The sequence below is a fragment of the Litorilituus lipolyticus genome, assembly GCF_006439335.1.
Lineage (GTDB): Bacteria > Pseudomonadota > Gammaproteobacteria > Enterobacterales > Alteromonadaceae > Colwellia > Colwellia lipolytica.
Window position 1 is genome coordinate 115,343 of sequence record NZ_SAWY01000021.1, and the last position, 80,765, is coordinate 196,107.

The 80,765-nt window shown below is 37.5% G+C and carries 70 protein-coding genes, 5 tRNA genes and 1 rRNA gene (1 of these 76 cut by a window edge); 31 read left to right on the top strand and 45 right to left on the bottom strand.

Translation table 11 applies throughout. The annotated features are described in order from the left end of the window. On the top strand, positions 1–224 hold the final stretch of the coding sequence (locus EPA86_RS11135; protein ID WP_170309633.1) for a GGDEF domain-containing protein. 1,681 nt of this gene lie to the left of the window's left edge; 224 of the gene's 1,905 nt are visible here — the last part of the coding sequence; the start codon falls outside the window, past its left edge; the stop codon is at positions 222–224. 99 nt (positions 225–323) lie between these two features. Here the strand turns inward: EPA86_RS11135 and EPA86_RS11140 are convergent, their stop codons facing one another. Then, a complete protein-coding gene (locus tag EPA86_RS11140; RefSeq protein ID WP_140603582.1) occupies positions 324–1,226 on the bottom strand; it encodes a flagellar protein MotY in 903 nt (300 codons plus the stop codon). A 242-nt stretch (positions 1,227–1,468) separates the two neighbouring features. Here EPA86_RS11140 and rnt point away from each other — a divergent pair, with 242 nt between their 5' ends. Beyond that, a complete protein-coding gene (gene rnt, locus EPA86_RS11145; RefSeq protein ID WP_140603584.1) occupies positions 1,469–2,176 on the top strand; it encodes a ribonuclease T in 708 nt (235 codons plus the stop codon). Positions 2,177–2,367: 191 nt separating this feature from the next. Here rnt and EPA86_RS11150 read toward each other — a convergent pair whose 3' ends face one another. Together EPA86_RS11150 and EPA86_RS11155 are read right to left on the bottom strand one after the other, a co-directional pair. Next, a complete protein-coding gene (locus EPA86_RS11150) occupies positions 2,368–2,973 on the bottom strand; it encodes a peroxiredoxin (protein WP_140603586.1) in 606 nt (201 codons plus the stop codon). 100 nt (positions 2,974–3,073) lie between these two features. Next, entirely contained in the window at positions 3,074–3,403 is a 330-nt protein-coding gene (locus EPA86_RS11155; protein ID WP_140603588.1) for a Grx4 family monothiol glutaredoxin, read from the bottom strand. 234 nt (positions 3,404–3,637) lie between these two features. Here EPA86_RS11155 and EPA86_RS11160 point away from each other — a divergent pair, with 234 nt between their 5' ends. From EPA86_RS11160 to EPA86_RS11175, 4 genes are all read left to right on the top strand, one after another. Beyond that, the gene (locus EPA86_RS11160; RefSeq protein WP_140603590.1) at positions 3,638–4,219 is read left to right on the top strand and encodes a Fe-Mn family superoxide dismutase; all 582 of its coding nucleotides are present in this window, start codon (positions 3,638–3,640) and stop codon (positions 4,217–4,219) included. 388 nt (positions 4,220–4,607) lie between these two features. Continuing rightward, entirely contained in the window at positions 4,608–6,542 is a 1,935-nt protein-coding gene (locus EPA86_RS11165) for a PrkA family serine protein kinase (protein ID WP_140603592.1), read from the top strand. Between the two features lie 96 nt (positions 6,543–6,638). Beyond that, entirely contained in the window at positions 6,639–7,916 is a 1,278-nt protein-coding gene (locus tag EPA86_RS11170; RefSeq protein WP_140603594.1) for a YeaH/YhbH family protein, read from the top strand. Between the two features lie 14 nt (positions 7,917–7,930). After that, positions 7,931–9,535: a SpoVR family protein gene (locus EPA86_RS11175; protein WP_425462570.1), complete on the top strand. Its 1,605-nt coding sequence runs from the start codon at positions 7,931–7,933 to the stop codon at positions 9,533–9,535. A 70-nt stretch (positions 9,536–9,605) separates the two neighbouring features. Here EPA86_RS11175 and fadR read toward each other — a convergent pair whose 3' ends face one another. Continuing rightward, positions 9,606–10,319 carry a fatty acid metabolism transcriptional regulator FadR gene (gene fadR, locus EPA86_RS11180; protein ID WP_140603598.1) on the bottom strand — a complete coding sequence of 238 codons (714 nt, stop codon included), beginning with the start codon at positions 10,317–10,319 and terminating at the stop codon, positions 9,606–9,608. A gap of 168 nt (positions 10,320–10,487) precedes the next feature. Beyond that, positions 10,488–11,570, bottom strand: coding sequence for a PQQ-dependent sugar dehydrogenase (locus EPA86_RS11185; RefSeq protein WP_170309634.1), 1,083 nt, complete (start codon positions 11,568–11,570; stop codon positions 10,488–10,490). 318 nt (positions 11,571–11,888) lie between these two features. Here EPA86_RS11185 and nhaD point away from each other — a divergent pair, with 318 nt between their 5' ends. Beyond that, positions 11,889–13,289 carry a sodium:proton antiporter NhaD gene (gene nhaD, locus EPA86_RS11190; protein ID WP_140603602.1) on the top strand — a complete coding sequence of 467 codons (1,401 nt, stop codon included), beginning with the start codon at positions 11,889–11,891 and terminating at the stop codon, positions 13,287–13,289. Between the two features lie 141 nt (positions 13,290–13,430). Next, positions 13,431–13,949 (top strand): disulfide bond formation protein DsbB, encoded by a 519-nt coding sequence (gene dsbB, locus EPA86_RS11195; RefSeq protein WP_140603604.1) that lies wholly within the window; start codon positions 13,431–13,433, stop codon positions 13,947–13,949. Between the two features lie 125 nt (positions 13,950–14,074). Here dsbB and psrA read toward each other — a convergent pair whose 3' ends face one another. Then, a complete protein-coding gene (gene psrA, locus EPA86_RS11200; protein WP_140603606.1) occupies positions 14,075–14,704 on the bottom strand; it encodes a TetR family transcriptional repressor PsrA in 630 nt (209 codons plus the stop codon). A gap of 829 nt (positions 14,705–15,533) precedes the next feature. Between psrA and EPA86_RS11205 the strand changes: the two genes are divergently transcribed. Then, positions 15,534–17,384 carry a M2 family metallopeptidase gene (locus EPA86_RS11205; protein ID WP_170309635.1) on the top strand — a complete coding sequence of 617 codons (1,851 nt, stop codon included), beginning with the start codon at positions 15,534–15,536 and terminating at the stop codon, positions 17,382–17,384. 131 nt (positions 17,385–17,515) lie between these two features. Here EPA86_RS11205 and EPA86_RS11210 read toward each other — a convergent pair whose 3' ends face one another. Genes EPA86_RS11210 through EPA86_RS11220 form a run of 3 tightly spaced genes read right to left on the bottom strand, consistent with a single transcriptional unit; the run spans position 17,516 to position 20,971 of the window. Next, positions 17,516–18,766 (bottom strand): dihydrolipoyllysine-residue acetyltransferase, encoded by a 1,251-nt coding sequence (locus EPA86_RS11210; RefSeq protein WP_140603608.1) that lies wholly within the window; start codon positions 18,764–18,766, stop codon positions 17,516–17,518. A 19-nt stretch (positions 18,767–18,785) separates the two neighbouring features. Beyond that, positions 18,786–19,763 carry an alpha-ketoacid dehydrogenase subunit beta gene (locus EPA86_RS11215; protein WP_140603610.1) on the bottom strand — a complete coding sequence of 326 codons (978 nt, stop codon included), beginning with the start codon at positions 19,761–19,763 and terminating at the stop codon, positions 18,786–18,788. Between the two features lie 2 nt (positions 19,764–19,765). Continuing rightward, positions 19,766–20,971, bottom strand: coding sequence for a thiamine pyrophosphate-dependent dehydrogenase E1 component subunit alpha (locus tag EPA86_RS11220; RefSeq protein ID WP_170309636.1), 1,206 nt, complete (start codon positions 20,969–20,971; stop codon positions 19,766–19,768). A 423-nt stretch (positions 20,972–21,394) separates the two neighbouring features. On the opposite strand from EPA86_RS11220, the gene EPA86_RS11225 reads away from it, so the two are divergent. Continuing rightward, positions 21,395–23,329, top strand: a complete 1,935-nt coding sequence (locus EPA86_RS11225) for a methyl-accepting chemotaxis protein (protein ID WP_170309637.1) — start codon at positions 21,395–21,397, stop codon at positions 23,327–23,329. Positions 23,330–23,897: 568 nt separating this feature from the next. Here EPA86_RS11225 and EPA86_RS11230 read toward each other — a convergent pair. The 19 genes from EPA86_RS11230 to EPA86_RS11320 all read right to left on the bottom strand — a co-directional run bounded on the left by EPA86_RS11230 (position 23,898) and on the right by EPA86_RS11320 (position 40,820). Then, positions 23,898–23,985 (bottom strand) — tRNA-Ser (locus EPA86_RS11230). A gap of 215 nt (positions 23,986–24,200) precedes the next feature. After that, complete coding sequence (gene nadA / locus EPA86_RS11235) at positions 24,201–25,241, bottom strand: quinolinate synthase NadA (RefSeq protein WP_140603614.1); 1,041 nt, start codon at positions 25,239–25,241, stop codon at positions 24,201–24,203. Between the two features lie 518 nt (positions 25,242–25,759). Then, positions 25,760–25,835, bottom strand: a tRNA-Lys gene (locus tag EPA86_RS11240). Positions 25,836–25,934: 99 nt separating this feature from the next. Further along, positions 25,935–26,010, bottom strand: a tRNA-Lys gene (locus EPA86_RS11245). Between the two features lie 46 nt (positions 26,011–26,056). Further along, positions 26,057–26,132, bottom strand: a tRNA-Lys gene (locus EPA86_RS11250). Between the two features lie 45 nt (positions 26,133–26,177). Continuing rightward, positions 26,178–26,253: transfer RNA gene (locus EPA86_RS11255), tRNA-Lys, on the bottom strand. A gap of 175 nt (positions 26,254–26,428) precedes the next feature. Beyond that, positions 26,429–27,214 carry a tol-pal system protein YbgF gene (gene ybgF, locus EPA86_RS11260; protein WP_140603616.1) on the bottom strand — a complete coding sequence of 262 codons (786 nt, stop codon included), beginning with the start codon at positions 27,212–27,214 and terminating at the stop codon, positions 26,429–26,431. Positions 27,215–27,244: 30 nt separating this feature from the next. Next, on the bottom strand, positions 27,245–27,781 hold the full coding sequence (gene pal, locus EPA86_RS11265) for a peptidoglycan-associated lipoprotein Pal (protein ID WP_140603618.1): 537 nt from the start codon (positions 27,779–27,781) through the stop codon (positions 27,245–27,247). A 55-nt stretch (positions 27,782–27,836) separates the two neighbouring features. Next, positions 27,837–29,192 (bottom strand): Tol-Pal system beta propeller repeat protein TolB, encoded by a 1,356-nt coding sequence (gene tolB / locus EPA86_RS11270; RefSeq protein WP_140603637.1) that lies wholly within the window; start codon positions 29,190–29,192, stop codon positions 27,837–27,839. A 55-nt stretch (positions 29,193–29,247) separates the two neighbouring features. Beyond that, positions 29,248–30,210 (bottom strand): cell envelope integrity protein TolA, encoded by a 963-nt coding sequence (gene tolA / locus EPA86_RS11275; RefSeq protein ID WP_246058373.1) that lies wholly within the window; start codon positions 30,208–30,210, stop codon positions 29,248–29,250. Between the two features lies 1 nt (position 30,211). After that, a complete protein-coding gene (gene tolR / locus EPA86_RS11280) occupies positions 30,212–30,637 on the bottom strand; it encodes a protein TolR (RefSeq protein WP_140603639.1) in 426 nt (141 codons plus the stop codon). A gap of 11 nt (positions 30,638–30,648) precedes the next feature. After that, positions 30,649–31,332 carry a protein TolQ gene (tolQ, locus tag EPA86_RS11285; RefSeq protein ID WP_140603641.1) on the bottom strand — a complete coding sequence of 228 codons (684 nt, stop codon included), beginning with the start codon at positions 31,330–31,332 and terminating at the stop codon, positions 30,649–30,651. Then, entirely contained in the window at positions 31,322–31,732 is a 411-nt protein-coding gene (gene ybgC, locus EPA86_RS11290; protein WP_170309638.1) for a tol-pal system-associated acyl-CoA thioesterase, read from the bottom strand. The genes tolQ and ybgC overlap by 11 nt, the downstream gene beginning before the upstream one ends. A 191-nt stretch (positions 31,733–31,923) precedes the next feature. Further along, positions 31,924–33,744, bottom strand: coding sequence for a DEAD/DEAH box helicase (locus EPA86_RS11295; RefSeq protein ID WP_140603645.1), 1,821 nt, complete (start codon positions 33,742–33,744; stop codon positions 31,924–31,926). A 451-nt stretch (positions 33,745–34,195) separates the two neighbouring features. Next, on the bottom strand, positions 34,196–34,801 hold the full coding sequence (locus EPA86_RS11300) for a hypothetical protein (RefSeq protein ID WP_140603648.1): 606 nt from the start codon (positions 34,799–34,801) through the stop codon (positions 34,196–34,198). A 160-nt stretch (positions 34,802–34,961) separates the two neighbouring features. Further along, positions 34,962–36,977: a methyl-accepting chemotaxis protein gene (locus EPA86_RS11305; RefSeq protein ID WP_140603650.1), complete on the bottom strand. Its 2,016-nt coding sequence runs from the start codon at positions 36,975–36,977 to the stop codon at positions 34,962–34,964. A gap of 265 nt (positions 36,978–37,242) precedes the next feature. Beyond that, positions 37,243–37,620, bottom strand: a complete 378-nt coding sequence (locus EPA86_RS11310) for a hypothetical protein (RefSeq protein ID WP_140603652.1) — start codon at positions 37,618–37,620, stop codon at positions 37,243–37,245. 123 nt (positions 37,621–37,743) lie between these two features. Then, a complete protein-coding gene (locus EPA86_RS11315) occupies positions 37,744–40,146 on the bottom strand; it encodes a Lon protease family protein (RefSeq protein ID WP_140603654.1) in 2,403 nt (800 codons plus the stop codon). 188 nt (positions 40,147–40,334) lie between these two features. Further along, the gene (locus EPA86_RS11320) at positions 40,335–40,820 is read right to left on the bottom strand and encodes a zinc ribbon-containing protein (protein WP_140603656.1); all 486 of its coding nucleotides are present in this window, start codon (positions 40,818–40,820) and stop codon (positions 40,335–40,337) included. A 233-nt stretch (positions 40,821–41,053) separates the two neighbouring features. Here EPA86_RS11320 and leuS point away from each other — a divergent pair, with 233 nt between their 5' ends. From leuS to lipA, 13 genes are all read left to right on the top strand, one after another. Further along, positions 41,054–43,639, top strand: a complete 2,586-nt coding sequence (gene leuS, locus EPA86_RS11325) for a leucine--tRNA ligase (RefSeq protein WP_140603658.1) — start codon at positions 41,054–41,056, stop codon at positions 43,637–43,639. A 12-nt stretch (positions 43,640–43,651) separates the two neighbouring features. Continuing rightward, positions 43,652–44,176 (top strand): LPS-assembly lipoprotein LptE, encoded by a 525-nt coding sequence (locus tag EPA86_RS11330; protein ID WP_140603660.1) that lies wholly within the window; start codon positions 43,652–43,654, stop codon positions 44,174–44,176. A gap of 9 nt (positions 44,177–44,185) precedes the next feature. Beyond that, the gene (gene holA, locus EPA86_RS11335) at positions 44,186–45,250 is read left to right on the top strand and encodes a DNA polymerase III subunit delta (RefSeq protein ID WP_140603662.1); all 1,065 of its coding nucleotides are present in this window, start codon (positions 44,186–44,188) and stop codon (positions 45,248–45,250) included. Then, on the top strand, positions 45,243–45,905 hold the full coding sequence (gene nadD / locus EPA86_RS11340) for a nicotinate-nucleotide adenylyltransferase (RefSeq protein WP_140603664.1): 663 nt from the start codon (positions 45,243–45,245) through the stop codon (positions 45,903–45,905). Before holA ends, nadD begins: the two co-directional genes overlap by 8 nt. A gap of 91 nt (positions 45,906–45,996) precedes the next feature. Beyond that, a complete protein-coding gene (rsfS, locus tag EPA86_RS11345) occupies positions 45,997–46,323 on the top strand; it encodes a ribosome silencing factor (RefSeq protein ID WP_140603666.1) in 327 nt (108 codons plus the stop codon). Between the two features lie 116 nt (positions 46,324–46,439). Continuing rightward, a complete protein-coding gene (gene rlmH, locus EPA86_RS11350) occupies positions 46,440–46,910 on the top strand; it encodes a 23S rRNA (pseudouridine(1915)-N(3))-methyltransferase RlmH (RefSeq protein WP_118961062.1) in 471 nt (156 codons plus the stop codon). Positions 46,911–46,955: 45 nt separating this feature from the next. Beyond that, positions 46,956–48,986 (top strand): penicillin-binding protein 2, encoded by a 2,031-nt coding sequence (mrdA, locus tag EPA86_RS11355; RefSeq protein ID WP_140603668.1) that lies wholly within the window; start codon positions 46,956–46,958, stop codon positions 48,984–48,986. Further along, the gene (rodA, locus tag EPA86_RS11360; RefSeq protein ID WP_140603670.1) at positions 48,986–50,101 is read left to right on the top strand and encodes a rod shape-determining protein RodA; all 1,116 of its coding nucleotides are present in this window, start codon (positions 48,986–48,988) and stop codon (positions 50,099–50,101) included. The genes mrdA and rodA overlap by 1 nt, the downstream gene beginning before the upstream one ends. 61 nt (positions 50,102–50,162) lie before the next feature. Then, complete coding sequence (locus tag EPA86_RS11365) at positions 50,163–50,990, top strand: septal ring lytic transglycosylase RlpA family protein (protein ID WP_140603672.1); 828 nt, start codon at positions 50,163–50,165, stop codon at positions 50,988–50,990. A 172-nt stretch (positions 50,991–51,162) separates the two neighbouring features. Beyond that, positions 51,163–52,329, top strand: coding sequence for a serine hydrolase (locus EPA86_RS11370; protein WP_140603673.1), 1,167 nt, complete (start codon positions 51,163–51,165; stop codon positions 52,327–52,329). A gap of 243 nt (positions 52,330–52,572) precedes the next feature. Further along, complete coding sequence (ybeD, locus tag EPA86_RS11375; RefSeq protein ID WP_140603675.1) at positions 52,573–52,836, top strand: DUF493 family protein YbeD; 264 nt, start codon at positions 52,573–52,575, stop codon at positions 52,834–52,836. Between the two features lie 37 nt (positions 52,837–52,873). After that, the gene (lipB, locus tag EPA86_RS11380; RefSeq protein ID WP_281284880.1) at positions 52,874–53,566 is read left to right on the top strand and encodes a lipoyl(octanoyl) transferase LipB; all 693 of its coding nucleotides are present in this window, start codon (positions 52,874–52,876) and stop codon (positions 53,564–53,566) included. Positions 53,567–53,581: 15 nt separating this feature from the next. Continuing rightward, positions 53,582–54,562 carry a lipoyl synthase gene (gene lipA, locus EPA86_RS11385; protein WP_140603677.1) on the top strand — a complete coding sequence of 327 codons (981 nt, stop codon included), beginning with the start codon at positions 53,582–53,584 and terminating at the stop codon, positions 54,560–54,562. A gap of 67 nt (positions 54,563–54,629) precedes the next feature. Here the strand turns inward: lipA and EPA86_RS11390 are convergent, their stop codons facing one another. Beyond that, positions 54,630–56,471 carry a protein kinase domain-containing protein gene (locus EPA86_RS11390; RefSeq protein WP_140603679.1) on the bottom strand — a complete coding sequence of 614 codons (1,842 nt, stop codon included), beginning with the start codon at positions 56,469–56,471 and terminating at the stop codon, positions 54,630–54,632. 108 nt (positions 56,472–56,579) lie between these two features. Then, complete coding sequence (locus EPA86_RS11395; protein ID WP_140603681.1) at positions 56,580–58,178, bottom strand: sigma 54-interacting transcriptional regulator; 1,599 nt, start codon at positions 58,176–58,178, stop codon at positions 56,580–56,582. 404 nt (positions 58,179–58,582) lie between these two features. Here EPA86_RS11395 and megL point away from each other — a divergent pair, with 404 nt between their 5' ends. Next, positions 58,583–59,848, top strand: a complete 1,266-nt coding sequence (megL, locus tag EPA86_RS11400) for a methionine gamma-lyase (RefSeq protein ID WP_140603683.1) — start codon at positions 58,583–58,585, stop codon at positions 59,846–59,848. Between the two features lie 73 nt (positions 59,849–59,921). On the opposite strand, the gene EPA86_RS11405 is transcribed toward megL, so the two are convergent. The 3 genes from EPA86_RS11405 to EPA86_RS11415 form a co-directional block, all read right to left on the bottom strand. After that, positions 59,922–60,404: an HIT domain-containing protein gene (locus EPA86_RS11405; protein ID WP_140603685.1), complete on the bottom strand. Its 483-nt coding sequence runs from the start codon at positions 60,402–60,404 to the stop codon at positions 59,922–59,924. A gap of 1 nt (position 60,405) precedes the next feature. Continuing rightward, the gene (ylqF, locus tag EPA86_RS11410; protein ID WP_140603687.1) at positions 60,406–61,341 is read right to left on the bottom strand and encodes a ribosome biogenesis GTPase YlqF; all 936 of its coding nucleotides are present in this window, start codon (positions 61,339–61,341) and stop codon (positions 60,406–60,408) included. A 126-nt stretch (positions 61,342–61,467) separates the two neighbouring features. Continuing rightward, positions 61,468–62,379: a helix-turn-helix domain-containing protein gene (locus EPA86_RS11415; RefSeq protein ID WP_140603744.1), complete on the bottom strand. Its 912-nt coding sequence runs from the start codon at positions 62,377–62,379 to the stop codon at positions 61,468–61,470. Positions 62,380–62,555: 176 nt separating this feature from the next. On the opposite strand from EPA86_RS11415, the gene exaC reads away from it, so the two are divergent. From exaC to EPA86_RS11440, 5 genes are all read left to right on the top strand, one after another. Continuing rightward, positions 62,556–64,076, top strand: a complete 1,521-nt coding sequence (gene exaC, locus EPA86_RS11420; RefSeq protein WP_140603689.1) for an acetaldehyde dehydrogenase ExaC — start codon at positions 62,556–62,558, stop codon at positions 64,074–64,076. Between the two features lie 129 nt (positions 64,077–64,205). Beyond that, a complete protein-coding gene (locus EPA86_RS11425) occupies positions 64,206–64,997 on the top strand; it encodes a ribonuclease H family protein (RefSeq protein WP_140603691.1) in 792 nt (263 codons plus the stop codon). Between the two features lie 2 nt (positions 64,998–64,999). Then, the gene (locus EPA86_RS11430; RefSeq protein ID WP_140603693.1) at positions 65,000–66,268 is read left to right on the top strand and encodes an MFS transporter; all 1,269 of its coding nucleotides are present in this window, start codon (positions 65,000–65,002) and stop codon (positions 66,266–66,268) included. A gap of 11 nt (positions 66,269–66,279) precedes the next feature. After that, entirely contained in the window at positions 66,280–66,516 is a 237-nt protein-coding gene (locus EPA86_RS11435; RefSeq protein ID WP_140603695.1) for a hypothetical protein, read from the top strand. A 33-nt stretch (positions 66,517–66,549) separates the two neighbouring features. After that, on the top strand, positions 66,550–66,741 hold the full coding sequence (locus EPA86_RS11440; protein WP_246058375.1) for a hypothetical protein: 192 nt from the start codon (positions 66,550–66,552) through the stop codon (positions 66,739–66,741). A 31-nt stretch (positions 66,742–66,772) separates the two neighbouring features. On the opposite strand, the gene EPA86_RS11445 is transcribed toward EPA86_RS11440, so the two are convergent. The 6 genes from EPA86_RS11445 to EPA86_RS11470 all read right to left on the bottom strand — a co-directional run bounded on the left by EPA86_RS11445 (position 66,773) and on the right by EPA86_RS11470 (position 70,416). Beyond that, entirely contained in the window at positions 66,773–67,117 is a 345-nt protein-coding gene (locus tag EPA86_RS11445) for a YajD family HNH nuclease (RefSeq protein WP_140603699.1), read from the bottom strand. Between the two features lie 76 nt (positions 67,118–67,193). Continuing rightward, on the bottom strand, positions 67,194–67,604 hold the full coding sequence (locus tag EPA86_RS11450) for an acyl-CoA thioesterase (protein WP_140603701.1): 411 nt from the start codon (positions 67,602–67,604) through the stop codon (positions 67,194–67,196). Positions 67,605–67,693: 89 nt separating this feature from the next. Further along, positions 67,694–68,335 carry a LiaF domain-containing protein gene (locus tag EPA86_RS11455; RefSeq protein WP_140603703.1) on the bottom strand — a complete coding sequence of 214 codons (642 nt, stop codon included), beginning with the start codon at positions 68,333–68,335 and terminating at the stop codon, positions 67,694–67,696. A 262-nt stretch (positions 68,336–68,597) separates the two neighbouring features. Further along, the gene (locus EPA86_RS11460) at positions 68,598–69,161 is read right to left on the bottom strand and encodes a sugar O-acetyltransferase (protein WP_140603746.1); all 564 of its coding nucleotides are present in this window, start codon (positions 69,159–69,161) and stop codon (positions 68,598–68,600) included. A gap of 13 nt (positions 69,162–69,174) precedes the next feature. After that, positions 69,175–69,747: a tRNA-(ms[2]io[6]A)-hydroxylase gene (locus tag EPA86_RS11465; protein ID WP_140603705.1), complete on the bottom strand. Its 573-nt coding sequence runs from the start codon at positions 69,745–69,747 to the stop codon at positions 69,175–69,177. A 99-nt stretch (positions 69,748–69,846) separates the two neighbouring features. Continuing rightward, the gene (locus EPA86_RS11470) at positions 69,847–70,416 is read right to left on the bottom strand and encodes a sulfotransferase (protein ID WP_170309641.1); all 570 of its coding nucleotides are present in this window, start codon (positions 70,414–70,416) and stop codon (positions 69,847–69,849) included. Positions 70,417–70,629: 213 nt separating this feature from the next. Between EPA86_RS11470 and EPA86_RS11475 the strand changes: the two genes are divergently transcribed. Together EPA86_RS11475 and EPA86_RS11480 are read left to right on the top strand one after the other, a co-directional pair. Next, on the top strand, positions 70,630–72,486 hold the full coding sequence (locus EPA86_RS11475) for a GNAT family N-acetyltransferase (RefSeq protein ID WP_140603709.1): 1,857 nt from the start codon (positions 70,630–70,632) through the stop codon (positions 72,484–72,486). 33 nt (positions 72,487–72,519) lie between these two features. Next, positions 72,520–73,455, top strand: coding sequence for a histone deacetylase family protein (locus tag EPA86_RS11480; protein ID WP_140603711.1), 936 nt, complete (start codon positions 72,520–72,522; stop codon positions 73,453–73,455). A gap of 205 nt (positions 73,456–73,660) precedes the next feature. On the opposite strand, the gene EPA86_RS11485 is transcribed toward EPA86_RS11480, so the two are convergent. The 6 genes from EPA86_RS11485 to rrf form a co-directional block, all read right to left on the bottom strand. Then, entirely contained in the window at positions 73,661–74,887 is a 1,227-nt protein-coding gene (locus tag EPA86_RS11485; RefSeq protein ID WP_140603713.1) for a hypothetical protein, read from the bottom strand. Position 74,888: 1 nt separating this feature from the next. Then, on the bottom strand, positions 74,889–75,689 hold the full coding sequence (locus EPA86_RS11490) for an outer membrane lipoprotein-sorting protein (protein WP_140603715.1): 801 nt from the start codon (positions 75,687–75,689) through the stop codon (positions 74,889–74,891). A 41-nt stretch (positions 75,690–75,730) separates the two neighbouring features. Beyond that, positions 75,731–78,070, bottom strand: a complete 2,340-nt coding sequence (locus EPA86_RS11495; protein WP_140603717.1) for an efflux RND transporter permease subunit — start codon at positions 78,068–78,070, stop codon at positions 75,731–75,733. Between the two features lie 86 nt (positions 78,071–78,156). Further along, positions 78,157–78,909: a TetR/AcrR family transcriptional regulator gene (locus EPA86_RS11500; protein ID WP_140603719.1), complete on the bottom strand. Its 753-nt coding sequence runs from the start codon at positions 78,907–78,909 to the stop codon at positions 78,157–78,159. A 130-nt stretch (positions 78,910–79,039) separates the two neighbouring features. Continuing rightward, the gene (locus EPA86_RS11505; RefSeq protein ID WP_140603748.1) at positions 79,040–80,239 is read right to left on the bottom strand and encodes a hypothetical protein; all 1,200 of its coding nucleotides are present in this window, start codon (positions 80,237–80,239) and stop codon (positions 79,040–79,042) included. Positions 80,240–80,470: 231 nt separating this feature from the next. Next, a 5S ribosomal RNA gene (rrf, locus tag EPA86_RS11510) occupies positions 80,471–80,585 on the bottom strand. Positions 80,586–80,765: the final 180 nt, after the last annotated feature.

Below are 80,765 nucleotides of genomic sequence, written 5' to 3' on the forward strand. Positions count from 1 at the left end.
ACTTTAATTTAACCATGGCAGAAGATGTCGCTAATAGGTGTCGAATTGCTATTCACAACCTAGATTATCAATCACTCGGTTTAGAAAGCGCCATAACTGCAAGCTTTGGTGTTAGTGATAAAGATATTTCAGGAGAAAATTTAACAGATTTACTTGCTGATGCCGATAGCGCTATGTATTCATCAAAGCAACATGGTAGAAACTGTACAGTAACCTATCGCTAATAGCACTTTATTTGATAGTGAACGCGATCAATTAGCAACGAAAAAGCCCGTGATAATCACGGGCTTTTTTGTAGAATTGTTAACTCAGTTTATACAATATTAGGGCTTTTGCATTTGAATAACTACGCGACGGTTTTTACCTCGTCCTAAGGTGGTACTGTTAGAAGAGATATGACGCTTCTCACCATAACCTTTCGCTTCAATTCGACTTGCATCAATACCGTTTTTAACAAAATAATCTCGGATTTTAGCTGCTCGACGCTCTGATAACTTTAAGTTTGACCAGCGGCCACCATAACTGTCGGAGTATGCGTCAATTAAGACAAGTTCAAGCTCAGGATCTAAGCTTAAATACTCTCGGATCATATCAATACGTCTTTGTGATGCTTTAGTAAATTTATCACTACTTGATTGATAATTCAGCACCGTATAAGAGATGTCATCAAAGCTGTAATTTAATAAATTACCGATACAGCCGACAAACTCTTGATAGGCCTTTTTAAAGCGTGCCGTGGATAAACCCACTGAAATTTTATCTTGATCACTATACCAATCATTGTAATAGAAGGTAGGACTCATCCCCTGCTCTAATTCACTCAACATAGTCCACGCAACTTTTTTAGGTAAGCTAGGGTTAAAGTGCTTATGCAACTGCATATTGGTTAAACTACGACCGCCTTTACCCGGTTGCCATCTAGGCGCAACACTTCTGACTTCCGCAAGCGAGTAATTATCAGGTAAAAGCATCATGTCTAACTCAAATTCCATATTAAGCTTTCGACTTGCTTTAGCTGAGAATTTAGCTTCACCGTAGTTAGGGATTTGATGTGACAAAGTACATTGTAATCGAGAGTTATTTGCTAGCTGCCATTGTGAATTTTCAATATCGGCACGATATTGACGTATACCAGCATGGGCATCGCCCGATAAAGATATCGAGAAAATACCTAAAGTAATACTAGTACATAAAAAGCTATTCACTGAGGTAAGAATATTTTTCATAAAGATTACACAATATCGATTAGCAACTATAAATAAAGCAGCAATTAGGGTTATGAATAATTTATCGCCCTAAAATAAAATAACTTTAGCAGTTTATCAGACAAAATTCTCGTTTTATCGATTAAAGCCAAAGAAGCAGTCGTTAATTTATCATTTGTGTCTTAGATTGCTGCTCGTTTTTATTATGAATTTCTGTAATAATTGCCCTTTGCAGTATGCTAACTAACTTCAATAATTAATTCATGTCTGAAAAAAACGATATTACAACCGATGCAACATGCCTCAAGTCTTCAAGTACGTCTGAAAAAAAGCCGTTATTCTCTCAACGATTCAGGGGTTACTTTCCTGTAGTGATTGATGTTGAAACAGCAGGCTTTAACGCTAAGACAGATGCGTTACTTGAATTAGCTGCCTCGGTTTTAACCCTTGATGAGACAACTGGAGAATTAGCAATTGATGAAACTATTCAATTTAATATTAACCCGTTTGAAGGGGCAAATTTAGAACCTGCAGCACTCGAATTTACTGGTATTGATCCGACTAACCCTTTAAGAGGTGCCGTTGATGAACAAGATGCTTTAAAAGAGTTGTTTAAGCTAGTTCGAAAAAAAATGAAGCTGGCTGGTTGTCAACGCGCCATTATTGTTGCTCATAATGCAGCATTTGATTTAGGCTTTTTGAACGAAGCCACAGCTCGATGCTCTATTAAACGTAGCCCGTTTCATGCTTTTGTCAGTTTCGATACCACCACATTAGCAGGCCTTGCCTTAGGACAAACGGTTTTAGCAAAAGCTTGTGAAACCGCAGGCATTGACTTTAATAATAGTGAAGCCCATAGCGCACTGTATGATACAGAAAAAACAGCAGAGCTTTTTTGTCATATCGTTAACAAATGGCAAGCTTTGGGTGGTTGGCCATTACCAGCTGCGACAAGTAATGATGCAGAGTAAAGTAAACTTTAATTAGTATTTAAAACTTAACTAAAGCTGCCTAATGAAGTCACTTCTGATTCTAATTTAAGTTTTAGTTTTAGTTTTAGTTTTAGTTTTAGTTTTAGTTTTAGTTTTAGTTTTAGTTTTAGTTTTCAGGCATAAAAAAACCGCTAAAAAGCGGTTTTTTTGATTCATGCATAAGCTAAATATTAAAGCTTGTCTGCATTGTCAGTTAAATAAGATGCAACACCTTCTGGAGAAGCTGTCATACCTTTGTCACCTTTGTTCCAACCAGCAGGACATACTTCACCGTGCTCTTGGTGGAATTGAAGTGCATCAACCATACGGATCATTTCGTCTACGTTACGACCTAATGGCAAGTCATTCACTACTTGGTGACGAACATTACCTTCTTCATCGATTAAGAAAGAACCACGGAAAGCAACACCTGCTTCTGGGTGCTCAACGTCGTATGCTTGACAGATATCATGTTTAACATCAGCAACTAAAGTGTATTGTACTGGGCCAATACCACCTTCATTTACTGGCGTGTTTCTCCACGCATTGTGAGAGAATTGAGAATCGATAGAAACACCAATTACTTCAACACCACGGCTTTTGAATTCTTCAAAACGGTGATCAAAAGCTAATAACTCTGATGGGCATACAAAAGTAAAATCTAATGGGTAGAAGAAAATTACCGCTTTTTTACCTTTAATTGCTTCACTTAAGTTAAAGCTATCTACAATTTCACCACTACCTAATACTGCTGCTGCAGTGAAGTCTGGTGCTGGACGACCAACTAATACGCTCATTCTTTGCTCCATTTTCTTATTGAATAATAAATTATCTAATACGCTTACGCGCTACGTTGTAAACTTATAGTAAGTATTGTGGCAGATATGAAAAATTCAATTACTCTGCTGAACTTTTTTCTGCGGCTTCTTTTACTAACGTTTGTAATTCGCCTTGTTGAAACATTTCCAAAATAATATCGCAGCCACCAACAAGTTCACCTTCAACCCATAACTGTGGGAATGTCGGCCAATCAGCATATTTTGGTAGTTCAGCTCGAATATCAGGGTTTTGTAAAATATCAACGTAAGCAAATTTTTCACCACATGAAATAAGTGCTTGAGATGCTTGTGATGAAAAGCCACAACTTGGCAATTTAGGAGAACCCTTCATATATAATAACACTGAGTTTTCACTTATTTGCTGCTTAATACGTTCAATTGTATCCATGATAACCTCTATAATTAATACTTATTGTACTGAGTAATGGTGACGTAAATTAAGTTTTCAACATACAAATTACAATAAGCTGCTAGAATTTAGCAATATTTTAAAAATTTCTACTTGATAGTTAACCAACTAGTACCTATATAATGGTAATACTTGAGTATTTTACTCAAGTTTTATATAAAACACACCCCTTTCTTACGTTAGGGATGCAATAACTTAGATTAGGAGAGCATAATGACAATTGAATTACCGGCACTTCCATATGAGCAAAATGCGCTAGAGCCACATATTTCAGCAGAAACTTTGTCTTTCCATTACTCAAAGCACCATAACACTTATGTTGTAAAGCTTAATGGATTAATCAAAGGTACAGAGTTTGAAGGGAAATCTTTAGAAGATATTGTAAAAACGTCTTCTGCGGGTGTGTTTAATAATGCCGCCCAAATATGGAATCATACATTTTATTGGCATAGCTTAAGCCCAAATGGCGGTGGCGAGCCAACGGGTGATTTATTAGCAGCGATCAATGCTAGCTTTGGTAGTTTCGACGAATTTAAAGCCAAGTTTACTGATAGTGCTATTAATAACTTTGGCTCTAGTTGGACATGGCTAGTGAAAAATGCAGATGGCAGCTTAGCTATTGTAAATACTTCTAACGCTGCAACACCACTAACTGATGAAGGTGTTACTCCATTAATTACAGTCGATTTATGGGAACACGCATACTACATTGATTACAGAAACTTACGCCCAGATTACTTAAATGCCTTTTGGCAATTAGCTAACTGGGACTTTGCTAGTGAAAACTTTGCTTAATTTCTAGTTAATCATTTTGGCAAGAAGCTTCATAGGCAATAAAGTTGACTTACCGTCAATATTTATTGCCTCTTCTTGTTGATTTATTTTTTACATCTTTCCTTTAAAAGATATTCTTCTAATAAACTTTCCATTAATCAATTCAACAAATCTAACACCATAATTATCCTTAATAATTAATTACTTGATCAAATGTTTTTTTTATAGACATTACAATTTATTTACCTTTTTTTATTAGCAAAATTAGCCAAAGCAACTAACCTTAAAATATGGCAGGTACATTTTTTGCTTTAAAGTAACTTAGCTTAGTTTTAAATTTTCTTGGCTTAATTTATCGAACGAAGTGAGTGGACATTGTTAAATTATCATCCACTTTTTGGAGGTAGTTATGAGTATATTTCAGCATTATCAAGCACGTTATGAACAAGCTCAACAGGAAGAGTTTAGCTTGCAAGAGTTCCTCACCATCTGTAAAGATAACAAATTAGCCTATGCCAGTGCATCAGAGCGTTTGCTCGCTGCAATGGGGGAACCTGAAATGGTAGACACCGCTACAGACCCTAGATTAAGCAGGATATTTTCTAATCGAGTTATTAATCGTTACCCCGCATTTGAAGACTTCTACGGAATGGAAGAAGCGATAGAGCAAATCGTTTCTTATTTAAAGCATGCTTCACAAGGTCTGGAAGAGCAAAAACAAATTCTTTATTTACTTGGCCCTGTGGGTGGGGGTAAGTCTTCCCTTGCTGAAAAGTTAAAAGCATTAATGCAACAAGAGCCTGTCTATGTATTAAGTGCTAACGGTGAAAGAAGCCCGGTAAATGACCATCCTTTCTGCCTGTTTGATGCTCACTCAGACGCTAAAATTTTACAAGAAGAGTACAACATTCCTAAACGTTACTTAAACTCTATTATTTCACCATGGGCAGCTAAACGTCTTCATGAATTTAAAGGTGATATTGCTCAGTTTAAAGTCGTGAAAGTATACCCGTCTATATTAGATCAAATCGCTATTGCTAAAACAGAGCCTGGTGATGACAACAATCAAGATATTTCAGCTCTTGTTGGTAAAGTTGATATTAGACAACTTGAACATTATGCGCAAAATGATGCCGATGCATACAGCTACTCTGGTGCTTTGTGTCGAGCAAACCAAGGCTTAATGGAATTTGTTGAAATGTTTAAAGCTCCCATTAAAGTGCTACACCCATTGTTAACTGCTACACAAGAAGGGAACTATAACCCAACGGAAGGTTTATCTGCCCTGCCCTTTAATGGAGTTTTGCTCGCTCACTCAAATGAGTCCGAATGGCAAACCTTTAGAAATAACAAAAATAATGAAGCCTTTTTAGATCGTGTTTACATTGTAAAAGTGCCGTATTGTATGCGCGTTTCAGAAGAAGTGAACATTTATAAGAAATTACTAGAGCACAGTGAATTAAAAACAGCCCAATGTGCGCCCGACACATTGGAAACGCTCGCACAGTTTTCAGTATTGTCACGTTTAAAAGAGCCTGATAATTCCAGCATTTACTCAAAAATGCGTGTTTATGACGGTGAAACATTAAAAGATACCGACCCTAAAGCAAAATCGTATCAAGAATATAAAGACTACGCTGGTATTGATGAAGGCATGTCGGGTTTATCTACTCGCTTTGCATTTAAAATTTTATCACGTGTTTTCAACTTTGATAGCACTGAAGTGGCTGCAAACCCAGTCCATTTATTTTATGTACTTGAGCAGCAAGTCGAGCGAGAGCAACTACCAAAAGAAACAACTGAACGTTATTTAGAATTTATTAAAGGTTATTTGACGCCTCAATACATTGAGTTTATTGGTAAAGAAATTCAAACAGCTTATTTAGAATCTTACTCTGAGTACGGGCAAAACATTTTTGACCGTTATGTCACTTATGCTGACTTTTGGATACAAGATCAAGAGTATCGTGATACCGAAACGGGACAATTATTTGATCGACAATCCCTAAATGATGAGTTAGAAAAAATTGAAAAGCCTGCGGGAATAAGTAATCCAAAAGATTTTCGAAATGAAATAGTCAATTTTGTCTTACGCGCAAAAGCGAATAACAATGGCAAGAATCCAGCTTGGACAAGCTATGAAAAATTACGCACTGTGATTGAGAAGAAAATGTTCTCAAATACAGAAGATTTACTACCGGTTATTTCATTCAATGCAAAAACGTCAGCTGATGACCAACAAAAACATGATGATTTTGTTGAGCGTATGATGAGTAAAGGCTACACGCAAAAACAAGTAAGACTTCTGTCTGAATGGTATTTACGTGTGAGAAAATCTTCTTAAGCTGTTTCTCTTTCATTGCCATGGCAATGCGACAGCACCATGTTTAACAGCGTTTTAGATACGCTGTTAAATATAGAAAAGAGAAAAGGAGGATGTATGGCTAATTTTATTGATAGACGGCTCAACAGTAAAAATAAAAGTACTGTGAACCGTCAGCGCTTTCTTCGACGCTATAAAAATCAAATTAAGAAGTCTGTCTCTGAAGCCATTAATAAGCGCGGCGTAACAGATATTGAGTCAGGGGAAGATATTGTCATTCCAAGAAAAGATCTTTCTGAACCAGTCTTCCATCAAGGAGGTGGCGGAATAAAGGATAGAGTTCACCCTGGCAATGATCAATTTGCTCCAGGAGATAGAATTCCTAGGCCGCCTCAGCAACAAGGTCAAGGTTCTGGGCAAGGTGAAGCCAGTAATAGTGGTGAAGGCGAAGATGACTTTACTTTCTCTATATCTAAAGACGAATATTTAAACTTGTTGTTTGAAGATTTGGAATTACCGAATTTAGAAAAAAATCAGCTCGATAAACTAATTGAGTTTAAAACAGTACGCTCTGGTTATTGTGCAGAAGGAGTGCCTGCTAATATTGATATTGTGAAATCTTTGCAAGGCTCTATTGCAAGAAGGATTGCAATGACATCTTCTAAACGCAAAGAAATTAAGGAACTTGAACAACAACTTCTAGCATTACAAAACGATAAGCACGACCATATTCAAAAAGAACGAGAGTTAATCGAAGCCATTACCCTACTCAAAGAGAAAATAGCTAAAGTACCGTTTATTGATACCTTTGATTTACGATTTAGAAATTATGCCAAGCAAGCAGTTCCTACCTCAAAAGCGGTTATGTTTTGCTTAATGGATGTTTCAGGCTCTATGGATCAGGCAACAAAAGAAATGGCAAAACGTTTCTATATTTTGTTGTACTTATTTCTTAGCAGAACTTATAAAAATATCGACGTTGTTTATATACGTCATCATACTCAAGCGAAAGAAGTCAATGAGCACGAATTCTTCTACTCACAAGAAACGGGAGGAACTATTGCTTCAAGCGCTTTGGAATTAATGAATCAAATCATAAATGAACGTTATAGCGAGAGCCAATGGAATATTTATGGCGCACAGGCCTCTGATGGAGATAATTGGGCTGATGATTCACCACGATGTAAGACCTTATTGGAGCAAAATATTCTCCCTAGAACACGTTATTTTAGTTACATTGAGATTACCCAACGGGCACATCAAACTCTATGGCAGCATTATCAACAAGTTGCTGATGCTAACCCTAATTTTGCGATGCAACATATCAAATCAGTCGCTGATATTTATCCTGTATTTAGAGAGCTATTTAAGAAAAATACTCAAAATGCAGCATAATAGGAGAAGATGAGATTATGGCAACATCAATTAAAGAAAAAAATAAGAAAAAGTCAACGTCAAAAGAGTCAACTAAAGACAGCCAACATTTAGCCAACCACGTGGCTAGTGAAACCTCTCCACTTGATGACAGTTCAGATTGGACATTTGAGTTACTCGACTTATACCAACAAGAAATAGCAAGAGTTGCAAAGCATTATCGTTTAGATACATATACGAACCAAATCGAGGTTATAACTGCAGAGCAAATGATGGATGCATATGCCAGTGTTGGTATGCCAATTGGCTATAGTCATTGGACTTTTGGGAAGAAGTTTATTCAAACAGAGCAAAATTATAAGCGAGGTCAAATGGGGCTTGCTTATGAAATTGTAATTAATTCAAGTCCATGTATTTCTTACTTAATGGAAGAAAATACCATGACCATGCAAGCCTTAGTAATGGCCCACGCTTGTTATGGTCATAACTCATTCTTTAAGGGAAACTATTTATTTAAGTCGTGGACTGACGCTAGTTCAATTATCGATTATTTATTGTTTGCTAAAAACTATATTGCTGATTGTGATCTTAAGTACGGTATTAGCGAGGTGGAAGCAACTCTTGATGCCTGTCATGCATTAATGAGCCATGGTGTTGATCGATATAAAAGACCACAAAAAATATCACTCGATGAAGAGCTAAAACGCCAAAAAGAAAGAGAAGAATATTTACAGTCACAAGTAAACTCTTTATGGCGTACCGTTCCTAAAGCAGAAAAGAATGATACCAAGCAACATTATAAATTTCCGGCTGAACCACAGGAAAACATCCTTTATTTCGTTGAAAAAAATGCCCCATTATTAAAGCCATGGCAACGTGAAATTGTACGAATTGTTCGTAAAATATCTCAATATTTTTATCCACAAAAACAAACGCAAGTAATGAATGAAGGCTGGGCTTGTTTTTGGCATTACACCATATTGAATCATTTATATGACGAAGGCTTAGTGACTGATAAATTTATGATTGAGTTTTTACATAGTCATACCAATGTTGTTGCGCAACCTGAATACAACAGCCCTTATTATTCAGGTATTAACCCCTATGCGCTAGGCTTTAATATGTTCATGGACATTCGCAGGATATGTGAAGAGCCTACCGATGAAGATAAGCAGTACTTTCCTGAAATAGCTGGTAGCGATTGGTTAGATACCGTTCATTTTGCTATGGAAAACTTTAAAGATGAGAGTTTTATTAGCCAGTATTTATCGCCAAAATTAATTCGAGATTTCAAACTGTTTCATATACACGATGATAGCAGTAATAACTTTGTCGAAATTGGCGCTATTCATAATGAGCAAGGCTATAAAAAAGTCAGAGAAAACTTAGCTAATCAATATAACCTCAGTAACTTAGAAGTAAACATTCAAATTATAGATGCTAATATTGAGGGAGATCGTGCTTTAACATTACGTTATACCCCACATAATAATGTCGCCTTAGGCGATTCAAAAGATGAAGTATTAAAGCACTTACATTACTTATGGCAGTTTGATGTGAAAATAATCCAAGAAGACAAAGATGGTATCGATCAAGTTATTGCAAGCTGCCCAATAAAAGAGAAAAAAGAAAAGGAATAGCTTTAGACCATAAAAAAAGCCACCGAATAAATTTAGGTGGCTTTTAGGTAATGTATATTGTTACGTTAATTTAATCTTCTGATAATTCTTTAAACACGTCATCTTTTAATTCTGACCAAAGCTGACCAGACGCTACACCGTATTTTCTTACTGCTAAGACAGACTCATCAAAACGATTTGCATTAGCTAATTCAATTAAGTTTTCGTAATACTCACGAGAAATTTCTCGCCCCTTAGGGTGGCTAAAATACAAACTACCAATACGCGAGTATAGGCCTCTAAAACCATTAAGTATTAATAAATATATTGAGTTACCTGAAGCAACAACCAGCTCTTTATTTAATTTATAATCAAATTCAGCAAAGGCTTCACCTGTATCTTCAACATTTTTGTATTCTTGTAGTAACTCAATGGCCTTTTCAGGATTATTTTTTATAGCACCACGAATATAGATGGCACTGATATTTGTTCTAGCAGAAAGTAAGTTATCTACCAGCTCAGGAATACCGTCGTGATCCAACTGTGCTAACGTTTCTAAAATATTTAACCCTGATGTTTCCCAAAAGTTATTCACTTTTGTTGGTTTACCATGCTGTATGGTTAACCAACCATCACGTGCTAAACGCTGAAGTACTTCTCGTAAAGTTGTCCGCGTAACACCAATTAATTCAGAGAGTTCACGTTCTGCCGGTAAAATTGACCCCGGTGGGAATCCACCATTCCAGATAGACTCTACTATATATTGTTCAGCAAACCCTGCTGGGCTTTGAGCTTTTATAACCATGGTCTAAAACTACCTAAATTAGAAGTGAGAAAAATTATCAACTGATTGTACCAGAACAGCAAATAGGTACAAGCTCTGAGTTACCTGTGTTTATAAATACAACAGCTTAGCTAGTTTTAAATACTATTAGCGAAATAACAATTAACGTGTTTATTTACTAAAGAGAAGTTATTTTTGGGGCACAAGTTTATATATGCCCTGCCCATCAACTGCCACATAAAGATAGCCATCAGGGCCTTGTTGAACATTTCTGACCCTAGTAAGTTCATCTTTTATGATTTCTTGCTTTATCACTTGCTCATCACGAAGCGTTAACATTAAAACATAACCAAATTTTAATGAACCTACCACCAGGTTTCCTTGCCAGCTAGGATATTTATTTCCTGTAATAAAGCTCATGCCTGAAGGAGCAATTGAAGGATCCCAATACCATAATGGCTGCTCCATGCCTTGTTTCTCTGTTAATTCGGTAAATTTAGAACCTGAATAATTAACACCATAACTAATAACGGGCCATCCATAATTTTTACCCTTATTGATAATGTTTATTTCATCTCCGCCTCGAGGCCCATGTTCATGAGTCCAAATAGCACCTGTTTTTGGGTGAAGTGCCATTCCTTGTGGATTTCTATGGCCATAAGAAAAAATTGCTGGTTTTGCTAATTCATTTCTTACAAAAGGATTATCAGCTGGTATTTTCCCATCATCGTGTAAACGATATACTTTTCCAGCATCACGAGTTAAATCTTGTGGATTTTTATCTCTTTGTCCTCGGTCGCCAACAGAAAAATACAAATAGCCTGAGCGATCAAAGGTAATTCTACTGCCAAAATGTGAAGATTTACTACCGTAAGCTTGAGCGATATAAATATCTTCTTGCTCGATTAATGTCATTCCTTTCAATTTTGCTCTCATAATAGCTGTACTTTTGTTACCGCTACCATCAGCCCTGCTATATGAAAAGTAAATCCAACCGTTTTTCTCGTAATTTGGGTGTACTGCAATATCTAGTAATCCACCTTGATTTGCCACTTCAATTTTAGGGAGACCGCTTATTGTTTCTTTAATGAGTGTCCCCTGCTTTACCATGCGCAATTTTCCACCTCGCATGGTAATTAACATATCACCATTGGGCAGCCAAGCCATCCCCCAAGGGATACCATCTAATTCAATGAATTTTTGGGCAGATACTTTTTCGTTTGACGCTTTAAAGTCTGTCTTTTGAGTAATTGTCATAGCCGAAGTGGGCATACAAAGACCTAAGGAAAGTACAAAAAATAAGGTGTTTTTAAACATTGGGCTATAGGCTTGAGTTAAAGTAGACTTGCTACATCATAGTCAAATAAACGATGATTGAAAACCATAGAGAAAAACAACAGATAGCAACTTACTATTCCTAACTATAAACAAGGTTTGCAACATTGCTCACCTTGTTATAAATCAAACATATTCTTAAAATCAGCCAAATTAATCGTTATCAATGGGTTTGTTGTATCATTTTGTAAATATTTTGGTAGAATTCGCCCCAACTTTTACACCAACATTATTAACCTCCATTTAGAGACCAATATGAAACCGATTTCATTCTTATTATTGGCTGTTATCGCTGTACTATTTCCTAGTATCGCATTAGCTTCAGATGCCTCTCATCAATCCATTGATTTAACGACACACTGGATTGGTTATACCGCTATTGCAATTTTTGTTTTTTCTTACTCTTTAGTTATTCTAGAAGAGCAATTGCACTTAAGAAAATCAAAACCCGTTTTATTAGCTGCTGGTTTAATTTGGATTCTCATTGCCGCTTTTTATGGTTCTCAAGGTATGCCGCATGCAGCTGAAGTTGCCATTAGACATAACTTCCTTGAATATGCTGAATTATTCTTCTTCTTATTGGTGGCAATGACCTACATTAATGCCTTACTAGAACGTAATGTCTTTGATGCTCTTCGTGACGTATTAATAAAAAGGGGCTATAGCTACAAAGCACTGTTCTGGATAACAGGTATTTTAGCCTTCTTCATCTCACCAATTGCCGATAACTTAACAACCGCATTAATCATGTGTGCTGTAGTTCTTACCGTTGGTAAAGATGCACCAAAATTTGTTGCTATGAGTTGTGTTAACATTGTTGTGAGTGCAAATGCTGGTGGTGCGTTTAGCCCATTCGGTGATATCACCACCTTGATGGTTTGGCAAAAAGGCATTGTTCAGTTCACTGAATTCTTCGCCCTATTTGTTCCTTCAGTGGTTAACTTTATTATCCCTGCTTTTATCATGTCATTTTTCTTGCCTGAAGGAAATCCTAAGTCAAGTTCAAATGAAATAACTCCTATTAAAACAGGTGGCTTAGTGATTGTTGGCTTATTTATATTAACAATTATTACAGCAGTTTCATTCCATAACTTCTTACACCTACCGCCAGTATTTGGCATGATGTTAGGTCTTGCTTATTTGAAATTCTTTGGTTATTACATTAAGAAATCAGGTCAAGGTAAACTTAATACCTCAGACGTTCCAGCAGGTCGTACAAGATCAGACGATTTTGATATTTTTGATAAAATAGCTAAAGCCGAGTGGGATACACTTTTCTTCTTCTATGGTGTGATTTTAGCTGTAGGCGGTTTAGGTTTTATGGGTTATTTAGGTTTAGTATCAGAGTTTATGTACGGTGAACTCGGTGCAACTAACGCTAACATTTTAGTGGGTATTTTATCTGCAATTGTAGATAACATCCCGGTTATGTTTGCAGTATTAACAATGCAACCAGAAATGTCACATACACAATGGCTATTAGTTACGTTAACAGCAGGTGTTGGTGGTAGTTTATTATCAATTGGCTCTGCTGCCGGTGTTGCACTTATGGGGCAAGCACGTGGCTACTACACTTTCTTTAGCCATTTAAAGTGGACACCAGTAATTGCGATTGGTTACGCAGCAAGTATTTGGGTTCATTTATTAATTAACTAATGAATTAATTGTTTACACTTCTTCCTCTAATCAAGAGAACAATAGGGGTCGATTTAAAGTGTTAGCATGATATGATTAAAAAGCTTCTAGTTTATAGAGGCTTTTTTTATGAGAAAAATAAGTCTTTTCAAAGGTAAATGAATGAAATTTTTAAGTGATATTACTACAAGTGGTCGTGCTTGGGCTTTATTAGCACTATCAGCTCTAGGGCTGGAGTTATGTGCTTTGTTCTTCCAGTATATTATGGATTTAGCCCCTTGTATTATGTGTGTTTACCAACGTCTAGCCATTGCAGCAATTATTGTTGCTGGCCTTATAGGTAGTGTTCTTCACCAGTTCGCTTTAGCAAGGGTTATCGCCTACGCACTTTGGGCAACCGGTTCCATTTGGGGATTAATAATTGCTCTGGAGCACGTAGAAATGCAAAGCAGCACAGCCTCGTTATTTTTCAGCTGTGAATTTACTCCTAACTTCCCTACCTGGGCACCGCTTCATGAGTGGCTACCTTTCTTGTTTGAAGCAACAGGAGATTGTGGTGAAATTAGCTGGCAATTTTTAGGTTACAGTATGCCGCAATGGATGGTAGTTGTGTTTGCAGCTTATTCATTAACATTTTTCTTCATTTTACTGAACAGATTGGTCAACGCTAGAAAGTTTTAACACCACTGTTTTTTGATAAACTTTATTTTGAAGAAAATAAAACATTAAAAAAGGCGGTCAAACCGCCTTTTTTATATTCACAGTATTAAATAATTAACCTCAACGCGGGATAAGAGATTCGCTAGCTATTTGAAAGCGATAGGTGCCGCTACACCAGCGGCAACATAGGGAATAACCTTCTCAATAACTCCCGAAATATCCACTTCTCGGTTAAAGTCATTCGCTGCAATGTCAATAAGCGCATCACTTGAAGACATCGTAAAAACAATAGTTCCCATAGTAAAATGTAATCGCCAAAACATTTCTTCTGCTGAAAGTTCAGGATACGCTTTATGCACCGCTTCAGTAAAGTTTGAGAATACATTCGGGTATTGTGTTGTTAAGAACCATCTTAAGAAACCTTGGCTGTCAGTATAACCACGCCCTAAAAGCTGTAAAAAGGTACTGGTACCGTTTTCTCTATACTGGTTTAAATATAATAATGGTTCAATAAAGGCTGAAAATACCTCATGCAAAGTTGGTTTATCATCACGCTCACATAATTGTGACAACGCACTTTCTAGCCTAGGTGAAAGCTCATCCATATAGCGAGACATAACCGCTTTAATCAACTCTTTTTTAGAGCCAAAATGATAATTGACCGCAGCCAAATTTACCGTTGCTAAACCAGTTATCTCGCGTAATGATGTGCCGTTAAAGCCTTTATCAGCAAATAACAATTCTGCCGCATCTAATATTTTATTTTTAGTACTCATACATCTCAATACATTAGTGACCGAGAACAGCATTTAGCAAACAGTCAGTTTAAACACCTGTTTAAAATACCGCATTTAACTTTTATAGGTCAAGTTTTTAAACAAAAGAGAAAATAATTAAAATAAATTTGAACTATTGTTACATTTGACGACTCTTATAGGTGAATACATGTTATTCCTGACTCAGAGACCTGATCTGTCAATCACTCCCTGAGTCTTTTTTTTGGCATAAATATTTTAATTTTTCCTAGAGCACGCTTATCTTTGTGGTACAAATTTTATTCGAATTAAACGTGATTTAATCAAGGCGTAGCGATTGAAGTATAGTTGTTATAAAAATGAGCTATAACAAAGAGTAAATCACCTTTAAACGAATCCTACGGACAGCGTCCATTTGAAATTTTTACGGCGTTATCGCCTATTTATGGGGAATAACCACATTACATAGACTCTTCCTTGTATAAATATCAAATACTCTGCTGCATAAACGTTCAGCAAAGTTCAACACGCTCTAATATTTCCACCTACTTTGCTGCGCTAAATTACAAATCGTTACGCAATCAATACAGTAAGCTACATGCTTATCTAATATTATTATTTTGCTTTCTTAGAAAACGAACTTCAAGCATATGTTTTTTAAAAGTTTCATGTTGTTGTTTGGCTCATTCCTTCCCCTTGAATGAGCCTTTTTTTTGTTTGTCGCTTAAAGAAAACTATTCACCGTAAAAACATTGTATCGCTAGCACAATTTAATATACTTAATTTCATCTAGGCATATACTTAGCCTCGAAATAATCAATAAACTCCTTAACCAATAACGATACTGATAATGAATAAAATTAAAAAATCTTTTAAATTCACGGGTATTGCATTAGTGGTTGCCGCATCACTCGCAGCTTGTACTAATAACAATGTTCCTCAAGAAAAAAACACTGCCTCTATCGAAAATAGCGCATTAACAAGTGCTGATGCACAACAATTTCTTGATAATGTAGCTAAAGAAATGGTCGAACTTAATCTTTCAGGTGCGCGTGCAGCATGGATATATGCGAACTTTATCACTGAAGACACTGCATCTTTAGCCGCAGAAGCCGATCAAAAATCAACAGAAGCCGGTGTTAGGTTTGCCATGCAAGCGGCAAAGTTTGACAAGGTTGATGTAACTGACATTCAGCGCCGTCAATTAGATTTCCTTAAGCAAAGCTTAGTTTTACCGGCACCACAAGATTCAGAAAAGTCAGCCGAATTAGCTCAAATTGGCGCTAAACTTGGTAGTATCTATGGTAAAGGTACATACACAACTAAAGCGGGTGAAAAGCTTAGTCTTGTTGATATGGGCGCGAGAATGTCAACATCACGCGACTACAATGAATTACTTGAGCTATGGGCTGGCTGGCGCGAAGTGAGTCCAGAAATGAAGCCTTTATATACTCGTCAAGCTGAATTAGCCAATGAAGGTGCTAACGGTTTAGGCTATAAAGATTTAGGCACTATGTGGCGCTCTAATTACGATATGCCAGCTGATGAATTTGCCAAAGAGCTCGATAGATTATGGGGACAAGTTAAGCCGTTATATGACGATTTACATTGTTACGTGAGATCTGAACTAGGTGAGCAATACGGTGAAGACAAAGTACCTCAAGATCAACCTATTCCAGCTCACTTACTAGGTAATATGTGGGCGCAAACATGGGGCAATATTTACGATATCGTTGCACCTGACAATGCAGATCCAGGTTACGATGTAACTAAACAACTTGCCGCACATGATTACGATGAAATAAAAATGGTTAAAGGTGCAGAAAACTTCTTCACCTCATTAGGTTTTGAACCATTACCAGAGACATTCTGGACACGTTCTTTATTCACTAAACCTGCAGATCGAGACGTTGTATGTCATGCATCAGCCTGGGATTTAGATGCAAAAGACGATATTCGTATTAAAATGTGTATTCAAAAAACCGGTGAAGAATTCAATGTAATTCATCACGAATTAGGACATAACTTCTACCAACGCGCATATAAAGATCAGCCTGTATTTTTCCAAAACAGTGCAAATGACGGTTTCCATGAAGCGATTGGTGACACCATTGCATTATCTGTAACACCTAAGTATTTAAAAGAAATAGGCTTAATTGAAACAATTCCTGATGAGTCAAAAGATATTGGCTTATTAATGAAACAAGCATTAGACAAAATTGCCTTCATTCCATTTGGTTTATTAGTCGACCAATGGCGCTGGAAAGTTTACTCAGGTGAAGTAACTCCAGAAAACTACAATAGTGCATGGTGGGAATTACGTGAAAAATATCAAGGTGTAGCAGCACCTATAGCACGTGATAAAGATGCCTTTGATCCTGGTGCAAAATACCATGTACCGGGTGGTGTTCCTTACTCTCGTTACTTCTTAGCGCATATTCAGCAATTTGAATTCCACCGCGCATTATGTGAAATTTCTGGTAATACAGATCCAATTCATCGCTGTTCAATTTATAACAGCAAAGAAGCAGGTGAGGCACTTAATACCATGCTAGAAATGGGCTCAAGTAAGCCATGGCAACAAGCGTATAAAGTGGTTACTGGAAATGAGCAAATGGATGCAAGTGCAATCTTAGATTATTTCGCACCACTTCATGTTTGGTTAAAAGAGCAAAACCAAGGTAAACAGTGCGGATTTTAAAAATCTAAGCAATTAGCTCTGAGCTAACTTGTGTTGATTCAATACAGTTAGCTCATAATAAATCATCAAGCATTAAAAAAGCCTTAATACTTCACAGTATTAAGGCTTTTTTATTAACTAAAGAAAAGAACCTAGCTCATATGCATAAGCATATTATTAGGCTTTTCTAGGAAAGACTTCCATAAATTACAAAAACGAGCAATAGTGCCACCATCAATCACACGGTGATCACCAGACCAACTTACCTGCATAATGCTACGTGCTTCAACTTCACCTTTGTCATTAAAGCGAGGTAAAGTTTGCAATTTACCTAATGCTACAATTGCCGTTTCAGGTTTATTGATAATAGGTGTTGCCACGGTACCACCAATAGCACCAATATTTGAAATAGTAACAGTGCCACCTTTTAAGTCACTACTCGCTACTCGACCACTGCGCGCGTCATTCGTTAACTTAGTGATATCATTAGCTAAATCAATAATTGATTTTAATTGCACTTGTTTTACATTAGGCACCAATAACCCTACTTTTGAATCAACAGCCATGCCGATATTATGATCGTCAAAGTAAGTTAACTCACTACAGTCTTCATTCACTTGAGAATTAATAAGTGGGAACTGTGATAACGCTAAAGACATAGCTTTCATGAAGAATGGCATCATGGTTAATTTAATGTCTTGCTTTGCGTAAACTTCTTTTAACTCTTTTCGTAATGCAATCAATTCTGTTAAGTCAATCTCTTCACAGTAAGTAAAATGTGGAATCGTTGATACTGACTCTTGCATCGCTTTAGCCATTACTGCTTTAACGCCGCGAATAGCTTCTGTTCTAGTACCGCCCGAAGGTTTACCATGAGCAGGAGCTGTAACACCGTCTTGGCTAAATGCAAGTACGTCGTCTTTATAGACTCGACCTTTTTTGCCGCTACCTGCTACGTCATGAATATTAACATCAAGCTCTCTCGCAACACGGCGCACTGCTGGACTGGCTAAAGCTTTACCGTTGCTAGCTTTTTGGCTCACTGGCGCAATAGTGACCGAAGCGGTGTCTGTTTTAGTCACACTTACTTGTTCAACAGGCTTAGATACTGCTTCAGCTGGTTTTTCTTGTACTTCTTTTTTCTCGTTACTTGCACCACTAGCCCCATCAGTAATCATGGCAAACAATGGCTCGTGTACTTTAGCAATATCACCTTGGTTGTAATATAACTTTTCAATAACGCCAGAATGCATCGCTGGAATTTGTACCAGTGCTTTATCTGTCATTACATCAGCAATAGGTTGGTCTTCAACAATACTATCGCCTTCCTTAACTAACCATTCAACCAGTTCACACTCAACAATACCTTCACCGATATCTGGTAATATAAAATCAATGCTCATAATAATAATTTCCGATTTTCTAGTAATTTACACTAGCTTTAATGGCTTCATACACTTTTAAGTGATCGCTGATATATTCTTTTTCTAACGCTAATGGATATGGCGTATCTAAACCACACACTCTAGCAATAGGCGACTCTAAATGTAAGAAACATTCACTTTGAACTGTTGCTGCAATTTCACTGGCAAAACCTGCTGTTAATGGTGCTTCTTGACTCACCAACAAACGACCTGTTTTCATTACTGACTGACATACAGTTTCAATATCCCAAGGTAAAATGGTACGTAAATCAACGACTTCACATGAAATACCATCATTAGCTGCCAACTCAGCCGCTTTTTCATTAATTTCCATCTGAGCGCCCCAAGCGAGTAGCGTAATATCACTGCCTTCTTGAACAACTTCAGCTTTACCTAATGGTAATTGGTAATCTTCTTCAGGAACTTCACCAACAGACGCGCGGTAAAGACGCTTAGGTTCAAAGAATACAACGGGATTATCGTCACGAATAGACGCCAACAATAAACCTTTAGCTTGGTAAGGGTTACGAGGCACAACTATCTTTAAACCCGGTGTATGTGCAAAGTAAGCTTCAGGTGATTGACTATGATATAAACCACCAGCAATACCACCACCATACGGTGTACGGATAGTTAGCTTACCTACATCAAACTCATTACCACTGCGGTACCTAAATTTTGCTGACTCATTAACAATTTGATCAAATGCTGGGAAAATATAATCAGCAAACTGGATTTCAGCAATTGCCACACTACCTTGCGCTGCTAAGCCGTTAGCAAAACCGATAATCCCTTGTTCAACTAATGGCGTATTAAAACAACGTGTTTTACCGTATTTATCCTGCAAACCACTTGTTGCACGAAAAACACCACCAAAGTGACCAACATCTTCACCAAAACAAACTGTGCGATCATTTTCAGCCATAGCAATGTCTAACGCATTATTGATGGCGTGTAATAAATTCATTTGTGCCATAACTAAAATTTCCCCGCAGTAAATGGATAAGCTTCTGGATATTTATTTACATGTGCTTTTACTTCTTCAAGCTGTGCTTTTAATTGCGAAGTTGGTTCATCATAAACATCAGTAATTAGAGTATCGATATGCGGTTTATTTATCTTCTCAGACACTTTAACAGCCGCTAATACTTCTTCACGTAAGCCTTCAAATAAGGTGTTATCTTGCTCTTCATCCCACCAACCTTGCGCGAGAATCCAGTTTTTCATTCGTAAGATAGGATCATTAGCTTGCCATTTTTCTTCTTCTTCACGTGTTCTGTAACCTGAAGGATCATCAGAAGTTGAGTGCGCCCCTAAACGATATGACATTGCTTCAATTAATACCGGTGCATTTTCTTCTAAAGCATAGGCTCTGGCAATTTGTGTTGCTTTTAATACAGCAAGAATATCATTACCATCTACACGGATTGTTTTAATACCGTAACCTACACCTCTAGAGGCAATGCCATTGCCTTTAAATTGTTCATCGGCAGGTGTTGAAATGGCATATCCATTATTTCGACAGAAAAATATAACAGGCGCTTCCTGTACAGCTGCCATATTCAACCCAGCATGAAAGTCACCTTCTGATGCAGCACCTTCACCAAAGTAACACATAGTGACGGCATCAATGCCTTGGACTTTTTGCCCGTAAGCATAACCTGTTGCTTGAGGAATTTGCGTACCTAGCGGAGAAGAAACAGTTAAATAGTTCAATGCTTTAGAACCGTAATGAATAGGCATTTGGCGACCTTTGCCTAAATCTTTTTCATTACTAAATAACTGATTCATGAAGTTTTCAAGACTAAAGCCACGATACATTAATGCACCTTGCTCTCGGTATTGTGTCATGATCATGTCTTGTGGTTCTAATCCTGCAGCGCCACCAACACTCGCCGCTTCTTCACCTAAAGCAGCCATATAAAAACTTAGGCGACCTTGACGCTGTGAAGCGACCATACGTTCATCAAGTACACGATGAAACGCTAAAGTTTTATATATTTTGATCGCATGAGCTTCGTCAATTTCAGGCATATCTGCATCAGGGTAAATAGTGCCATCTTGATGTAATATTTTAAGCTCAGGAATTTCTACGCTACTCCCGTCGATAAAAACTGGTTGATGTACAACAGGTCCCTGCTTATATAGCTCTGAGGGTATTTCTGGAGATTTTTCAGTGGTCATAATATTCTCTTACTTATCAGTTACGCAAATAATCGCGTAAACTTGTGGAATTCACACTTGTTGTTTTTATTAACTCATTAGGTTCTTCTTTTTATTATTTTTAAATATTACCTAATGAGGTAGTTCAATGACTGACATTAGTATAGTCAACATATGCACTAACTGCGTCAAACTTTACCTTTACGTCAACTGACATTCAAGAATATCTCACAATGAATTGGCCTATTGACGATAGTAAGTGAACATGAATCTTTACACTTGCTCAATTCAGCGCTTTTCATCTCTAACATTTTGCCAAGTTAAATATGCAGTAATAAATACTTTATAAAACTTCCAGCTTAACAAGCCTGTAATACAATCGTCATAAAAACATCATCTTTAGGCAAGAAAATAGACACGTCAATTTTCATGGATGTCTTTTATATGCGTGCTTCACACTTCTTCAAAATATCTAGCTTAGCGATGGCTATTTTCACCTTGTTTTTTCTTTATGCAATGTACTGGGTTGGTAATAGTTTTGCGAAAAGTAATGCTACGCTCAAAAGGTATCAAAATCTTCAATCATTGATTGTGGTCGATTTGAATAGAACAATAACTCATTACCTAACAACGGGTGATGCAAGCCTTTTAGTACAAGCGAACGAGCAACTGTCGCAAATAGACACGCAATCAAAGCGTATTGAACAGCCTGCTTTGCAACAAGCATTACTTGAATCGTCATCAGCATTGTCTAGTATTTTAAATGGCAAACTAAGAGCTTTGGGGAAGTTAAGTGGAAATCCTTTAGCCTTACTGCAACTTAGTGAACAAAGCATGAATGGTATTACCTTCCAACTGATGTCATATGCATTAAACAACGAGAAAATTAGTACACAAGACAAGCAAAGCTACTTGTTAATTACTGCTGACATTGCGAAAACGTTAACTGCCCTTATACAAAGTAGAGAAAACTTGTTTAATCAAGCTGAAGTAGACGGTACTAACCTCAGGTTTCACCTCAAACAAATTAAAGGTATGGCGAATCAATTATACACTTTACCTAGTTTAGAGATTTATCTTGATGATGATGAAGATGAACTCTCCATAGATGATGAAACCCGTGACGAACTTTCACAAGAAGCAATTAACGAACTCAACAGCTTAATTGCGCGCTACTTATCAGAGCTAAATTTAACCATGCAAAGTAAAAAGCAACAAGTGGCTGGCTTCTCATTACTAAAAACAAAACTTGATGCTCTAGAAGAGACTATTGCCTTAAGTGAAGAAAAAATTGTCAAGCAGCAAGCGATAACTCACAACAGACTTGAGAATATGATAATCAGTTTATTATGTTTTCTAGTTATTTTTCTAGTGACCAATAGCTACTTACAGCACAAGTTAATATTAAATCCATTACGACTGTTAAGAGACAAGTTTGTTTTATTAACAACCAAAGGCAAAGTAGGCTCTATAGATAGCATCAATCAACATTCTGAACTGGGTGAAATAGCTAACAGTTTTAATAGGCTTGTTAACCAGCTTTCTCTACAAGACCAGCATAAAACCAAACAGTTAACCTTGGTAACTGACACCTTAAGCAGCATGCAAAACCAAGCAAACAGCATTCAAAGCACCTCTTCAAGTACCAGTGAACAAGTGAATGAAGTACAAAAAAATATGCTTGCTCTTGGCCAAGTAACTGATGAAGTAGATAGCTTATCTGAACAAGTAGTTGAAAATGCCATAAGCACACAAGGTGCAATGCAAGACAGTTTACAGCAGGTAGACAGTGCCTTAAAAGCCAGCGAAATAACTAGCCAAGCCGCAACTTCAGGTAAAAGAGCCATTGAAAAACTAGGTAGCTCAGTCAATAGTGTCAATTCTATTATTGATGTTATAAATGCCATAGCCGAACAAACCAATTTACTAGCACTCAACGCAGCAATAGAAGCCGCTCGCGCAGGTGAACATGGCCGAGGATTTTCGGTCGTTGCAACGGAGGTTCGTCAACTTGCAGGAAAAACCCAAGATTCATTACAACAAATAAATGCAAAACTAAGCCAACTTCATAGCGATAGTCGCTTAATTACCTCAACCATCGAAGACATTGAACAAGCCTCACTTGAACAACAAAAAATAGCCATGTTGCTAAAAGATAATTCAGAAAAAGTAACGGAACAAGCCAAGCTTTCTGCCACGGTAGCAAAAAATTCACAGCAACAAATAATCAAGCAAAAAGAACACTATCAAGCGTTTAAAAGTGCTATGACTCATGTGAATAATGAAGTAGCTCAATCAAAGCAATTGGCGGAAAACATTACAAAGGAAGTAGCAAGCCAAGTAGAAAGTATTAGTCAGACCTTAAAAGTGGCGAGTTAAACGGCTTATACATAATAGAATAAGTTCACTAGAGCCAAAAAAATACATGTGGTACTACATAAGAGGTCTTACATTAACTAATTCATTACAGTTGAATGCTTGTCAGAAGAACACTCATGATAAATATCATCAAGATATTTACCAAACTCTATTACGTATTAATCTAAAGGACTGACAACTTCATAGACTCTAGTGCGAATGCCAGAATCTGAATCATTAAACTAATACCATTCTTGCTCTTCTTTATTAGCTGATATTTGCTTGCCAAAAAAAATAAACTTGATAATCACAATTGCCCCTTCTACACAAAATGCCACCCTCAACAGTCAAACAATTTCTCCTAGTAATCCATGAAAAACTTTAGACCCCATCAACATGCTCCTTGTGTAATTAGCGACCCAAAAGTTAGTCTGTACTAGCTCGCTTAGAAAAATTCAACTAAGCGAAATCAAGCTAAACACTAATACTATCACCTCAATTGACTTGCTATATTTTTAAGGTTATTTGATAGGAGTAAGGCAATAAAAAAGGCGTCCCGGATATTACGGGACGCCTTTGTATTTGAATATGGCGGTGAGGGAGGGATTCGAACCCTCGAAGGCTTGCGCCTTACACACTTTCCAGGCGTGCTCCTTCGGCCACTCGGACACCTCACCATTTGAATTCTTTGCATTTTATTGTGTTATTTTCACATTTAGCGGTAAAGGCCGATGAGCCAGAACGCTATTTTAGCACTGTTGATATTTTAAAGTGTTATCGACACTTTTAAGCAGCGCTATGTTAGGTAATATTCCAATTTAACGCAAGGTAATTTCACCTATATCAACTTAATTTCTGAGTTTTCAAGCATTCACGTTAATTCAAAGCTCTTTTATCGCTTTATGCTCGCTGAAAAGTCTAACATGCGATTCAATGACTTTAAGGCACCTTCTCTTAAATTCATATCTACAAAGACTTCTCTACCTTTAGGATCGAGTAAAGCATCTTCTATTTCTTTTAAGCCATTCATTGCCATCCAAGGACAATGTGCACAGCTACGACATGTTGCGCCTTCACCTGCAGTAGGAGCTTCAAAAAATTCTTTTTCAGGGCAAAGTTGCTGCATTTTATAAAAAATGCCTCTATCTGTTGCGACAATGAACTTTTGGTTTGGCAGTTCATGAGCCGCCTTAATTAACTGGCTTGTAGAGCCCACAGCATCGGCTAATTCAACAATCTCAAGGGGTGACTCAGGATGAACTAATACTGCCGCATCAGGGTGCATTGCTTTCATATCGCGCAGTGCTTTCGTTTTAAATTCATCATGAACAATACATGCACCTTGCCACATCAGCATATCTGCGCCCGTTTCACGTTGAATATAGTTACCTAAATGACGGTCAGGTCCCCAAATAATCTTTTTCCCTTGCTCTTCTAAATGCTCAACAATTTCTAAGGCACAAGAAGAAGTCACAATCCAGTCTGCACGCGCTTTTACCGCCGTAGAGGTATTGGCATATACCACAACAGTATGATCTGGGTGCTGATCACAAAATGCAGAGAACTCTTCAATTGGGCAGCCTAAATCTAAAGAGCAAGTTGCTTCAAGCGTTGGCATAATTACTGTTTTTTCAGGAGTTAAAACCTTAGCAGTATCACCCATGAATTTTACACCTGCAACAATCAATGTGTCTGCGGGGTGTTTATTACCGAAACGAGCCATTTCAAGAGAGTCAGCTACGCATCCACCCGTCTCTTCAGCTAATGCTTGAATCTCGGGGTCAGTATAGTAGTGAGCAACTAAGACAGCATTCTTCTCAATCAGTAATTGCTTTATTCTTTCTTTATAAAGCGACTTTTCATCTTGCGACAATGGTTTTGGTTTCGCAGGAAATTGAAAATCAAATTCGACAGCTGTATTAGTTTGACTCATGTTAATCTCTAATTTGGGACATTTTTTAACGGCGCAATTATATGTGAAAGCACTGTAAATGTGTACTATAGATTTAGCCTAGCCTTTAACTAATTATTGTTAAATAGTAATGCAATTCTATAGCTGTAAGTAAAAACTATTGATTGAAACTATTTACCCATGAATAATTGAGGCAGTAACGTTTCAGAAGTACTTAATAGTATTATAGGCAAACGATCGTGAAGGATTCTAAAAGGTGGTCGGTCGTGAAGGATTTGAACCTTCGAATGATGAGTTAATGCGGTTAAAAGCCTTGGCTTTTGTTTGACTTGATGAATAATTCAAAAAAGGTGGTCGGTCGTGAAGGATTTGAACCTTCGAATGATGAGTTAATGCGTTTAAAAGCCTTGGCTTTTGTTTGACTTGATGAATAACTCAAAAAAGGTGGTCGGTCGTAAAGGATTTGAACTTTCGATTTATGAGTTAATGCGGTTAAAAGCCTTGGCTTTTGTTTGACTTGATGAATAACTCAAAAAAGGTGGTCGGTCGTGAAGGATTTGAACCTTCGACAAATTGGTTAAAAGCCAACTGCTCTACCAACTGAGCTAACGACCGATGATAGATGTTTTCTGTGTTTATTCTAATTAAAGAATAGAATAGTTTTGAAAGAAAAACTTTCAACTTATCAATTAATCTTAATAGATTTAAAGTAAGTGGTCGGTCGTGAAGGATTTGAACCTTCGACAAATTGGTTAAAAGCCAACTGCTCTACCAACTGAGCTAACGACCGATGGTAGATAAGTAAATAGTTTCGCCGAACTCATTCATAATGAAATTGGTCGGTCGTGAAGGATTTGAACCTTCGACAAATTGGTTAAAAGCCAACTGCTCTACCAACTGAGCTAACGACCGATAACTATTTACACATACAAATGACACGATAATTGGTGATTAAAGTGGTCGGTCGTGAAGGATTTGAACCTTCGACAAATTGGTTAAAAGCCAACTGCTCTACCAACTGAGCTAACGACCGTCATTTGTACTACGTTGAACTGCTCGTCCAACGCGGGGCATATGATACTTATAATTTTTTTAAGTGCAACAATAAATTTCGTTTTTTTTAATATTATTAGCTGTTCGGCTAAAAACACAGCAATACGCTACATTTATCATCAAAAACGAAATCCAACAATGTTATTTAAGTTCAATTACAAGCTTTCTAAACGTGGTTTAGCAAGCTTTGCAGATGTTGAATCTGGGTACTCTTTCAACAATTGTTGATAAAGCTGTTTAGCTTTTGCGTTGTTATTGTTCTTTTGTGCGACCATTGCCAGCTTAAGCAAAGCATCAGGACGCTTAGCTGAATCAGTAAACTGTTCAACAACCGTTCTAAACTCTTGTTCTGCTTCAACTAGCTCGCCCTTGTTAAATAGCAATTGCCCTAACCAATAATGTGCATTCGGTGCATAAGTTGATTGAGGAAAGCTTTTATTAAAGGCTCTAAATTCAGGTATCGCTTGCTCATAACGCTTATCTTTAAGCACTAAGTTTAGCGCTCTATCATAAGCTTCATTTTCAGTTAAGTCGTTACTATAACTTTGGCCTGTTGATACAGGTGCTGAATTTGTATTACTTGCGATAACACTAGGCACGGGGTCATTCGACTTTAGCGCTTCACTAACACGTCTATCGAGTTCTTGATAAAGCTCTCTCTGACGCTCTAGTACTTGGCTAAGTTGATGAGTATGCAACTCTGTTACACCGCGCAATTCATTCATTTCAGTTTGCAACTGATCTAACTGACGCTGGATCTTAACTTGAGCTCTATTCCTAGAGTCTAACTTACGTTCTAAAACAGTGAGCTGCTCTGATAAAGAGCTTGAAGAGCCATAGTTACTTGAATTGACATCGACGACTGGCGCTTGAGGAACGGCTAATACCGAGGAGGTACTAGCCGTTAACAAGATACCAAATAAAACTTTGTTTAGTTTCATTTATCTACCTGAATAGTTAAGAGTGGTGGTTTAGTAAACTAATACAGCACGACGGTTTTTAGCAAAAGCACTTTCTGTGCGATCCATAACCATTGGCTTTTCTTCACCGTAACTAACAACTGATAATTGGCTTGAGTCAACACCCATGTTTTCTAAATAGGTTACAACAGCTTTTGCACGACGCTCACCTAAAGCAATGTTGTACTCTGGCGTACCGCGCTCATCAGCATGACCTTCAACTAATACTTTCACATCAGAATTAGCGTTTAAGAATTTTGCATGAGCATCTAAAATTGCTGCGTACTCATCACTTACATTTGAAACGTCAAAACCGAAATATACGATATGCTCTGAACGTAACTTAGCTAGTTGCTGACGCTTTTGCTCTTGAATTTCTGCTTCACGTTTAGCAGCTGCTACTTGTACGCTATCTTCAGCATTTTGAGTTACTTGAGCATTAGTATCTACTTGGCTTTGCTCTTCAGTATCTGAGTTAGAGCTACAAGCTGTTAAAGCTAATAAAGGTAAAGCGATTGCTAAGCTTTTTACTGTTTTGTTTAAGCGCATTTTATTATCCTTTGTTCTAAAAAATAGTAAGTTTAAATAAGTGTTCAATATATTTTTATAAAAACGGTGACCATGCAGGAGCCTTTACTTGCCCATCAAGTGCTGGTAACCGAGCTTTAAATCGTCCATCAACAGACACTAAACCTAATACCTGACGGTTATTATGAAGTGTACTGTAAATTATCATTCCACCATTTGGCGAAACACTTGGTGATTCATCTAGTCGCGTTTTTGTTAATACCTGAAAGATGCCAGAATCAAATTCTTGCTTAGCTAAACGGTATTGACCACGTGTTCTATTCACCATAATTAACTGTTTACCGTCTGGTGTAACAGAACCGCCCAAGTTCATTTCACCATCAAACGTTAATCGTCGAATTTTTCCATCGACTAAATTTACGCGATATAGCTGAGGTTTACCACCCCGTTCTGAACTAAATACTAATGAATTTCCATCTGGCGTCCAACTTGGTTCGGTATCAATGGCTCTATTTCTGGTTACACGACGTAATTTTTTCGTTGCCAAGTTCATTACATAAAGGTCTGGATTACCATCCTTTGATAGAACCATTGCCATGCTTTTCCCGTCAGGAGAAAAACGTGGCGCACTATTAATGCCTTTAAAAGAGCTAATTAATTGACGCTGCGCAGTGTAAATATCTAAAACATGTATTTGAGCCTGACGATTTTCAAATGTAACATACGCTAATTGCTCGCCATTTGGATGCCAAGAAGGAGACATTAACGGTTCATCAGAACTTAACAAGACTTGCTCATTAAAACCATCATAATCAGCTATCGCTAACTGATACGGGTACTTTCCTTGATCACGAACAATAACGTAAGCAATTTTAGTTAAAAATGCACCTTTACTACCTGTTAATTTTTCATAAACCACATTACTAATACTGTGTGCGTATCGGCGGAATTGTTCACTACTAATATCAGCACTTCTTTGCGCTAATATATGATCTTGCGCTTCAACTAACTCACCATTACTTAACATGGTTGTTTGGCCACCAGTCACCTGCCCTCTAATAACATCTATCAACTGGTAACTTACTTGGTATATACCCATCGATACTTCTGTTATTTCGCCAATAAGAATGGCTTCTATTCCTTCACTTGCCCAAGCACTGTAATCAACATTTTGCGCTGAGGTTGGCACTTGTGGAAATTTATCATACGACACTGGGCTAAACTTACCACTGCGCAATAAGTCATTACTAATCACTTTAGATATGCGTTCAGGTAACTCAGAATTACCTGTCCATTTAAAAGGTAGTATTGCAATCGGGCGAGCACTATCTATACCACCCGTGATGACTATTTCTAGGGTAGCCATAGCTCGTGTTGACGTTAGCAAAGTTAATAAGCTAATAAAAACAGTTATGAGTAATTTAAATTTCATTTGGTTCTTCAATCTTCTTCTTAAATTATTATTAGGTTAAACGATAACGTTAATGCTAAAACTCAGGCACAACAGTCACGGCTATCTTGCGCATTTCTTTAAATACTTCAGGGTCTTTCGATACAGGTAACGTACCAGCCTTATAAATAGCTGTTTTTGCCGCTTCACATACTACCCTGTCTCCTTGACCAATAACAACCTGAGTTACGAAGCCTGATGGTGCAAGACTTATTGTTAATTTACAGGTTTTTCCCGCCATAGTACTACGATCTTTTATCATATTACGGTTAATTGATTGCTTAATCAAAGCGGCAAAACGATCAATTTCAGAAAGCACTTGCTGACGACGGGCTTTATTACGGCTCGCCATTTCAGCAGCCATTTGCTGAGCAAGCATTTCTTCTTGTTTCGCTCTTTCTTTTGCTTCTGCTTCTTTACGTTTTTTCTCAGCTAATTCTTTCTTACGCTTTGCTTCCGCTTCGGCTTTTTTCTTCCTACGAAGCTCTTCCGCTTTTTTAGCTGCAGCTTCTTCTTTTATTCTTTTTGAACGAGCTTTAGCTGCTGCATCTTCTGCCTTTTTCTTTTCTTGTTCTTTTTGTTTTCGAAGTTTTTCAGCCTTCGCCGCTTTAGCTTTAGCACTTTTTGCTGCGTTATCCGCTTTTATTTTTTCTTGCTCTTTTTGTTTGCGTTGCTTTTCAAGCCTTTTTATTCGAGCTTCTTCTTTAGCACGACGTTTTTTCGCTTCGGCTGCGCGTCGCTCAATATTTTCTATACGCTTTTTCTCAGCAGCTAATGCATCACTCTTTTGTTTTTTGATTTTATTAATAGCTTTATCTAGCTTTGCTTTATCTACAGCAACAGCTTGAATGGGTTGCATTTCTTGAATACTTGGCGCTGGTCGCTCTTTGGGTTTTGAAGAAAAATCACCAATAAACAACACAGCGATCATTACTGCATGTAAAGCAATACTTAGCCAAAGTGCTTTTATATAGGGGGTATTAAGGTACTTCTGACTCACCTTACTTCTCCACAGAGTCTGTCATTAAACCAACAGAGGGTACACCAGCAACTTGCTGTAAAAGCACCATTAACTGAATAACTGCATCATAAGACACAGCACCATCACCATTCACAACCACAGGCGTATCTGGTTCTAGTTCTAAATGTGCTTTAACTAAAGTAGCAACTTCTTCGGCTGACATTGGCGTTTTATCATCTGCCCCAACCGTTAAGTAGTAGCGCCCTTGGGCATCAACAGATGCTACCAGTGGCGTTTTGCTGTCTTCATCCATAGGTTCAGCGTCAGCTTGAGGTAAGTCCACTTTTACACCTTGTGTTATAAGTGGTGCTGTTACCATAAAAATAATCAGTAATACCAACATCACATCAATGTAAGGAACAACATTAATTTCAGCTACTTTACGGCGCCTAACTCTTTGATACATAAGCTTCTCCGTTAAGCATTCGATTCTGCAGCTGTTTGACGCTGTAAAATACTTGAGAACTCTTCCATAAAGTTACCGTAACTGTTTTCAAGTTTTTCGACTTTGTGACTAAAACGGTTATATGCCATAACGGCAGGTATTGCTGCAAATAGTCCCATTGCGGTGGCAATTAAAGCTTCAGCAATACCTGGAGCAACCATTGCAAGAGTCGCTTGCTTAACGGAACCTAAAGCAATAAATGAATTCATGATGCCCCACACCGTACCAAATAAGCCAATATAAGGACTAATTGAGCCAACCGTTGCCATAAAAGGTAAATGAGTTTCGAGGCTGTCGACTTCTCTTGACAGGGCTACTCGCATAGCACGATGAGTACCATCTACGATGATTTGAGGGTTATTAATATTACTTTTACGTAAACGCGCAAACTCTTTGAAGCCTGATACAAATAAACTTTCAATGCCTTGTATGTTACTTTTTGCTGAAATTTCACTGTAAAGTTTGCTTAAATCAGCACCGCTCCAAAACTTATCTTCAAAGGTTTTTAATTGTTGCACCGCATTTCTAAGGATCTTTCTGCGTTGAAAGATCATCGCCCAACAAACAATAGAAAAAATAAGTAAAGTCAGCATGACCAATTGAACTAAAATACTTGCTTCTAAAAATAAATGAAAAAATGAGATTTCAGCTGACACGTTTAAACGCTCCTAATATCGATTCGGGAATAGCACACGGCTTATTGGCTTTAAAATCTACACAAGCAATTTTAACTTTGGCAGTGCAAAGTAATTGTTGGTGCTGACTTTTAATTTCTTGTTGGAAGACCAAACTCGCTCTTTTGAGGGTGACAATTGTTGAGTGTACATTAAGAACATCATCTAATTTTGCCGAAGCAAGGTTATCCATTTCTACCTTTCTGACAACAAAACCTAGCTGTTGTTCTAAAAAAAATGCCTGATTAATACCCATCTCTCTTAACCACTCAGTTCTTCCTCGTTCGAAAAACTTTAAATAGTTAGCATAATAGACAATACCGCCGGCATCGGTATCTTCATAATATACTCTAATTGAATGATTGTGCTCTTGGGATGGCATTGATAATTCAGTATTTGTGATAGATTTTTTTATTGGCTATATAGTAATAGATAAAGTGATTGGCAAACAAGGCAAGGCACATAATAAATTACAATTTTTTGCAATTATTAAGCGATTTAAATTCAATAAAGCGAGTTTCCATAAAAAAAGGCGCCAAAAGGCGCCTTTAAATATAAATAGCCACATCAAAATTAATTATGACGCTGGCTACGATCACGTCGCGCTGGACGTTGACTTGGCGCTTGCGCTTCAGATGCAGAAATAGCTAATGGTTGACGACGAACTCTTACACCTTTTAAGCGTTTAAATGAGTCTGCAGGCATACCTTTTGGCAGTTGTACAAAACTATGCTTTTCGTGCAAGTTAATTTGACCAATGTAACTACTGTCTAATGAAATTTCATTGGCAATAGCACCAACAATATCACCAGGTCTTGCACCATGATCTTTACCTACTTCTAGGCGATATGTTTGCCAATCAACATCATTACGAGCAACTTTAGGCTTGCGTGTTCTTTCGCCGCGCCCTTCACTTCCACGATGACCTCTGCTTTCACCTCGAGCATCACGACGGTTGTCTTTTCGACCATCGCGGTTACCACGGTCATTGCGTTCGCGTGAATCACGACGTGGTTTTGGATCTTCTTTCGGTTGTAATGGCTGTTTAAGTTGCTTTTGGAACAATAATGCTGCCGCTAAATCAAGTAACTCAACTTCTGACTCTTCCGCCATTTTTTCAACAATTTCACGCATAGCGCTAATGTCTTTATTCGCAGCAATTTCAGCAATTTCATTACGAGTACGTTCTATACGAGTTTTGCCAATCTCTTGAATGCTAGGCAATTGATACATTTCAACCTTGCCTGACGTTAAACGTTCATAATGACGTAATGAATACATCTCACGTGGACGAACGAATGAAATTGAAGTACCTTCTCTACCTGCACGACCAGTACGACCTATACGGTGAACATAAGCTTCATTATCACCCGGTAAATCATAGTTAATCACTAAAGATATACGTGGAATATCTAAACCGCGAGCAACAACATCTGTTGCCACTAATATAGATGACTTACCTGACTTCATCTGATCAATACAACGCTCACGCTGTGCTTGGTTCATATCGCCATTTAGTGCTAATGCTGGGTAACCAGCACGCTCTAATTTTTCTGCCACATCAACGGTATCGTTGCGGGTACGTACAAAAATTATCATCGCATCATAATCAACAACTTCGGCAATACGCTCTAAAGCTGTCATTTTATTGATACCACTAACTTTCCATGCAAACTGTTTAATATTTGCTTTGGCTTTTTTTACAGCTTCGATTTTAATATGTTCAGGATCAGTCAAAAACTTATTAGCAATTTTACGAATTGCTGGCGGCATCGTTGCCGAGAACAACGCCATTTGAGTGCTTTCAGGTAGGTGATCTAAAATCCATTGAATATCTTCCAAAAAGCCCATGTTTAACATTTCATCAGCTTCATCAAGTACACAGTAACTTAACGAATCTAATTTTAAGCTTTTACGACGTAGATGATCCATTAATCTACCTGGCGTACCAACAACGACTTGTGCGCCACGTTCTAATTGTTGAAATTGAGGACCGTAAGATTGGCCACCATATAAAGTTGCAACACGTAAGCCTTTAATGTTTTTACCAAAAGATTCAATAGCTTCAGCAACTTGCATGGCTAATTCACGTGTAGGTGCTAATACCATTAATTGAGGTTTTTTAATTGAGGTATCAATGGCTGCTAGTGCAGGTAAACCAAAAGCTGCGGTTTTACCCGTACCTGTTTGCGCTTCACCTAAAACGTCTTTACCTGCTAATAAAGGTGGAATTGTTTGTGCTTGAATTGCTGTTGCTGATGAAAAGCCAATCTCGGTTAAAGCAGAAAGTAACTTTTCTGGTAAGCCTAATGTATCAAAAGTAACTGAGGCAGTTTGTTCTGAAGCGTTGCCTTCAGTGGCATTAGTTGCTGAGGCTTTGTTTTGTTCTGTCATAAAATTTGTCATCTTCTCAAGGCAGGCTTTGTTAGTGACAACAAACAACTATTAAAAAGCAAAAGAATCCCCGCCTTCAAAGCAGCCAAAAGCCCACTTAAAAGCGTAATAAACAATCTAATTTTTAATTGCTAAGTCTATAACCTGCGTACATATACGAGGAAACCACCAGGGAGACTTAAGGCGCATAGCGTATTCAAACACTATATTTCTGGCTAATAGGAGCTACTAGCGTGGTAAGTCTATAGGGCGGTATAACCCTCACTCATCTCGAACTGTTTTATCGTATCTTGATAAATAAACAGTAAAACTCATCCTGAGTATCATATCGCTCTTTTTAATTATCAAAATAGTTCAAAAAAGCGACATCTCGTCGTTGAGGCGCGCATTATACAGAAAAATAGCTTGTAGGCAAGAAATAACGTAAAACAGCATAAATTAAAAAGTAACTTTATAGAATAATGTCTTCATATAATTCTGAATATTTTGTTTTATGGGAATTATAGAGGAATTTTCTTAGTGACTCTCTACCTTGCTCAAAATGTTTAAATTTTGCGGCAATTACATCGTCTTCTGAGCGAACGGGGTCTAATGCTAACTTTACACGTTGTTTATCAGGAAGTCGCATTTCGAGGGAAGCATTTTCTAATTGTTTAATGGTTTCGCCATTGTTTTTAGCTTTAAATGTCACCCCTGTTCCAGATAAAGATAACACTTCTATTTCTTGATTTTGACATGAATTAAACAGTGAAACATTTTCAGGTGTATTCACGCGCCAGCTTCGTTCGCTACCTTGTACATCAATTATTTCTGGAATACCAAGTTCGGGGATAAAATCTCCTGCTTCACTCAAACTGATAGAAACAGGAAACCATAACTGATAGTGGCTGATTTCAGCGAGCAAAGTTAACTTACTATTCCCTAAAATAGTCTTAAGATTACTAGGTATAGAAGTTTGTACACTCAATTTATGCTTATTTTGATTTAACGAGCAATCAACAACAGGCTCACTAAATATATTTTTAAAGAAATCTAATTCTTCTGATGAGAATTCCATATAATTAACGCTTTCTTATTATTTTTGTTGCGCGAACTATATAGGAAACATTCAATTAGTTCAAATAACGTACAACTCTATCTAATTCTTGTTTTATACTCTTATAAACTCTACCAGTGCACCAAGTGAGTTCGATTACTCACAGGGTGCGATTCAGTGGTTAAAACTTAAACTTACCTAAATTTTGCAGCAACGCTTCAGATTTATCCTCTGTAGACTGGATCTGTTTAGCAAGGTGCGTTGATTTTTCAACCGTTTCACTCGCAATTTCATCAACATCAACGATCAGTCGGTTCATCTCTGCTGCTGTTGAAGATTGTTCACTGATAGTGGAAGCAATATCGACCATATGTTGCTCTAGATCAGTCATTGAACCCAGGATTTCTTGAAATATAGGAATGATAGACAAAGTAAACTCTTTACCTTCATTCGCCTCTAATTGACTGTTATTCATGGCTGATACCGCATTTAGTGCCGATGTTTGTAACTTAGCCACTATTTCATGGATATGCGTTGTTGAATCTTGAGTTCTAGAAGCTAAATTTCTAACTTCATCAGCAACGACAGCAAACCCCCTGCCTTGCTCTCCCGCTCTTGCTGCTTCAATAGCTGCATTCAGTGCAAGTAAATTGGTTTGCTCTGCAATACCTCTAATGACTTCAACAACTTCACCAATTGAATTCGTTTCTATCTCAAGCTCTGCAACCACATCAGCAGCACTCTTTGTCTGCTCAGCCAGACGTGCCATTTGACCACTTGCTTGCTCTATTTTATCTACGCCTGATGCAACACCATTACGTGTGCTAGAAGAAATATGAGAAATTTCTTCTGTTCGTTTTGCAACATGCTCAGTTGTCTGATCCATTTCCACAGAGGCACTCGCTACATTAGCCAATTGTCCTTTCTGTTGCTCAATCAAGTCCCTTGTTGAGTTGGTATCATCCAGTGCAACTTTTGCATCATGGGTAAATTGAACAGCTAATTGATTTGACTCATCTACCATTACTTGTATTTTTTCAACAAAAGCATTAAAAGCTTGGGCAAGTTGCCCTATTTCATCGGCACGTTTAATACGAATACGTTGAGTTAAATCAGCTGAGCCTTGGCTAATATCAACCATAGCCTCTTGAATTTCGTTAAGTGGTTTAAACTGCCAGCGTGTAAAAAACCAAACAAAAATACCTAACGAAAGGGTGAATAAAAATATAGAGGTAACATTCTCCCAAATAGCATCAGAAACAGGAGCATCGATGGCTTCAGTTGGCAACATAACCGCGATACTCCAGTTAACCTCAGGCACTTCACGGTCATACTTACGCATGAAGACTTGATAGCTTTGACCATTAAAATCAACTTGATGATCCATTTGTTGCTTTTGATTATAATTTTGCCATAAGTTTTCAAAACCTCCTGCTTGATATGACTGATAAACTTTATCTATTTCTTTTGTATCAAGAACATCAACCCTCATTTTCTCCATTTGCTGTCTCATTGACGGAAAACTCACCATCAAGCCACTATCACTGACTACAAAAACTTCCAAGCCATCGTAGTTGCTCTGCAAAGAGGCAAGCTCTTCATTAACTTGCTGCAAATCTAGGTCAAGGCCAGCAGTACCAATCAACTGTTTATCAGTATCATAAATTGGTGAACGAAAAGTCATTAAAAACTTGCCATCGTTATCACGGTAAGGATCATTCACGTAATGATTCATTTGCGATAGAAATTCCTGCCAAAATGGTCTTTGATTAATGTAATAATCAGGGTCTTCATTTTTACGCACTTGATCGTAATATTCCCATGTTGCAGTTGTTGTGAAAAAAAGATTTACTACAGAGGGATCTAATTTAATTAGCTGTTGAAAATATGTGGTTACGGGAGTTAACTCTGGATGGCCATCAAACGCAATGCCACGTTGTTGAATTGAAGCAATTCCTTGGATGGTATTTGGGTGAGTAAATATTGCATCAAGCTGATTATTTCTTGAATACAGCATATTACTAATTTTGTCCTGCAATTGGTTTAACATCCTGTTTACTTCTAACTGCTGTGCTATTTTCGAATCGTTATCCACTTTATTAATCTGAAATAAAGCTGATAGAAATGACATTATTATCAAAGCACTAACGACACCAAAGAGAAACTGTCTTATTAAACTATTACGAATAAATTGCATTTACACCTCACTACTAATACAAACGACTTACCCAGGAACTTCATGGTATACAATATATGAATATCTTATTTAGAAACTCAGTGCAATAGAGAATTGCCCTTTCTATAGCTAAAAGTGAAAAGTTATAGATGAACAGAATGAGAAATGTTTCAGACTTACAAGGTGTTGTCTTATAAAGGCGGTACGAGATAATAAACTTATTATTGCTCTTAACGAAAAGCTTTGTATTGATATTATTTAATTTTAACGAGGATGGTATTACAGGCTATTTATTATTCATCGTTGCAACTGAATCAAAGTCATTAACATCAAGCTCTATTTCTCGCGCTCTTAAAAAAGCAACAATCTTTTTTGGTATTAAAAAATACCCTTTATAGCGGCATACTCGGGTGTGGAGAAGTACAAAGACTCTCATTGAGAGATAGCTGATGTATAAAAAAGGCAAAGCCCCCCAAAAAGTTAATGGCAATAACTTCAAGGTTAACAAAAAGCAAATAATACCTATTAGCAAAGATAAAATCTTATGCTTCTTATATTCTGGGTATTGATAAAATTTAAAGTAATCTAACCGATTCATATACCAATTTCCCTTGGCTGTACCTGATTCGTTTAGATATTTACTTTCTCGAAATTGCTTCGCCATAATAATCCTTGCAACTAACTAGCATATTTAGATAACTTAAAACAGCTTAACTAAATATCTTCACAATAATCATGAATATTAATACTTAGCTAAGTGTAAATAGTTTAATTAGCTTCTTGGGTTTTATTCCTCTTCACCATTTAAAATATCAGCAAAAGCGGAAAGTTTATCTAATGCTAAAGCATGAATTGATTTTCTAGGATACCTTCCTGTACTGCTTATTTTTCCTGCTTTAGTTCGCATTAATAACTCCAATGCTTGATCAATACTTTCAACGGCATAAATAGAGAATTTCTGCTGCTCAACCGCTTCAATAACATCACTTGATAGCATCAAATTAATCACATTCGTTTTAGGTATAATAACTCCTTGCTCGCCTGTTAATCCTTTATCTTGGCACAACTTGAAGAAACCTTCGATTTTCTCATTCACACCGCCAATTGATTGCACTTCTCCATGCTGGTTAATGGAACCAGTAATAGCAAGGCCTTGGTCTATGGGTAATAAAGTGATAGATGAAATGAGAGCACACAATTCTGCCATTGATGCACTATCACCATCAATATGACCGTATGATTGCTCTATAGCTATATTTGCCGAAATCGTTACAGGAAACGTTTGGCCATATTTATGGCCTAAATACCCCGTTAATAAAAGCACCCCTTTTGAATGGATAGATTTACCTAAATCCACCTCTCTTTCAATATCCGTAACACCTTGACTACCGGCATATACCGTTGACGTTATACGCGCTGGCGTACCAAAAACACTATCACCTATTTCAAGTACCGTAAGACCATTAACTCTACCAACACTCTCGCCTTCAGTACTAATCAGTACTTGTTGCTCCTTTATTTCACTTAGCCAAGTCTCACTCAATCGACCAATGCGTCTATGCTTAGCAGACAATGCCATTTCTATATGTTTTGCCGTTAATTCACCATTACCACCATGTTTATGCCAACAGTAATTTGCTTCGTCTAATAAATCGTTAACTTGTACAATATTGGCTGATATTTTGTGCTTATGCTCACCTCGACGCAAAGCATAGCGAGCCAAAGCTAAAACAGCTTCATCGGACACTTGAGGATAATCATGCTTATGAGCACGTTGGCGAATGAGATTACCAAAAGCGATTAAATTCTCATCATTTTTTTCTAGATGTCGATCAAAGTCCGCAAGTACTCTAAATAATTCAGTAAACTCTTGATCATAATCTTGCAAGGTGTAATACAATTCACCATCCCCAAGTAATACCACCTTAACTTGTAATGGTATTTTTTCAGGCTGAAGCGTATAACCTGATGCTTGGGTATATTCAGAATACGGATTTTCAATAGCGATTTGCTGGGTTTTTAAGGCTAGCTTTAATCGAGACCAAACGGCAGGCTGACTCAATACTTTATCTGCATCTAATAATAAATATCCACCATTGGCTTTATGCAAAGCCCCCGGACGTATTAAGCGATAACTGGTATAACTCGCTCCTTGAAAACTTGCAAAATCAACATGACCAAATAAGTTCTGATAGGTTGGATTTTGTTCATAGATTACTGGAGCGCCCTCTACACCTTCCCGATCAACTAATAAATTAGGTAAAAAGCGTTCAACCATCAGTTTTCGCAACTCTTTATCCGTTGCGGTTTCTTCACTGTCGGTCACTAATATTTCAAGAACAGCATCAACGACATGGGCTTTAACTTTGGTTAAATACTTTAATACACCGTCATTAGTGGCAAATTCATGTTCTAGTTCAGCTAAATATGGCTTTATACTTTGCTCAGCTGTGTCATATTTCAACTTACGTAGCTGATCTGAAGAATGACGTTTCCATAACGGTAATTCTAAAAGTTGTTCTGCTAGCACCACTTCTAGCTCAGCTAACAATTGGTAAAATTTAACTCTTTCCGGTTCAGCTAAATTAGCAAATTCTTTATCGTTTAATGGTTTACCGTCAACTAGCGGTGAAAAACCCACTTCACCATTTTCTTCATATAAAACAACATTATCTTTTAGAGCAATATCTTCAACTGTCGCAATCGCTTGATCATATTTTTGGTTAAATTCTCGATCAATCGCGGCCTTTTGTCTTTGATAACCTGGGTTATCAAAAATCTCAGGAAATAAATCTAATAGTTCATCAATAAATTTATTCATTCTTGATATCAGTTGCTTGCCATCACCTGGATTAACATAAAGCTTGGTTGGCATATGACTTTCATCAAAATTGTTGATATAACACCACTCTGCTGGTGTAGGTTGCTTAACGGCCACCTCGTTAAGCATCTGTTTTATTAAAGTTTGCCTTCCTGTTCCGTGCTCTCCCATAGCATAAACATTAAAACCGATTGACTTCATTGATAAACCAAAATCTAACGCTTCTTTAGCTCTATGATGACCCACAAATGCTTGGGAAATTTGACTGGCATCTTTGGTTTGTGAAAAAAGGGAAGCAGATAATGATGCCGATAATTGAGAAGGAGTTAAACGTGTTGACTGAGAAAGATCTTCAGAGTGTTTGCTCATAGGGTTCCTTTAATATTAGCGCTTGCTATTGATTTATACCGAGTATGAGGCCTTCATACCTGTGACTCACAAAGCGTAATACTGAATTAATAAATGACACATCAGATAAAGCAAATATTACTTACTTTACCTTGGGTTATATTGTTAGGGGCAGTCTACCCAAATTATTATTTGCTAACAATCTGAAATTAAGGGGTCAATGGTACGCGGGTAAAGCTATTACCCCCACAATGAGCACACGGTGCAACTTCAGATAGATGCATAACAGTTAAGGTTTGTTGGCATTTATCACAAGTTAACTGGCCAAAACCGATGAAGTCTCCAGTATGATATTGACCATCATGCTCAAAATCTTCAATTAACTCGGCCCACTCTACTTGAGATTTATCCGTTAGTTGTGCCAAATTATCCCATAGTGCCTCATTGAGTAAACCTAAATACACTGAGTGCTTCGCTTCAGATTGATTTTGCTGATAAAAGTCTTGTAAGTCATAACGCAAATTAGCCATAAACTGATGTAGCTTTTCCTCAGACATCTCTTCAGCAGCTATAGCATAACTTTTAGCCTGTTTTAAAAAGTGTTCAATGCGAGGTTTCTGTTCAGTTTTCACTTCCTCTAGCCAAGCATTAAGCTTTTGATAAACTTCAGCAAAATAATCATTGTTCTTCGCCATTATCGATTCCTTAAAGTAATTAACACTCATTATTAAAAGTATAGACAAATTTCTCTATTGCGCTCAGCGTAATAGCAATTGGATTCTCTTTACAGATAAGGTATTCTATCGCGATAATTTAACTTCGGTTTATTAGCACGAGTTAACGTTAGCAAAGCACATACATTGCTTTTTTTGATACGTTATCCAACGATGGCGAAAAACCTCCTCAATTAGTATTCGAGAACGCATTAATGGAATCCATTTATAATCACCAAGCTATTGAAGATACAGTACAAAAATTCTGGACTGATAACAATACGTTTAAAGCAACTGAAAAGCCTGGCCAAGAAAAGTTTTATTGTTTAGCCATGTTCCCTTACCCAAGTGGTCGACTGCACATGGGTCATGTTCGTAATTACAGTCTTGGTGATGTTATTTCTCGCTACCAACGAATGCAAGGGAAAAATGTCATGCAACCTATGGGTTGGGATGCATTTGGCTTACCTGCAGAAAACGCTGCGATAAAGAACAAAACCGCACCAGGTAAATGGACCTATCAGAACATTGATTATATGCGTAACCAGCTTCAGTCATTAGGTTTTGCTTATGATTGGAACCGTGAATTAGCAACATGTAAAAAAGATTACTACCGTTGGGAACAATGGTTCTTCACTAAACTATATGAGAAAGGCTTAGTGTATAAAAAGAACGCAACGGTAAACTGGGATCCTGTTGATCAAACCGTATTAGCTAACGAACAAGTTATTGATGGTCGTGGCTGGCGTTCTGGTGCTTTGGTTGAAAGAAAAGAAATTCCACAATGGTTTATTAAAATTACTGATTACGCTGAAGAATTAATTGACGATTTAGATCAGTTAACTGGCTGGCCTGAGCAAGTTAAAACCATGCAACGTAACTGGATTGGTCGTTCACAAGGTGTTGAAATGACCTTCAACGTTGAAGGCTCAAACGAAAGCTTTGATATATATACCACACGTCCAGATACCTTAATGGGTGTTACTTATGTTGCTCTGGCGACCCAGCATCCATTGAGTTTAGCTGCTGCTAAAAACAGCCCTGAGCTTGCTGCTTTTATTGCCGAATGTAAAACCAGCAAAACCACTGAAGCTGATATGGCGGCAATGGAGAAAAAAGGTGTTGATACCGGCTTAAAAGCAATTCACCCAATAACTGGTGAGTTAGTACCTGTATGGGCAGCTAACTTTGTGTTAATGGATTATGGTTCAGGAGCGGTAATGTCAGTGCCTGGTCATGATCAACGAGATTATGAATTTGCGCAAAAATACGGCTTAACCATTAAGCAAGTCATTGAAGCACAAGAAGGTGATGACATTGCCAAGGCTGCAATCACTGAGAAAGGGCTATTAATCAACTCTGGAGAATTTGATGGTTTAGACTTTGAAAAAGCATTTACAGCCATCAGCGATAAATTAATCAGTGAAAATAAAGGTAAAGTAACCACTAATTATCGATTACGAGATTGGGGGGTTTCAAGACAACGTTACTGGGGTACTCCTATCCCAATGATAAACTTAGAAAACGGTGAATCGGTACCTGTTCCAGAAAGTGACTTACCGGTTGAATTACCTGAAGATGTCGTTATGAATGGCGTAACGTCACCTATCAAAGATGATCCAGAGTGGGCCAAAACAACTTATAACGGCGAAGCCGCATTTCGAGAAACAGATACCTTTGATACTTTCATGGAGTCTTCTTGGTATTACGCACGCTATTGCTCGCCAAATGATGACACCCAAATGTTAGATCCTGAAAAAGCCAATTACTGGCTACCTGTTGATCAATACATCGGTGGCATTGAGCACGCTATTTTACATTTACTCTATGCAAGATTTTTCCATAAATTGCTTCGTGATGTTGGTTTAGTTGACAGCGATGAGCCATTTAAAAGCTTATTGTGTCAAGGTATGGTTTTAGCTGACACTTACTATAGAGAAGCAGACAACGGCGCACAGGAATGGATTGCACCTAGTGATGTAACCGTTGAACGCAATGAAAAGGGCCAAGTAACTTCTGCAGTGAGTAAAATTGACGGTGACGCGGTTATTTCTGCTGGCATGAGTAAAATGTCAAAATCGAAGAATAACGGTATTGACCCACAAGAAGTTATTGAAAAATACGGTGCAGATACCGTTCGATTATTTATCATGTTTACCTCCCCACCGGAGCAAACACTTGAGTGGTCTGATGCCGGTGTAGAAGGCGCACACAGATTCGTTAAACGTGTCTATAAATTAGTTCATGATTTTACTCAAAGTGGTAATGCTCCTGAATTAGCGGGCTTAACCCTAAATAGCGCACAGAAAAATTTACGTCGTGAATTACATAAAACAATCGCTAAAGTGAGTGATGATATTGGACGTCGTAATACCTTTAATACCGCTATTGCTGCAATCATGGAGTTAATGAATCATCTAAGTAAAGCTAAATTAGACTCAGATGAAGATCGCGCTGTAATGTTAGAAGCTGTTCGCGCTGTGGTCTTAATGCTAGCACCTATCACGCCACATCTATGTCACCATTTATGGCAATTTGTCTCACAAGATAAAGAACAGCATGTTGAAGATGCCAGCTGGCCTACACTTGATGAAAGTGCCTTAGTTGAAGATGAAAAGTTAATCATTGTGCAAGTAAATGGTAAATTACGCGCTAAAATTACCGTTGCTGCCGATGCGGATAAAGAAACCGTCGAAACAATCGGTTTAGCAGATGAAAATGTTGTGAAATTTACTGACGGAAAAACAATACGTAAAGTGATTTACGTACCGGGCAAGTTACTTAACATTGTGGCTAATTAATGGTGATTTTCGATGTTTATAAACATTAAAAACAAGCTGTTAAATCAACGAAAAGTATCGCTTATTGCGATACTTTTCATCAGTTTATTATCAAGTTGTGGCTTTCAATTAAGAGGCGATTATTTACTTGATGACGAATTACAAACCTTATACGTCAGTTCAAGTGATGTTCACGGTGAATTAACGCGCTTACTCAAGCTTCACTTAGTGCGTAACCAAGTTAAGGTGGTTAAGCAAAGTCAGCAAGATGTACCGGAATTACGTTTAGTCTCAGATAAATTAGATAGACGCACTTTATCGGTATTTCCTAATGGTCAAGTAGCAGAATACGAGCTTATTTACTCAGTACATTATCAGTTACGCTTTAGTAACCAAGACGCTCAAAATTTTCGCTTTGAACTTTACCGAGATTATCAAGACGATCCGAACTTAGCCCTTGCAAAAAGTAGAGAGCTTTCATTACTTTTAAGTGAAATGAGAACCTCTGCTGCCGACAAAATATTGCGAGACATGGCAAGAATTCATCGTAAATCTTAAGGCTGCCTTTTGAAAATATACCATAACCAACTAGAGCAAACTTTACGTCAAAGGTTTATCCCTGTCTGGTTGGTTTTTGGTGATGAACCCTGGCAAAAAGATAACAGTTTAAGTACGATTAAAAATGCCGCCAAAAATAATGGCTTTGAAGAGCTGATCCGCTTTAGTTCTGAAAATAGCTTTGATTGGCAACAGCTATTAGATGAATACCAGTCCATGAGTCTTTTTGCCAGCCAACGCATTATTGAGGTTGAACTCACTAGCGGAAAAATTGGTGATGCAGGCAGTAAAGTACTTATTGAATTAACTGAAAGGCTCACCCAAGATCAACAAGCAGGAATGGCCAATCAAGATGTTATTTTCATCTTTCATGGTAATAAACTCGACGGTGCTACGGCTAATCGAAAATGGTTTAAAGGCTTAAATCAATTAGGCTGTTACTTACCTCTTTATGATTTAGATGTAAAAAGCTTACCCCGTTGGTTAAATAATCAAGCCAGGCAATTACAATTAAATTTCACACCTGAAGTCAGTAGTTTATTACTTGAGTTATTTGAGGGAAACCTACCTGCACTTTCACAAGAACTGCAAAAGTTATCAATCCTTTTTGGGCAATCTGTGATAACGCTTGAACAAGCTGAAAATATTGTTATCAATCAGGCGAAATTTAACCCTTTTCAGATTATTGATGTCTTACTGCAAGGTGATTGTAAAAAATGCATTCGAATACTTGATCAACTTCAGCAAGAAGGTGCAGCCGTTGGACAGTTAATTTGGGTTTTTCATAAAGAAATACATCAACTGTACCTTATGCTTTCGCAGCTTGAGCAAGGGAAGTCTCATGCAGATCTTTATAAACAATATCGTATTTGGGATAAGCGTAAACCACTATATCAACATGCATTAACACATATTAGCTTAGCTAATGTACAGCGAGCCTTAACACGATTGGCAGATATTGATTTATTGAGTAAAAGTCAAAGTGAGTTTAATGTCTTTTTACTATTAGCTGATTTATGCGTCACCCTTTACCATGGCGAAATCACTGAACAATTCGATTTGAATTATGGCTAAGAAAGCATTCAAAGGCTTAGGTATTTTTGGCGGCACCTTTGACCCAATTCATTGTGGTCATATAGCATCAGCTCAATCTGTTGCAAACTGGCTTAATTTAGAAAAGGTTTTGTTAATTCCCGCCCATATACCGCCTCATAAATCTACGAGTGATAAATCCCCTCACGCAAGTTCAACACAGCGAGCAAGCATGGTGGAACTAGTTTGCCAGCAAAGCCCAATTTTCCAATGTGATCAACGAGAAATAGCCAGAGCAGGATACTCCTACACTGTTGATACGTTAAAACAGCTCAAACAAGAATACCCAGATAACGTGCTGTATTTTATTATCGGTATGGATTCGCTACAAAGCTTCACCACTTGGTATCACTACCAAGAAATATTGACCCTTTGTAATTTAGTCGTTAATACTCGCCCAAACTACTGTATTAACCAACTCAATGAAGAAACCAAAGCATTGGTTCATTCTCATCGTGGTCAGATAGATAATACAGATTCAAACGATAGTGTTGGACAAATTCTTTTTGCAGACCCTATACATATAGATATCTCTTCAAGCCAAATACGCCAATTCATTCAAAAAGAACAATCTTGTCAGCAATGGCTTTCGAGCGAAATCATAGAATTTATCAACAAAAATCAGCTTTATCGTTAACCCCACCGATAAAAAATGATAGTATTACCCTATTCATACTGCGCACTTAATCCGCGCACAGTAAACCCATGGTAAAAATAGGAATAAGACCTTGCAAACAGACGCACTTACAGCATTTGTCATTGAAAAATTAGAAGACATGAAGGGTAGAGATATTGTTTCTCTAAACATAACCGACAAAGCAAGCTTTGCTGACTACATGATTATCTGCTCAGGTAACTCTAACCGTCATGTAAAATCTATAGCACAATCTGTTGCTACTGAGTGTCGAGCTGCTGGCTCTGAACCTAGAGGCATGGAAGGCAACGATGTTGGCGAATGGGCACTTGTTGATTTAGGTGATATTATTGTTCACATCATGACGGATGAGCAAAGAGACAAGTACAATCTCGAGCAACTTTGGGCTGAAAGCGAATAACTAAGTAAATAATAAGCAAATATTTGCTTACAAGATGAAACTTTTTTAACGTATTACAACTCATATAATACAAAGCGTTTACTTTCAATTGTCTAGTGGTTGACTCAATTTAATTTATGAAACTTACCTTATATGCTGTTGGCAGCAAAATGCCTAATTGGGTGACTCAAGGCTTTGAAGAATACAGCAGACGTTTTCCCCGTGATTTAAGCTTTCACTTAGTTGAAATCCCAGCGGGAAAACGTGGTAAAAATGCAGATATTGCTCGCATTCTTGAAAAAGAAGGCGAACTCATGCTTAACGCTATTCCCAAAGGCAATAGAATTGTCACGTTAGAAGTTGAAGGGCAACCTTGGACTACGTCAAAATTAGCCTCTCAACTTGAGCGCTGGCAATTAGATTCAAGAGATGTTGCATTACTAGTGGGTGGCCCAGAAGGTCTAGCGCCCGCTTGTATTAAAGCATCTGAGCAAAAATGGTCTTTATCTCCATTAACATTACCCCACCCTATGGTTCGTGTATTAATCGCCGAAAGCCTTTATCGTGCTTGGAGTGTTAATACCAATCACCCATACCATAGAGAGTGATATCGTGATGTTCACAACAGAGCACTGCATTAGCAAGGAAGTATAATGGCGCCGCGTCGAGTCATCATTCGAAATCAAACAGCAGAAGCAAACTTATTCGCTCGACGCTCGTTTATTGCGTTTTGTGGTGTACTTGCGCTGTTGATCATTTTATTTGCTAATGTATTTACCCTGCAAATATCTGCCTATGAAAAATACCAAACACGTTCAAACTCAAACCGCATCAAACTATTGCCTGTTGCTCCAAACCGTGGGTTGATTTATGACCGAAACGGAGTGCTTTTAGCGGATAACAAGCCCGTTTATAGTTTGGAAATCATTCCTGAAGATGTCAAAGACATTAAAAAAAGTGTTAAACAAGTCAGTGAACTATTAGGCATAAGCGAAGAGAGACAAGACAAATTCTTCAAAGCTATACGAGGAAAGCGACGTTTCAAACCTGTTGAACTGCATTCAAGATTAAGTGATCAACAAGTAGCTCTCTTTTCTGTTAATCAGCACAAGTTCCCTGGTGTTTTTGTTGATGCTCGATTAAAACGTTATTACCCTTTTGCCGATTTAACGACTCATAACCTTGGCTATGTAGCTAGAATAAATCGTAAAGATGCTAATAAGTTAGAACAACAAGGTAAAGCTGAGAATTACGCCGCAACTTACGGTATTGGTAAACTGGGAATCGAGAAATATTATGAAGATATACTTCATGGCACCATTGGTCACCAAGAAGTGGAAATTAATAACCAAGGTAGAGTCGTCAGAACGTTGGACTATACTCCCCCGATCCCTGGCAAAGATTTAACTCTTTCACTAGACATTGAATTGCAAATGATCGCTAAACGAGCGCTGTCAGGAAAACGCGGTGCTATTGTCGCTATGGACCCGCGAAGTGGTGAAGTCCTCGCCATGTATTCGAATCCCAGCTACGATGGCAACTTATTTGTTCATGGAATTAGCAGTAAAAACTACCGCAACTTATTAAATTCAAAAGACTTGCCTTTGATTAATCGTAGTGTGCAAGGTTATCCTCCAGCTTCAACAGTCAAACCCTTCTTAGCGTTAACAGGGCTAGAAGAAAACATCATCACTCCTGATACCAAAGTTTGGGATCCAGGTTGGTATCAATTGGAAGGATTACCTAACAAATATCGAGATTGGAAGAAATGGGGTCATGGCTGGGTTGATTTAACACGAGCCATTGAGCAGTCATGCAATATTTACTTCTTCGATTTGGCTTTCAAATTAGGTATTACCAAAATCAGCACCATGATGGAAAACTTTGGTTTTGGTGATTATACCGGCATAGATATTCATGAAGAAAGTAAAGCGATAATGCCCAGTGTTGGCTGGAAACGTGGCCGTTATAATAAGCCATGGTACACGGGTGAAACCTTATCTGTAGGTATAGGGCAAAGTTATTGGACAGTTACCCCACTGCAATTAACCCAAGCATTAACAACGTTGGTTAATGAAGGTGAGCGAAAAGTCCCTCATTTATTAAAAGCCACTCGAGAGGCAGTGACAACAGAAGATAATACCGTTAAATATGTTAACAAAGAAATTGTTTATGAGGCACAGGCTCCTATTCAATTAAAAAATAGTAACAACTGGCGCACCGTTCTTGATGCTATGCACAGCACAGTACAAAAATTAGGAGCAACAGGTCATGCTGCATTTAAAGGCAGTCAATATGATGCTGCCGGTAAAACAGGCTCTGCACAAGTAGCTAGAATAAAACAAGATGAAAAATACGACGCTGAAAAAACAGAGGAAAGTAAACGTGATAATGCCATGTTTATTGCTTTTGCCCCGTATGAAGCACCGGAAATTGTTGTAGCCGTAGCGATAGAAAATGTTGCAAAAGGTGGGGGTGCTACCAATGCTGCGCCAGTGGCAAGGCAAATCATGGATCAATATTTTGGTGATAGAGTAATCACCTCAAGCGCACAAACTCAAAAGAAGAACAGTGTTTCTACAATTGTTCATCATGGTGACCATAATCATGACAATCCCCTTGTTCATTCACAGTTAGTGAATAATCAACAAGTAGCTCCGCAACAACAGGATGTTTCTTACTGATGAGAAGTACTGGTCAAGATCAACAACAAGTTCGTAGTGTTTGGCAAAAACTGCATATCGATTTACCATTGTTAATAGGTATTTTATCGTTAATGACACTCGGCTGCTTTATTGTTTATAGTGCTGGTGGCCAGGAAATGGACATCGTTTATCGCCATGGTAAACGTTTAGGTGTTGCTGTTATCGTCATGCTATTTGTGGCACAAATTCCGCCATTATCTTATCGAAAGTGGGCTGTACCGGTATTTGTTGTCGGGGTATTAATGCTCGTTAGTGTTTTACTGTTTGGCCATGTAGGTAAAGGCGCTCAACGCTGGTTAGATCTAGGGGTAACAAAATTTCAACCCTCTGAAATAATGAAGCTAGTTGTACCCATTATGATCGCTTGGTTTATCAGCCAAGATAATTTACCTGTAAAAGTTTTTACGGTTATTCAAGCTTTTGTACTGGTACTTATTCCAACCTTATTAATTGCCAAGCAGCCTGATCTTGGTACTTCTTTGTTGATAGCTAGCTCAGGAATTTTCGTTATTTTCCTTGCTGGAGCAAGCTGGAAACTCATCGCTATATGTGCGGGACTTGCATCAGCTTTTGCACCTATTTTATGGATGTTTTTGATGAAAGACTATCAAAGACAACGTGTTATGACATTTCTAAACCCTGAACAAGATCCACTTGGCTCGGGTTATCATATTATTCAATCAAAAATAGCCATCGGCTCTGGTGGCGTTGAGGGCAAAGGTTGGCTTCAAGGTACACAATCACAACTAGAGTTTTTGCCTGAGCGCCACACTGACTTTATTTTTTCTGTGTTCAGTGAAGAATTTGGTTTAATAGGGGTTGCTGTACTACTTGCGGTTTACCTCTTTATTGTTATGCGTGGTTTATGGATTGCGGTTAATGCACAACACGCATTTACTAAGTTATTAGCGGGAAGTATCACCTTAACATTTTTCGTTTACGTTTTTGTCAACATCGGCATGGTTTCTGGCTTACTCCCTGTTGTTGGTGTCCCGCTTCCGTTAGTCAGTTATGGCGGTACTTCAATGGTGACATTATTGGCAGGATTTGGCATGCTAATGGCGATTAGTACTCATAGACGTTTTCATGTATAACATGACTATAGTAGTGGCTACGCCTTCACAGTAAATGTAATGAATAATATGGTAAGGATTGATGATAACTAAGACAAATTTTAAGCAAACAAAATATTCCTTACATGCATTAATTGGCCTAGTCACAATTAGCCTACTAGCGAGTTGCTCTTCAACGGGTCGTTATCAACAACATAAAGACAGTACCCCTACACGTTTACCAACCCAAGCAGAACAAAAAGATGCGATAGCAAGGGCAGAGCCTTATAGCCGTGGTGGTAATAAAGATTATCAAGTACTTGGTAAGCACTATAAAGTTTTAACCGATACCAATGGTTTTGAACAAGAAGGGATTGCTTCTTGGTATGGTGAGAAGTTTCATGGCCACTTAACCTCAAATGGTGAGATTTACGATATGTATGCCATGAGTGCCGCCCATAAAAGTTTACCCTTACCAACGTATTTGAAAGTTACTAATCTGGTAAATAATAAATCGGTCATTGTGCGGGTTAATGATAGAGGGCCATTTCATCAGTCACGTATTATTGACTTATCTTACAGTGCAGCATACAAATTAGACATGCTAAAAACAGGTACAGCTAAAGTAAAGATTACCGCAATTACTGATTTTTCACCGAAAAAAGCTCAAAAAGAAAAACAACAAAGTTCACAGGCTTCGATAAACTCAACTTACATTCAGGTTTTTGCTACCAGTAAAGTAGAAGTCGCTCAGTCAACAGCAGCAAAATTAACAAAGCAATATAATCAAACAGTAAAATACCCTGAGCACCAAGGTATATACCGTATTCAAATTGGGCCGATAAACAATCTTACTACGTTAAACAAGTTGTTAAAGTCTTTAAAAGAGAATGGCTACCCAAGCGCTTATCCTAGGCAAACTGTCTTATAAAAAACATTATAAAGCGTAGAATTTATAGCCTGTTACAAAATAAGCACATTTATCTGAGAGTTTTTGCAAAATTTGATGAAATATCCCGCAATAGGCCATAGCCAAGAGATTTTTAAATGGTATACTTTGCCTCTTATCTTCTTCATAACTTGACCAAAATTCGAATATTATTATGGCAAAAAAACTTATCTCTCTTATTGGCAAACTCTTCATTGGCGCAACCGTAACTTTTAGTACGCTTTCTCACGCAGTTACCATCATTCCCGATGCGCCTCAAATTAACGCCAAAGGTTTTATTCTAATTGACCATACAACAGGCAAGGTCATCGCCGAAGGTAATGCTGATGTGCAATTAGCGCCAGCAAGTCTTACTAAAATGATGACCAGCTATATCATTGGTAAAGAAATAGAAAATGGCAATATCAGTAACTCTGACAAAGTCATGATCAGTGAAAATGCTTGGGCGAAAAAATTCCCTGATTCATCAAAAATGTTTATTGAAGTTGGAACAGAGGTTTCTGTAGACCTGTTAAATAAAGGCATTATCGTTGCCTCAGGTAATGATGCCTGTGTGGCAATGGCCGAACATATCGCAGGTAGTGAAAGTGCTTTCGCAGACTTAATGAACGCACATGCTGAGCAATTAGGAATGTCGAGTAGTTACTTTGAAAACAGTCATGGCTTAGATAGTTCAGAGCATATGACAACACCTCGAGACATGGCAACGCTTGCTAGTGCTATCATTCGTGAAGTACCTGAAGAATATGCCTTATACAAGCAAAAATCATTTACTTATAACAACATTAAACAATACAACCGTAATAGCTTGTTGTGGGACAAAAGTTTAAATGTTGACGGCATGAAAACAGGCCATACTTCAAATGCAGGTTACAGTTTAGTCACCTCTGCAACTAAAGGCGATATGCGATTAGTTACCGTTGTAATGGGTACTGAAAGTGAACGTGCCCGTAAAGTTGAGAGTAAAAAATTACTAAACTATGGGTTCCGCTTTTTTGAAACAATTACCCCTTATAAAGCAGGCGAAAAATTTGTCAGCAACCGTATTTGGATGGGCGATAAAGAGAATATTGATTTAGGTATTTTACTTGATACGCCTATCACAATACCTCGTGGTCAACGTAAAAATTTAAAAGCTAACTTTGAATTAAACCAACAATTAACAGCGCCGATTGCTAAAGGTACGGTTGTTGGTACATTATTTTTACAGCTTGATGGTGAAGATGTTGCTCAATACCCTCTGGTGACTTTAGAAGAAGTTAATGAAGGAAGTATGTTCAGCCGCTTAGTTGACTACGTAAAATTGCAGTTTATTAACTAAAACAATCACCTATTAAACAAATAGTATTTAGTAAAAGCCTCATCTATTGAGGCTTTTTTTATACCGACAATATCTGCACATTAACTTAGAAAAAATAATCATAACAGCAGCTAATAAAAAATGATAAAATAACGGTATGTTTGCCTTTGCCGCGTGCAAGTTAAGTGCAAAAGCCAAATATGTAGTATTAAATACTGATTAACTATACATATTTCGAATTTTATTTAATAAATTGAGTGTAAAATGAAAACCAAGTTTGATGAGTTATTAGATTTTCCTACTGTTTTAAACTTTAAAGTAATGGGTGTAGCCTGTGATGAATTACCTGATCTTATCATTGCAGAATTGCAAAAGCATACCCCAGGAGATTACTCTCCTACAATAAAGCCAAGTTCAAAAGGCAACTATCACTCGGTCTCTATAGCCGTTACGGTGACGAGTAAAGAGCATATTGAAAAGATTTATAAAACGCTAACTGCTATTGAGCAAGTTAGATACGTTTTATAGTTCTTTGCTATTTTAAAACCCTTATAGAGATACCTACGTGCACGATACTGCTGAAATACCAAAAGCCGAAAGCACTTACAACATAGTAAATAATATCATAGTAAGAGAGCTTGCTTGTATGGACTACAGTCTTGTTTGGCAAGCCATGCAAGACTTTACCAACGAGCGCGATGAAAGTACTTGCGATGAGTTATGGCTAGTTGAACACCCGCCCGTATTTACTCAAGGGCAAGCAGGTAAAGAAGAGCATTTACTCGTACCTGGTGATATTCCTGTGGTTAAAGCGGATCGAGGTGGACAAATAACCTATCATGGTCCCGGTCAACAAGTTATTTATTTTATGATTAACCTCAGACGTAGAAAAATAGGGGTCAGACAGTTAGTCACTTTGATCGAAAATAGTATTGTACAAGCGCTCGGTGACTATAATATTGTCGCTTATGCGAAACCCGATGCGCCTGGAGTATACATCGATGAAAAAAAAGTAGCTTCTCTAGGCTTACGCGTGAGAAAAGGCTGTTCTTTTCATGGCTTAGCCCTAAACGTGAACATGGATCTATCACCTTTTTTACGTATTAACCCTTGCGGCTATGCTGGTCTTGAAATGATACAAACGGCCGATGTAAATGGTCCAACAGACACCGCAAGTGCAGCAAAAGCATTAGTAAAACATTTAACGACCTTACTTGAAGTTCACCAAGTGAATTATCAAGCGGGATTACCTAAGTAAGAGTAGTAAATCATAATGAGCAATTCAACGACGAAAAACCCCGTTAAAATTGAACCAGGTACAAAATTACGTGATGCAGATAAATTGGCTCATATACCAATTAAAGTGGTCAGCTCAACACGTGAGAGTATGCTTAGAAAGCCAAGCTGGTTAAGGATCAAATTACCTAAAAGCAGTGATCGCATAGACAATATTAAAAACTCATTACGCAAACATGAACTACATTCAGTGTGTGAGGAAGCCTCATGCCCTAACCTTTCTGAATGTTTCCACCATGGTACTGCGACCTTTATGATACTGGGTGATATTTGTACTAGGCGTTGTCCTTTCTGTGACGTTGGCCATGGGCGTCCATTGGCACCAAATCCTGATGAAGCAAAAAAATTGGCACTTAGCTTACAGGATATGAAATTAAAATATGTGGTTATTACCTCCGTTGACCGTGATGACCTTCGTGACGGTGGAGCACAACAATTTGCTGATTGTGTTAAAGAAATCAATGAAAAGTCGCCGAAAACTAAAATCGAAATTTTAGTTCCCGATTTTCGTGGCAGAATGGATCGCGCATTAGAGATATTAAACCAGCATCCTCCTCACGTATTCAACCACAATATGGAAACTGCCCCACGTTTATATACTAAAGCAAGACCGGGCGCTAACTATCAATGGTCACTAGATTTATTGAAAAAATTTGGTGAAGCAAATCCTGAAGTCCCTACAAAATCAGGTTTAATGGTTGGTTTAGGTGAAACCAACGAAGAGATTTTGCAAGTCATGCAAGATTTACGTGATCATGGGGTTACTATGTTGACCATTGGTCAATACCTTCAACCAAGTAAAGATCATTTACCTGTTGAACGTTATGTTCACCCTGATGATTTTGATATGTTCCAAAAAGAAGCAATGAAAATGGGTTTTGAACACGCGGCATGTGGCCCACTAGTTCGTTCATCATACCACGCCGACAAGCAAGCGGCCGGTGAAGAAGTTAAATAACTTCCCTGTCATCTTCAATAAACACACTAGGTACTCTTACCTAGTGTGTGCGTTTTCCTAATCTAGATTAAACTTCGACCACTTTAGGATTCTTTGGATAGTACCTTTCCGGTAGACTGCTAATATGCTCAAAAAAACGGGTATCTTTATAAGGAAACTTCATAAAACCTGATATGCCTAAGCCACTAATGGTAGGTAATAAAGCCAGCAACTCTTCAAGGCATTGACTAAATTCAGCTTGTTTTTCATGGTTTAATAACCGTAAATAACTATGTATTTTTAAGTGATTTGGCAGTACTTCAAAGATAATACAGCCCGTATGATGAATTAAGTTCAATCGCGCCAATACCGCCATCATTACATCAGGTAAATAGAGATATTCATCAGGATCTTTACCATCCTCAAAATACGAGTGTAAGCGTGTTTCATCATCAAGCTCAGGCACATCGCTCACATCAAAAGGAATGAATTGGTCTTCATGCGCAATAAACGGCTGATCTCGCTTTTTACGTTCAACATGCAATGTGTTTCTCGCATTAAATAAACAACTCTTGATAACACCTATTCTAAATATTCCTTGTGCCAAACTAATCATATTATTAACTGCGCTTTCAAAAGAATCTTTTAAACTCGGATCAAACAAGCTCAAATTAGAATCAATATAAACACCATCTTTTTCCCAGCGTATAGCCAAACCACCCACGACGGGAAAATTTCCCAGTCGACTTAACGCCGCGATAAAGGCTTTTTCATTGTCCCCCATGCCCATCAAGTAATTTTTATAATATTTATCTAATTGTGCATCATCAACATCAGTTAAATGCTCTTTATCACTAGACTCCCGCAAAAAAGACTTTCTCGAGCCATAAACAACCGTATCTATCTCCTCACCTTTTGGCTTTATCCAAACAGGTATTTTAGCGGGGCTTAAATGTTGTGTCGGCGTTTTAGATAAAACTAATTGACGCAAAGAATGAACATTATTAAAGAAGTAATCACCTGCTTGTTCTCGCTGCTGTTCATCATCACTAAGCATCGCCGTCAGCACTTGCGCTAGCATTTTAGGTAAGCCTAATGAGTTAGGCGTGATAACTTTTACACCATAACGACACGACTGCCCTGATGCTAATGCATATAAGGTTGCCGCTAAACCTTGCTCATCAAAACGAGGAGATGATAAACCGCCATTTAATTGTTCTGGTCCAATAAAATAAACATCACCAAGGCGAGCATTGCTGTGCTGTAAATCACTGCTCATCAAATCCATCACATTGTTACTGGTACTTTGTTTATCAACACCTAACTGAGCAGTCACAGATGAACCCCAGTCAATTAACTGCACTTCACCTGTTGCCTCATCATAAACAATATTCGACGGTTTGATATCGCCATGAACAATAGGCTTTTGCTGAACATGATTTTTAGGGTTGCGTAAGTACATTAAAATATCAGCAAGTTGTAGTGCAATACTAATAATGAGTTCAATAGGTAAAGGACCAATTCGATGAGACAATTTCTCTAAATCGATACCGGGTGCTCTGGCCATTTGCAATATTGATTGACGCTTTATCTTTTGATAATCAATGACTTTTGGAATTTTAGGGTGATGTAATTGCCCTTGTAAATCAGCCTCTTCTGCCAATCTATCTTGAACATGCTGTGGTAAGTTTATTCTAGAGAATTTAAAAACGACATTACCGTGAAATTGTTTAAGAACAGACTTAGATGCTGAGAAAACAAAGCCATAGGCCCCTTTTCCTAATAGAGCGACTTGTTGATAACCCAGTTGCTTCAACTGCTGCTGACAAAGCTCAACCCATTGCTTTAATTTTGTTGCATCTTTATGACTTAACAAATAGATCGACTGCTCTTCAGCAATATAAAAATGTTGTAATTTTTTAGTGGTCACAAAGGTTATGGCTTAGCTGTTCATATTCTCATAACCTACCGATAATTACGGTAAATCACAAGTGATAACTATGACTTAATCCTTAAAATTCAGCAAACGCACCAACACCTACTTGATCTGATGCTCTCGTAATTTCATCGCTATCTTATTATGAGAAACCGCTAATCGCTCAGCAAGTTTTCTTGTCGTTGGATATAGGGGATATAACTGCTCTAATAAACCTCGTTCAAAATCAGCCTGTGCATCTGCCCAGCTCTTCTCCTCACTGACTTTCACTGTTTTATTCTGTTCACCTTGCAACACTTTATCTAACTCTACTTTTAGATCGCTGGCATTTATTTTACTGCCTTGATTTAATGCAACAACGCTAAAAAGCACATTTTGTAATTGCCTAATATTACCCGGCCAAGCATATTGTTTTAACAATGAAATAGCATCTTGAGTAAGTTCAATATTCACGGAATCATAATTATCTGAACTTGCAACTTGCTTAATCGCATTTTGGATAAAAAAATCAGCCAATAAAGGAACATCTGAAGCTCTATCACGTAGTGCTGGTAAGTTTAGACTTAACACATTTAAGCGATAAAAAAGATCTTCTCGAAACTTTTGCTCAGCGATAAGCTTTGCCAAGTTTTGATGTGTAGCACTAATGAGCCTAACATTAGCCTTTAATTCCTTAGTCCCCCCCACGCGGCGATAAGTGAAGTCTTCTAGAAACCTTAATAATTTTGCTTGTAAATAACTCGACATTTCAGCTATTTCATCCAGAAATAAACTGCCACCATCAGCCAATTCAATTAAGCCTGGCTTGCCACCTTTTTGGGCACCAGTAAAGGCACCACTTGCATAACCAAATAACTCACTCTCTAATAAGTGTTCTGGTAATGCAGCACAATTAACTGCTAAAAATGGCGCTTTATTTCTCACACTCGCATTATGTATCGCGCGTGCAATGAGCTCTTTCCCCGTTCCTGTTTCACCATTAATTAATACCGGCAATGTTAATTCAGCAAAGCGCTTGCTCTGCTCTTTAATTAGGTTAATTTCACTAGACTGACCAATAATACTGTCAAAGTCATGCTGCTGACGAGATTGCATCAACGAGATTTGACGCCCTAAGGTATTCATTGTTCTAAGGACAACCACAGCACCAGAAACCTGCTCAACAGGTTGCTTTTGCTCGTTAAGTTGTGGTGAAAATACTGGCGTGATATCGGCTAAATATCCCTTTCCATTAATGGTAACCGCGTGACTACTCGCATCTTCAAAAAAGAATGATGTATGTAATTGCTTTAAAAAATTCGTTAGCGGCTTACCAATATATTCAAATTGCTCAGATTGATTGATGTCAGATAACCCTTGATGATGAGCAATGAGTACCTTAGTTGCCTGATTAATCGCTAAGATATTCCCTTGTTTATCGACATCTATGATCGGCTCTGGAATTTTATCTAATAATGCCTGCAAATGATTTTCTCTTTGCTCACTTGGCATTAGCGAGATTCTAGCAACGTTAATAATGCCCTGAACAGAACGTAGACATTGTTCTAAATCCTTTAAGGATAAATCTTCATGTTCGAGGTGAGCATAAGTAAAGCAACTGGTAATTTCCACGGCCTTTAAATTCCATGTTTGCTGAGCAAACAAAGTTAAAATTTCTTGGGAAATACCAATTCTATCCGTAGATTCGATAACAACTTTCATCGTTAATCTCCATAAATAATCGCTCCAACATACAGCTTAGACACTCACCCGTACTAAATAAAGTACAGAGTAATAATTTTAGTACAACCATAATACCCTAAAATAACAGGTATTAAAGCGATTAAAATGACAAATTTAATATTATCATGGCACTCTGTACTATTTTTATTACAAAATAAAATCAAATCATATTACTACGATACACAAAAAAACAGGTAATCCTTTACAAAACAACAACTTACGAAGTTGGCAGACTAATTGCTCTTTACCTGTTCATTGATATGAAAGGATTGAAAAACACTTTTTTAATACTAAAGACCTTGGCCATTATTGCTTTAGTAAAGTGGCAAGCTTCATAGCAAAAAATAAAAATAAATAATCAATTAACTACGCAAGAGAGTCTTATGACGAAGTTCAAAAGTAATCACATCGAAACCAATGCAATTCATGCAGGTAGAATAAATGATGAACAATTTGGTTCATTAGCAACGCCTTTATATCAAACCTCTACCTTTATTTTTGATGATGCTCAACAAGGTGGCGATAGGTTTGCGGGTGAAAGTGAAGGCTATATTTACACCAGATTAGGCAATCCAACGACTCGTCAACTTGAACAACGTGTTGCAGCAATGGAAGGAATGGATGATGCTGCGGCGACAGCAACAGGTATGGCAGCAGTTTCAGCAGCATTACTGACCAATCTTCAATCAGGCGATCATATGATTTCGTCAAAAGCTGTATATGGCTGCTCTTATGCTTTAATGAGCCACATGCTGAAAAAATTCAATATTGAAGTTACCTTTGTTGATATGACAGAGCCTGAAAATATTAGTGCCGCAGTAAAAGAAAATACTAAATTAATTTTTTTAGAAACACCTATTAACCCAAACCTTGTGGTACTTGATTTAGCAAGCATATGCGCAATTGCCAAAAAGCATCAATTAATCTCTGTTGTCGACAATACTTTTTTAACGCCTGTACTTCAACAACCCGTCAAATTTGGCGCAGATATCGTAATTCACAGCGCCACTAAATACCTTAATGGTCATGGTGATGTTGTGGCTGGCATAGTGTGTAGTAACTTTGAAATGATCAATGAAATCAAAATGACGGCATTGAAAGATATCGGTGGCACAATCAGTCCTCATGATGCTTGGCTCATTATGCGTGGTTTAAAAACATTACCTATTCGAATGGAACGCCACTGTAGTAATGCTCAAACTGTTGCCGAGTTTTTAGAAAACCACCCAAGTGTAGCCAGAGTTTATTACCCAGGTCTAAAAAGCCATCCAGGCAACAAATTTATCGGTGAGCAAATGAAAGCGCCGGGCGGAGTCATTGCTTTTGAACTTAATACCGATTTAACTGGCGGTAGTGATTTCATTAACCGAATGAGCTTATTTTCCATTGCCGTAAGTTTGGGTGATGCTGAATCATTAATACAGCACCCTGCTTCAATGACTCACTCACCTTATACGCCAGAAGAGCGTCAAGATGCAGGTATTAGTGATAGTTTGATTCGTATCTCGGTTGGTCTTGAAAACGTGGAAGACTTAGTTGCAGATTTAAAACAATCCCTCGATTTAATTGAGGTCAAAGCAATTTTCGATGCTAAGCATCAAGCAGCTGCTGATACAAAAAATAGCAAGCAAACTGTCGATACCTTATAGTTTCTGCGGTAACAGCCAAGAAAAAGCTCAGCTACTTTAGCTGAGCTTTTTCTATTTAATTGGGCTAGATATTTTAAGGCTCAAATATTACTGATAAGCCCGGTAATAGCTTACCTTTAAGAGCTGTTAATTGTTGCTCACTATACGGTTTTAGTGGTAACTGCCCCCAAATAGGCTTCGGCCAAGTTGCATCGGTTTTATATCGAACAACATGATGAACATGCAACTGCTCAACAACATTGCCTAGTGCGGCAACATTCATTTTATCACCGCCAAATACCTGCATTAACAACTCGCTAATTAAACTAGACTCATTTTGCAATTGTTGCTGTTGCTGCCAGTTAAGTTGATAAACATCTTTTATATTGTTTACCTTGGGCACTAATATAAACCAAGGGTACTGGCTATCATTGCACAATAACAGTTTAGATAACGGTAACTCAGCTAGAGTTATACAATCATGCTGTAATTGCGAATGTAAAGTAAAGTCATTATCTGTGAGTAGCTCTTGCTCATCAGTCAGCTCACTATTTTGATCAGAAGATGACACTGTCATGTTATTTCCTTTTATTTTTACGGCCTCTACCACGCGCTAGTTTTTTAGCTTCTCGCGCAGCAATACGTTTTTCTTCTAGTTCAGCGAAATGAACATTTTCTTCATTTACCATCTCGGGTAATTCAAAAGAAATTGCACCCAATGTTTTATCGCGGATTTCATTGATAAGGATCACAGACGCTTTATGTAAGTCAACTCTACCACCACTTTTAACACAACCTCTCGCACGACCTAATGCTTCAATAAGATCTTCTTCATGCTCAGGTAATTCTTTAAATTTATAGCGTTCAAGTAATCTTTCAGGATAAGCTTTTAATAAATATTCAGCAGCAAAATAAGCTATTTCATCATGATCAAAAGCAGTATCCTTTACTGCACCAGAAACAGCTAATCGATAACCACTATTTTCATTAGCGATTTTCGGCCAGAGCATTCCAGGAGTATCAAATAAGTACAACCCTTCTTCTAACCTGATCCTTTGTTGCCCTTTAGTAACGGCAGGTTCATTACCGACCTTAGCTTTAGTTTTTCCTACTAAAGTATTGATAAGTGTAGATTTACCAACATTGGGTATTCCCATTATCACCGCATTAATCTGTTTACCTGTTTCATCTTTATTTGGAACTAATTTACGTATTAATGTTGGGATAGTTTTAGCAACACTGGGATTATCTGTGGTGAGGGCTATGGCTTTAACATTATGCTGGGATTCTAAATAATCTAACCAAACTTGGGTAACATTAGCGTCAGCTAAATCACTTTTATTCAAAATTTTAATCAGCGGTTTGTCACCTCTGATTTCTGTGATCATTGGATTTTCGCTACTAAAGGGGAGTCGCGCGTCACACACTTCAATTACCACGTCTATTTGCGGTAATATTTCTTTAATCTCTTTTTGCGCTTTATGCATGTGGCCTGGAAACCAGTTAATCGCCATGATATTCCTAATGAACAAAGGGGAAGTTGGCGCAATTTTAGCGCTAAAAAGACAAAAGATAAATAATAAGCCAATAACTTACCTAAAGTACTTACTCATTATCGTTGAATAATTCAATGGAAGAAGCTAACTATTCAACTGACGCATTTTATATTGACTAGGGCTATAACCGTAAAATTGTTTGAAGCAACGACTAAAGTGACTGGTATTCATAAAGCCTAACTCAAAACAACATTGTGTAACTGTCTTGCCAGCTTTTAACAAGTTCGCTGCAGTATATAGGCGTCTTTGCTGTTGAAAGGCAATAGGACTACAACCCATATGTTGTTTAAATGCATTGAAAAACTTTGTTCGGCTCATACAAGCTAAACGTGCTAAAGAATCAATATCAAGGTGCTCACTTAAATGCTGCTCAATGTAATTAACAACCGCAGTTAACCCGTTAATTTCAGGGTCTTTTTGACAAAAAGATAACAGGAACTCTCTTGTTTGGTGGTGCAATAATCGGATCACCAGTTCAGAAACGGCTAAGGAAATCATGGCGCTACGCTCTGTGTGATTCTCACCATAAATTTGTACGATACGATTTAATACCGCTTGTGTTTGCGTATTATGATGAGTATGCACAAGATTGTGATGATATTGCCAATGACCAAATGTCTTATCTAGTGTTTGCTGTGCATTAAGTGTGTCAGCAACTTGATTAATCCGATCTTTAGAGATTTCTAAAGCTAAACATGTGGTAGGTTTTGATAGCTGTGCCGTTGGGAAGTCTATTTCAACTTGGCTGTTTGGCGTCATAATAAATGATTCATGAGGCAGAAAATCACTATCGAAATTATCTACATCACTATGCATGATCTTTTTACCTGTCACCATGGCACAAAACAGTAACTGATCAGACTTTAGCTGAACTCTATCAGCTTTTTGATACGTATCATAAATACTTAGCTCTGATTCAGGACCAGCATAACTAATTTTATTCTCAACTAATACTTGAGGAGTACTTCTCGACTTATCAATAACCTGAGTAATCATTCTCACGCCATCCATGTAGGTTGATTCACTTTCTGAACTAGCAGACAAGTTTTGTGAATTTACAGCACAGTTAAAAGAACAGTAATTGTCTAAGGTTAACCTTGTTGCCTTTAAACAACTAAAAAAATAACCAATAAAAAAGAAAAATTCAACGAAAATTATCTTGAGGAAGGATTATGATTTATACCACACCGGGTACAGAAGGTGCTGTCATTAACTTTAAAACACGCTATCAAAACTTCATTGGTGGTCAATGGGTAGAACCACAAAATGGTAAATACTTTGACAATGTTAGTCCTGTAAATGGCAAACCGTTTTGTCAAATACCTCAATCTGATGAGCAAGATATTGAGCTGGCACTAGATGCAGCACATAAAGCAAAAGACTCTTGGGGCACCACATCAGTTACCGAACGTTCAAATATTTTATTAAAAATTGCTGACACAATAGAGCAAAACTTAGAGCTATTAGCGGTTGCTGAGACGTGGGATAACGGTAAAGCTGTACGTGAAACGTTAGCAGCAGATGTACCATTAGCCGTCGATCATTTCAGGTATTTTGCCGGATGTTTACGTGCACAAGAAGGCTCTATTGGTGAAATAGATGAGATGACAGTCTCTTACCATTACCATGAACCATTAGGTGTTGTTGGACAAATTATTCCATGGAACTTCCCTTTACTTATGGCTGCTTGGAAACTTGCCCCGGCTTTAGCAGCAGGAAATTGCATCGTATTAAAACCTGCAGAGCAAACGCCTGCGTCAATTTTAGTACTCATGGAACTAATTGAAGATTTAATACCAGCGGGAGTATTAAACATAGTAAATGGCTTTGGAGCTGAGGCGGGTCAAGCACTAGCAACAAGCAAACGTATTGCTAAAATAGCGTTTACCGGTTCAACACCGGTGGGTTCACATATTTTAAAATGTGCTGCTGAGAATATCATTCCTTCTACAGTTGAGCTAGGTGGAAAATCACCCAACATTTTCTTTAATGACGTACTCGAGCAAGAAGATGAATACTTAAGCAAATGTATTGAAGGTGCTGTACTTGCTTACTTTAACCAGGGTGAAGTATGTACCTGCCCTTCTCGTTTATTAATTCAAGAGGAAGCCTACCCTAAATTTATTGAGATGGTCATTGAACGCACCAAAGCCATTAAGCGCGGTAATCCACTAGACACTGACACTATGGTTGGTGCTCAAGCCTCACAAGAGCAATTTGATAAAATACTATCCTATATTGATATAGGCAAAAAAGAAGGTGCCCAATTACTAATGGGTGGCGATGTGGAGCAAGTAACCGCTGAATTTAATAATGGTTTTTATATACAACCAACATTATTAAAAGGTGAAAATGATATGAGGATATTCCAAGAAGAAATCTTTGGCCCTGTTATTTCTGTTACTACCTTTAAAGATGAAGCCCAAGCCCTTGAGATCGCAAACAGTTCAGAGTTTGGTTTAGGTGCCGGTGTTTGGACAAGAGACACTAACCTTGCCTATAGAATGGGAAGAAAGATACAGGCAGGAAGAATATGGACTAATTGCTATCATATGTACCCAGCTCATGCGGCTTTTGGCGGCTACAAAAAGTCAGGTGTGGGTAGAGAAACCCATAAAATGGCACTTGAACATTATCAACAAACGAAAAATGTATTGACCAGTTACGATGTGAACCCGTTAGGCTTTTTCTAATTGCTTAAAAAACAAACTATCTAATTTAATAACGCGAGAAGACATTGTCTTACTCGCGTTTTTTCTGGCTAATGTCCTCATAATTGATGATAATAAAATCTCTTTTCTTTAGAGTAATTATCAGTTTTCATGAGTAAAAAATTTTACGTCGTTTGGAAAGGTGCCAAAACAGGTATATTTACCAGTTGGCCTGAAGTACAACAACATACGGCTGGGCGCTCCGATGCCCAATTTATGGGGTTTGAATCAAAGCAAGCCGCAGAAGCCGCTTTTGCCTCCACTTACACTAAAGCATTAATGCAACGCTCTTTAAAAAATGGCGGAGCAAAGAAAGCCTCTACAAGTAAAACAAGTACTAAAACTCCCCAAGAAAGCGTTGCTGCTGATATTGAAATATATTGCGATGGTGCTTGTTCACCTAACCCTGGAAAATCAGGAACAGGGTTGGCGGTATATGAGCTAGCTGATAATAAATTACAGTTAACAGCGCTCTATTATGGCCTGTATCAAGAGATGGGAACCAATAACACCGCTGAATTAAATGGCTTGTTATATGCGTTCAAATTAACACAACATATGCTAAATAATGCTTCAACACCTAAGAAAATCACAATTTTATCAGACTCAAAGTATTCTATTGATTGCATCACTAAATGGGCGAAAGGCTGGGAAGCAAAAGGTTGGACTCGCCCAAAAGGCGAAGAAATAAAAAACCTTGAGGTAATAAAGACATGCTACGCCTTGTATCAAAAGCTAAAAAGCACCATTAGAATTGTCCATGTAAAAGGTCACGCTGATATAGAAGGTAATGAGCTTTCAGATCGTATGGCTGTACTTGCTAGAAAGGAAAAACAAGTTAAACTCACGCCTTATACAGGGGAACTTAACATTAAAAAAATTCTTGCGATGGAATCAGGTTAACCGTGTTAATTTATATTTTAATTACTTTAGCACTGCTGCTTGCAACATCATTACTGTTAACAAAAATATTCAGTTTACCACGTAATATAAGCTTGCTTTTTATTGCTCAACCCCTTGTTGGTTGTTCAGCGCCAATTATTGTCTTCATTGGTGGGATTTTATCAAGTCAGATGGCAAGTGATCCTTCTATGGCAACCTTACCTATTACTCTTATGATCCTAGGGGTAGCCTCTGCATCAATCCCAGCAGCAATGTTGGCGAAGAAAAAAGGTAGGAAGTTTGCCATTTTGTCAGGCCTAAGTTGTTCATTAACAGCAGCATTTTTAGCAGCTTATGCGGCTTATCAACTTAATTTTGCTTTATTTGCCTTGGCAAGTTTACTATTTGGCATTGGTGGTGCTTTTACCCATCAACTTCGCTTTGCCGCGATAGAAAGTAGTACTAATAGTGCAGATATCCCTAAAGTATTATCAATTTTGATGTTAAGTGGTGTGTTCGCAGCATTCTTAGGGCCTGAAACGGCTGTAGTAGCTAAAGAATGGATAACATCTCCTCATGGGTATGTTGGCTCTTTCATATTGCTTGCCTTACTTATTTTTTCTGCCATGTTACTGATAATTTTCTTCAAAAACCCAACAATCAATCATGAAGAAACCATTGGCGAAGCTAGGCCTTTAAATACCATCATCAGCCAGCCTATTTTTATCATTTCTATATGTTCAGCGACTATTGGCTATGCATTAATGAGTTATTTAATGACGGCAACTCCTCTAAGTATGCACCATATGCAAGGACACAGCTTACATGATACGAAGTGGGTTATTCAAAGCCATATTGCCGCGATGTATATTCCGTCGTTATTTGCACCTTGGCTAATTAAGAAGTTTGCTCTAAAAGGCATCTTATTGCTAGGCACGATGATTTATAGTGTTGTGGCTATTGTTGCCCTGTCAGGGCAACATGTCATGCATTACTGGTGGGCACTCATGCTACTTGGTGTTGGTTGGAATTTCTTATTTTTAACCGGTACATCTTTACTACCACAAAGTTATCAATCCAGTGAGAGACATAAAGTACAAGCAACCAATGATTTCATTCTTTTTGGTTTTCAAGCCCTCGCCTCTCTTATGGCTGGTTGGGTTTTATTTAATGCAGGCTGGCAATGGGTTGTATTATCTAGCTTACCCTTTATTATTATTCTATATTTCGTCGCTGGCTATTATTGTTTAAATAAGTCAGAAAAATTGATAAATAAATCACCTCACAATTAAAGGAGTAAATTATGAGCAATGGCGTAATGGTTATTGTAATAGTATCAGTGATTTTCGGTGTGCTTTATGAAATGTATAAAAAACATTTAGAGTTCAAAAGCAAAACATTAAAGTACAACCAAGAAAATGATGAACAAAATAACGAACTAAAACATCAAGTTGAGCAATTAACCAAACGAGTGCAAACACTCGAAAAAATTGTGACCGATGAAGGCTACCAAGTTCAAAAAGACATAAATAATTTATAGTATGTTGGGCAATATCGTTAGATGAAACTTATCATGAAAACTGAGTTTGACAACCTCAGATTAAGCCCATTTCATAGTTATGAAACAGACTCTAATGGAGACAAACAAGTTGTTAAAATTTATTGTGGTGAATTACTCATAGCTAAAAAAGTTAAATTGAAAAAATCAATTCGCTATTTTGGCATTAAAGATTATCAAGAGTATTTATCACCCGAAAAAGAATAAAGTAATGCTTATAAACAGCTAACTATAGCGACTACTTTTTCAACATTGATTTTAGATCAGCAAAAGGATTATAGGTTGCTGTATCTTGATTGGTTTCGCCAGCTTTAATTTCTGTTTGATATTGCGCATGCTCAGTATACTTTGCATGCTCATTGTCATGGCAATAAATACAAAGTAACTCCCAGTTGCTACCATCATTTGGGTTATTCGTGTGATCATGATCGATATGATGGACCGTAAGCTCTTTAATATTCGAATATTCAAACTCTCGTGCACATCGCCCGCAAACCCATGGGAACAATTTAAGCGCGCGATCTCGATAGCCTTTCTCTTGCTGCTTATAATGAGCACTTGTACCAAAGCGATCTGAAGACATATATTACTCGATGTTAGAAAAATTCAGCTTAGTGTATTGCGAAGCCGTTTGTTAAGCAATACACACTAGTGAAGAATTAATCATGCAATGTACTTATCTCATTTTCCGTTTGCTTAGTTAATAGCTCCATGGTTTTTCCGTGAGGTATAGGTAAACGGGTATTAGGATCTACTTGCACAAAAACAATATCATCAGCTAAACAAATAGTTTTTTTCGTGGCTTTATTACGCACTAGGCAGGTTATTGTTATTGATGTTTTACCAACTTTCTTGGTTTCAAGGCCAAACTCAACGACATCACCTTGTAATGCAGCAGATTCAAAGCTTATTTCACCAATATGCTTGGTCACCAAGCAATTTGTCTCTAGCTGACATATTGCATAAATTGCAGCTTCTTCATCAATCCATTCTAACGCTCTGCCCCCAAATAGAGAATTGGCATAATTCAAATCGTTTGGCATAACAAGTCGTCTAGAAAGAAAGCGCATAATAAACCTTAAAAAAATAAAATAACAATAAGGTTTATTATAGCAACACTACAAAATTAGAGCTAATACTCAACAAGTAATAATCTCAATTAAGAGAACATTTTTTTCAAACTATCAGCAAATTCAACAAACTTTTCTTTCATACTACGTTTGATTTCAATATCTACTCCACTAAATATTGAAAGTCCTTCAATAATAATAGTTGGTGCATTGGCGTTAGCTTGAGTTGCGACTTCATTGTCAACGCTACCAAAAATACAAAATGCTTTTGAAATAACATTCACATTCTCAGGAACATAGATACTATCACCACTGAATAAGCTAAATATCTTAATTCTTACAACATCTTGGCAAAATTGGGCATGAGTAAGATCAATTTCAGTACCACTAAAAATACTAAAATATCTTAACTCTTTCGGCAGTTTAAATGCACCTCCGCGAGTACTACCGCTAAATACATTGACCATATAATCAACTTCTTCAGTTTCCTCCTGCCTAAAATTAGGTGCCATATCTTGCTTTTTACTCTCAACAAAAGCTTTATCCACTGCTAGAGGTAAATCTTGCGTTAACTCTTTTAACGCTTTATTACATTGAAATTCCATCGCTTGGTCTAAGCGCCTTTCAAAGGCTTGATAAGATAATTCGCCATGACTGTAATTCATAATCAGTTGGTCGATTACTTCACTACGTACGGTTTCTACCGGTCTATCTTCAAGAGTTACTGACATTGATAATTCCTTTTGTAAAAATATTTATAAATTAACTATATACAATGTATTCCCTTAAGCAAGCAACACACCAAAAAACCAAAACCATTAATTAACAATAGGTTATGTGTTCTGAGTATCTATGGTTTTGTGAAATAAACAAATAAATAGTTTTTTTCACCATACATTTAGTCAACAGATGGAGTCAAAGGAATAGGGAGAAAAAGATAAACAGCACAGGCAACATATTATCTTTATAAGATAGGCTGTAAGGGGAAAGTCACTATAAGTCGCGTACTTTTATTGCTGGATTTCCGGCATAAAAACAGCTTTTTTCAACAGACTTAGTTACTACACTGCCTGCGCCAATAACACTATTTTCGCCAATTGTGACACCAGCAAGTACAATGACGCCTGCACCTAACCAAACATTATTTTCTAGTGTGATACCTTGAGCGTAATTGTGCTTAAACTGCTGTCTTTGCATCGGGTTCATATCATGACTTACTGCTAACAGCTGAACATTCGGCCCTATTAAGCAATCATCACCAATTGTAATAGCACCATCATCAGCTAGGTTTTCAATTTGTTGAGAATTGCTAATTTTGTTGCTGTCAATTAAAGTGCAATGACTATTAATGTAGACTCTATCGCCCAAGTAAATGTTTTCTGCATAATCACAATGAAAGCCTGATTCAATATAAACATGTTCGCCACATTGACCTAAAAATGACTTTAATCGTTTTAAGTTACCTTTACTTGGGCTTTTACTAAAGAGCCGACAGACTTCGTGCACAGTTTTACGCTGTGCTATTAGTGATGGAGTTAAACTATCAAAGGCTCTTATCACAATATACCTATTAATGCAAAGCACCGGTAAAAGGTAAGCCTGCGCAAATTTTACCTTCTGCAATCAAAATTTCTTCTAACCTTTCATCAACTTCATTTTTATCAAAATACTCATAAGCAAGTTCAACAAATAGGTTTTTATGTTTTTCTTCAGATTTAGCAATCGCCAGATAAAAATCTTTATCTTTGCCTTCAGGTAACGCTTTTGAAACTAAATAAAAACGCTCATATCCTCTTGCTTCAATTACCGCAGCAACCAATAATCGATCAAGTAAAAACACATCACGACCATTTCTAAACAGTGCTCTTACCTGCTTAATGTAACTGTCCTTTTTATCGTCAGCCAGCATTACACCACGAGCAGATAACAGTTTTAATACCTGCTTAAAATGAATTAATTCTTCAATGGCCAAATCAGTCATAGCACGCACTAACTTGGTTCTGTCAGGGTAATGAGATAATAAAGACACTGCCATACCTGAAGCTTTTTTCTCAGCTGCAGCGTGATCTTGTAAAAAGAAGTCAAAGTTAGCCAACACTGCATCTGTCCATGCTTGTGGCGTATCAAATTTTAAATCAAACATAATTACTTAAATAAGGAGAAAAAGAATTGAATTTTACCTATAAAGCGCCAGCTTAAAAAGCAAATTATTTTCAATAGTTGATTCTTTTAATGATTTTAATTAAAAGAGAACTTTATCTACTTTGCCTTGACTGGTTGACTCAACTTTTAGAGGATGCTTAATGCCCTGCCAAGCTCGTACTTTACCGGCAATGTTAATTTTGTAGAAATCGTTTTTAATAGAATCCTCAGGGTTTATTGAGATAAATGAAAGTAACTTTTGAAAACTCGTTCTGTCACTGATATTAATTGATAACAGATCAGACTCTCGTGTGGCAAAATATTGTTTTACTGCTTGATGATGTTGTTCATAGCATGCTAACAAAAAATCATCATTTGAAATATTCTCCAATGTTAGCGGGGAAAATACCTCGTTATAGCAACGCTTCATAATCGGGTTAAAGCCACCATCTTCACGTTGCAAATTAGTATACATTCTTTGTAATAACTGTTTTATCGACGGTACCCATAATTTTGATTCCCGCTCAAGATAAATAAATTTACTACCAGGAAATGCCTTATCTAACGCTTGATAATCACAAAAAATAGGCGTATCAGCTATGACTTGAGCTTGTTGAAAAGACACTTGAGTAAACGCAGTATGCGCCGTTTTAAAACCAAGCTCTAACATAGCTAAACAAATACTGGTTGTTGAGGTTCGAGGTAATCCAATAATAAAGATTTTGCCCTGAAAAGGTGTGGAATAAGACAATGTTATGCACTACTTAAGTTACCGATAAAAAAGTGATTATAAACCTTAGTCTAATTGACACAAATCAAAAACTGCTTACATTGGTAAGCCATACTAAAGCTAATAATGATTAGCAACAGGTAAAGGCTTCATATGACAGTAGATTATCAAGAATATGACAAAATTAAGTGGGAAAAATACTTAAAATCAGGCAACAGAATTTTTATTGGCTCTGGCGCTGCCGTTCCAAATGCGTTGATTGACAACTTAATTGAAAATAGTGGAAAGTTTCATGACATAGAAACCGTACATATTCTAACGCTATCAGAAAATGTTTGGGCAAAACCTGAACACAAAGACTTATTTAAAGTAAATAGCTTATTTATTGGCGGTAAAAACATTAGAGAAGCCATAGCCGAAGGGCGCGGCGATTATACCCCTTGTTTTATTTCTGATGTGCCACGATTGTTTAATGAGAACAGCCTCCCTCTTGATGTCGCCTTAATCATGGTCAGCCCTCCTGATGAGTATGGCTACTGCTCATTAGGTGTCAGTGTTGATATTGTCTCTGCCGCTGTCAAATCAGCAAAATATGTCATCGCACAAATTAACCCGAAAATGCCAAGAACAAATGGCCATAGCTTCGTACATTTAAACCAAATTACCGCTTGGATGAATGTAGAACAAGAACTTCCACAGTTTATACCACCTGATGTTGATAGGCGCACAGAACAAATTGGCCAATACGTATCTATGCTGGTAGAAAATGGTTCAACCTTACAAATAGGTATCGGTAAAATACCAGAAGCTGTTTTACGCTATTTAGCTAACCATAAAGATCTTGGTATCCACAGTGAAATGATTTCTGATGGTGTTATCGACCTAATGCTTAAAGGTGTAATAAACAATCGCAAGAAGACTTATCATAAAGGTAAGGCGGTTGTTACCTATTGTATTGGTAGCCAAAAAGTATATGACTTTGTTGATGGAAACCCGCATATTGAATTCTACCCATCAGAGCACATCAATTCACCTGCTAAAATTGCTAAAAATGACAATATGGTGTCAATCAACAGTGCAATAGAAGTCGACTTAACGGGACAAGTCGTCTCTGATTCTATTGGCTATCAATTTTACAGTGGTATCGGTGGTCAGGTTGACTTTGTACGCGGCGCTTCATTGAGCCATGGTGGTAAAGCGATTATTGCCCTACCTTCTACGACAAAAGACGGCAAAATATCGCGTATTGTGCCTCACATTACCGAAGGTGGTGGTGTAGTAACATCAAGAGGTCATGTTGCCTATGTAGTCACTGAGTTTGGCATTGCTTCTTTGCAAGGTAAAAGTATCAGAGAGCGCGCATTAGAATTAATTAGGATTTCGCACCCTAAATTCAGAGATAAATTATTAGCCGATGTTCGCAACCATTATTGGGTACCTGAATACCAAGAGAGCTCGCCTAGTTCGGTGCCTGAATTAGGTGCAGTCGAGTTGAAGAAGTTTACTTTTAAAGATATTGGTTACACCCTGCGCCCGCTAGCTCCTGCTGATGAAAGGAAGCTGCAAGAATTCTTTTATTCTCACAATAAAGAAACACTTATTATGAGATATAACCATCATGTCACCCAAATGACGAGGGAGAAATCGTGTAATCTTGTGAGTGTTAATCAGCATAGCGATCTTGCTCTTTGTTTTACCAAAAAAGACTATTTAGGTGAAGCCATACAAGCGGTAGCACGCTATTACTTTATCGAGAGCACTAACTCAGGTGAAGTCGCCTTTGTAATCAAAGAAAGTTTACGTGGAATGGGCATGGCTAGTACTTTGTTGGGCGAAATGATCTCCATCGCAAAAATTAGAAAGCTTGATAGTTTAGTCGCTTGCGTAAGAAGAGATAATGCTTCAATGCTCAAAGTATTTGAAAAAGCAGGATTTATCAGGCAACCTAGCGACGATTTTGATGAAGTAAGTTTAAAGTTACCATTAAGCGCTGAAGGAAAGTCAGCATGAGTAAATTAATAGCAAGATGATAAGAGAGTAATTATGCCCGTTGGAATAATAGGCCACTATCGCTGTGGTGAACATGATATGGGTGAGCACCACCCTGAAAATGGCAAGCGCCTAACTGCAATTTCAGATCAACTGATCCGAAGTGGCTTAGATTATGTTGTCCGTCAGTTTGATGCCAAACCAATTGATAAGTCATTATTTGCTCTTGCTCATACTCAAGAGTACGTCGATTTTGTTTTTAACAATGCCCCTGATGAAGGGACCTTTGTTGTCGGTGAAGACACAGTGATGAACCCTAAAACATTACCGGCTATATTATTATCTGCAGGTGCAGCTATTGATGCTGTAGATCTTGTAATGGATGGCACATTAAGCTCAGCTTTTTGTGCTACTAGGCCACCAGGACATCATGCTGAACATGATAAAGGCATGGGTTTTTGTTTTTTCAATAATGTAGCGGTAGCTGCTGCTTACGCTAAAGAAAAATATCAGTTAAAACGCGTTGCTATTGTTGATTTTGATGTTCATCACGGTAATGGTACAGAAGATATTGTCAGAAACAAATTTAAAGACAATGAAGGTTACTTATTTTGTTCAAGTTACCAATACCCATTTTACCCCTTTGAAATGCATGAAAGTGATACACCACCTATTATTAATACGCCTTTGGCAGCTACAACTAAAGGGGAAGACTTTAGAAAAGCAATTTCAGAACACTGGTTGCCCGCTTTGAGAACATTTAAACCCGATATTATTTTTATTTCTGCCGGTTTTGATGCCCATATTGAAGATGACATGTCGCAAGTAAGTTTAACTGAGGCCGACTATCGTTGGGTAACAGATGAGTTAAAAGCCATTGCCAATGAATATGGAGAAGGCAGAATAGTCTCATTACTTGAAGGTGGCTATTCACTTAGTGCCCTAGGACGAAGCGTGGTTGCGCATATTAATGGTTTAATTGGCAATTAACTCGTTATAAATGCGAATATCAACTCAATAAAATATCAACTAAATATAGTCATAAGATGAATTTAGGGCGTAATCTCTACTTAACAAGGCTAAGTGAAAACAAGCAAGAATAAATAAATCGAAATCAAAGAAAGATCAGAACCAAAAAGGGTTAATAACATTGTTATTAACCCTTTTAAATATCTAGCTTTACGTATGCTTTAGCTTAAAAATACCACTCAACACTAAATTGAGCATGATCATCATCTCTAAGCATAAATGCAGTATCTATAGAGTCACTACTTTGTAGTAATCTAATATCTAAACTTGCTTTGAAATTATCACCAAACCGTCGGCTGGCCTCCATTAAAAAGCTATTGGCACTATGGTCAAGATCAGTGCCCAAACCCATTAACACTTCCGTACTTTGCATATCATTAAATGCCAAGCGAGTACCTAGAAATAAATCATTTTGAAATACCGAACCTGAATGACCAAACTCAACAGTATTAAAATCAACTACGCCGCGAGAATCCCATGCATATTCAGTTAGCAACCCTAAATCAAGATTGCTATCAAATATACCAATAAAGCTATATTCAAAGCCTGCTTGAGTCGCAACAAAGCTTTCAGTGCTAGTTTTGCGATAAATAGTTTCAAACTTCCACAACCAATCACCTAGTGTGGCTTGAACATCAAGGCCAAGCTGATCCATTTGATTATAATATTGTTGAAGTACTAAACTTTCACCGTTATGACTTGGCGTTAAAATAGGCTCTCTGTTTGTACCGTGAAACCAGTAACTACCAAGATCAAAATCACCAATACTATGGGCCCAGCGCAAAGCTACATCTAAATGCTGTTGTTTTGCTGATGATTCATAAGTTACATTGTCTTTATCAACCACAATTGGTCCACGCAATCGACCTTGTTCACTGGCAAAAGTTCGCTCTCTAAAACCAGGTAAGATAAAGAAGTCTACGATTCCCCAATCCTGCACCAAAGATAAGTTAATCATTTGCTGGCCTAATTTATCTTCGCCATCAAAATCTTCTACGTTATCAGTTTGATTTATCACATCGACTAAATGTTGAAACTCGGTAACTCCCCAAAACTCTTTACGAATACCTACTCGCAACTCCCAGTCGTCTTCAGCATGAATATAAGCTAACTCTCTAATATCGCCATGTTGACGATTATCATCTTGGCTATCAACGCGATAAAATGGCGTAAAAATAATGCTGTCAAAGCCATCATTCCAGCTCCAATAGAGTTCTGGTTCTAATGCTACTGATGATTGCCCACCGTCAAACTGCCCAGCAAACTGGGCATCTTTGAAGAAGTGGCGATGCTCAACAGAAACCTTTCCTGACAACTCAAACTCTGCTGCAGTTACCGTACTAGCGGTTAAAACACTTGAAGCAAGTACTGAAGTAAACCATGTACTTTTCATTTTATCTTGCTCGTTTTAATGAGTTACGATTAAAGTCACTGTCTTTTAAACCTGTTTTAAATTGGTAGTTACTCCACTTTAATTCAGTACTTTTTCCACTTTGATGATTTACCATATGCTGCACATCTGCACGCCAATGCTTATCCAAGTATTGCTTGTAATCACTAAACGTTAATGTTTTAAGTAAGGTGTTTTTACGATCATAAAATTCGATTTTCTGAACGCGATATTCACTTTGATCAATCCAAACTATACGTCTTGTATATCCTGAATTTTCATCAACTGGATACTGCTCTACTTTAAAACTCATTTCACCATTTGCCGCTTCATCACCTAAGTACTTATACGTATACTTCTCAACTTCAAATGAACTTAAATCTTCAAATGCAAATTCAGACCCCATAAATGGACCAGATTTATTACGAGAAGAAATACGTTTTACGCGCTTTAAAGCCGGTAAAAACAACCACTGTTCATCAGCCTCTACAGGGTGAGAAAAACTTAGAAATGCAGTCCCTTTAACATCTCTGGGTTTATTAAAAATTGTTAAACTTTTATCACCATCGTTCATAATCTCAAGGGATTTCATTTTGATTTCGCGAATACTTTCTTGTCCCTGCTTATTTTTTAATATCATTAGCATGTCGGCTGATGAATCTGCCCAACCTTCGTCTTTTTTCTTAGACTCTAATGAGATTTCTAAGCCTTTTTGCTCCTCTGCTGTCATTGCATTTGCAGTAAGTGAAGTAAAGCCTAATATCAAACTTGATAAAGTCGCAAAAACTAATTTTTTATTTAACATAATTTGTCCATATATTTTTAAAGTTACTGGTAAATATCGTACTAACTTGAGCTTGTTGAAGACTCTAAAGCATTTGTTTTTAATGCTTGCTGTTTTTTATTCTTATTTTTCTCTATTGCCATTAGCAGAGGCGGTAAGAAAAGAAAATCAACAACTAAGGCTACAAAGATGGTTACAGCAGTTAACAGCCCCATTTCAGCATTCATTCTAAAAGACGATTGCGCTAATACACTAAAACCTGCGACTAACACAAAAGTCGTTATCCAAAGCGCTCTACCTACATTATCAAAAGCATAGTGCACCGCTTCATATGTGCTAGCCTTTTTCTCACGTTTAGCATGGATATATTTACTTAAAAAGTGCACAGTATCGTCAACAACAATACCTAACGTCATACCGATAACAACAGACAAACCTAAGCCAACCTGACCGCTGTAAAGCCCCCATAAGCCAAATGCAATGGCTGCAGGTATTAAATTGGGTAACAAGCTGATAAAACCAAACTTCACATTCTTTAAAGCAAAGCCTAATAATAATGAAATCAAAACTAATGCTAAGGTAGTTCCTACCAACATACTGGTAATATTACGTTTTCCAATATGAGCAAACATCAAACTAGGGCTTGCAAAATCAACATCATATTGTGGTGCATTTTCGCTAAACCATTTACGCATTTCACTTTCAATGTTAATTAACTGATTACTTGTCATATTTTTAAATGTAGCTACAACCCTTGATGAAGATTTATCAACGTTTAATTGGTTGTTTAAATCTAAACCGTAAGGTAACGACATTTCATAAAGCAATAAATATTGTGCAGAAAGCTCTTGGCTGTCAGGTAATTTATACCAAGCGGGATCATCACCATGCATATTCTTATTTAAACGCTTTAACGTATCTGTAATGGTATTAACATGATCTGTTTCAGGTCTATCACGCAACCAATCGGTAAAATCTGATACCGCATTCAGGTATTGCGGGTCGTTTATGCCACTTGCTGTGCCTGTTTTTACAGAGATCTCAACCGCCATCATGCCTGATAAATGCTCTTGCATATAATCCGTCGCAGCACGATAAGGTACGCTCTTATCAAAGTATTTAACAAAGTCATCATTAAGTTCATTCTTAGGAATAAATGATGCCGATAATAAGATAAACACACTCGTTGTAATTAACAGAGCTTTGCGATTACCAATGACAAAGTCAGCGAGCTTAGCCATACTATCTTTTTTATTTTCAGGTTTAGCCTTTACTCTAACCGGTAAGACAGTCAACAATGCTGGAAAAATAGTCACTGAAAAAACAAAAGCTAACATTACACCGATAGCCACAAGATTACCTAAATCTCTAAAAGGAGGAGAGTCAGAAAAATTCATACTCATAAAGCCAATAGCTGTGGTTATACTCGTCAGAAATATTGGCTGAAAGTTAATTTTAATACTTCTAGCAATGGCGGTTCTTTTATCCGCACCTTGACGCATTTCGTAGAACATTGAAGTTAAAATATGGACACAATCTGCAACAGCCAAGGTTAAGATCATTGTTGGAGCCGATGCAGAAGGTCCTGTAAGGTAAAAACCTAACCAACCAGCAAGTCCCATCGTAGTAACAATACTCATAATAATGATAAGTACGGTTGCAACAGTGCCAGTTATTGTACGAAGTAGTAGACCAATAGTGATAATAACAACAAGGAACATTAATGGAATTAAAGTAGCATTGTCACTCAGTGCAGATTCGGTAAATGAGGTATTCATCATAATCATGCCAGAAAGCATCACTTGAGTTTCCGGATTCTCTGCTAAATACTTTGCCTTAATGGCTCTGACACTTTCCGCTACTTGCGGGGTCTCAGTTAATGGATCAATACCCGGCAATTGCACTGTGACATTGACGACAGAAACATGACCACCTTTAGCAATAATCTTATTCACTAATAATGGCTCACTTAAGGCAACTTGTTTAATTCTCTCAAGATCCATTGCTGATAAACGATCGGTACGCATTACAAGATCTTCTACGATCATGTCGTCTTCTTCAGCAAAGGTATATTGAAAATTAGTAATAGAGTCTACCCGAGTAGAAAATGGTACTTGCCAACTTGCCTTAGTTAATGACTTTAAAGTTTCAAGATGTTCTGCACTGAAAACATTACCGTCTTTAGGAACAACAATAAAAGCGACATTATCCGTTTTATTGTAAATCTTTTGCATTGACTCAAAAGCAGTCAACTGCGGATTTTCTTCCCCAAAAAAGACTCTATAGTCATTCTTAAAAACTAACTTTTGTGCTCCTGCACCAGAAAATACCATCACAGTGATACAGACAAGTATCACCCAAATCGGATATTTACCGACAAAGCTATAAAGTTTATCTCCCATGGTTTACTCCATCGTTATTGACGAATCGTCACTTTATATTTCAAAAAAACGGCGTAATACACCGTAAATTAAATTATGGCAGAAAACTAAAAGTTAAGTTCTCTTCCCTTCTCTTTTATTAACATTAGTTCGTTAGGATAAACCTGTTCGATGGTTTTTCTTAACTCACTACAATGCTTTTTTTCTTTGGTTAATGGTTTCCACTGCAAACCATCGAACAATAAATTACATTGATTAAATAATTCCCGTTCAACAATCAGATTTGTACGGCCACTACATTGTTCTACCTCTCCTGAGAGTAAAGCAATTGTTCCGTAAGCCATTGACCAATTGGCAAAACATAATTGTTGTATATCCATGTATTCAGGTAGTAATAAACTTTTATCAGCAATTGCTTCTTCAACTATGCCAAAGATAGCTCCCATTAACTTTATTTCTAACTTCTCTTGCTCTTTAATTCGAGCTTCACTCGACTTACCTATAACATTAGGCGCTTTAGCACAGATTTCTGTTTGAAAAAGTTCAGGATATAAAATCGCATATAGTAAATATGAGAAATTTGAAAGTAACATTCTTTCTCGTGTACAACCTTCAAATTGAAAAGCTCTTAAAAATAAGCCCGACAATAACTTAACTGCACGATTACTTATGGCTAGTAGTAAATCCTCTTTACCGATAAAGTGTTTATAAACCGTCCCTTTAGAATAAGGAACTTTAGCGACTACTTTATCCATAGTTAGGTTTTCAATACCTAGCAGAGCAATAAGTTTTATTGCCTCATCGATTATATGTTCTTCTCTTGCTTGAAGAGCAGCTTCATCTAGTATTCTTGGAGTCATAGTCTTTACATACCTTAAAGTGACGAAACGTCACTGACGATTCGTCAATAATAATGATTTTGTGAAAAAGATCAACAAAAATGTAAACCAACTGTACAAAACTTTTCAAAACGACACAATTTGGATTACATTAACCGAAAATAGCTCTCATCAAGCTAATAACATGCTCTACCGACTTCCCATTTTTTACTTCGGTGATAATAGATTCTCGCTTTCCTTGGATATATTCGGGTAAAGATTGATCAGCAAGCGCACGATCAACAATCATTTCAGCCGTTTGTTTTGTTTTAGCGCGCGATATTCGTGCACTTGGTGAAGTATTACTTCTGCTAGCCTTATCACGTAAACGAATGTAATTAGAGTTTAGTGCTAAATGTTCGTCAGCATAGAAAAACAGATCGACAAATAATACACGAGCTTGCCAAATTTTATGTTCAATTGTTTGCTCTGATCCAATATCGGGTTCAGCTTGGTGCCACCATGCACACGTTCTTATCGTACCAATCATATCTTGCCAATAACTATCAAAGTCATTCGACGACAGCTTAGCGATAGATAGTCCTTGGCAAAGTGCTTCAATTTTATTGTTTGTTATGGCAATGAATTGATCTGGACGCTTCATCGCAAGTAAACGTGTTGCTGCAGCTAATGGTGCTTTTTCACCTGAAGGTTTCTCAACAGTGTAAGAGGTGAAAATAGCTTTGTATGAATTTACAAATGCTTGATATTGAGCGGGAGTCACATCACCAATTAAAGGAATATGACTTAAAGCTGCATCAAAAGCTTCTGGCTGTTGTTCTAGTAACAAATGAAAAATCTTCGCACCTTTCGTTCCCGCAAACCACTCTACATCAAAAGTAAACACAGAAGGCTCATGCATCACAGTATGCTTGCCAGAGAAGGCTAAACGCTGAGTATCACTCATTTGCGCTAAAGGAATATCTCTTATAGAAGATATATAATCTAAAAAGCTCAATCGCTCTTCTAGTGCATGCAATTGTGCTTGTTGTTGAATAAAATCGACATAGATCGGCCATGGAGCAATTCTCGTCATTTCCAGCTGACTGATACTGACTGCACTAATTAAAATATCTTCTAATTTTTTAAGCGGCTTGAATTGTTCTGGCTCTAATAAATCAAAATTAATTCTGTTTTTACATACATCAAGTAATGTATTACTCCACCCTAGAAAATCATCTGGATGTTCAGTTGCTTTAACTGCCATCAGATTTAAACTAATTTCAGCTATGTATTTTAAAGCATTTTGATAGATAGCATTTTCGGCATCCGAAAGTGCCATGTTAACAGGGGAAGATAACAACTTTCTCATTAAACTATTTAGAACTCCGCAAAAGGATAATTGATTAGGGCAAAATAAATATATATTCTTTGCCACTCACACCCTTTCTTAAATTTTAAATAGCAAAAAGCCCGCAACAATGTTGCGGGCTTTTCTTAATTAGGAGCTTAGCAATGTCCCGCTTCGCTCTCACATGGGCTTCTCGTAACATAAGTCACACTACCATCGGCGCGCGGTTTATTATCTAAACCTAAATTAAAAGCTTAGCAATGTCCTACTCTCACATGGGAACTCCCACACTACCATCGGCGCTAACACATTTCACTTCTGAGTTCGGAATGGGATCAGGTGGTTCTATGTCGCTATTGTCGCTAAGCAAAAAACGTACGACCTCCACGGATGGAGGAAGTGTCTAAGTTTGTCAGGAACAAACTAGACCAATCTCGGAAATCTAATATAAATCTTGTCTTATTCAATCACAAAGTGCGTGACATTACTGTTTGTCAGTCTTCATACAAACCACTTAGGTGTTGTATGGTTAAGCCTCACGGGCAAT

Coding starts and splice junctions, on each gene's coding strand:
- EPA86_RS11140 (WP_140603582.1), bottom strand. CDS start 1,226: ATGAAAAATATTCTTACCTCAGTGAATAGCTTTTTATGTACTAGTATT.
- rnt (WP_140603584.1), top strand. CDS start 1,469: ATGTCTGAAAAAAACGATATTACAACCGATGCAACATGCCTCAAGTCT.
- EPA86_RS11150 (WP_140603586.1), bottom strand. CDS start 2,973: ATGAGCGTATTAGTTGGTCGTCCAGCACCAGACTTCACTGCAGCAGCA.
- EPA86_RS11155 (WP_140603588.1), bottom strand. CDS start 3,403: ATGGATACAATTGAACGTATTAAGCAGCAAATAAGTGAAAACTCAGTG.
- EPA86_RS11160 (WP_140603590.1), top strand. CDS start 3,638: ATGACAATTGAATTACCGGCACTTCCATATGAGCAAAATGCGCTAGAG.
- EPA86_RS11165 (WP_140603592.1), top strand. CDS start 4,608: ATGAGTATATTTCAGCATTATCAAGCACGTTATGAACAAGCTCAACAG.
- EPA86_RS11170 (WP_140603594.1), top strand. CDS start 6,639: ATGGCTAATTTTATTGATAGACGGCTCAACAGTAAAAATAAAAGTACT.
- fadR (WP_140603598.1), bottom strand. CDS start 10,319: ATGGTTATAAAAGCTCAAAGCCCAGCAGGGTTTGCTGAACAATATATA.
- EPA86_RS11185 (WP_170309634.1), bottom strand. CDS start 11,570: ATGCCCACTTCGGCTATGACAATTACTCAAAAGACAGACTTTAAAGCG.
- nhaD (WP_140603602.1), top strand. CDS start 11,889: ATGAAACCGATTTCATTCTTATTATTGGCTGTTATCGCTGTACTATTT.
- dsbB (WP_140603604.1), top strand. CDS start 13,431: ATGAAATTTTTAAGTGATATTACTACAAGTGGTCGTGCTTGGGCTTTA.
- psrA (WP_140603606.1), bottom strand. CDS start 14,704: ATGAGTACTAAAAATAAAATATTAGATGCGGCAGAATTGTTATTTGCT.
- EPA86_RS11205 (WP_170309635.1), top strand. CDS start 15,534: ATGAATAAAATTAAAAAATCTTTTAAATTCACGGGTATTGCATTAGTG.
- EPA86_RS11210 (WP_140603608.1), bottom strand. CDS start 18,766: ATGAGCATTGATTTTATATTACCAGATATCGGTGAAGGTATTGTTGAG.
- EPA86_RS11215 (WP_140603610.1), bottom strand. CDS start 19,763: ATGGCACAAATGAATTTATTACACGCCATCAATAATGCGTTAGACATT.
- EPA86_RS11220 (WP_170309636.1), bottom strand. CDS start 20,971: ATGACCACTGAAAAATCTCCAGAAATACCCTCAGAGCTATATAAGCAG.
- EPA86_RS11225 (WP_170309637.1), top strand. CDS start 21,395: ATGCGTGCTTCACACTTCTTCAAAATATCTAGCTTAGCGATGGCTATT.
- nadA (WP_140603614.1), bottom strand. CDS start 25,241: ATGAGTCAAACTAATACAGCTGTCGAATTTGATTTTCAATTTCCTGCG.
- ybgF (WP_140603616.1), bottom strand. CDS start 27,214: ATGAAACTAAACAAAGTTTTATTTGGTATCTTGTTAACGGCTAGTACC.
- pal (WP_140603618.1), bottom strand. CDS start 27,781: ATGCGCTTAAACAAAACAGTAAAAAGCTTAGCAATCGCTTTACCTTTA.
- tolB (WP_140603637.1), bottom strand. CDS start 29,192: ATGAAATTTAAATTACTCATAACTGTTTTTATTAGCTTATTAACTTTG.
- tolR (WP_140603639.1), bottom strand. CDS start 30,637: ATGTATCAAAGAGTTAGGCGCCGTAAAGTAGCTGAAATTAATGTTGTT.
- ybgC (WP_170309638.1), bottom strand. CDS start 31,732: ATGCCATCCCAAGAGCACAATCATTCAATTAGAGTATATTATGAAGAT.
- EPA86_RS11295 (WP_140603645.1), bottom strand. CDS start 33,744: ATGACAGAACAAAACAAAGCCTCAGCAACTAATGCCACTGAAGGCAAC.
- EPA86_RS11300 (WP_140603648.1), bottom strand. CDS start 34,801: ATGGAATTCTCATCAGAAGAATTAGATTTCTTTAAAAATATATTTAGT.
- EPA86_RS11305 (WP_140603650.1), bottom strand. CDS start 36,977: ATGCAATTTATTCGTAATAGTTTAATAAGACAGTTTCTCTTTGGTGTC.
- EPA86_RS11310 (WP_140603652.1), bottom strand. CDS start 37,620: ATGGCGAAGCAATTTCGAGAAAGTAAATATCTAAACGAATCAGGTACA.
- EPA86_RS11315 (WP_140603654.1), bottom strand. CDS start 40,146: ATGAGCAAACACTCTGAAGATCTTTCTCAGTCAACACGTTTAACTCCT.
- EPA86_RS11320 (WP_140603656.1), bottom strand. CDS start 40,820: ATGGCGAAGAACAATGATTATTTTGCTGAAGTTTATCAAAAGCTTAAT.
- leuS (WP_140603658.1), top strand. CDS start 41,054: ATGGAATCCATTTATAATCACCAAGCTATTGAAGATACAGTACAAAAA.
- EPA86_RS11330 (WP_140603660.1), top strand. CDS start 43,652: ATGTTTATAAACATTAAAAACAAGCTGTTAAATCAACGAAAAGTATCG.
- nadD (WP_140603664.1), top strand. CDS start 45,243: ATGGCTAAGAAAGCATTCAAAGGCTTAGGTATTTTTGGCGGCACCTTT.
- rlmH (WP_118961062.1), top strand. CDS start 46,440: ATGAAACTTACCTTATATGCTGTTGGCAGCAAAATGCCTAATTGGGTG.
- mrdA (WP_140603668.1), top strand. CDS start 46,956: ATGGCGCCGCGTCGAGTCATCATTCGAAATCAAACAGCAGAAGCAAAC.
- rodA (WP_140603670.1), top strand. CDS start 48,986: ATGAGAAGTACTGGTCAAGATCAACAACAAGTTCGTAGTGTTTGGCAA.
- EPA86_RS11365 (WP_140603672.1), top strand. CDS start 50,163: ATGATAACTAAGACAAATTTTAAGCAAACAAAATATTCCTTACATGCA.
- EPA86_RS11370 (WP_140603673.1), top strand. CDS start 51,163: ATGGCAAAAAAACTTATCTCTCTTATTGGCAAACTCTTCATTGGCGCA.
- ybeD (WP_140603675.1), top strand. CDS start 52,573: ATGAAAACCAAGTTTGATGAGTTATTAGATTTTCCTACTGTTTTAAAC.
- lipA (WP_140603677.1), top strand. CDS start 53,582: ATGAGCAATTCAACGACGAAAAACCCCGTTAAAATTGAACCAGGTACA.
- EPA86_RS11395 (WP_140603681.1), bottom strand. CDS start 58,178: ATGAAAGTTGTTATCGAATCTACGGATAGAATTGGTATTTCCCAAGAA.
- megL (WP_140603683.1), top strand. CDS start 58,583: ATGACGAAGTTCAAAAGTAATCACATCGAAACCAATGCAATTCATGCA.
- EPA86_RS11405 (WP_140603685.1), bottom strand. CDS start 60,404: ATGACAGTGTCATCTTCTGATCAAAATAGTGAGCTGACTGATGAGCAA.
- ylqF (WP_140603687.1), bottom strand. CDS start 61,341: ATGGCGATTAACTGGTTTCCAGGCCACATGCATAAAGCGCAAAAAGAG.
- EPA86_RS11415 (WP_140603744.1), bottom strand. CDS start 62,379: ATGATTACTCAGGTTATTGATAAGTCGAGAAGTACTCCTCAAGTATTA.
- exaC (WP_140603689.1), top strand. CDS start 62,556: ATGATTTATACCACACCGGGTACAGAAGGTGCTGTCATTAACTTTAAA.
- EPA86_RS11425 (WP_140603691.1), top strand. CDS start 64,206: ATGAGTAAAAAATTTTACGTCGTTTGGAAAGGTGCCAAAACAGGTATA.
- EPA86_RS11435 (WP_140603695.1), top strand. CDS start 66,280: ATGAGCAATGGCGTAATGGTTATTGTAATAGTATCAGTGATTTTCGGT.
- EPA86_RS11440 (WP_246058375.1), top strand. CDS start 66,550: ATGAAAACTGAGTTTGACAACCTCAGATTAAGCCCATTTCATAGTTAT.
- EPA86_RS11445 (WP_140603699.1), bottom strand. CDS start 67,117: ATGTCTTCAGATCGCTTTGGTACAAGTGCTCATTATAAGCAGCAAGAG.
- EPA86_RS11450 (WP_140603701.1), bottom strand. CDS start 67,604: ATGCGCTTTCTTTCTAGACGACTTGTTATGCCAAACGATTTGAATTAT.
- EPA86_RS11455 (WP_140603703.1), bottom strand. CDS start 68,335: ATGTCAGTAACTCTTGAAGATAGACCGGTAGAAACCGTACGTAGTGAA.
- EPA86_RS11465 (WP_140603705.1), bottom strand. CDS start 69,747: ATGTTTGATTTAAAATTTGATACGCCACAAGCATGGACAGATGCAGTG.
- EPA86_RS11470 (WP_170309641.1), bottom strand. CDS start 70,416: ATGTTAGAGCTTGGTTTTAAAACGGCGCATACTGCGTTTACTCAAGTG.
- EPA86_RS11475 (WP_140603709.1), top strand. CDS start 70,630: ATGACAGTAGATTATCAAGAATATGACAAAATTAAGTGGGAAAAATAC.
- EPA86_RS11480 (WP_140603711.1), top strand. CDS start 72,520: ATGCCCGTTGGAATAATAGGCCACTATCGCTGTGGTGAACATGATATG.
- EPA86_RS11485 (WP_140603713.1), bottom strand. CDS start 74,887: ATGAAAAGTACATGGTTTACTTCAGTACTTGCTTCAAGTGTTTTAACC.
- EPA86_RS11490 (WP_140603715.1), bottom strand. CDS start 75,689: ATGTTAAATAAAAAATTAGTTTTTGCGACTTTATCAAGTTTGATATTA.
- EPA86_RS11495 (WP_140603717.1), bottom strand. CDS start 78,070: ATGGGAGATAAACTTTATAGCTTTGTCGGTAAATATCCGATTTGGGTG.
- EPA86_RS11500 (WP_140603719.1), bottom strand. CDS start 78,909: ATGACTCCAAGAATACTAGATGAAGCTGCTCTTCAAGCAAGAGAAGAA.
- EPA86_RS11505 (WP_140603748.1), bottom strand. CDS start 80,239: ATGAGAAAGTTGTTATCTTCCCCTGTTAACATGGCACTTTCGGATGCC.